Genomic DNA, 110,886 nt, shown 5'->3' with positions numbered 1-110,886 from the left:
TGCACCTGTGCGGGGTGCGGGGCTGAACCGCGCGGTTCGGCGGTGCTCGTCCGGGTGAACCCGGCAAGCCGGACCATCACCCCGAAGAGACACTCGGGGCATGGAAGCTTCCCGTACGCCTGCCCTGCGGACCGTCGCTCCCGTCGTAGCCCTCGTGTGCGCCTTGGCGTTCGTCTCCGCCTGCTCCGTCTCGGATCCGTCGGCCGGGCAGGAGCAGTCGACGACGCGGGCCGCCCTCCCCATGGCGGGCAACGACCTGCAGAGCGACTACCTGAGGGTGATCAAGGACGTCCTGCCGTCGGTGGTGCAGATCCAGGCCAGCAACGACCTCGGCTCCGGCGTCGTGTACGACGGCAACGGACACATCGTCACCAACGCGCACGTCGTCGGCGACGAGAAGACCTTCCAGGTGACCACCGCCCACAGCGAGGACCCGCTCACCGCGACCCTGGTGTACTCGTACCCCGAGCAGGATCTCGCCGTCATCAAGTTGGACAGGATCCCGGGCGGGCTGAAGGCGGCGCGGTTCGGGGACTCCGAGAAGGTGCAGGTGGGGCAGATCGTCCTCGCCATGGGTTCGCCGCTCGGGCTGTCGTCCAGCGTGACGCAGGGCATCGTGTCGGCGACCGGGCGGACCGTCAGCGAGGGCCGCGAGGGCGGGGGTACGGGCGCCACCATCGGGAACATGGTGCAGACGTCGGCGGCCATCAACCCCGGCAACAGCGGCGGGGCGCTGGTCAACCTCGACGGGCAGGTCATCGGCATTCCGACGCTCGCCGCCACCGACCCCGACCTCGGGGGCAGCGCGGCGCCCGGGATCGGTTTCGCCATCCCGGCCTCGATGGTGAAGACGATCGCCGACCAGATCGTCAGGAAGGGCAAGGTCACCGACTCGGGCCGGGCCGCGCTCGGCATCACCGGGCGGACGGTCGTCAACGACGCGTTCCAGCCCGCCGGGGTCGCCGTGGTCGACGTCCGGAGCGGGGGCGCGGCCGACAGGGCGGGCATCCGGTCCGGCGACGTCATCACCAGGCTGGGCGACACCGACATCACCACGATCACCTCACTGGCCGAGGCGCTGGCGGCGGACCGGCCGGGGCAGCGGACGACGGTGACGTTCAACCGCAACGGCCGGGAGACGACGGTGGACGTGACGCTGGGTGAGCAGTGAGGAGGGCGGGTGAGGGCAGTGCCCCTGTCGGGGCACCAGGCCGGCCCTCACCGCGCCCGGGGTTCGGGACCGACCGTCAGGACTCGTCGGCGTGCAGGCTCATCGGCCCGTAGATCTCGGTGCTGTCCTCGAACAGCCGCACCTGGTCCGCGCCGCCCTCCAGCAGGGCCTTGTAGTGCTCACCGATCCAGGACTCGGCATCCCCCTGCGTGGTGAACTCCTCGGGCTGCACCGCCGGCTGGACCTCCGTCCCGTCGGCCTTCTCGAACCGCCACGTCCAAGCCACCATCTACGCCTCCCTGGTGCGACCACGTGCAGAGCGAAAGCCGGATCTCGGTCCGGCTCGTGCACCGAGCCTATTCGCTCCGCCGGGTTCGGCGTCAGAGGACCGCAGGTCGCGGGTGATCTGCGGGCCGGTGGGGGCTGACCCGGCCCCTTAGGGTGCCTCAGGCGCGCGGCACCTACGACGACACGGGAAAATCAGTCCGTGGAAGTGACTCTGCTCGGCACCGGTGCCCCCGCGGGACTGCCCCGCCCCGACTGTCCCTGCGCGGCCTGCGCCGCCGCGCTCGGGCCGGAAGCGCGGGCGGCCACCGCGCTGCTCGTGGACGGGGCGCTGCTGCTCGACCTGACGCCCGGGGCGGTGTTCGCGGCGGCGCGGGCCGGGCATTCCCTGGGCGGGGTACGGCAGGTGCTGCTGTCGCATCCGCACGAGGGACCCGCGGTGGAGGTGCCGGCCGGGCTGCCGCAGCCCGCGCGTGTGCCGGACGGGCGGGAGTTGGCGCTGCTGACGGGGCATCGGGTGCGGGCCCTGGCGATGGACGCGGGCGGCACCGGGTACGCGGTGACCGGGCCGGACGGGCAGCGGCTGCTGTACCTGCCGCCGGGCAGCGCGCCGGCCGGGCTGGAGAAGGGGGCGGAGCACGGCGAGGTGTACGACATGGCGCTCACGGACGTCGCGGGGCGGCCGGACGCGCTGGCCAAGCTGCGGGCGGTGGGGGCGGTGGGGCCGACCACGGACGTCGTCGCCGTCCACCTCGGCCACGACGTGCCGCCGGGGGCGGAGTTGCGGCGGCGGCTGGCGGCGGCCGGGGCGCGGGCGGTGCCGGACGGGACGACGCTGGTGGTGGGGGCGTACGAGGACGTGCCGGACGTGCCGCGGCGGACGCTGGTGCTGGGGGGTGCGCGGTCGGGGAAGTCGGTGGAGGCCGAGCGGCGGCTGGAGGCCTTTCCCGGCGTGCTGTACGTGGCCACCGGAGGCTCGCGGAACGGGGACACCGAGTGGGCCGCGCGGGTCTCGGCGCATCGGGAGCGGCGGCCCGGGTCGTGGCATACGGCGGAGACGTGCGACCTCGTGCCGTTGCTGGGGGAGGACGGTCCACCGGTGCTGATCGACTGCCTGTCGTTGTGGCTGACGGACGCGATGGACTCCGTCGGGGCGTGGGACGACGCCGAGTGGGCGTCCGGTGGGGAGCGGGCGTTGCGGGAGCGGGTGCGGGAGCTGACCTCGGCGGTACGGGCCGCTCGGCGGACGGTGGTCGCGGTGTCGAACGAGGTGGGGTCGGGGATCGTGCCGGCGACCTCGTCCGGGCGGCGGTACCGGGACGAACTGGGCCGGTTGAACGCGGCGTTCGCCGCGGAGTGCGAGCAGGTTGTGCTGGTGGTGGCGGGGCAGGCTGTGGTGCTGCGGGGCGGCTGATGACGCCCGGGCGCATCAGCCGGCCCGTCCGGCGTTCCACGGCGAGGCCGGTTCAGGGCCGATGCCCCGGTCTGGGGGCGGCGGCCCGAGGGGCTCAGCCGAGTCCCTTGCGCGCGATGACGCGGTACGCGTTGGAAAAGCAGGTGCGCCGGAACAGGGGGGCCAAGGCGTGGTCCAGGAGCGCCGCCGCGGCGACCAGAGGGGTCGTCGCCCGTAGGAGCACCGCTCTGAGAGCCCGTTGGAGTTCGTTCGGCGGGCCCGGTCTCCACGGGACGTCGGGGGGCGGCAAGGCGCGGCCGAGGGCCAGGGAGAGGGCGGCTGAGAGGTCGTACGGGATGTGGGGAGTGCCGCGGTCCGTCCGGAGGACCGTGCAGCCGTGGGATTCGAGTTCCGCGCGGAGGTTGTCCAGGGGCACCAGGTGGAGGTGCCGGGGCTGGCAGTGGGGCAGCCACCACTTGCCCAGGAGCGTGGCGAAGGCGCTGCGCGGGTCGGGGACCTCGACCAGCAGATGGCCGCCGGGGCGGAGTACGGCGAGCGCGGCGTGGAGTTCGGCCCGGGGGTCGGGGGTGTGTTCGAGGTGGTGGAACATGCTGACCACGTCGTAGCGGGAACGCAGGCGGTCGAGGACCCCGGGGGTCGTGAGGTGCCCCCAGTGGGCCTCCTCGACGCGTTCCTCCCGGCGGGCCTCCGCCACGCGGAAGGTCGGGTCCAGCCCGTCGAAGGACGTGTACGGGAACAGTTCCCTCGCCGCCTGCGGGAAGCGGGCGTCGCCCGTGCCGACGTCCAGCCAGCTCTCCGGCTCGGGAGGAAGCAGCCCCAGCATCTCGCGCGCCGCGCGCCGGTGGCGTCGGCGTCCGGCGCGCGCGGCGAGGACGCGTTCCGCGAGGTCCTCCGGATGCCCCTCGTGGAAGTCCTGGTGGTAGAAGGCGAGCCCGTCCGCCGTGAGCCGGGGGTTCTGGAAGGCGTGCCCGCAGTCACGGCACTCGTCGACGGCGAACGTGCCCGGCTTGCGCTGGAGGAGGTCCGGGGCGCGCAGCCGGGTGCGCAGCCGCCGCGAGCCGCACCAGGGGCAGTCGTCGCGGCGCGGCTCCTGGAACCGGTCGGTGCCCAGGGCGAGTTCGGCGGTGTACATGGCCCGGCGCCGCTCGAGGTCGGCCAGGGTGGGGGGCGAGGGCGGCATGGGCGACTCCCTGTACGACATTCCGCTGCAAAGCGGAACGTATGGGATGCCGATCTTGGGTGCAACGACGTCGTGGGGGTGGGGTGGCGATGTGGCGCGGAACTGTTCGATCGCTGCCGGTACTGTTCGGCGAATGAGCTCGCTTAATCTCGACGACTTCACCGATCTGATCGAGCGCCCGGACGGGGGCGTGCGCCGTGACGCCGAGGTCCGCCGGGAACGCCAGATCGTGCCGCCAGGGTCACTGGGCCGGCTCGACGACCTGGGTGAGTGGCTGGCCGCCGCACAGGGGGCCGTACCGGTACGGCCGGTCGAACGGCCGCGGGTCGTGCTCTTCGCCGGTGACCACGGCATCGCCGAACGGGGCGTCTCCGCCCGGCCCGCGGGCACCGCCGACCAGCTGGTCCGGGCGGTCCTGGAGGGCGCGAGCCCGGCATCGGTGCTGGCGCGGCGGCTCGGGGTGCCGGTGCGGGTGGTGGACATGGCGCTGGACTGCGCGCCGGAGTCGCTGCCGGCGGAGGTCGTACGGCACCGGGTGCGGCGCGGCAGCGGCCGTATCGACGTGGAGGACGCGCTGACCCAGGAGGAGGCCGAGGCGGCCTTCCGGGCGGGTGTCGCCGTGGCCGACGAGGAGGCCGACTCCGGTACGGATCTGGTGGTGCTCGGCGATGTGAGCGTCGGCGGGACCACGGCGGCCTGCGTGCTGGTGGCCGCACTGTGCGGGACCGACGCGTCCGTGGTGACCGGGCGGGGCGGCCTGGCGATCGACGACCTGGCGTGGATGCGCAAGTGCGCCGCCATCCGGGACGCGCTGCGGCGGGCGCGGCCGGTCCTGGGCGACCAGTTGCAGCTGCTGGCGACCGTGGGCGGGGCCGACCTGGCGGCGATGACCGGGTTCCTGCTGCAGGCCGCGGTGCGCAAGCTGCCGGTGATCCTGGACGGGGTCGTCGCGGCCGCGTGTGCGCTGGTCGGGCAGCGGGTCGCGTTCCGGGCGCCGGACTGGTGGCTGGCCGGGCACGACAGCGGGGAGCCGGGGCAGGCGAAGGCGCTGGACCGGATGGCCCTGGAACCCCTGCTGAACCAGGGGGTGACCGTCGGCGAGGGCGCGGGGGCGCTGCTCGCCCTGCCGCTGGTCCAGGCGGCGGCCGCGCTGGCGGCGGAGCTGCCCGAGCGGGAGCCGGCGGAGAAGGAGCCCGAGGAGCAGGACCTCAAGGAGCCCGAGTCCGAGCCGTCCGAGTCCGGGTCCGGGGAGACCGGCTAACCGGCGGAGAGGGTGGTACGGCCAGAAAATCCCGGTTCGTCGGAGCAACGCCCATATGATCCTCCCTCATGGGAGATGCCCGAATTGCCGCGGATCAGGAAGCCACCCCGGACCGACCGGGTGAGAACGGGCGGCGATCCACCGGGGCGTCCCGGCGGGCCGCCGCCTTCGCCGTCTGGTACCTGCGCGCCGTCGCCTTCATCAACTTTCTCAGCGCCGTGTGGGTCTCCCTGGGCCAGGACGTGCGGCGCCACAACCAGGAGAACTTCTTCACGCCGTACCTGCTGACGGCCGGCTTCGCCTCGGGCGTGTTCACGACGTTCCTGGCGATCACCATGCGGCGCCGCAAGCGGGCCGCGTGGATCCTGAACCTGGTGCTCAGCGGCCTGTTCCTGGCCCTGTTCGCGTTCGCCATGGCGTTCCCGGAGATCCGGCGGTACGCGCAGAACTGGATCTCCCTGGTCCTCACGGCCGCCTTCGTCGCCTCGCTGCTGCTCGGGCGCCGGGAGTTCTACGCCAAGGGCGACCGGTCCAACCCCAAGCTCGCCGCGACCGTCGCGATCGGGGGCGGCCTGGTCGCCTCGCTGCTGGCCGCACTGCTGGTGACGGTCACCAACCAGGCCCCGGACGCGGCCCGTTCGACGTTCTGGCAGCGCTGGCACTACGGCACGCTGCGGCTGGTCTCGGTCGCCGCCGACGAGACCCGGTTCCCCGGGATCACGTCCCCGAACTGGGTCAACGTCGCCATCAACGTGATGAGCACGCTCCTGGTGCTGGCCGTGTTCTACGCCGCCTTCCGCTCCCGGCGCGCCGTCGACCCGCTCACCGAGGACGACGAGAAGCGGCTGCGGGCGCTGCTGGACCGGCACGGCGAGCGGGACTCGCTCGGGTACTTCGCGCTGCGCCGGGAGAAGAGCGTGGTGTGGTCACCGACCGGGAAGGCGGCGGTGGCCTACCGGGTGGTGGGCGGGGTGTCACTGGCCTCCGGGGATCCGATCGGCGACCCGGAGGCGTGGCCGGGGGCGATCGTGCCGTGGCTGGCTCAGGCGCGGGAGCACGGCTGGATCCCGGCGGTGATGGGCGCGAGCGAGGAGGCGGGGACCGTGTACGCCCGGCACGGTCTGGACGCGCTGGAGCTCGGTGACGAGGCGATCGTGGAGGTGGCCGAGTTCACGCTGGAGGGGCGGGCCATGCGGACCGTCCGGCAGGCGTACAACCGGGTGAAGCGGGCCGGGTACACGGTGCGCATCCGGCGGCACGCGGACATCGCGGACGACGAGATGGCGTACCTCGTGCGGCGGGCGGACGACTGGCGGGACGGGCCCACCGAGCGCGGGTTCAGCATGGCGCTGGGCCGGCTCGGGGATCCCGGGGACGGGCAGTGCGTGATGCTCGAGTGCACGGACGCGCGAGGAGAGCTGCGGGCGCTGCTGTCCTTCGTGCCCTGGGGGCCGCACGGGCTGTCCCTGGACCTGATGCGGCGCGACCGGGACTCCGACAACGGGCTGATGGAGTTCATGGTCATCGAGCTGCTGCGCCGGGCCGGCGAGATCGGGATCACCCAGGTCTCGCTCAACTTCGCCATGTTCCGTTCCGTCTTCGAACGTGGCGCACGCCTCGGCGCCGGGCCGGTGCTGAGGCTGTGGCGGTCGCTGCTCAGCTTCTTCTCGCGCTGGTGGCAGATCGAGTCGCTGTACCGCGCCAACGCCAAGTACCGGCCCATCTGGGAGCCCAGGTTCCTGCTCTTCGAGAAGAGCGCGGACCTGCTGCGCATCGGCCTGGCGTCGGCTCGCGCGGAGGGGTTTCTGGAAGCGCCGGGGCTGCCGAAGTGGCTGCACCGCAAGCACCTGGAGACCCGCAGATGAACTCGTTCGCCCGCTGGGCCCGCGCCGAATGGGGACTGCTGTACGTCACCGTGCGCGAGCCGCTGCTGAAGCGGCGCTGGCGGGCGGTCCCGATGACGGCCGGGGCGGTGTGTCTGACGGCGGTGCTGCAGGTCGTGCAGAACCAGTCGTGGGGCTACCAGGTGGTCCAGAACACCGGGGCCGTACGGGCCGGGGACCCCCTCTGGGCGGCGTTGCTGCGGACCCCCCTCTCCCTGTGTGTCCCGGCGCTGGACCTGCCGATGTGGGGCGCGCTGGCGCAGATCCTGTGCGTGTTCGGCATCGCCGAGATCTGCCTGGGCCGCCGGCGGACGCTGGCCATCGCGTACATGGCCACGTTCGCCGGCACGCTGTACGCCCGCGTCGGCATCGCCCTGGGCCCGCACCACCCCCTGGGCCTGCCCGGCACGGACGCCCAGGTCGTGGACACCGGCCCGTCGGCGGCCGTGGTGGGGCTCGCGGTGTACGTGGGCCGGCGGTACGGCGCCTACGTCACGGCGGCCGGCGTGGCCGCGGCGATGCTGGTCGAGGTCCTGGTCAAGGAGAACCTCGCGGGCAGGGAACACCTGGCGGCCCTCGCGGGCGTCGCCCTGCTGTGCGCGGCCGAGACCCTGCGCCGGCATCGAGCGCCCCGGGGGCGCACTCCGCAGCGCTCAAGAGCCATCCCGCTGATCCTCGGCCCGCGTCACCGCCTCGGGCTCCGGCTTGCCGCCGATCCAGTCCTGCAGGGCCCGGCGGGGCCGCAGCCAGCGGCGGTCGTGGCGGTAGGCGCGCAGGCTGCACCTCGCGCGGGCGCGCGGGCGGCGGCGGTAGAAGCGTCGGGCCCAGTAGGAGCCGGGCCGGGCCAGGCGTACGGCGCCGACCAGGGCGACGACCGGAATGATCACGCCGAAGACCGCGGTGCGGAGCTTGCCCTTGGCCAGGGCGACGAGGGAGAAGACGAAGTCCGAGGCGACGGCGGAGATGACGGTGCCGCGGTCCTGGAGTTCGTCCTGGGAGAGGTCGTTGACGCCGAACGGGGAGAAGCCGACGAGCACCAGGCCGACGAGGGCGGCGGTGAGGACGACGACCTCGACGCTCTTGCGGCCGTCCTCGGTCCAGTAGACGTCGTGCAGGTGCAGGATCAGCGCGAACTCGTCCAGGACCAGGCCCGCGCCGATGCCGAAGACGACGGCGAACAGGCCCCCGCCGAATCCGTACCGGTCGCTGGCGACGGTCCCGAAGCCGCCGACGACCGTGAGGACGACGCCCGGGACGACGTGGTGGATGTGCAGCCCGCCCGCCCCCTCGACGTTGCCGAACGGCCCTTTGCCGGCCCGGATCATGCGGGTGATGACACGGGTGACCACAAAGGTCAGGACGAAGGCGCCGAGGGCGAGCAGCAGGGGGAGCTTGCCCGGTTCGATGATGTTCCGTTGCCACCAATCTCCCATATGCGCACTTTAACCTCGGGGCCCGGACCGACCCGCCCGACCGCCGGGTAACCTGCGCCGGTGCCCTCTGCGAACCCCGACCCCTCCCCCGCCCCCTGGCCGGACGGCCTGCGCTTCGCCTTCGGCACCCTCACCGTGCTCCCGGTCCGGGTCACCCGTTGGGACCGGGAGGCCGCGCGCGGCGGCATGCTGTGCGCGCCGCTGGCCGGTCTGCTGGTCGGCGGGTGCGCGGCGGCGCTCGGCGGGCTGCTGCTGTTCCTCGGCGCCGGCCCGCTGCTCGCCGCCGTCGCCACCGCCGCCGTACCCGCCGCGCTCACCCGGGGCCTGCACCTCGACGGGCTGGCCGACACCGCGGACGGGCTGGGCAGCGGCAAGCCCGCCGAGGACGCGCTGCGGATCATGAAGCAGTCGGACATCGGACCGTTCGGCGTGCTCACGCTGCTCTTCGTGCTCCTCGCCCAGGTGGCCGCGCTGGCCCAGGCCTACGGCGACTCCTGGGCCCGCGGCCTGCTCGCCGCCGTCGTCTCGGCCACGGCCGCCCGGCTGGCGCTCACCCTCGCCGCCCGCCGGGGGGTGCCGGCCGCCCGGCCGGAGGGGCTGGGGGCGGCGGTCGCCGGGGTGGTGCCGACGGGCGGCGCGCTGGCCGTCGCGGCCGGCGTCGTCGCGGCGGCCGGGGCGGGGGGTGCCTTCTTCGGCGCGTACGACATCGCCCGCGCCGCGCTCGCCGTACTCGCCGCCGTCACGGCCGCCGAACTCCTGCTGCGCCACTGCACGCGCCGCCTCGGCGGGGTCACCGGCGACGTGTTCGGAGGGCTCGCGGAGACGGCGGCGACGACGGCGCTGGTGGTGCTCTGCCTGGGTCGCTAATCTCTCCGCCGTACACGGAGAGAGAGTTGATCGGGGGAGATCCGTGCCGAAGCTGCGCCGCACCCTGGCCTGGTTCATCGACTTCGCGCTGGTGCTCGCGGCGGCATCGGTGCTCGCCGTCCTCACCTTCCACCGCATATCCGCGCTCGTCACCGACGTGCCGGAGCTGGCGACACGCGGCGGTTTCGACCTGCTGACCTCGCGCGGTGACGTCCTGGACGCCTCCGCGGACCTGGGGCTGTCGCTGTGGGACAAGGCCGTACTGGACGTGGAGGAGGCCTTCGCGGCGCTCGTCCTCGTCACGTTCCTCTACCAGTGGTCCTGTCTCGCCCTCCTCGGCCGCACCGTCGGCAAGGGGCTCCTCGGACTCCAGGTCACCCCGCGCCTGTCGCGGCACGCCGCCCGCCGGGCCGCCGTGACCACGGCCGCCGACGTCGCCGTGTACGCCGTGGCCTGCGTCCTGCTGATCGAGGGTCAGTTCCTGCTGTCGATCCTGGTGTGGACGCTGGCGGTGGTGCTGTTCCTGGTCAACGCTCTGCCGGTGCTCTCCCCCAGCCGCCGGTCCCTGGCCGACCGGCTGGCGGGCACCTCGGTCAGCGGGGCGTTTCAGGGGATGGGCGCCAGGATGCGGGACGAGGTCCCCCAGGGGTGAGCCCGTGCCGGGCACCGCCGTCGGCGCCGTACCAGTCGCGGTGGCGGGCGACATCGGCGTGCGGGCGGTGGCCGCAGCCGGTGTCGGCCTAGCGAACGCGGGCACGCGCGTAGTCTCGTTCCGGGTGTTCGCCGACAGGGTGAAGGCCCCGGTGCAACGCGCCCCCGGTCGGATCTAGGGTGGTCGCCTCCCGGGCCCGGTCGACCCACCCGTATCGGCCACAGGAACTTCACATCGGAAGCGAGATTTCACCACCGTGACTGCTCTCACTCTCAGCACCGCCGCGGCGCCCGGCCTCCGGGCCGACGCGATCGTCATCGGTGTCGCCAAGAGCTCTGCGCCGAGGTCTGGGAACCTTGTCGTAGCGCCGGGCGCCGAAGCCGTGGACAAGGCGTACGACGGCCGCCTCGCCGACGTCCTGGAGACCCTCGGTGCCTCGGGTGCCGAGGGCGAGCTGACGAAGCTGCCCGCCCCGGCCGGCTTCAAGGCGCCGCTCGTCGTGGCGGTGGGCCTGGGGACGCAGCCGGAGAAGGACGACTGGTACGACGCCGAGGCGCTGCGCAGGGCGGCCGGCGTGGCCGCCCGCGGCCTCGGCGGGTTCAAGAAGGCCGCCTTCGCGCTGCCCGTCACCGACGCCGGCGACATCGGCGCGATCGCGGAGGGCGTGCTGCTGGGTGCGTACTCCTTCGACGCGTACAAGGAGAACGGCAAGGACGGCCGGGCCGCGAAGGCGAAGAACGGCAAGGGCCCGCTCGCCGAGGCCACGCTGCTCGGCGGCAAGCCGCGGGACGCGGCCCACAAGGGGGCCGCCGCGCGTGCCGTCGCCGTAGCCGAGGAGCTCAACCGGGCCCGCGACCTGATCAACACCCCGCCGAACGACCTCACCCCGGCGGCGTTCGCCCAGATCGCGCAGGCCGCGGCCAAGGAGCACGGCCTCAAGGTGCAGGTGCTCGACGAGAAGGCCCTGGCCAAGGGCGGCTACGGCGGCATCCTGGGCGTCGGCGGCGGCTCGGCGGCGGCCCCGCGGCTGGTGAAGCTGTCGTACACGCACTCCAAGGCGAACAAGCACCTGGCCTTCGTCGGCAAGGGCATCACCTACGACTCGGGCGGCATCTCGCTGAAGCCCGCCGGTCACAACGAGACGATGAAGTGCGACATGAGCGGCGCCGCCGCCGTGTTCGCCGCCGTCGTCGCCGCCGCCCGGCTGGGACTCGAGGTCAACGTCACCGGCTGGCTGGCGCTCGCCGAGAACATGCCGTCCGGCACCGCGGTCCGCCCGGGTGACGTGCTGCGCATGTACAGCGGCAAGACGGTCGAGGTCCTCAACACCGACGCCGAGGGCCGTCTGGTCCTCGGTGACGCGCTGTGGGCGGCCTCGCTGGAGAAGCCGGACGCGATCGTCGACGTGGCCACCCTGACCGGTGCGATGGTGCTGGCGCTGGGCAACCGCACCTTCGGCGTCATGGCCAACGACGACTCCTTCCGCACGGCGATCGTCGAGGCCGCCGAGGAGGTCGGTGAGGCGTCCTGGCCGATGCCGCTGCCCGAGCACCTGCGCAAGGGCATGGACTCCCCCACCGCCGACATCGCGAACATGGGCGAGCGGATGGGCGGCGGCCTGGTCGCCGGTCTCTTCCTGCGCGAGTTCGTCGGCGAGGGCATCACCTGGGCCCACCTCGACATCGCCGGCCCCGCCTTCAACGAGCAGGGCCCCTTCGGCTACACCCCCAAGGGCGGCACGGGGTCCGGCGTCCGCACGCTGGTGCGGCTGGCGGAGCTGACGGCCTCCGGCGACCTGGGCTGACGCCCGGACACCTCCTCCGAACAGGAATTCGGCTCCGGGCGCACCAGCGCCCGGGGCCGCGCGCGTCCTGGCCGAAACCGCCTCCTTGCGGATTCGGTGCTTTCGCCGTCGACGAAATCCGCAGGTTCGTCTGGCCGGGAGCTCCCGACGTGATGGATCAGACGTCTCACACCCCGGCCCGGCGTCCCTTCCCGCGCCGACAAGTGCGAAGATGGGGCTCGGCAGGACAGGGCCCCATCACAGGGCCGAAGAAAGAGCGGCCGGACACCAGCCGCCGACCGGTCACCGACGACCGGCGTGGCGCACATGCATGGAGGACGTGACGTGGCGAACGACGCCAGCACCGTTTTCGACCTAGTGATCCTCGGCGGTGGTAGCGGTGGTTACGCCGCGGCCCTGCGCGGGGCGCAGCTGGGCCTGGACGTCGCCCTGATCGAGAAGGACAAGGTCGGCGGCACCTGCCTGCACCGGGGTTGCATCCCCACCAAGGCCCTGCTGCACGCGGGCGAGATCGCCGACCAGGCCCGTGAGAGCGAGCAGTTCGGCGTCAAGGCGACCTTCGAGGGCATCGACGTACCGGCCGTCCACAAGTACAAGGACGGCGTCATCGCCGGCCTGTACAAGGGTCTGCAGGGGCTCATCGCCTCCCGCAAGGTGACCTACATCGAGGGCGAGGGCCGCCTGTCCTCCCCCACCTCCGTCGACGTCAACGGCCGGCGCGTCCAGGGCCGCCACGTCCTGCTGGCGACCGGCTCCGTGCCGAAGTCGCTGCCGGGCCTGGAGATCGACGGCGACCGGATCATCTCCTCCGACCACGCCCTCGTCCTGGACCGCGTGCCGAAGTCCGCGATCATCCTGGGCGGCGGTGTCATCGGCGTCGAGTTCGCCTCGGCGTGGAAGTCCTTCGGCTCCGACGTCACCGTCATCGAGGGCCTGAAGCACCTCGTCCCGGTCGAGGACGAGAACTCCTCCAAGCTTCTTGAGCGCGCCTTCCGCAAGCGCGGCATCAAGTTCAACCTCGGGACCTTCTTCTCCAAGGCCGAGTACACCCAGGACGGCGTCAAGGTCACCCTCGCCGACGGCAAGGAGTTCGAGGCGGAGATCCTCCTCGTCGCCGTCGGCCGCGGCCCGGTCTCGCAGGGCCTCGGCTACGAGGAGCAGGGCGTCGCGATGGACCGCGGCTACGTCCTGGTCGACGAGTACATGCGGACGAACGTCCCGACCATCTCCGCCGTCGGCGACCTGGTCCCGACGCTCCAGCTCGCACACGTCGGCTTCGCCGAGGGCATCCTGGTGGCGGAGCGTCTGGCCGGTCTGAAGACCGTCCCGATCGACTACGACGGTGTCCCGCGGGTGACGTACTGCCACCCGGAGGTCGCCTCCGTCGGCATCACCGAGGCCAAGGCCAAGGAAATCTACGGCGCGGACAAGGTCGTCGCTCTGAAGTACAACCTGGCGGGCAACGGCAAGAGCAAGATCCTGAACACCGCGGGCGAGATCAAGCTCGTCCAGGTCAAGGACGGTGCCGTGGTCGGCGTCCACATGGTCGGCGACCGCATGGGCGAGCAGGTCGGCGAGGCCCAGCTGATCTACAACTGGGAAGCGCTGCCGGCCGAGGTCGCCCAGCTCGTCCACGCCCACCCGACGCAGAACGAGGCGCTCGGCGAGGCCCACCTGGCCCTGGCCGGCAAGCCCCTCCACTCCCACGACTGAGCCTTCGGTCAACGGGCGCGCGACAACTCGCGACGACACAGACTTCCGCAACTCGTAAGGAGCAACCGAAACCATGGCGGTTTCCGTAACCCTTCCGGCGCTCGGTGAGAGCGTCACCGAGGGCACTGTCACCCGCTGGCTGAAGGCCGAGGGCGAACGCGTCGAGGCCGACGAGCCGCTGCTCGAGGTCTCGACCGACAAGGTCGACACCGAGATCCCCTCGCCCGCCGCCGGTGTGCTGGCCTCCATCAAGGTCGCCGAGGACGAGACCGTCGAGGTCGGCGCCGAGCTGGCCGTCATCGACGACGGTACCGGTGCCCCCGCGGCCGCCCCGGCCCCCGCCGCCGAGTCGGCTCCGGCCGCAGCGCCGGCGCCGACCCCCACGGCCGCCCCGGCCGCCCAGGCCCCGGTCGCCCCCTCCACCGAGCAGGCCGCCCCGGCCCCGGCCCCGACCGCCGAGGCCACCGCCGGCGGCTCGTCGGCCCAGGGCACGGACGTGGTCCTGCCCGCGCTGGGCGAGTCCGTCACCGAGGGCACCGTCACCCGCTGGCTGAAGTCGGTCGGCGACAGCGTCGAGGCCGACGAGCCGCTGCTCGAGGTCTCCACGGACAAGGTCGACACCGAGATCCCGGCGCCCACCTCGGGTGTGCTGCTGGAGATCACGGTCGGCGAGGACGAGACCGCCGAGGTCGGCGCCAAGCTGGCCGTCATCGGCGCCCCGGGTGCCGCACCGGCCGCCGCTCCGGCCCCGGCCGCTCCGGCTCCGGCGCCCGCCGCCGAGGCTCCGGCCCCGGCTCCCGCTCCGGCCGCGCCCGCCACCCCGGCTCCTGCCCCGCAGGCGCCCACGGCTCCGGCCCCGCAGCAGCAGGTCACCCCGGCCCCCGAGCCGGCCCCGGCCGCTCCCGCGCCCGCCCCGGCTCCGGTGACCCCGGCCGCCGCGCCGGCCGCCGCCCAGGCGACCGACGAGGGTGCGTACGTGACCCCGCTGGTGCGCAAGCTCGCCGCCGAGAACGGCGTCGACCTGTCCACCGTCAAGGGCACCGGCGTCGGCGGCCGTATCCGCAAGCAGGACGTCCTCGCCGCCGCCGAGGCCGCGAAGGTCGCCGCCGCTGCCCCGGCTCCGGCCGCCGCCCCGGCTGCCAAGAAGGCCCCGGTCCTTGAGGCCTCCCCGCTCCGTGGCCAGACCGTCAAGATGCCGCGCATCCGCAAGGTCATCGGCGACAACATGGTCAAGGCCCTGCACGAGCAGGCCCAGCTGTCCTCGGTCGTCGAGGTCGACGTCACCCGCCTGATGAAGCTGCGCGCCCGCGCCAAGGACGCGTTCGCGGCCCGTGAGGGCGTCAAGCTCTCCCCGATGCCGTTCTTCGTCAAGGCCGCGGCCCAGGCGCTGAAGGCCCACCCGGTCATCAACGCCAGGATCAACGAGGCCGAGGGGACCATCACCTACTTCGACACCGAGAGCGTCGGTATCGCGGTGGACTCCGAGAAGGGCCTGATGACCCCGGTCATCAAGCACGCGGGCGACCTCAACATCGCCGGTATCGCCAAGGCGACGGCGGAGCTGGCGGGCAAGGTCCGCGCCAACAAGATCACCCCGGACGAGCTGTCCGGCGCGACCTTCACCATTTCCAACACCGGTTCGCGCGGCGCGCTGTTCGACACGATCATCGTGCCGCCGGGCCAGGTCGCGATCCTCGGTATCGGTGCCACGGTCAAGCGTCCGGCCGTCATCGAGACCGAGGAGGGCACGGTCATCGGCGTCCGCGACATGACCTACCTGACCCTCTCCTACGACCACCGTCTGGTGGACGGCGCCGACGCGGCCCGCTACCTGACGGCGGTCAAGGCGATCCTGGAGGCGGGCGAGTTCGAGGTCGAGCTGGGCCTCTGATCTCCCTGATCAGGCAGTACGGCAGAGCCCCCGTCCGGAGTCCTTCTCCGGGCGGGGGCTCTGCTCGTTGGGGGCGCCGCTATGCGAGGCGTGCCGCCACCAGCGCGAGCCAGCCGCTCACGGCGAGCTGGTCGGGGGCCTCGACCTCCATGCCCAGCTCGGCGGCAGCGACGGCGTACTCGCTCTCCTCGAGCCCGAGGGCCAGCAGTTCCCGTACCTCCCCCACGAGGCGCGCGACGAGCTGCCGGTCGGTCGTCGCGGCGTAGTCGTCCACCGCCGCGTCGTGCCCGCCGAACTCGTCGGGCATGTCCTGGGAGAACCAGCCGCCGAGGAACTGCCCGAGCTCGGGGAACCTGGCATGCCACTCCCAGTGCGTGTCCGGCTTCGCGGGGGCCGGGACCCGCCCCTCCTCGATGCTGCGCCGGATGTGGTCGGCGAGCAGCGTCAGCCAGTCCAGGATCTCCGCGTCCGCCAGGCCCACGTCCGGCAGGGCGTAGAACTCGCCGAGCCGGATCCTCAGCCGCCCCGGCGGGGTGCGCGCGTACTCCCGCAGCTGGCTCTCGGCGGCGGCGAGCGCCCAGGGGCGGGTGTGCCAGGTGTGCCGCAGATACGCGGTGAGGGCCGCGCTCGGCTTCTCTTCGGTGTCATCGGCGGGCCGGCCGAGGTAGGCGCGCAGGACCTGGTCCAGCTCGCCGTATCTGCGGTCGTGCTCAAGGGGGGTCAGCGCCACGGTCGGACCACTGCCTTCACAGGTAGACGGGGAAGCTGGCGTGCACGGTGAACCCGTGCGGGGCGGACGGCTCGCGGCGCAGCACTACCCGGGCGGCCCGGACGTCGACGGCTCCGCGCCCGGCCAGCATCATGGCCTGCAGCAGCACCCTGCCGACGGGCTCCTCACGGGACGGCCAGGCCGCCTCGATCGTCAGCCGCGCCCGGGTGGACTGGGCCAGCCAGCGGTGGATGACCTGTTCGTTGCGGGTGACCACGTGCTGGGTCGCCCACTGGGCGGTTTCCCGGTCGGGGTAGGTGGCGGTGCGGGTGCGCACGGGGCTTCTCCATGGTGGGCAGTACAGAGGATCGGGCGGCACGGCGGATCGCATCACATCAGCGGAATGACCAGACCATCCCGACTTCCGTCTCCGACACGAGCACCAAGCCGAAGTCGAAGGTGCGCACGGAAAAGGAGTGCCACCCAGAAACCCGCTGGTAGTAGTCGCGGACAGCGCTGTCGCGCCCGGTGTTCGCGTAGAAATGCGAGCCTTCGGGGAAGCGCGACAGGATGACGCGGGCGTTCGCTTCAAGGGCCTCCCTGCGCTCCTCAAAATCAGGTTCCTTTGTGACATCGATCCAGGGCGTGGAAAGGGCCACGAGGAACCGTGCGGCCTGAGAACGCGGAATCTCATACAGATAGGGCTTCCAGGCGTCCGGCGTCGCGCCAGCCTCCGAAGGCCCGACGAAGGGGTAGGACGGTTCGTCGAGCCTTTCGAGTTCGCCCTCCCATATGTCCACCGTGCGCCAGCCGCGGGCGTCGCGGGTGTCACCGTGCATCAGGGTGGCCAGGTCGAGCAGCCAGTTCTCGTGCTTCCTGCTCGTCACCTTGGCAATGGTCGCCCGCCGCTCGTACATACCGATCGCATCGGACCACGCCCGCTCGTCGAGCTCGGCCATCGCTGTCTCCTCACTCTTCTCGTCACCACGCATGGAAGGACCAAACCATCCCTACTTCCGTCTCGGAGACGAGGAACAGGCCGAGGTCCCAACCGTGTTGAGAAATTGTGTTGCAGAGAGAAATACGCTTGCAGTAATCGAGATGTGCACTGTCACGCCCGGTGTTGGCGTAGAAGCGGGAGTCCCCAGGAAAGCGCGAGAGAATGACGTCAGCCTTCCTCTCCAGATCATACCTGCGTTCTTCGAATTCCGGAGTTTTCTCGACGTTGAGCCACAGCGTGGAAAGGGCTACGAGGAACTTTTTGGCGGAAGAGCGCGGAATCTCATACACACGGGATTTGAGAGCGTCCGCCTTCTCGGGGTCGGTCGGCAGTTCGACGAAGGGATAGAACGGGTCGTCCAGCCTTTCGAACTCGTCCGCGAGGGGGTCGTTCACGCGCCAGCCGCGCGTGTCCGGCGTGTCACCGCGCATCAGTGTGTACACATCCAGCGCCCAGTCCTCGTGCTCCCTGCGCGTCACCTTGGCGATGGTGTACCTGCGCGCGTACATGCCGATCGCATCGGCCCACGACCGCTCGTCGAGCTCGGCCACCATTGCCTCCTCACTCATCACTCGGGCATGGACGTATAAACGACGAACGGCGGGTCCAGATTTGGTTCGTACTTGAGCACCGTCAAGACCCCGTGGGCGTCCTTCGGCGGCGTCGGGTGATCATTCACCACTTGCGCCGTGCGCCCGGTCACGACGGGAAGCGCGTGATTCCCGGTGTCGACCGACCCCACCGAGAACGGCTCTTTGTCACCCGGATCCGGAGGCCCTTTAAGCCACTTGTCAATTTTCGTCGAATTGCACCGAATGTTGTACTGGGTGTAATTCTGCGCCGATTCCAGGTCAGTGAAGCTGGAAGCTCCGGGAATCTGCACCGCCCCCGATCCGCTCGATTCGTCCCGCAACCGCTGCGTCAGCTGCATGTCCGTCAGACCCACATGCTTGTCGATGCTGTGCCCGCCGTACAGTTCCTCCTCGGACGCAAGATCGAGGCTGTACTTGTACGGAATCGGACTCTCCGGCCGCTGCCAGCTGTGCTCCTTCTTGAAGTCGTTGAGGGAGCGCGCTCCGTACCCCTCCGCGCGGGCCTCCTCCGCCACGAACGTCGGCACACTGAGCAGTGCCTCGTCCAACTCGGGCTCCAGCGCCTTGAGCTTGGTGGCGGCGTCGCTGAAGGCCTGGTGGTACTTCTCGACCGCCGCGTCCGCGGCCGCCTTGTCCATGTGCGAGCGGAACGTCATGACGATCTCGCCGAACGCCAGGGTCGCCGCGAGCCGGGTCATCTCGAACGGGTCGAGGTCCGTGGTCAGGTCCCTGACCGTGGCCTTCGCCGCCTCTTTGCCGAGCCGGGTGGTGGTCTCCCTGGTCGTGACCGCCACGCCGGCCAACTCGTCGAGCTCCTTCTGCACGGCGGTCGCCGTCTCCTGAAGGATGTCGATGATGGGACGCCGCTTCGCGGGCACGACCTTGCGGTCGGTCTTCCAGCTACGACCGATGGAGACCCGCTGCATCTGTTTGTCGTAGGTCCTGCCCCATTCGGTGGTGCCCCAGATGGTCTGGCAGAAAGCCTTCATGGCGCCCTGCCACTCGTCGTTGCCCTTGTTGTTGCTGATGAACTTGATGGCACCGTTGAAGTCGTCGGACGCGCCCTTGGCGGCCTTCTGGGCCGCACCCCAGGCGGTGGCCATGTCCTTGAACTCCTCGTCCTTGCACCCCGGCGTGATCTCGTGCATCTTGCCGAGCCTGAGGCCGTGTTCAATGGCCGGCCGGATCACGTCGGCGAGGAAGTCGGGGATCTCGCCGAGGATGCCCGCGATCTCCGAGGAGTCCGCGTCCTCGCCGGTACCGGACCACTTGATGTCGTTGACCGGACCGTACCTGGGCGGTTTCTCGATGACGGCGGGCGGCGCCTTGTCGACGGGCGGCGGGCCGTACATCCGGCGCGCCTGCCAGTCGGCCTGGACGTACTTGTTCGCCGTGTGTGTCAGGCCGACGGCGACCCCGCCCACGCTGACCACGCTCTTCGCCCACAGCTCCAGGAACTTCTCGGCCACCGACTTGTACGCCGCCGAGAACTCGTCCGCGCCCCAGCCGGCGCCCGCCGACTGGCTGTACTGGTTCAGCACCTCGACCAGCGCCGTGGCGCCCTTGTCGTAGTCGAACTGCCCGTCGCGCACCACGAGGGAGGTGTAGTACAGGTGCGGCGGCTGTACGTCGAAGCCGCCGCCGCTCGTCTTGGGCGAGCGGGGCCGGGCCTCGGCCCGCTCCTTCTGCCGCTGCTCGTCGGTGGGCCGCCGCTCGGCCATCAGGCGCCACCCCATCCCCGCAGCACCGCGCGGTGCGCGGCCGCGTACCCGCGATGACCGCTGGTCACGACCTCGTGCAGCCACTTCTGGGCCGCCTGCAGGTCCCTCGCCGACTTGTCCCACTTGTCGAGCTCCTTGAGGAACACCTCCCGGGCCTCGCCCTGCCAGGACGCGACGACCGGCGCCAGGCGCGTGTAGAGGTCGTCCAGTTTTCCGTTGAGCTGCTTGAGGATGTCGTCGAGTTCGACGGTCAGATGTTCCAGCGTGCCGAACGAGACCGCTATGTAGTCGTCTTCGGCGCTGCCGCCCTGCATACCGCACTCCCCGTTCCGGACGGGGGCACCGCCGCGCCGCCGTCCCGTATCGCGTCGTTCGCTGACTGAGCTGGTGTCACAGCTGGTCGAGGCCGCTGCGCGGGCGCGTCGGCGGCACCTCGGCGGGCGTGGACAGCTTGTCCGCCTCGGCCTCGACGTCGACGTGGACGGCGCGCATGCGCGCCAGCACTTCGAGCTCCGTCTCGGTGAACCCGTCCCGGCTCAGCCGCACGGCCTCCTCGAGCTTCTTCATGACCTCGCGGATCCGGACGGCGTCCTCGGCGACCGAGCGGTGGAGCTTGCGGTACTCGACCGCCGCGGGCCCCCGCCAGCCCTCCTCGATCTCGTCGACGACCCGGTCCATGCGCTCGACCTGCCGGGTGAGGTGCTCCTGCATGGTGCCGAGGTCGTCGGCCAGCCTGGTCAGATCCTCGCCCTTGGCCGCCAGGTCCTTCTTCTGCCCCACCACGCCCCCCGTTCCATCAGCCTCGGCTGCCTGCCACCTCTCCCGAGCCCAACCTAATCGAAGGCGGGTTCGAGAGCTTCAAGATTCACTGATCGGTCACGAGCTCCAACGGCCCTGACACACAACAGCGTTGCCATTCCGCCCAGGAGCACCGCGTCGACGAAGCGGAATGCTTCCACAGCCGGGCGGGCACTTCTCTGTAACAGGCATCACCTGAGGCGAGAGCGACCGTGCCCCTTCCGTCCGGAGGCACGGCCGTATTGTCTAAGGGTCCCGCCGACCCGCCGGGTCCGCACTGCCGAGGAGCCCTCATGACCGCGCCCGTCGTCCACTCGCTGCGCGAACAGATCCGCGAGCACATCGTGGAGGGAATCGTCAGCGGGCGCTGGCAGCCGGGCGAGCGGATCGTGGAGCGCCGGATCGCGACCGAGCTGGAGGTCAGCCAGACCCCGGTCCGCGAGGCCCTGCGCGAGCTGGAGTCCCTGCGGCTGATCGAGTCCGCGCCGAACAAGGGCGTACGGGTGCGGAACCTGACCGCGGCCGACCTGGAGGAGAGCTACCCGGTCCGGGCCGGTCTGGAGGCGATCGCGGCGGAGCTGGCCGCGGACCGCCTCGCGGAGGACTGCTCGGCCCTGGAGCCGCATGTGCTGGCCCTGTACGAGGCCGACCGCAAGGCCGACGGCACCGCCCAGGTGCGCCACACCGTCGGCTTCCACCGCGAGCTGGTCCGCGCGGCGGACAACTCCGTGCTGCTGCACACCTGGGAGGGCCTGGGCATCGAGGTCTTCACGGCCCTGTCGATCCGCTGGCTGGGCACGGTGCAGCAGTCGTACGCGGAGGAGCACGAGGAGCTCGTGCAGGCGTTCAAGCGCCGGGATCCCCGCATCGCGGAGCTGGTGAAGGCACACGTCCTGGGCTGCGCTCCGCGCGCCTGACGCAGTCGAGTACACCTGCGCTCACCCGCGAAAACCTTGCTTCATCAGCGGCACCCGGTGCCCCGTTGAGAGGCACCGCGTGCCGACTTTCTCGTAATCGAGAAGTTTTGCCCCTCAACTCTTTGATCGATCATCGATCAGGGAGTTACAGTCGCCGACGGACTTGCCACCCGAGTCCACCGCCCTGTCCTGCCAAAGACAAAGGGCACCCCCGAACCCTTTTCGACGAGGGAACCCCCTTCGACTGAGGAAGGCGGCGACATGACCGACCCCCACGCCATCCAGCCGAGCGCGCTCGACCAGCTCCCGGACCGTGACCCGGAGGAGACCGCCGAGTGGCAGGCCTCCCTCGACGCCGTCGCCAGGGAGGCCGGGCCGCACCGCGCCGCGTACCTGATGCGCCGTACGCTGGAGCGCGCCGAGGCGGGCGGCATCGCGCTGCCGAAGCTCCTCGAGACCGACTACGTCAACACCATCCCGACCGCCGCCGAGCCCGGCGTCCCCGGTGACGAGGCCATGGAGGCCCGGATCACCGCGTGGAACCGCTGGAACGCGGCCGCGATGGTGACCCGTGGCGCCAAACACGGCGTCGGCGGCCACATCGCCACCTTCGCCTCCGCGGCCTGGCTGTACGAGACCGGCTTCAACCACTTCTTCAAGGGCAAGGAGGCCGACGGTTCGGGCGACCAGCTCTACATCCAGGGCCACGCCTCCCCCGGCATCTACGCCCGCGCCTTCCTCGACGGCCGCCTGAACGAGCAGCACCTCGACAACTTCCGCCAGGAGACCGGCGGCAACGGCCTGCCGTCGTACCCACACCCGCGCCGCCTGCCCTGGCTGTGGGAGTTCCCGACGGTGTCGATGGGCCTCGGCCCGCTCTCCGCGATCTACCAGGCGCGCTTCAACCGCTACCTCACCAACCGCGGCATCAAGGACGTCTCCGCCTCCCACGTCTGGGCATTCCTGGGCGACGGCGAGATGGACGAACCCGAGTCGACGGCGGCCCTCGCACTCGCGGCCCGTGAGGAGCTCGACAACCTCACCTTCGTCATCAACTGCAACCTGCAGCGCCTCGACGGCCCGGTCCGCGCCAACTTCAAGATCGTGCAGGAGCTGGAGGCCCAGTTCCGCGGCGCCGGCTGGAACGTCGTCAAGACGCTGTGGGGCTCGGCCTGGGACGAGCTGTTCCGGCTCGACACCACCGGCGCGCTCGTACGCCGTCTGCGCCAGGTACCGGACGCGCAGATCCAGACGTACCAGACCCGCGACGCGGCCTACATCCGCCAGGACTTCTTCGGCGCCGACCCGGCGCTCGTGGAGATGGCGAAGCTGCTGAGCGACGACAAGATCCTCGAGTGCTTCCACCTCTCGCGCGGTGGTCACGAGGCCCGCAAGGTCTACGCGGCCTACAAGGCGGCCGTCGACCACAAGGGCGCGCCGACCGTCATCCTGGCCCAGACGGTCAAGGGCCACACCCTCGGCGACGGCTTCGCGTCGAAGAACGCCAACCACCAGATGAAGAAACTGTCGGTGGACGAGTTCAAGGCGATGCGCGACCTTCTCGACCTGCCGATCAAGGACAGCGACTTCACCGACGGCGTGGTCCCCTACGGCCACCCCGGCGCCGACTCACCCGAGGTCCGCTACCTGCAGGAGCGCCGCGCGGCCCTCGGCGGCCCGGCCCCGGCCCGCCGCGTCCACCCGGTGGCCCCGCTGCCCGCGCCCGCCGAGAAGGCGTTCGCCTCCTTCGACAAGGGTTCCGGCTCCCAGAACGTCGCCACCACCATGGCGTTCGTTCGCCTGATCAAGGACCTGGTCCGCGACAAGGAGACGGGCGGGCGCTGGGTGCCGATCGTCCCCGACGAGGCGCGCACCTTCGGCATGGAGAGCCTGTTCCCGTCCCTGGGCATCTACTCGCCCAAGGGGCAGACGTACGAGCCGGTCGACCGCGACCAGCTGATGTACTACAAGGAGGCCAAGAACGGCCAGATCCTCAACGAGGGGATCACCGAGGCCGGCTCGATGGCCGACTTCATCGCCGCTTCGACGTCGTACGCGACGCACGGCGAGGCGATGATCCCGTTCTACATCTTCTACTCGATGTTCGGCTGGCAGCGCACGGCCGACCAGATGTGGCAGCTCGGCGACCAGCTCGGCCGCGGCTTCCTCGTCGGCGCCACGGCAGGCCGCACGACCCTGACGGGCGAGGGCCTGCAGCACGCCGACGGCCATTCCCCGGTGATCGCGGCGACGAATCCGGCGGCGCTGACGTACGATCCGGCGTTCGCGTACGAGGTCGCGACGATCGTCAAGGACGGTCTGCGCCGGATGTACGGCGAGGCGGCTCCCGGCGAGGACCCGAACGTCTTCTACTACCTCACCGTCTACAACGAGCCGCTGCCGCAGCCCGCCAAGCCGTCGGGCCTCGGCATCGACGAGGGCATCGTCAAGGGCCTGTACCGCTTCAACACGGCGGAGTCGGCGGGCATCACCCCGGCCGCCGACGCCCCGCGCATCCAGCTGCTGGGCTCCGGGACGGCGATCCACTGGGCGCTCAAGGCACAGCAACTGCTCGCGGCGGACTGGGGCGTCGCGGCCGACGTCTGGTCGGCCACCTCCTGGACGGAGCTGCGCCGCGACGCCCTCGAGGCCGACGCGGCCCTGCTGCGCGGCGAGGAGCGCGTCCCGTACGTACGCCAGGCACTCCAGGGCGCCGAGGGGCCGGTCCTGGCCGTCTCCGACTACATGCGCCAGGTCCCCGACCAGATCGCGCAGTGGGTCGAGCAGGACTACTCCTCCCTGGGCGCCGACGGCTTCGGTCTGTCGGACACCCGTGAGGCGGCCCGCCGCCACTTCGGCGTCGACGCCGAGTCGATCGTCGTCGCGGCCCTGGCCCAGCTGGCCCGGCGCGGCGAGGTCAAGGCGACGGCGGTGAAGGAAGCCCGGGAGAAGTACGGGCTGTAAGCACCGGGGCCGGACGAGTCGAACGAAGGGGTACGGCGGCTGCCGTACCCCTTCGTTGTCAGTGGGCCCCGGCATCATGAACGTATGCGCGCCGCCCGCCTCATCAAGATGGTGCTCCTGCTCCAGTCCCGCCCCTCCATGACCGCCGCCGAACTCGCCCGCGAGCTGGAGGTCTCGGAGCGGACGGTCACGCGGGACGCGCAGGCGCTGTCGGAGGCGGGGGTGCCGGTGTACGCGGACCGTGGCCGGGCCGGGGGCTACCGGCTGATCGGCGGCTACCGGACACGGCTGACGGGCCTGGCCCGGACGGAGGCGGAGGCGCTGTTCCTGTCCGGCGTACCGGGGGCGCTCAGGGAGATGGGCCTGGAGGACGTGGCGTCCGCGGCCCGCCTGAAAGTGTCGGCGGCCCTGCTTCCCTCCCTCCGGGACGCTCCGCGCGCGGCGGCGCAGCGCTTCCACCTGGACGCGCCCGCCTGGTTCCGGGAGCCGGAGACGCCGGTGCTGCTGCCCGCGCTGGCCGAGGCGGTGTGGGACGACCGGTGCGTCACGGCCCGCTACCGGCGCGACGGTACGGAGGTGGAGCGGACTCTGGAGCCGTACGGGCTCGTGCTGAAGGCGGGCGTCTGGTATCTGTGCGCGAGGGTCCCGGAGGCGGCCGCCTTCCGGACGTACCGCCTCGACAGGTTCACGGCCGTGGCCGCGCTGGACGACCGCTTCGTCCGCGGCGAGCACTTCGACCTGCCCGGCTACTGGGTGGAGCAGGCGGAGAGCTTCGCCCGGTCGATCCTTCGGGCCGAGGTCGTCGTACGACTGTCGGCGCAGGGTGTGCGGAGGCTGCCGTACGTGGTCGATCCGGTGTCCGCCCGGGAGGCGATACGGGCGGCGGCCGGCGAGGCGGACGGCGAGGGCTGGGTGACCCTGACCCTGCCGGTGGAGTCCGAGGAGGTCGCGCACACCCAGCTGACCGCGCTCGGCCCGGAGGCGGAGGTGCTGGCGCCGGCGGCACTGCGGGAGCGTTTCGCCCGGGACGCCCGGCGTGCCGCCGCGCTGTACTCCTCCGCGTGACGATCCGCGGATCCGCCGCGCTCCACGTGCGCCCCCGTGCCGGAGGGCCGATGCTGGACCCGTGATGGACGAGATGGAGTTCTGGGAGCTGGTGGACGCCACCCGCGAGGCCGCCGGGGGCGATCCCGAAGAGCAGGCGGACCTGCTCGTGGAGCGGCTCCTGCAGCTGGACCCGGACCTGGTCCTCGACTTCGCCCGTCACTTCGAGGCCCGCTACAACCGCGCGTACACCTGGGACCTGTGGGGCGCCGCATGGGTCCTGCTGGACGGGGCGAGCGACGACGCGTTCGACTTCTTCCGCTGCTGGCTGATCGGCCAGGGCCGCGAGATCTACGAGGGCGCGGTCCACGACCCGGACTCCCTGGCCGACCTCCTGGACGACTTCGACGAGGAGATCGACGGCGACGGCGAGGAGCTCGGCTACGCCGCGGACGAGGCGTACGAGCAGCTCACCGGCACGGTGGCGCCCGACCTGGGCATCGCGCCGGCCCCTGCGGAGCCGGAGGGGACGCCGATCGACTTCGAGGACGAGGGGGCGCTGGCGGAGCGGTATCCGCGTCTGTGGGCCCGCTTCAAGGAGTGAGCGTCAGGCGGTGGCGCGGCGCCGGGTGCTGTCCGACGGGATGCAGGCCTGCGGCTGCCCGGCCTTCACGGCGTGGTGCATCGGTGCCCTGTTGGCCTGGTCGAGCGCGGACGCGGTGACGGCGGCCGGGCCGAGGATGACCGTGGCGACGGCGCAGACGACGGTCCAGGGACTGCGGACGGCGTCGGCCCAGGTGCCCGCCTTCTTCATCTCGGTGCTCGATGCCGTGGAACGGCGACCGGGGCGCTCCTCGTCCGGCCAGTCGCTCGAGTACGTCACCACCATTGAGGCGCACAGCGCCGAAGAGGTCCGGCCGACATCGCCGCCTGGGAAGATCCCGGCTGGAATTGCCTGGCCGAGCCGGTCGACTCGGTCCGCCGCTGCGGAAAAGCGGTGTTCGCGTACAAGTCCGACAAGGCTGCGTCAGTTCCGTCGCAGCCTTGTCGGCCAACGCGTTGACCGCCGCGTTGAACCTTTCCATGGACGTGGGGCGGTCCGGCCCCAGCACGTACTCCTTCAGCGTGCGGCGCTGCGCGGCCATCGGGTCGTGGCGTGGCTCGCGCACCGAGCGGAGGATCTCCGGCAGGCGGGTGCACTCACGGTCGAGGAGACTGGCACGCGCCCGCCGTCGTGTACGCGGCCCGGAACTCCTCGTCGGGCAGGTCGCGGGCGTTGGTGAGGACGTACGGCTTGAGGCCGGCGACGACGTCGGCGACCACGGAGGAGACGTCGCTGACGAGGATGTCCGCCTGGTTGAAGCATTCGTAGAGTGTGGGGAGTTGACGGAGGATCACGTGGTGACGGAGGGGCTCGCGGCTCTCCCGGAAGACGCGGTGCCACTCGGCGCGAGAGCCTGCCACTCGGCGGCGCCGGCGCGGTCGGGGACGCGGGCGTCAGGGGTCTGCTGGGGTTCCGTAATCACCTGCTCTGAAGCCGTGCCGCCGCCTCCCGAATGGCCGGCAGCTTCGCGGTCAGCGCCGCGCCCGGGCAGGTCGTCATGTAGCCGTCGTTGTGGCCGGCGACGGCCGGGAAGGTGGCGGTGGTGCCGGTCTTGAAGCGGCTGTGGCTGCTGCTGGAGACGAGGGGCACACGCGCGCGTGGGTCGATGCCGGCGAGGCCCAGTTTCCAGGCGGCCAGGGCCGCGATGGCGTCGGTCATGGCGCGGGGAACGGGGACCCCGGCGGTGAAGGTGCCGAGCGCGGCGATGCCGGCGGTGCGGTGGTTGAAGCCCAGGGTGTGGGCGCCGGTGACGGGGCGGTCGACGCCGCCCGCGCGGCCCTCGTAGATGGTGCCGCAGCGGTCGACGAGGAAGTTGTAGCCGATGTCGTCCCAGCTGCGGGCGCCGGTCTGGCCGGAGTAGAGGTGGCGGATGATGCGGGGCGCGTCGGCGCAGGCGTAGCGGTTGGGCGAGTCGGTGTGGTGGACGAAGACGGCGACGACCCTGTCGTCGTAGCGCGCGGGCGGCTGCGTGTGCCGGGCGGTGGCGTCCAGCCAGGCCGTACGGGGGACGATGCGGGGCCGGGCAGCGCGGTGCCGGGCCGCCGGGCCCGCCTGGTGCGCATGGTCCGCCTGGTCCGACGCGGGACGGCCCGTGGCCGGCTGTGCGGGCCGGGGTGCGGCGACCGTGCGCTCGACGCCCCGTGCGCACAGCGCCAGCGCGACGACGGCGGCGAGGCCGGGCAGGCAGCCGAGCACGGCGCGAGCGGCTCGGCGTGCGCGCCGGGCAGGCGGGGTGCGCGCGCCCCTCTCTCGTTCTCTCCCCCGGGCTCCTCGGACGACCCGCATGGTCCCACTGTCGGCGCGGTCCGCCCCGCCCGCGACGTGTGCTGTGCCATCTGGCGGAACCATCGTCCTGGTCCGGGACGTTTCTGGGGGTACACGCACACGTGGCCGGTTCCAGGGCTCCACGTGCGCTCACCGATCTGCGCAACTGATCACTGGGCCCGTCCCGCCCGTACTAACGGGTCCGAGAGAAAGGCGGCTCCGTGGACTTGCTCGACCTGGTGCTTGTGCTGGTGACCCTCGCCTACGCGGCATCCGGTTACCGGCGTGGGCTGGTGGCCGGCTGTGTCTCGCTGGCCGGGTTCGTCGGCGGGGCGGTCGCCGGTGTGTGGGTGCTGCCCTGGGTGATGGACCTCGTCACGCGCGGGACGCCCGCGGCGACCGTCACCGCGGTGCTGACGGTGCTGGTCCCGGGCGTGGTCGGGCACGAGCTGGCGGGGCGGTTGGCGCTGCGGCTGCGGCGCGAGCTGGACGAGGGGCCGCTCCGAGTCGCCGACGGGATCGGCGGGGCGGCGGCCAACTCGGTCGCCGTGCTGATCGTGGCGTGGGTGGCCGCGAGCGTGCTGGGCGCGTCCTCCTCCCAGGCGGTGACGACGGCGATACGTGACTCGACGCTGCTGGGCGCGGTGCACAACGCGATGCCGGAGACCACGCCCTCGTGGTTCTCGCAGGCCACTTCGGCGCTCACGGAGGCGGGCTTCCCGCAGGTCTTCAACCCGTTCGAGAACGAGTCGACCGCCCAGGTCGCCAAGCCCACCGGCGACAGCGTCACGGCCAGCGCCACGAGGGCCGCCAAGCTGAGCACGGTGAAGATCGAGGGTGTCTCCGGCACCCAGGGGCGCGAGGGCAGCGGGTTCGTGTACACGCGGGAGCACGTGATGACCAACGCCCATGTGGTGGCGGGCATCGACGATCCGACCGTGCGGATCGGGGGCGTGGGGCAGTCGCACGAGGCGCGCGTGGTGCTCTTCGACCCGCAGCGGGACGTCGCGGTGCTGTACGTGCCCGGTCTCGACGCCCCCGTGCTCCGCTTCGACGGCAATGCCTCGCGCGGTGACTCGGCGGTGGTCGCGGGCTATCCGCAGGACGGCGACCTCAACCTGCAGGCGGCCACGGTGGCGAACCGGGTGCGGGCGACCGGCCGGAACATCTACAACGACGCCACCGTCACCCGCGAGATCTACTCGATACGGTCGACGGTCCGGCCCGGCAACTCCGGCGGCCCGCTGCTGACCACCGACGGCCGGGTGTACGGCGTGGTCTTCGCCCGCTCCACCTCCGACGAAGAGACGGGGTACGTGCTGACGGCGGACGAGGTGGCCTCCGACGCCGAGCGCGCGGCGGACGCGACGGCGCCGGTGGACACAGGGGACCTGGTCACGTCCTGAGAGTCACGACACGGAACGCCCCATGAACACGTCGTCGACGTACTCCCCGGCCAGCAGGAACTCCTCCGGCAGCACGCCCTCGACGACGAAGCCCTCGGACTCGTACAGCTTGCGGGCGGGGGTGTTGTGCCCGAGGACGCGCAGCGTGATGCGGCGGGCGCCGCGCCTGCGCGCCTCCTCGACGGCGGCGCGGACCAGCGCGCGGCCGACGCCCCGGCCGCGGGCCTCGCCGGCGACGGCGAGTCCCTGGATCTGCCGTACGTGCGCGTTGGAGGCGAGCGGGGTGGGCAAGCCGAGGCGGAGGTAACCCACGACGCGGCCGTCGAGTTCGGCGACCAGGGTGTCCTCGGCGGTGTGCCGCTCGGTGAAGAAGGCCGGGTACGGCGGCTGCGGCTCGGGCATCACCGCGTGCAGGGGCGACCAGGTGGCCACGTCGAGAACGGTCAGCTCCTCGTCGTCCTCGGGCCTGGCGGGGCGCAGGGATATGGAGGGGTCCGGCATGGCGGTCACTGTACGGCGGGAGACGTGGCGCCGCCCCGTCATTTCCCGGCGGCACGCGGCAGGATGGGCGGCATGCAACGTTCACGCATCGCGGTGACCGGCGCGTCCGGTCTGATCGGCAGCGCTCTGGTGCGGTCCCTGACCGCCGACGGACACGAGGTGGTACGCCTGGTCCGCCGTGCGGCCCGGGGCGCGGACGAGGTCTGCTGGGACCCGGAGGGGCGGTACGTGGACGCGGCCGGGCTCGCCGGCTGCGACGCGGTGGTCAACCTGGCCGGCGCGGGCATCGGCGACCACCGCTGGACGCAGGAGTACAAGCGGCGGATCCGGGAGAGCCGGGTGCTGGGCACGGCGGCGCTGGCGGAGGCCGTGGCCGCCCTCGACGAGCCGCCGCGCGTGCTGGTCAACGGCAGTGCGATCGGCATCTACGGCGACACCGGGGACCGGGTGGCCGACGAGGGCACCCCGCCCGGGGAGGGCTTCCTGCCGTCGCTGTGCGTGGAGTGGGAGGAGGCCACGGCGCCCGCGCGGGAGGCGGGCGTGCGGACGGTGTTCGCGCGGACCGGGCTGGTGGTGGCCCGTGGCGGCGGCGCCTGGGGGCGGCTGTTCCCGCTGTTCAAGGCGGGGCTCGGGGGGCGGCTGGGCGACGGGCGGCAGTACTGGTCGTTCATCTCGCTGCACGACGAGGTGGCCGCGCTGCGCCATCTCCTCGCCACCGACGGGCTGTCGGGGCCGTTCAACCTGACCGCCCCGCAGCCCCTGACCAACCGTGAGATCACGGCGGCGATGGGGCGCGTGCTGCACCGGCCGACGGCGTTCGCGGTGCCGGCGCCGGTGCTCAGGGCCGTGCTGGGCGAGATGGCGGGGGATGTGCTGGGCAGTCAACGGGTGGTGCCCAAGCGGCTGCTGGAGTCGGGGTTCACCTTCGCGTTCCCGGGGATCGAGGACACGATCCGGGCGGCCTGAGGAACTCCTGTGACCACATGCGACCGTCGTGCGACCGTGCCCTGTTCATGCGCGACTGTCCCTGCCCGATCACGGCCCTAACTTCGTTCCGAACTCGGGTATCCCTGGAGCTGGTTGGGGGCATGACGTCTCCACCGGCCGCACAACCTCGAGGAGGGGCCTCGTGCTTGAGCCCGTGTACCAGGTGGACGTCGTCATCGTGGGAGCCGGGATCGCCGGTCTCTCGGCGGCGCATCGGCTGAGCAGCGCAGGAGTAACGACCGCAGTCCTGGAGGCCGCTCCTTACGTCGGCGGCCGTATGTCGACGGAGAAGGTCGACGGTTTCCGGCTCGACCGGATCGGCCAGCTTCTGTCCACGTCGTATCCGGAGCTACGCCTGACACCGGGCCTCGGCGCCCTCGCCCTGCGCCCGTTCACGCCCGGCGTCCTGCTGCACCGCGACGGCCGCCGGCAGCGCGCGGGCGCACCAGCGGGCGGAGGGAGCGCAAGGGGCGCACTCCATGCCGTACGCGTCCTGGCAAGCTCCCCCAGGAGCTCGGTCGTGCCACCCGTACGAGCGGGTGCACCGGTGGGCGGTGCCGTCGACCAGGCCCGGCTGGGAGTGGCCCTCGCCCGGATCGCCGGTACACCCGTCGAACGCGTCCTGGACCGCCCGGAACTCCCCGCCGCCCAGGCCCTCGCCTCGCGCGGGGTGCCCGCCCGCACCATCGACGGCTTCCTGCGCCCCCTGCTCGCCGCCCTGCTGTGCGACCCGGAGCTGACGACGTCCAGCCGGTGCGCCGACCTCGCGCTGCGCGCCTTCGCGAGCGGCCGGCTGTGCGTGCCGGAGGGCGGCGCCGAGATGCTGCCGGAGCTGCTGGCGCGGTCCCTGCCCCCCGGCACGGTGCACACCGGGATCAAGGCCACCTCGGTCTCGACCACCGCCGTGACCACCGATGAGCACGGCGAGTTCCGTTGCCGTGCCGTGCTGCTGGCGACCGACGCGCGCGCCGCGGCCGAGTTGCTGCCCGGACTGCGCGTGCCGGACTTCCACCCGGTGACGGTGGTCCACCACACGACGGACGAACCGCCGGCCACGGGCGCCTCGCTGCTGCTCGACGCCGACCGCGGCGGCCCGGTCGCGCACACCGCGGTCGTCAGCAACGTCGACCCGAGCCGCGCGCCCGCGGGCCGGGCGCTGGTCTCCTCGACCGTCCTCGGCGCTCCGCCCGAGGGCGTGGACACCGCCGTACGCACGCACCTGTCCCGGCTGTACGGCACCTCGACCCGCCGCTGGGAGACCCTGGCCGTGCACCACACCGCCGAGGCCGTCCCCGCGATGCGCCCGCCGCACGACCTGCGGCGGCCGGTGCGGCTGCTGGCGGGCCTGTACGTGTGCGGCGACCACCGCGACACCAGCACCGTGCAGGGCGCGCTGCACTCGGCCCACCGGGCCGCCGCCGCGATCCTGGCGGACCTGGGGGCGGCGGGCTCCATGCACCGGGCGGACCCGCCCGCGACCTTGCGGAAGGCGGCCTGAGCCGAGGGTTCCGGGGCCGGGAGGGGGCTCACCCGAGAGCCGCGACCTTGTCGCGGTAGCCCCGCACCGGTGCCGCGTCCTTGTAGGGCTCCAGCCGGCGTTCGAAGTCCCTGACGTACTCGATCGCCCGGACCGAGCGCATCTCCGCCGCCTGCCCGGCCGCCTCCGCGCCCAGCGCGCAGGCCTGGTCGAGTTCGCCGAGGCCGAGGCGGGCGGTGGCGAGGACGACCCGGCAGAACAGCCGGCTGCGGGCGTACGAGGGGGCGCGCAGCTGCAGGGAGCGCTCCGCGTGCTGGGCGGCGGCGCGGAACTGCTGCAGGTCCCGGTGGCAGTGCCCGAACTCGTCGGCGAGCTGCGCCTCGTCGAAGAAGCGCGCCCAGAACGGCACCTCGTCCCCGGGCCGGGCCGCCTCCAGGGCGCGCTCGGCCCGTACGAGCGCGCCGGTGCACGCCCGCACCTCGCCGAGCACGCCGTGGGCGCGTGCTTCGGCCGCGTGCAGCAGCGCCTGCACGACGGGCGGCGCGCTGGTGCCGACCCCCTGCTGTGCCACGCGGGCCAGCTGGACGGCCTCCCGGCCGTGCCCGAGGTAGACGGCCTGGCGGCTCATGGTGACCAGGACGTAGGAGCCGTAGGAGCGGTCCCCGGCCGCCTGGGCGAGCCGCAGCGCCTGCACGAAGTAGCGCTGGGCGAGTCCGTGCGCGGCGATGTCGTACGAGGTCCAGCCCGCGAGCCGGGTGAGGTCGGCGGCGGCGGCGAACAGGCGGCGGCCGGTCTGCTCGCCGTAGGTGCCGCGCAGCATCGGCTCGCACTCGTGCTCCAGGTAACGCACCAGGGCCTGGCGGGCGTGGCCGCCGCCGTAGGCGTCGTCGAGGGTGCGGAAGAGCTCGCCGACCGAGCGGAGCGCGGCGATGTCCCCGGAGGTCACCCTCTGGCCGAGGCCGCGCTCGGCCTGGCTCCGCTGGCGGGGCACGGCCGGGCGGCCCTGCGCGGGCACCCGGGCGGGCGGCTCGCCGCGGGCCACCTTGTCGTCGGGCCGGCCGATCAGCCAGTCCCGGCTGGGCACGACGAGGCCGGCCGGGGTGAAGGCGATCTTGCGCAGCTCGGCGTGGCTGCCGGAGTCCTTGCGCCACAGCCCGCTGACGATGTCGACGGCCTCCTCGGGGCTCGCCGCGAACTCCAGGCCCGCGTAGACCGGCGCGCAGGCGTCCAGGCCCAGGTCCTGGGCGGTCAGGCGGCGGCCGAGGCGCCGGGTGAAGACCTCCGCGATCAGCGCCGGGGTCGTGCCCCGGGGCTGCTGTCCGCGCAGCCACCGGGTGACCGATGTCTTGTCGTATCTGAGGTCCAGCCCGTGTTCGAGCCCGAGCTGGTCCACGCGACGGGCCAGACCCGCATTGGAGAACCCCGCTTCTGCGATGAGCGCGGCGAGCTGGCGGTTGGGGGTGCGCTGCGCGGGTCGGTCCGTCATAGTGCGGTGCGGTCTCCTGCCTTTCGAACCCAAGCAGCCTGGCCGCTTGTGCCCGGATTGCCTGTGAGCAGCCCTTATGGCCTCGTGAACGGCGCGAATGTAGCGGAGAGTAAGCACGTGCTCGCACGCTTCAGTGTGCATTCATCCGATCGTGTGAGGATTGCCCGCAAGGCTGACGCCAAGCGGTCGGACGTACAGTGGCGTGGGCGCGTTTCGTGCCTTACGAGTTTCTAGGGAGGCGCTTGCCGTGAGTGGGTTGCGGTTCGTCCGCATGGGATTCGGTGCCGAGGCCGTGGACTACCAGGTGGCCTGGGACGAGCAGCGCCGGGTGCACGCGGCGCGGTTCGCCGACGAGGTCCCCGACACCGTACTGCTCCTCGAACACCCCCCGGTCTACACGGCGGGCCGCCGCACCGAGGACAGCGAGCGCCCGCTCGACGGCACGCCGGTCATCGACGTGGACCGCGGCGGCAAGATCACCTGGCACGGCCCCGGCCAGCTGGTGGGCTACCCGATCCAGAAGCTCCCGCGCCCGGTGGACGTGGTCGCGCACGTACGGCGCCTGGAGGAGGCGCTGATCCGCACGTGCGCGGAGTTCGGCCTCGAGACCACCCGGGTCGAGGGCCGCAGCGGGGTGTGGGTGCTGGGCGACCCGGTGGAGCGGCGGCCGGCGCTCGGCGGGCTGTCACTGGACTTCGACCCGCGTCTGCACGACGAGGAGTTCGACCCCCGGCTGAACGGCCCGGATTACGCCCCCTCCAACGCCGGCCAGCGCCGTGAGGACCGCAAGATCGCGGCGATCGGCATCCGGGTCGCCAAAGGTGTCACGATGCACGGCTTCTCGTTCAACGTGAACCCCGACAACCGCTGGTTCGACCGGATCATCCCGTGCGGGATCCGGGACGCGGGGGTCGCGTCCCTGGCGAGCGAACTCGGGCGGGACGTGACGATCGAGGAGGTGCTGCCGGTGGTCGAACGGCACCTGAGGGACGTACTGGAGAACGCGGACCTGAAGCCGCGAGTGATCGAGAAGACGTCGGCGTAACCAGCCCGTCCGGCGTTCGAGGGCAAGGCCGTTCAGGCCGGAGCGGGGGCCTGGGGCAGCAGTCCCCAGCAGGCCGGCACCCACGCCGGGCCACTAAATCAACGGGCGTACCCTGGGTGACGCCGAAGAATCAATCGCTAGGGAGCCGGTCGTGTCCGCAGTCGCACCCGACGGACGCAAGATGCTGCGCCTGGAGGTCCGCAACAGCCAGACCCCCATCGAGCGCAAGCCCGAGTGGATCAAGACCCGGGCGAAAATGGGTCCCGAGTACACGAAGATGCAGAACCTCGTGAAGAGCGAGGGCCTGCACACGGTCTGCCAGGAAGCCGGCTGCCCGAACATCTACGAGTGCTGGGAGGACCGCGAGGCGACCTTCCTCATCGGCGGCGACCAGTGCACCCGGCGCTGCGACTTCTGCCAGATCGACACCGGCAAGCCCGAGGCCCTGGACCGCGACGAGCCGCGCCGGGTCGGTGAGTCCGTGGTCACCATGGACCTGAACTACGCCACCATCACCGGCGTCGCCCGCGACGACCTGGAGGACGGCGGCGCCTGGCTGTACGCCGAGACCGTGCGCCAGATTCACCAGCAGACGGCGGAGCGCGAGGGGGGCCGGACGAAGGTCGAGCTGCTGGCCCCCGACTTCAACGCGGTCCCGGAGCAGCTGGCCGAGGTCTTCTCCTCCCGGCCCGAGGTCTTCGCGCACAACGTCGAGACGGTCCCCCGGATCTTCAAGCGCATCCGTCCCGGCTTCCGCTACGAGCGCTCCCTGAAGGTCATCACCGAGGCGCGTGACTACGGCCTGGTCACCAAGTCCAACCTGATCCTCGGCATGGGCGAGACCCGCGAGGAGGTCAGCGAAGCGCTCAGGCAGCTGCACGACGCCGGCTGCGAGCTGGTCACCATCACGCAGTACCTGCGCCCGAGCGTCCGTCACCACCCCGTCGAGCGCTGGGTGAAGCCGCAGGAGTTCGTGGAGCTGAAGGAGGAGGCCGAGCAGATCGGCTTCTCCGGCGTGATGTCCGGCCCGCTGGTCCGCTCCTCCTACCGCGCGGGGCGGCTGTACCGGATGGCGATCGAACAGCGTCACTCGGCTGCCCCCCAGCGGGGCGGCGCGCACGTCGTCTCCCGGACTGGGTGAATTCACGCACAAGCAGCTACCGGCCAGTAATGACCGAATGGACGCGGTCCTGACCGTCCTCGCTGATGAGGGCGTACGTCGGGGCCGCGTCGGCGCATTGGTGACGCGAGTCAAGGTTTCATTCCTGTTTGACCGGTCGGTCACGCCCTGGTAACACCAATCAGTGACCCTGGAATCACAGCCCGTACACCCGCACCGAGGGGGACCTCCACCATGCAGGCCGCGCCCGTTCGCGCCACCGCGATCCCGTCCTTCACCGACGCGCTCCGCGCCGTGGAGTCGCTGCTCATGAGCGGGGGCCAGCGCACCGCCCGCCGCAACGCCTGGACCTCGGTCCTCGAAGACCGCCGTCGCGCCAAGGACAGGGTCGAGGCGCAGCGTGTCCTGGAGCAGGCCGCCACCCGCTCCTGAGTCCTTCCTCACCGGACACCGCCGTCGTGACCGCTCCCGGAGCCACGTAGACTTCGGGGCATGGCGAGGAAGGAAACCGCAGCGGACGCTGCGAACCCCGGGCGACTGAAGCAGATCGCCCTTACCTACAAGATGACCCGCAAGGCCGACAAGAAGATCGGTCTTGTACTCGCAGCCGTCGGCATCGGCATCCTCGGTGTCTTCCTCGCGATCGGCTTCTTGATCGGGCACCCCATCTATCTCGGCCTCCTGGGCCTGTTGCTCGCCTTCCTCGCGACGGCGATCGTGTTCGGCCGCCGGGCCGAGCGGGCCGCGTTCGGTCAGATGGAGGGTCAGCCGGGCGCCGCCGCGGCCGTGCTCGACAACATCGGCCGGGGCTGGACGACGACCCCCGCGGTGGCGATGAACCGCAGCCAGGACGTGGTGCACCGCGCGGTCGGCAAGGCCGGCATCGTGCTGGTCGCCGAGGGCAACCCGAACCGGGTGAAGAGCCTGCTGGCCGCCGAGAAGAAGAAGATGGCCCGCATCGTCGCGGACGTACCGGTGCACGACGTGATCGTCGGCACGGGCGAGGGCCAGGTCGAGCTGAAGAAGCTGCGCACCACCCTGCTGAAGTTCCCCCGCGTCCTGACCGGCCCCCAGGTGACCGCCACCAACGACCGGCTGCGTGCCCTGGGCGACCTGATGAGCAACATGCCGCTGCCGAAGGGCCCGATGCCCAAGGGCATGCGGATGCCGCGCGGCGGGCCGAAGGCCCGCTGACTCTCCTCGTACGAGGAAGGGGGCGCCCGGATCACTCCGGGCGCCCCCTTCGTCGTACGAGAACTGGATCCGTCGAGAACTGGATCCGTTGAAATCTAGATCCGTACTTCCACGGTCCGCGCCAGCCGGTCGTGCAGCCCCCGCCCGTCGCGGTCCCAGATCAGGGCCGGGATCGCCAGGCACAGCAGGGCCGTGCGGATCAGGGAGCGCAGCGGCTGGACGCGGCCGGTGTCGACGGCGACGACGCGGAGGCCGAAGAGGCGCTTGCCGGGGGTGAAGCCGACCGTGCCGACGGTCAGGGCGGCCATGACGAAGAAGACGAGCAGGGCCCAGTTACTGGTGGCCGGGTTGTAGCCGTGCGTGATCAGGCCGTATGCGATCAAGACACACATCGCCCAGTCCACGGCCAGCGCTCCGAGCCGCCGTCCCGGGCCGGCGATCGAGCCCGGCCCCTCCTCGGGCAGACCCAGTTGCTCGCCCCGGTATCCCAAGTCGGCACCGGCGTCCTCCAGGGCCGCGCGCGGCCCGGAGAGCCACGATCCGATTGCTCGCCTGTTGTCCACCCGTCCACGGTACTGCGCCCGCATATGCCCGCCGGATGGCGGGGTGTCGCCGGGACCCGCCGGGGCTACGGTGGAACCAGGACCGGTTAACTTCCGCGAAACAAATGGGTCACGCTCGAGAAATCACCCGTCCCTAGGGTCGAGGTCAGCGTGTGCCACCGCACTGGCCGCACGAACGAACTACCACCCCGGCACGGGAACGGCCGGGAGTAGGAGGAGCTGGATGTTCCAGAACGCCGACGAGGCCAAGAAGTTCATCGCGGACGAGGACGTCAAGTTCATCGACGTCCGGTTCTGCGACCTGCCGGGCGTCATGCAGCACTTCACGGTGCCCGTCGAGGCGTTCGACCCGGACGACGAGCTCGCCTTCGACGGATCCTCGATCCGTGGCTTCCAGGCCATTCACGAGTCCGACATGGCGCTGCGCGCGGACCTGTCGACCGCCCGGGTCGACCCGTTCCGCCGTGACAAGACCCTCAACATCAACTTCTTCATCCACGACCCGATCACGGGCGAGCAGTACTCCCGTGACCCGCGCAACGTGGCGAAGAAGGCCGAGGCGTACCTCGCCTCCACCGGGATCGCGGACACCGCGTACTTCGGTCCCGAGGCCGAGTTCTACGTCTTCGACAGCGTCCGCTTCGCCACCAGCGCGAACGAGTCCTTCTACCACATCGACTCCGAGGCGGGTGCCTGGAACACCGGCGCCCTCGAGGACAACCGTGGCTACAAGGTCCGCTACAAGGGCGGCTACTTCCCGGTCCCGCCGGTCGACCACTTCGCCGACCTGCGCGCCGAGATCTCCCTGGAGCTGAACAAGGCCGGCCTGCAGGTCGAGCGCCAGCACCACGAGGTGGGCACCGCCGGCCAGGCCGAGATCAACTACAAGTTCAACACGCTGCTCGCCGCCGCCGACGACCTCCAGCTCTTCAAGTACATCGTGAAGAACGTGGCCTGGCGCAACGGCAAGACCGCGACCTTCATGCCGAAGCCGATCTTCGGTGACAACGGCTCGGGCATGCACGTCCACCAGTCGCTGTGGAGCAACGGCGACCCGCTGTTCTACGACGAGCAGGGCTACGCCGGCCTGTCCGACACCGCCCGCTACTACATCGGCGGCATCCTCAAACACGCCCCGTCGCTGCTGGCCTTCACCAACCCGACGGTGAACTCGTACCACCGTCTGGTGCCGGGCTTCGAGGCGCCGGTGAACCTGGTGTACTCGCAGCGCAACCGCTCGGCCGCGATGCGTATCCCGATCACGGGTTCCAACCCGAAGGCCAAGCGCGTCGAGTTCCGCGCGCCCGACTCCTCCGGCAACCCGTACCTGGCCTTCTCGGCCCTGCTGCTGGCGGGCCTGGACGGCATCAAGAACAAGATCGAGCCGGCCGAGCCGATCGACAAGGACCTGTACGAGCTCGCCCCCGAGGAGCACGCGGGCGTTCCGCAGGTGCCGACGTCCCTCCCGGCCGTCCTCGACTCCCTCGAGGCCGACCACGAGTTCCTGCTCGCCGGTGACGTCTTCACGTCCGACCTGATCGAGACGTGGATCGACTACAAGCGTGCGAACGAGATCGCTCCGCTGCAGCTGCGTCCGCACCCGCACGAGTTCGAGCTCTACTTCGACGTGTGATATCGCCCCAGGTCAGAGCGGGTAACTGCGCTCCTGGGCCGTCTGTGGGCCGTCGGCCGGCTCTCCCAGCGCGGGAGAGCCGGCCGACGGCTTTTCCGGCTCCAGGTCGGTCTTAAGGCTGTGGACGAGGCGGGGGCGGTGCGGCGTCACAGCCTCAGGTCCGGGGAATCAGCACAGGTCGTCGGCTGGATGCCCTGCCAAGCGTGATCGGACTGTACATGGGCCGTGCCGGTCCCCGTGGTGCCAAAGGACGGTGGGCTGGGGTGGAGCCATGGGCTTCAGCGAGGCAGGCTTGGTGCATGAACTGGCTCTTGCGCTCACCCCCGGTGCCAGGAGCAGGCGGTCATAGCCGGGTCCTCTTGACGCTGATGCAGTGTGTGCCCTATCTGATCGCGCTGGCTGTGCTGGTCATCGAACTCACGCCTGCGCACTTCATCTATACCGGCCCCTTCCTCACCGCGGTGCCGGCGCTGGCGGCAGTGACGTTGGGGCCCAGGGGCACCACTGCGGCGGCGGCCCTGGCGCTGGCGATCAGTGTGACCACCGCGACCTATAACGGGGCATGGGGCACCCTGCAGGTCTACAGCAACTTCCTGGCTCTTGCCCTGGTCTCCGTGGCTGGTTTCATCACCAGCCGCGCTATGCAGGAGCGCAGGCAGAGAGAGCTCGACCAGGTCCGCCGGATCGCCGTGGCGGCCCAGGAGGTCGTGCTGCGACCCGTGCCCGCGCGCCTGGGGCCAGTGTCGGCCGGCAGCCTGTGCCTTGCGGCCGGGACCGGGGCACGGGTGGGCGGTGATCTGTACGAGGCGGTACAGACGCGGTACGGCGTCCGGATGATCGTCGGGGACGTCCGGGGCAAGGGACTGTCCGCGGTGCGAGCCGTCGCGGTGGCGCTGGGCGCGTTCCGGGAAGCCGTGCACTACGAGGAGGACCTGGTAGAGGTCATGAACCGCTGCTCGGCTGCGCTGCGACGGGAACTCGCCGTGCCGGGTGCGTATGGCCAGGAGGTTCTGCTGGAGGGGTTCACCACGGCGCTCATCGCGCAGGTGCCGGACGAACCCGTGGTGCAGCTGGTCAACCGCGGACATCCGCCACCGCTGCTGCTGCACCGGGGCAGGACTGCACCACTGATGCCGAGCTTGCCGTTGCCGCCTCTCTGCCTCGAAGACCTCATCACCGACCTCCCCCTGAAGCCTGAGAGCTATCCGTTCGTCCCCGGTGACCGCCTGTTGCTGTATACCGACGGTGTGATCGAGGCCCGCAACCGCGACAGCGAATTCTTCGCTCTGTCGGAGGCCATGGAGGGGATAGGCGTCGGCACCACGCCACCGGAGTTCCTGGAGCAACTGCACCAGGCGTTGATCCGCCACACCGGTGGCGACTTGACCGACGATGTGGCGATGATCCTGGCTGACCGGTTCGACGGCCATGACCGATGACAGCAGACAACGACGACATCCGTGCTGGCCAGAACAGCAGTGCCGTCGGTCTGCCAAGGTGACCGAGCGAGGCCACCACTTCTTCGACGTGTGATCCCGGCTACGCGCCTGATGCTCGACGCGCCTGAAATGGGAGAGGGCCGCCACCTGCGAATCTGCGGGTGGCGGCCCTCATCACTACCGCCTTCAGGCCACGACGATCACCACGACGGCACCGTTGTCGAAGTTGTTCCGGTGGTCGAAGCCGAAGCCGCAGTCGTCGTTCCACCAGCGATGGCCACCGCGATCGAAGCAGCCGAAATTGGTGGGAGCCTGGGACGGGACGGCTGCCGAGGCCGTACCTGCCGCGCCGATCGTGGCGCCACCGGCCATCAGAACGCCGATCGCGGACACCGCGAAGAGACGCCTCGCGCGTTGTGCTTTCATGAGTAAACCTCCTCCCATCCCCTCGTGCGGTTCTTGGGGCACGAGACGGATGGCCGCGGCCGCAGGGCGAAAAGTCCGGCGCGGTCGTAGGTGTTGCCGCCTGGAAAAAAGAAGCAGGCCCGGGTACAGCCCGCATCGCGGCTCTCACCTGTAGAGCCTAGTCGCCCATCGACCACCCGGCATCCCGTGCAACCTTCCGCCCTTCCCAGGCTTCCTACACTCGGGGGATCATCCCTCCTGACCCTGCCGGACGAGAGAGGTTGAACGGGGATGACAGAACAGGACGACTGGGAGCGGGAATTCGACCACAAGTGGGCGAGCTCGGCCGAGCACAAGGAGCCCTCGGCCCGGGCCCGGATGCTCGCCGCCCGCTGGAAGGAGAACCCGCCGAACCCGGCGCCCTTCCGTGCCGACCCGGACCCGGTCCGGCCGCGCCGGTCGTCGTGGATATCGACGGCCGTGGTACTGGGCTGCGTGGCCGCGGTGATCGTTCTGCTGGGGTACGCCCAGATGCGCGCCTACCGATAGCGGCCGCACAGGAACTCACAGGGTCCTTTTGCGGCTCCTGGGGCCGTTCGGAACCGCTTCATGGGAATCCGCAGGTGCACACTGGACAGCGGGGCGAGTGCCTGACTGCGGGGTGATGCAAGATGCAGAGCCGCTTCCGGAGCGACCGGCGGCTGACCGTGCGCATGGGGATCACGCTGTTCCTGCTCGGGTTGTTGTACGTGGGGTTCGTCGCCGCGTTGATCGTGTTGCTGAAGTCCCTGGTGCTGGTCGTGGTGATCGCGGCGGCGCTGCTGGGCGCGCAGTACTGGTTCTCCGACCGGATCGCGCTGTTCGCGATGCACGGCCGGGTGGTGGAGCGGGAGGAGTATCCCGGGCTGCACGCGGTGATCGACCGGCTGTGCGCCATCGCGGACATGCCGAGGCCGGTGGTCGCCGTGTCCGACATGGACATGCCGAACGCGTTCGCGACCGGGCGGAACGCCGACAACGCCGTGGTCTGTGTGACCACCGGGCTGCTCCGGCGGCTGGAGCCCGCCGAGCTGGAGGGCGTGCTCGCGCACGAGCTGTCGCACGTGGCGCACAAGGACGTCGCCGTGATCACGGTCGCGTCCTTCCTCGGCGTGATCGCAGGCCTGATCGTGCGGTTCGCGTTCTACTCGGGGTTGTTCGGCGGGGGCCGCAGGGACCAGAACACCGCCGTCGTGTTCGCCACCGTGATGACGGTGTCGGCGGCCGTGTACGCCATCAGCTTCCTGCTCATCCGGGCCCTGTCCCGCTACCGGGAGCTGGCCGCGGACCGCGCGGCGGCGCTGCTGACGGGCCGTCCCTCGGCGCTGGCCTCCGCGCTCACCAAGGTCTCCGGCGACATCGCCCGGATCCCGACGAGCGACCTGCGCACGGCCCAGGCCTTCAACGCCTTCTACTTCACTCCCGCGCTGGGCGCCGAGCCCGGGCTGTCCCGGTTCTTCTCCACCCACCCCAGCCTGGAGCAGCGGCTGGAGCAGCTGGGCCGGATCTCCGGCGAGCTGGGTGAGGCGGCGCGGCCGGGCAAGGCGGGCTGAGCATGGGGTTCCTGGACATCCTCCTCGGCCGTACGAAGCCCGCCGCGCCCGACCTCGACCAGCTGTTCGCGCTGCCCTCGGCGGCCGTGACCCTCCAGGCCGCGGCCGGGTTCACGCCCACCGGGGGCGGCGCGGTGTGCTTCGCCACGGTCGAGGGCGCGGTCTTCGAGCAGACGCACCAGGAGGTCCAGGCGCTCCTCGACGCGGACGCCGACCGCACCGGCCCACCGGTGGAACTGCGGCAGGACGACTACGGCTACTCCTGGCTGGTCTCCCAGCGCGCCCCCGACCAGCTGCCCCAGCTGGTCAACGACCTGCACGCGGTGAACAGCTCCCTGGAGGCCAACGGCTTCGGCCCGCAGCTGCTGTGCTCCCTGGCCGGCTTCCAGGACGCCTCCGGACGCCGTCTCGCGCTGGTCTACCTCTACAAGAGGGGCACCTTCTACCCCTTCGCCCCGCAGCCCGGCACATCCCAACGCCGGGACAGCTCCCTGGAGTTGCAGGTGAAGGCGGCCCTCGCGAACGACCTGCGCATCGAGCAGGACCTGAGCCGCTGGTTCCCGGTGTGGGGAGCCCCCGGGCTGTGACCGGGGGCTCCCACGGGACCTACTTGCCCTTCGCCTCGCGCTCCTGGCGCCGGGCCTCGAAGGGACGCTCGCGACGGTAGCGGCGCTCCCACCTGGCCTGGCGGTCACGGCGCTCGCGGTACGCCTGGTACGTCGCGGGCGCGCCCGCCGAGTCCGCTCCGGCGGACGGGGATTCGCCGCGCCCGTACTGCAGGTACAGGAAGAGCAGGGCGACCGCGGCCAGCCACCACGCGTGGTTTCCGAATCCCAGGACGACCAGGACGACCGCCCCGGACATGACGATGGTGCCCATCATGGGCCTCCGTTTCCGTGGGTTCGCATCCAGCGTAGGGAGACGATCACTCGGTGTGCATCCCGTTTTCCGTGAGTGAATGAGCGCCATGAGTGAGCTCTCTTCCTTCACCCCCCTCACGTCTTTCACGTACGCCCACGACGGTGAACGTCTCGCCGGGGTCCTGGGCGGCGGGCCCGGGCGGGCCGCCGTCGTCCTGCTGCACGGCGCGGGCAACGGAAGCGAGGAGCGGTTGCGGCCGCTGCTCGCCGAGTTCGTCGCCCGGGGCTGCCGCGGGCTCGCCCTCGACTTCTCGGGGCACGGCAACAGCACCGGCGCGCTGCGGGAGCTGAGTCTGCGGCGGCGTTTCGAGCAGGCGGTCGCGGTGATCGACGCGCACGTGCCCGCGGCCGAGCCGCTGGTGCTGGTCGGCTTCAGCATGAGCGGCCAGACGGTGGCGGACCTCGTCCGGCACTACGGGGAGCGGGTGGCGGCCCTGGGGCTGTGCGCGCCCGCGGTGTACGCGCCTCCGGCGTGGGACGTGCCCTTCGGCGAGGGTGACGGGCGGTTCAGTGAGATCATCCGTACGCCGGGCAGCTGGCGCCGGTCGCCCGCGCTGGAGGCGCTCAGGGCCTTTGCGGGCCGGGCGGTACTCGCGGTGCCGGGCACGGACGCGGTCATCCCGCCGGAGGTGACGGAGGCCGTCCAGGACGCGCTGGCCGCGCAGGCGCAGTTCACGCGCTTCGAACTCCCCGACGCCGAGCACCGGTTGGGCCTGTGGTTCCGCGACCACGCGGACGACCGGCGGGACTTCGCGGACGCCCTGCTGACCGGACTCGGCGACCGGGGCTGGACGGCGAAACAGCTCCCCGAGGGCCGTACGATCACCGGGCTGCTGGGGCGGTACGCCTGAGCCGTCGCCCGTCAGGAGGATTGTCAGTGGGGTCGGCGAGGATGAACGCAGGCATTCAGCGGAGGTCGGGATGAGCGGCGGGCGGCGACGGCACATCGACGCGGCGGAGCGGCGGGCCCGGCTGGCCCTGCGCCACCACCTGGCCGGCACGGCGCGGGCGGCGGGCCCCGAGGAGGTCGCCGCCTCGCTGGTGGCGCTGCACGGCACGGACCCGGCGACGGTGTACCTGGCGGTGGGCGCCCGGCTGGCGGAGCCGGCGAAGACCGTGCCGGAGACGGAGCGGGCGCTGTACGAGGAGCGCACGCTGGTGCGGATGCACGGCATGCGGCACACGGTGTTCGTGTTCCCGGCGGACCTGACGGCCGTGGTGCACGCGTCGACGGGCCTGGACCTGGCCGCCCGGGCCCGCGCCACGCTGCTCAAGGACATGGCGAAGGGCGGGGCTCCGGACGCGGCCTGGCTGGCGGAGGTGGAGGCGTCGGCCCTGGCCGCGCTCGCCCGGCGCGGGGAGGCGACGGCGGCGGAACTGGCCCGCGACGAGCCGCGGCTGCGGGAGCAGTTCGTGTACGCGGCGGGCAAGAGCTACGAGGCGATGCACACGGTCTCCGGCCGCCTCCTGCGCGTCCTCGGCGTGGAGGGCAAGGTGGTCCGCGGCCGGCCCCTGGGCTCCTGGACGTCGAGCCAGTTCCGCTGGGCGGTGGCCCCCGCGCACCCCGAGCTCGACCCGGCCGAGGCCCGCGCCGCCCTGCTCCGCCGCTGGCTCACCGCCTGCGGTCCGGCGACCGAGGCCGACCTGAAGTGGTGGACGGGCTGGCGGGTGACGGACGTACGGGCCGCGCTGCGGGCGATCGCGGCGGAGACGGTGTCCCTGGACGAGGGCGTGGGCTACGTCGTCCCCGGCGACACCGGCCCCGTGACCGGGCCCGCGTTCCCGTGGGCGGCCCTGCTCCCCGCACTCGACCCCACGACGATGGGCTGGCAGGAGCGGGACTGGTACCTGCCGCCGGAGTTGCGGCCCCTCCTGTTCGACCGCAGCGGGAATGTGGGGCCGACGGTGTGGTGGGACGGCCGGGTCGTGGGCGGCTGGGCTCAGCGGGCGTCCGGGGAGATCGTCTGGCGGATCGTCGACGCGGGCGTGCGGCGCGAGGCGGAGTCCGCGGTGGCGGCGGAGGCGGAACGGTTGCGGAGCCGGCTGGGCGGCGCACGGGTGACTCCGCGGTTCCGGACGCCGGTGGAACGGGAGTTGTCGGCCTGAGGGGGCCGTCCGGCGGTTGCGGCGCCGCGAGTGCCGGGCACCCCGGGAGACCGGGGTACCCGGCGCCACGGTCACCGCGAGTACCGCATCAGCGCCCGCACCATGTGGCAGGTCGTGTCCGACGGCGGGTGGATGCCGATGCGCTCGGCCGTGCTCCGGATCGTCTCGTTGCGGGCCTGGTTCGGTACGTAGACGCCGGAGTCGAGCAGGGCGATGGCGAGGCGCATGGCCTTGAGGCGGCGGTTGTGGGTGACGTACCACTCGCGCGGACGCCCGGGGGGCAGCGGGCGCTTCATGACGGACGGGGCGGCAGCGGGCACAGGCATCCTCCTGTCGCGGTCAGGGCGCTCCACCGGGGACCCGGCGATGCCCTCGAACACTGCCTCCAGTTTACTGCCCGGCACTGACATCCAGGGAGCTGGAGCGGGCCAGCAAAGCTCCAGGTGTACAAGGGAATTGGTGCGGTGTAACACCTGGCCCGCGAGAGGTGCGTGAGGCGGCGTCAAATTCGAACAGAGCCGGTGGCGGGCACAAGGTGGCCCCGGAGCACGTCTAGGGTGCGGGCATGAGCTCGCACAGCTACCTCTCCGAACTGTTCTCGCTGGACGGCCGGGTCGCCGTGGTGACGGGCGGCAGTTCCGGCATCGGCCGGGCCATCGCCGGGGCGCTCGCGCGAGCGGGGGCGAGCGTGGTCATCGTGGCGCGCAAGGAGGCGGAGCTGGCCGCCACGGTCGACGAGCTGACGGCGGACGGCTGCCGGGCCGCCTGGGTGAGCGCCGACCTGAGCACCCGCGACGGGGTGCGCGCGGCGGCGGAGCGGGCGGCCGAGGTGTTCGGCGAGCCCGACATTCTCGTCAACAGCGCCGGGATCAACCTGCGGCCGCCGATGGGCGAGCTGGACGAGGAGGTGTGGGACGCCACGATGGCGGTGAACCTGGAGGCGCCCTATCTGCTCGGCCGGCGGTTCGGGCCCGGCATGGCCGAGCGGGGCTTCGGGCGGATCATCCACATCAGCTCCCAGCAGGCGCACCGGGCGTTCGTCCAGAGCGGCGCGTACGGGGTCTCCAAGGGGGCGCTGGAGTCACTGGCCCGCTCGCAGGCCGAGGCGTGGTCGCCGCACGGCGTCACCTGCAACACGCTGGTGCCCGGCTATGTCATGACCCCGCTCAACGCTCGGCTGTCGTCCGACCCGGAGAAGGTGGCGGCGCTGGCGGCGCGCACCATGGCCGGGCGCAACGGCCTGGCCGAGGATTTCGCCGGAGCGGCGGTGTTCCTGGCCAGTGGCGCCTCCGGCTACGTCACCGGGCAGGCGGTCTTCGTCGACGGCGGGTTCTCCGTTCACTGAGCCGGCGCCCGGGCCACCGGGAACCCCGGGTGGTCACCGAGGCCGGGACGGATACCGTGGGACCCATGGAAATCTGGATCAACCCGGCATGCTCCAAGTGCCGCAGTGCCATCAGCCTGCTCGACGCCGAGGGCGCCGAGTACACCGTCCGCCGTTATCTGGAGGACGTACCGAGCGAGGGCGAGATCAGGGACGTACTGGAGCGGCTCGGGCTCGAACCGTGGGACATCACCCGTACGCAGGAGGCCGCCGCCAAGGAGCTCGGGGTCAAGGAGTGGCCGCGGGACGACTCCGCGCGCGACCGGTGGATCGCCGCTCTCGCCGGGAACCCCAAGCTCATCCAGCGCCCGATCATCACGGCGGACGACGGCACGGCGGTGGTGGCCCGCACGGACGAGGCCGTGCAGGACGCCCTCTCCCGCAAGTGAAGGGCCTCAACTGCCCTGTGACACACGCCACTTCAGAAGACTCGTGTAAGCGCTGAGTAACCTCGTTCGGTATCTCGTACATAGCGGCGTACGCACCCCTACCTCTGCAGGAGGCGCGCATGTCGCGTAGGCGAAAGCTCGGTACGAAGAAGAAGATCGCGCTGCTGGTGAGTGCCGCGGCGGTGGCGGGAGGCGGGGCCTTCGCCATGGCGTCCACCTCGAACGCCGCGCAGACCCCGCAGAAGGGCAAGACCCTGTCCGCCGCGGACTCGACCGTCTGCCAGGGGCTGGCCACGGCCCTCGGCAACAACCAGAAGTTCATCGACGGTCAGAAGGCGAACCCGGACGCCCAGTCGCAGGCCCGGATCGCCAACCGCGAGGCGGTCATCGCGCAGATCAAGAAGCAGCAGGAAGCGTCGGGATGCGTCGTTGGGGAGTCGGCTCAGGACTCCCAGGCGACGCAGCCGGCGCAGGGCGCCGAGCAGTCCGCCCAGCCGTCCCAGACAGCGGCCGCGGGTGACGCGGGCGACGCGGCAAACACCGGCACCGGCGATGACGCTGCCGCCGCCTCCGGCCAGCAGGTCTGCAAGGGTTCCACCGTCACGCTCTCCGGCGAGGGCGGTGCCCCGGCCGCCTCCAGCAACCAGTTCCCGGCGGGGACCACGCTGAAGGTCACCAACCTGGACAACAACAAGTCCACGACGGTGAAGGTCACCTCGGTCTCCGGTAGCTGTGTGCTGCTCAACAACGCGGCCTTCGAACAGGTCCGGGAGCCCGGCAAGTTCCTGATCCGCCGTGCGGTGATCGAGAAGGTGGGGTGAGGCTCAGGCCAGGAGGAACCGCATGAGGTGACCGGCCAGGCCGTCGGGCGCCGCCTGCGGCAGCGCGTGGTGCGAGACCTCCGGAAGCACGACCGTCTCCACGCGCGGCAGCACCGCGGCGGCCCGGTCCGCCACCTCGTACGTGTCATGGGTCCTGCTGCTCCCGCCCAGGAGCAGCAGGACCGGCATGTCCAGGCCGCGCAGCGCTTCCGGCGCCGGGCGGGGCCCGGTCACCGGCTTCACGGAGGGGAAGCCGGCCGCCGCCTCCTGGAGGCGTAGCCAGTCGGGGTCCAGCGGGACGCCGCCGGTCTCCCATTCCAGGAAGGCGCGGACGCGGGCCGGCGTGGGGCGCAGCAGCATCGGCAGGGCGTGGAGCAGGTACGCCGCCTTGTACCCGGCGAAGCACTGGGTCGGGTCCAGGAGGAACAGGCGGCGTACCCGCGCGGGGGCGCGCACCGCGTGGTGCAGCGCGATCCAGCGCGCCGTACGAGTGCCCGCCGAGGTCCGTCTCCGCCACGCCGAGGCCGTCGAGCAGCGCGTCCAGCCACAGCGCCAGGTCGGCGACCGTACGGGGTTGACGGTCGGCGGCCACGGTGCTGCGGCCGGGGGCGCCGGCCAGGTCGGCGGCGAGGACCCGGCGGACCCTGGCCAGGTCGGCCACCTGCGCGTACCAGGACGCGGAAGTGGCCCCGCCGCCGCCCGGCAGGAGGAGCAGCGGGGGTGCGTCGCGCGGGCCGCAGGCGTGGACGTACGTCTCGCCGAACGGCGTCGCGACGGTCAGCGCCTCCCGCTCTGCCGGCCATTTCGCCATGACCTTGTCGTACGCAACCCGGAAGGTGTCACCGTCGTATCCGGCCATGCGACACCCCTATTATCTCGTTGAGCGAGATACTCGCTTGCCGTGATGATAACCGCACACCCCGAAGGACCACCGCATGCCGGCCGCCGATCCAGGTCCCGAGACCCCCGAGACCCCCGAGATGGAGATCGTCCACCTGCTCCGCGCGGTGGCGGTCGAACTCGGGCTGCACAGCGCACGCTTCGCGCACCGCCACGGCATGCACCCCACGGACGTACGCGCCCTGATCGCCCTCATGGACGCCCGCCGCGCCGCGGACGAGATGACCGCCGGGCGGCTGGGCGCCGCGCTCGGGCTCAACTCGGCGGGGACCACGGCGCTGGTGAACCGGCTGGAGCGGGCGGGGCACGTACGGCGGGTGCGCGGTGAGCGGGACCGGCGGAAGGTCGTCATCGAGGTGGACGAGCGCGCGATCGAGCTGGGACGGTCCTTCTTCGGCCCGCTGATCGACCGGTCGGTGCAGCTGCTGGCCGGTTACGACGAGCGTCGGCTGGCCGCGATCCGGGACTTCCTCGGCGGGGTACGGGACGCGGCCACCGGGGGCGGATGACCGGAGCGACTGATCCCCTTACCCCCCTCCGCCCCTCCTCACAACGTGAGCCTGGGCACAGAACCACCAGGTAACACGGGGTTCACACTCGGGCAATGACCGGGAAATGGCCTGTTGACAGGCTGCCGGGCGACAACGGCGGCGCCCCAGTGCCGCAGCGCCGCAGCACCCGCAAGTGCGCCCAGACCACCCCCGAAGGATGTGGCCCCGTGAGCTTCAAGGCTGAGTACATCTGGATCGACGGCACCGAGCCGACGGCCAAGCTGCGTTCCAAGACGAAGATCCTCGCCGACGACGCCAAGGGCAAGGACCTTCCGATCTGGGGCTTCGACGGGTCCTCCACCAACCAGGCCGAGGGGCACGCCTCCGACTGTGTCCTGAAGCCGGTCTTCTCCTGCCCGGACCCGATCCGCGGCGGCGACGACATCCTCGTGCTGTGCGAGGTGCAGAACATCGACTTCACCCCGCACGCGTCCAACACGCGCGCCGCGCTGGCCGAGGTCGCCGAGCGGTTCGCCGCCCAGGAGCCGATCTTCGGCATCGAGCAGGAGTACACCTTCTTCGACGGCTCCCGCCCGCTGGGCTTCCCCGAGGGCGGCTTCCCGGCCCCGCAGGGCGGCTACTACTGCGGTGTCGGCGCCGACGAGATCTTCGGCCGTGAGATCGTCGAGGCGCACCTGGACAACTGCCTGACGGCGGGCCTGGGCATCTCCGGCATCAACGCCGAGGTCATGCCCGGCCAGTGGGAGTTCCAGGTCGGCCCGCTGTCCCCGCTGGAGGTCGCCGACCAGCTGTGGGTGGCCCGCTGGCTGCTCTACCGCACCGCCGAGGACTTCGGCGTCTCCGCCACCCTGGACCCGAAGCCGGTCAAGGGCGACTGGAACGGCGCCGGCGCGCACACCAACTTCTCCACCAAGGCGATGCGCGAGGGCTACGACGCGATCATCACCGCGTGCGAGGCGCTCGGCGAGGGCTCCAAGCCGCTCGACCACGTCAAGAACTACGGCGCCGGCATCGACGACCGCCTCACCGGCCTGCACGAGACCGCCCCGTGGAACGAGTACTCCTACGGCGTCTCCAACCGCGGCGCCTCGGTCCGCATCCCGTGGCAGGTCGAGAAGGACGGCAAGGGCTACATCGAGGACCGCCGCCCGAACGCCAACGTCGACCCGTACGTGGTGACCCGGCTGATCGTCGACACCTGCTGCACCGCGCTGGAGAAGGCCGGCCAGGCCTGATCCCCGCAGGATCCCTTCAGGGGCGCCCGCCTTCATGGCGGGCGCCCCTGCTGCGTACCCACCGCCATGACCACGGACCGAGCGGCGCCCGTCCGAGGAGTGAGAGAAGACTCCTGCGACGGGCCCAGGTCTGCTTCAATGGGCACATGGCCAGCTTCCAGAAGTGCACCGCGACGGGTCGCCACGACCTCGAGCCCTTCTGGCCCTCCCGTCAGCACCACGACTTCGACCGGGTGTGTTGCCGCGCGGTGAACGCGCGGGCCCTCTAAAGCCGTACACCCCGGCCTTCGGCCAGCGCGACACGACGTACGTCCTCCCCGACGAACTCCTCGCGCGAAAGAGCTGACCTCTCATGGCGACCACTCGTTCCCTCTCCACCGCCACCGCCCCCTCCTCCCACACCGCCCGGCACCGGCTGCGCGCCGTCGACCGGGACGAGGTGGTCGACGTCGCGGACTTCCTGCCGCCGGGCGCCACCTGGCTCCCGGCGCCGCCGCACACCCTGCCCGCCCTGCCGGGCCGGCCGCCGATGATCGGCTATCTGGTCCTGGTCCCGGCCGACCAGCAGCCGCCGTTCCCGCCGGTCGCGGTGCCCGACCAGCCGGAGACGGCCGCCGACGCGGGCGCCGACCCCCTGGTGCGGATCGACGGCGTACAGCGCACCGCGAGCGTGGACGGGCGCGAACTCGACCTCACCTACCTGGAGTTCGAGCTGCTCGCGCACCTCGTGGCGCACCCGCACCGGGTGCACACCCGCGACCAGCTGGTCACCACGGTGTGGGGTTACGGCCATGTGGGCGACGGCCGCACGGTCGACGTGCACATCGCCCGGCTGCGCCGCAAGCTCGGCGCCGAGCACCGGGGGACCATCCAGACGGTGCGCCGGGTCGGCTACAAGTACACGCCGCCCACCGGCCGTTGATCCTCCCGGCCCTGCTTGTTCCTCTGCCGGCGGCAGATTCCGGTTCCGTCCCGCCCGCGGGCCGGGCACGATCACCGGCATGAGACTTCTGTTGCTGGGTGGTACGGAGTTCGTGGGACGGGCCGTGGCGGAGGCGGCGCTCGGGCGCGGCTGGGAGGTGACCGTCTTCCACCGGGGACGGCACGAACCTCCGGCCGGGGTGCGGTCGTTGCACGGCGACCGCACCCTGCCCGACGGTCTCGCGGCCCTGGCCGGGGGCGGGGAATGGGACGCCGTCGTCGACACCTGGTCGGCCGCTCCCCGTGCCGTGCGGGACGCGGCGCGGCTGCTGCGGGGCCGCGCCGGGCGGTACGTGTACGTGTCGAGCTGCTCGGTGTACGCCTGGCCCCGGCCCGCCGGGTGCACCGAGGACGCGCCCCTGGTCGAGGGCGCCTCGGCCGACGTGGACCAGACCGAGTACCCGCGGGACAAGCGGGGCGGCGAACTGGCCGCCGTGGACGCCTTCGGCGCGGAGCGGTCGCTGCTGGTGCGGGCCGGGCTGATCCTCGGCCCGTACGAGAACGTCGGCCGGCTGCCCTGGTGGCTGACCCGGATCGCCCGCGGCGGCCCGGTCCTGGCGCCCGGGCCGCGTGACCTGCCGCTGCAGTACGTCGACGTCCGGGACCTGGCCGAGTGGGTCCTGGGCGCGGTGGAGCGGGAGTCGAGCGGGCCGTACAACCTGGTCGGGCCGACCGGTCACGCCACGACCGGCGAACTCCTGGAAGCCTGCCGCAGTGTCACCGCAGCGGCGGCCGAACTGCGCTGGACCGATCCGGACGTCGTCCTCGCCGCCGGGATCGAACCGTGGACCCAGCTGCCGGTGTGGGTGCCGCCGGACTCCGAGCTGTACGCGGGAGTGCACCGCATCGACGTCTCACGGGCGCTGGCGACGGGACTGGCGTGCCGGCCCGCGGGCGAGACCGTGGCCGACACCTGGGCCTGGCTGCGGGACATCGGCGGCACCGCCCCGCAGCGCCCGGACCGGCCGGGGGTGGGCCTCGATCCGGAGGTGGAGGCGAAGGTGCTCGGCGCGTGAACCGGGCCGGGAGGTGTACCCGACACCACCCCCCGACCAGGGTCCTCACCCCCGTGACCCGCGCTCCCCGGCCGGGTGAGACTGACGGCATGACCACCACCACGAAGAGCGACGCGCTCGCGACGCGCACACGGGCCGTCGCACTGGCCGGGGTACGGGGCCTGGCGCTCTCCCTGTCGATGCTGCCCATCGCGGTCCTGTGCTTCACGCTGGCCCTGGTATCCGTGGCGCTCATCCCGATCGGCATCGGCCTCGTGACGACACCAGCGATCCTGGGCGGCGTGCGGGAATTCGCGGACGTCCGGCGAAGACTCGCGGCCGAGTGGTGCGGGATACGGATCCCCTCGGCGTACCGGCCGATACCCGAGGACGCCAGACCCTGGACGCGCACCTACGCACTGCTCCGCGACCCGGCCGTCTGGCGCGACCTGCGATGGCTGCTGGTCGACATGACGGCGGGGTTCCTCACGGCGCTGCTGCCGGCGGTCCTGCTCCTCTACCCCGTCGAGGGGTTCGCGGTGGCGGCCGGGCTGTGGCGGGTGCTCGCGGACGGCAACACCTACTGGTACGGCTTCGTGCCGGTCACCGACCAGCCGTCCGCGCTCGGCGCGGGCGCCACCGCCGCGGTCCTCCTGGTCGCCGCCTACCACCTCGCCCCGCGCCTGCTGGCGGCCCACTTCAAACTCACCCGTGCCGTGCTCGGCGCGAGCCAGGGCGAACTCGCCGAGCGCGTACGGGTGCTGACCGAGACCCGGCGCGACGCCGTCGACACCTCCGCCGCCGAACTGCGCCGTATCGAGCGGGACCTGCACGACGGGGCACAGGCCCGGCTGGTCGCCATGGGCATGGACCTGGGCACCATCGAGATGCTCGTCGACAAGGACCCGGCGAAGGCCAAGCAGCTCCTCGCCCAGACCCGCCGGTCCTCCGCCGACGCCCTCACCGAACTGCGCGACCTGGTCCGCGGCATCCATCCGCCGGTGCTGGCCGAGCGCGGACTCGGCGACGCGGTAAGGGCGTTGGTGCTGCGGCTGCCCGTCGCCACCGAGGTGAGCGTGGACCTGCCGGGCCGTGCGGACGCCCCGGTCGAGTCGGCCGCCTACTTCGCGGTGAGCGAGGTGCTCACCAACGCGGTCAAGCACTCCGGCGCCGACCGGATCCGGGTCGACGTCCACCACGCCGACGGCATGCTGCGGATCGCGGTGACCGACAACGGCAAGGGCGGCGCGGTGGCCGGGGCCGGTTCCGGACTGTCCGGGATCGAGCGGCGACTGGGTACATTCGACGGCGTCCTGGCCGTCAGCAGCCCCGTCGGCGGCCCCACCGTGGTCACCATGGAGATTCCGTGCGCGTTGTCCTAGCCGAAGACCTGTTCCTGCTGCGCGACGGGCTGGTGCGGCTGCTGGAGGCCTACGACTTCGAGATCGCGGCGGCCGTGGAGTCCGGTCCCGAACTGGACCGGGCGCTGGCCGAGTCGAAGCCGGACGTCGCCGTGGTCGACGTCCGGCTGCCGCCCACGCACACCGACGAGGGCCTGCAGTGCGCGCTGCGGGCCCGCCGGGCCAGGCCGGGACTGCCCGTGCTGGTCCTCTCGCAGCATGTGGAGCAGCTGTACGCGCGCGAGCTGCTGGCCGACGGCAGCGGCGGGGTGGGCTATCTGCTCAAGGACCGGGTGTTCGACGCGGAGCAGTTCGTGGACGCCGTACGACGGGTGGCGGCGGGCGGTACGGCGATGGACCCGCAGGTGATCCAGCAGTTGCTGTCCCGGCGGGCCGGCGACGACCAGCCGGTGGGCCGGCTGACGCCCCGTGAGCGTGAGGTGCTGGAGCTGATGGCGCAGGGCCGGTCGAACGCGGCGATCGCCGCCCAGCTGGTGGTCACGGAACGGGCGATCGCCAAGCACACCGCCAACATCTTCACCAAACTCGGACTCGAGGTGTCGGACGACGACAATCGCCGCGTCCTGGCGGTGCTCGCGTTTCTCGACCGGGATCGCTGATTTTCCGCTGCTCTGCCGCAAGTTCTGCTGCTCAAAGGGGGGTTGTGAGCAGATTGCGCAGAGAACCTCTGACGAAATCTGTGAGACGGCTGAACACCGGTGGGGCGGGGCCCGTATGGAAGGACGCCGCTTCACTCCTGTCGGGCGCCTCGATGCTGCCCCGCAAGGAAGTCAGAGGAGTTCCATGGGACGCAACACACGCAAACGCCGTACGCCGCTGGCCACCAAGGCCATAGCCGCATCGGCGGCCCTAGCGCTCGGTGGGGGCGGGCTGATCTGGGCGAATTTCTATGCTTCGGCGCATGAGTCGAACAACTCCGCGCAGAACCAGACCAAGGCCGCCGCCGCGCAGGTGGCGACGATCTCCTGCCCGGATGTGGGGCAGAAGCTGACGAACGTACCGGCGAGCGCCCAGAGGGGCGTGGCAGCGGAGCTGGCGAACCTCGACAAGCAGGTCACCGAGGCCTACGCCCGGCTCGCCTCCACCCGCCAGGCGCAGACGAACGACGCGAGCTTCGTCCAGAACTCGATCATCGGCCCGCTCAAGGAGAAGCGGGCCGCGACGATCGACCGGATCCGGCTCGACGTCCAGCGCGTCGGGGGCAGGTTCGACAGCTCGCTGGCCCAGCTCGCCGCCTGCACGACGATGACCGCCGACCAGACCAACCAGACCAACGCCGACGGTCAGGACAACACCGGTCAGCAGCAGAACGGTGACCAACAGCAGAACGGTGACCAGCAGCAGAACGGTGACCAGCAGCAGGGCAGCAACGGACAGGCCGGCAACGGCCCGACCGCCGCCGACTTCGTGGACATCACGAAGGTCACGCAGAACGTCCAGGCGAAGCCGCAGAACACCGGCAACGCCTCGACCGGTACGTTCACCACCAAGTGCGGTGTGAACGCGAACAAGAACTTCAACACCGACAACGTGATCGTGGCGCCCGGCGTGACCAACGGCGCGCACCACCTGCACGACTACGTCGGCAACCAAAAGGTCAACGCGTTCTCCAGCAACCAGACGTTCCTGCAGGGCGGTACCAGCTGCCAGAACAAGAACGACCTGTCGTCGTACTACTGGCCGGTGGTCCGCATCCAGGACGGCACGCAGGACTTCGACCAGAACAAGGACGGCGGTGGCAAGGAGGGCAATGTCGGCAAGATCCTGACGCCGGTACAAGCGCAGATCAAGTACGTCGGCAGCCCGGCCGGCAAGGTCGTCGCGATGCCGCAGTTCCTGCGCATCATCACCGGTGACGCCAAGACCACCACCAACGGTCTGGCGAACGCCAACGCGCACTGGAGCTGCACCGGCTTCGAGGACAAGGTCCAGCTGACGACGCAGTACCCGATCTGCCCGCAGGGCAGCAACGTGGTCCGCACGTTCGCCTTCCAGAACTGCTGGGACGGCCAGAACATCGACAGCGCCAACCACCGCTCGCACGTGGCCTTCGCCGATCCCGCGAGCGGCGTCTGCGGGAACGGCTTCAAGGCGATCCCGCAGCTGACGATGCGCCTGGTCTACAAGATCACGCCGCCCACCATCGAGAACGGCGTGGTGAAGAACGCCTACGCGGTGGACGGCTTCCCGGACCAGCTGCACAAGGCGGCCACCGACCACGACGACTTCATCAGCGTCACGACCGGCGGCCTGGCGAACAAGATCGCCAACTGCATCAACTCCGGCCAGAGGTGCCAGTGACCCACTGAGGTGGGCCGTTGAAGAAGGCCGGTGGCGGGTCCCTCCCGCCACCGGCCTTCGCCGTGTGCGCACCGGCCGTCAGCCGCTGTGGGCGCCGTGCGCGCTGTGGTTCGTCCCGATCTCCACGTCCCCGCCGAGCTTGGTCCGCAGCGCCTCGACCACCCCGTCGTCGCCGACGGCGACCCACTTGCGGCCCACGAGGTAGTAACCGCCGTAGTCCTTGGCGTCGTTGATCCACTCCCGCTGGCCGCGGTCGGTGGCGAAGGTGGCGAGGATGAACTTGCCGTCGGTGTTCTTGCAGATGGCCTGGCGGATCTCGTCGGCGTCCGTCTGGATGTCCGGCGAGCACTTCACCTCGGCGGCCAGGCTCTCCAGGCTGCCGGTGGCCGTGGGCGGCACCGACGTGGTGGCCTCGCCGGAGCCGCAGCCGGCCAGCGCCAGTACGGCGGCTGCGCCCGTCAGGGCGAGCATCGGTCGCGTCAACCTCATCTGTTCCTCCGGTCCCGTCGGGCAAAAGCATGCCGCAGAGAGCCCCGGCGAGGGGCCCGCCCTTCGGTACGGCTCCGGTGCGCGGTGTGCTCAAATTTCGGTGTGGCTGCCGCCACACGCGTGCGAGGATCTGCCGGTGAACCAAGACTGGGAAGATCGCGTGACCGCCGCCTGGGCCGCCTTCGACGACTGTCCCGAGGAGGACGCGGCCGAGTTCCGCGCCGTGATCGACAAGCTCGTCGCGGAACTGCCCGAGGGCAGCCCGCTCGGCCCGTTCGAGCAGGCCTGCGCCTGGGACTCCACCGGCCACTCGGACAAGGCGGCGCCGCTGTACCGGGAGGCACTCGCGCGGGGGCTGAGCGGCTACAAGGGCCGCCGGGCCAAGATCCAGCTGTCCAGTTCCCTCAGGAACGTCGGCCGGGCGGAGGAGGGCGTCAAGCTGCTCACGCCCGAACTGGACGCACCGTCCGACGAACTGGACGACGCGGTGCGGGCCACCCTCGCCCTGTGCCTGTCCAGTCTCGGCCGGGACCGCGAGGGTCTGTCCCTCGTCCTGGGCGCCCTGGCCCCCCATCTGCCCCGCTACCAGCGGTCGATGGCCACCTACGCGCGGGCCCTGGTCGAACCGCAGGACTGAATCACCCGATCCGGGGGACGGATCACCCGGACGGCGGGTGACCATCCAACGCCTCGCTCGTTTTCCCGGACGTGCAGTCACAGGATGTAGCCCACCGTCACGCACCCGCCTCCTCCTCGGCCGCCGGTCCGGTCGTCGATGTCGAGCAGGCCGAGGCAGCCCTCGTCGAGCACTACCCACGGCTCGTCCGGCTCGCCTACCTGGTGCTGCCGCCGGGCCTCGGCCGGGGCCGGCGCGTCCTGACCGCGCACGCGCTCACCCAGCGCGCCCTGCCCCGGGGCCGGAAGTCGTCGTCCGTGATCCCGGCCCAGTCGACCGGCCGCGAGGGCGACCCGGGGTACGCCTTCGTCCGCCTTCAGGTGATGCGTACGGCCCTGGAGGCGGCCCTGCCGCTGAGGCGCAGGGCGTGGCCCACCCGCTCCCAGCTCCCGCCGCTGCTGCCCCAGGTGTGGGGCCTGCGCCTCTTCCCCCGCTCGGGCGGCGCCGGCGAACTCGCCCTGGACCAGCGGCTGGCCGCCCTGGCCGGCCCGGCCCGTGCCGCGTACGTGCTGCGCGGTCTGGAAAAGCTCCCCGACGCCGACGTCCGCGCCCTGCTGACGGCGGCCGGCGTCACGGACCCGGACACGGCCCTGCGGGAGGCCGACTCCGTCCCCGCCCAGTACGCGCTGCTCACCTCCCCCGAGTTCGACCCCTGCTCACTCCAGGCCCGGCCCACCGACCTGATGCGGCGACGGCAGCACACCAAGGCGGCGCTCGCCGCGGCGGCCGCGCTCGCCGTGTGCGGCGCGCTGGTCGCCCTTCCGAGCGGCGGCTGGGGCCCCGACGGCGCCGCCGCCCCCGCGTACGCGCAGAACCCGGCGGCCGAGGCCGCCCTGGACCCCGGGCGCCTGGTCCGCGTCTCCCCCACCGCCTGGCAGACCGCCACCCGCACCGACTTCTCCGTGTGGCCCGCGCGCGGCCCCCTCACCCGCGACACCGCCCTGCTGCGCCGCGCCCTCGCCGTCTGGGCCCGCCCCGGCGAGGAGGTCCGCGTCTCGGCGACCCCCGGCACCCAGACCGGCGGCCCGGCCGGACCGCCCCAACTGCTGTACGCGGGCGTGGTCGACGGTGCGCGCGTGGTGATCCTGTACGACGGTCTGCGCCTCGCGCGGTACGCCGAGCCGAAGGACGGCACGGAGGGTGCCGCGCTCGACTTCGCCCGCGTCGACGGGGCCACCCGGGCCGAGTCGAGCGCGATCGTACTGAGCCGGTCCGACGGCAACGTCCGATATCTGACCGCCCCTTGGGTGCAGAAGGCGGCCGAACGGGACCTGCTGAAGCCGGGCGCCGGCGCCATGGACCTGAACCTGGCCGACGGGATCACCTCACCGCTGGCCAGCTCCGCCCTGCAGCCGGGCGCGTGCACCTCCTGGAACGTGCTCCAGCTGACCGACGCCACCGGCACCCACCTGGTCACCGACCTCGGCGAGCTGGTCCCGGCCCGGCTCACCTCCGGGCGGCCCGGCAAGGCCGGCGAGGCGCACGGCGCCCAGGCGCTGCGTGTCTGGGCGCCGTTCGCCTGCTCGCTGGCCGCCGAGCGCTCCGCGGGCGTGCGCAGCGTCAACGCCTGGGGCTTCGCCGACCAGCCGCTGCCCGACGCGAGCGGGACGGCGACCTGGGTGTGCACCCGGGCGGAGACCTGGCGGGGCGGCGGGACGGCGGTCCTGGCCCAGTTCCAGACGCCGGGCGGGAAGTACGGGGCGGTCGCGGCCAGGGCCAGGGACGTGCCGGCGTGCGGTCCGCGCGATCCGCACGTGCTGGCCGGGGTCCTCTGGAAGTCCGGCGCCGGGACCTGGTACCTGCTGGCCGCGGGCGGCCGGGACACCGCGTCGATCCGCACGACCGGCGGGGTCACCGCGGCGACCGGGGGCAACCTGCTCGCCGTACGGGCCAAGCGGGGCGCCCGGGCGGAGTTGAAGGGCACGCTGGACGACGGCACGGCGATCGGCAACCTGCGCTAGCTGGTGCTCGACATGTGAACATCGGCGGCCGAATTCGATCGGTAAGGTGTTCGCATGACTACCGGGGTTCGCCGCAGAATGGGCGTCGAGGAGCGGCGGCAGCAGCTGATCGGCGTCGCCCTCGAACTGTTCAGCCGCCGCTCGCCCGACGAGGTGTCCATCGACGAGATAGCGTCGGCGGCCGGCATCTCGCGTCCGCTGGTCTATCACTACTTCCCCGGCAAATTCAGTCTGTACGAGGCCGCGTTGAAGCGTGCGGCGGAGGATCTGGCGGGCCGGTTCGCGGAGCCGCACGAGGGTCCGCTGGGCGCCCGGCTGCTGCGGGTGATGCGCCGCTTCTTCGACTTCGTGGAGGAGCACGGGCCCGGCTTCTCGGCGCTGATGCGCGGCGGCCCGGCGGTCTCCGTGGGCGGAGCCCACTCGATAAGCCACGTTTCGGCCACCCACGCGCTCATCGACTCCGTACGGCAGGCCGCGTATGACCAGATCCTTTCGCATCTGGGCGCCGCCGAACCGCCGGCGCGACTGGAACTGGTCATCCGCTCCTGGATCTCGCTCGCCGAGTCGACGGCCCTGATCTGGCTGGACGGCCGGCGCATCCCACGCGGCGAGCTGGAGGTCCAGCTCGTGCACGACTTCGCCGCACTCGTCGCCGTGAGCGCGGCCTACGACGAGGAGATGAGCACCCTCCTGCGCGGCATGCTGAAGGAGGAGCCGCCCGACGGCCCCTTCAGTGACCTGGCCACCCGGCTGATCGCGCTGGCGTCCTGAACCGTCAGCGCTCGAACTTCCGGTAGGACGCGTCGAGTTCGCGCACCTCGGCGGAGGCGTGCAGGACGAAGCCCTCGTCCGCCACGTGCCCGCGCAGCAGTTCCAGGACCGCCTCGGTCAGCTTCGCCTTGGTCTCCTCGGTACGGCCGGCCAGCAGGCCGATCGTGACGTGGACGATCGCGTGGTGCTCGTCCTCGGGGTCTTCGTAGCCGAACGCCGTGTACGCGCTGGGGCGGAACTGCGTCTTGCACGCCTCGGGCTTCGCGGCCGCGATCTCGACCGTCGCGGCGTGCAGGGCGTGGGCGAAGGCCGCCCGGTCGAAGGCGGGAGCCATCACGGCGGAGTAGTCGACGGTGATCTGCGGCATGGGTACTCCTGTTCCGAGGCGACGGGATCACCCTAATCCGCGAGCCGCAGCGCGAGCATCGCGATGTCGTCCTCCCGGTCGTGGCCGAAGCAGTCGAGCAGCGTGTCGCAGAGCGGGCCCACGCCGGGCGGGGCACCGTCGGCGGCCGTGCGGAGGTGCGCCATGGAGACCGACAGATCCGTACCGCGGGTCTCGATCAGACCGTCGGTGACCATCAGCAGCCGGTCGGCGGGCCGCAGCACCAGTTCGGTGGGCGCCGGCCGCTCCAGCCCCAGGCCGAGCAGCGGCCCGCCCGCCTCCACGTACCCGGCGCGGTCCCCGTCCCGGACGACGAGCGGCGGGATGTGGCCCGCGTTGGCGACCCGGACGCGCCCGCTGTCCGGGGCGATCAGGCACAGGCACACGGTGGCGGTGACGTCGGGGTGGTGATGCTGGAGCATCCGGTCGAGGCGGGCGGCGAGCACGCGCGGATCGCTGTCCTCGACGCAGTAGGCGCGCAGCGCGTGCCGGATCTCCACCATGACGGTGGCCGCCTCCAGCGAGTGCCCGGCGACGTCCCCGACCGCGGTGAGGATCCCGGCGCCGGTGCGCAGGGCCGCGTAGAAGTCCCCGCCTATCTCGGTCTGCCGGGACGCGGGCACATAGCGGACGACGATCTCCAGGCCCGGCAGGTGCAGCTTGTCCGGGCGGGGCAGGAAGCTGTTCTGGAGGGTGAGGGCGACATGGCGCTCCACCTGGTACATCAGCAGCGGCTCGGCGGCCAGCGCGGCGTTCTCCGCGAGCCGGACGAGCAGCGCGTCGTCCGCCGGGTCGGCGCCCGGAGCGCGGCGCACCGGTGTGGCGAGGCAGACGGGGGTCCGGGACGCCCGGGTCTGGGCCACCACGAGCCGGGCGTCGTCCTCGGCGCCGGGCCGGAAGAACCCGGCCGGCCACAGCGGCGCGGGCACGACGGCGGAGTGCGCGCCGGCCCGCCCCTCGACGAGCCGGGTGACCAGCCGGGCCACGGCCGCGTGCGCGGTGGCGTCGGGCAGGGCGAGGACGCTGCGGTCCCGGGACGTGCCCCGGTACAGCTCGCCGTCGGCGCCGACCACGAAGGCCACGGCCGGGGTGCCGGTCAGCCGGGCAGCGCCCTCGGCCGCCGCGTCGGCCAGCTCCTGCGGGCAGCGTGCCGCCTGCACGGCGATCGTGGCCTCGGACAGCAGCGTCATCCGGCGCACCAGCGACTCGGTCCCCGTGTGCCGGCGGGCCCCGCGCACCGCGGCCCGGACGACGGCCTGGATCTCCTCCGGCTCGGCGGGCATCGTCAGATACGCGTCCCCGCCCGCGTTCAGCCCCCGGCACCGGTCGCCCGGCGCCAGCGCGGCGGCGGAGAAGTGCACCACGGGCAGCGCGGCCATCGGCGGCTGGGCCTTGACCCGGCGGCACAGCTCGAAGCCGGTCATGTCGGGCAGCCCGACGTCGACCAGGGCCACGTCGGGCAGGGCGTCCTCGCGCAGCCGTACGTCGAGTTCCACCAGGGCCTCGCCCGCGCTGGCCACCGGCACGACCCGGTGACCGGCCCGGCGCAGCACCGCGCCCATGGCGTACCGGCTGGTCGCCACGTCGTCGACGACCAGGACCGTGGTCTCGGTGTGCCTGCCGCTGCCGTGCATCTCCGCGCTCTCGATACGGCAAAGTGGGGCGGACCCCCGCGAAGGGCGTCCGCCCCACCCACGCTAGTGCGCGCTCGTCAGGACCGGGTGAACACCGCCACGGTACGACCCGGAATGGCGAACGTGCCCGATTCCGCCGCGTAGGAGGCGGACTTGACGATAGGGTCCGCACCCGACGCCTGCACGGGGTGCAGCCGGTAGTGCTCCCCGGCGAGCGCGGCGATGCGCTGCTCCTGTGTCTCGGGCGTCGCGTTGAACACCACGACCAGGTCACCGAGCCGCATGGTGATCACGCCGGGTGTCTCGTCCTTCCCGGACAGCGGGAAGGACAGCCGCGACTGCACCCGGTCGGCCGTGCCGAGCGAGAAGCCCTGCTCCGTCGTGCGGATCCTCAGCAGATCCCGGTACGCGGCCGAGGCACCCTCGATCTGCGGGCACTTGACCCCGATCGAGCTCAACAGGGGTGTGGCGTAAGGCCACTTGGACTGGTTGTCGGCCGCCATCGGCAGGCCCCGGCCGAAGCCGTTGCCGTCCGCGCAGTTCCAGTGGACGGCGTTGAACCAGTCGCCGCTGTCGAAGGAGTTGCGGTCCAGCGACTTCGAGCGCAGCAGGTCGGTGCCCGCCTGGGAGAGCGCCGGGCCCTGCGAGAGGGTCGCCGTGGCCATCGCCAGGACCTGCATCCGGGCCCGGTCGGACGCGGAGGTGTCCCCCGGCAGCTTGTAGGCGAGGGCGTCGAACAGCGACTCGTTGTCGTGCGCGTCGACGTAGGCGAGCGCGTCGCCGGGCGCGTCCGCGTACCCGGCCGGGGCGCCGTTGTAGTCGGTCTCCGCGCCGGTGACCTCCTTGCCGCCCGAGTCCGTGAAGCGGTACGTGGCGAGGTTCCCGGTCAGGCCGACCTTGATCAGGTCCTGGTAGTGCAGCAGGCGGGCCTTCTGCTCCTCCGGAGTGCCGTTGGCGGTGGACGAGTTGGGGTCGGTGTACAGCCCGGAAGCGAAGCCCTGGATGCCGGGGTCGGAGTCGAAGGGGCTGCCGCCGCGCACGGCGTCACGGGCGCGGTCGGAGAAGGTGGCGATGCCGGTGCCGGCCATGTTCTGCTGCGTGGCCTGGACGAACCGGGCGTCGTCGGCGACCTCGCCGAAGTTCCAGCCCTCCCCGTAGAGGATGATCTTCTTGCCGTCGACCCCGTCCTTCTTCGGGGTGAGCGCGTCGAGGGCCTTGCGGACGGCGAGGATGTTGGCCTTCGGGTGGTGGCCCATCAGGTCGAAGCGGAACCCGTCGACCTTGTACTCCTTGGCCCAGGTGACGATCGAGTCCACGACCAGCTTGCCCATCATGGCGTTCTCGGGAGCGGTATTGGCGCAGCAGGTGCTGTCGGCCACGCTGCCGTCGGCGAGGAGCCGCTGGTAGTAGCCCGGCACGATCTTGTCGAGCACGGAGGTGTCCGCCTGACCGCCGGCCGCCGTGTGGTTGTAGACGACGTCCATGACGACCCGCAGCCCGTCCTGGTTCAGCGCCTTGACCATCCTGCGGAACTGGACCGTTCGGGCCGTGCCGTCCGGGTCGGTGGCGTACGAGCCCTCGGGGACCGTGTAGTGGTACGGGTCGTACCCCCAGTTGTAGGCGTCCTTCGCCGCGGTCTTCGCCACGCAGGCCTGCTGCTGGTCGGAGTCGGCCGGGTAGGAGGCGAGGCCGCAGTCCGGGGTCTGCTGGCCGGCCTTCTTCTCGGGGATGGTGGCGATGTCGAAGGCGGGCAGGAGGTGGACGTAGGAGGTGCCCGACTTCGTCAGCTCCCGCAGGTGCCTGGAGCCGTCGCTGTCCTTGTCGGTGAAGGCGAGGTACGTCCCCCGCTCCTTCGCCGGGACGGTGTCGTCCGACACCGAGAAGTCCCGGATGTGCAGCTCCTGGATCTGGGCGTCCTTCAGCGGTACCGCCTTGGGCTTGGCCAGGGCCGACCAGCCGCTCGGGGCCAGGGACTCGTCGTCCAGGTCGACGACGAGGCTGCGCTCCGAGTCCGCGGTGAGGGCGACCGAGTAGGGGTCGGTGACCTTGTTGGTGACCACCTTGCGGACGCTGGGCGCCCAGACCTTCACGACGTACCGGTAGGGCTTGCCCTTCCAGGACTTCGGGCCGGTGACGGACCAGACGCCGGTGGTGGCGTCGCGGTGCATCTTCACGGGGGTGCCGTCGAGGTCCAGCGACACCTTCTGCGCGGTGGGCGCCCATACGGCCAGCGTCGGTTTCCCGTCCCGGAACGCCGGCCCGAGCCTCGCCTTCGTCGCGCCCGGGTACAGGTCGTCGAGCACGCCGGCGATCTGCACGCCGGTAGCGGCCGCCACGGCACCGTTCGCCGCGCGCTGCGAGGCGACGATCTGACCGTTCAGCGCCTCACGCACCCGGTCGCGGTCGCGCGGGTCGACGGACCAGGCGGTGTAGTCCTTCAGGTGCGGGAACTTCGCCTTCTGCGCGTCGGTGAGCGTGGTCTTCGACAGGCGCAGCCAGCGCTCGTCGTCGCTGGTCAGCGTCCCGTCCTTGACGGCGATCGAACCGTCGCGGGAGTAAAGCAGCTGGGCGGAGGCGGCGCCGTCGGCGCCGTTCCAGGCGAGGGTGTTCCGGTCGAGCCAGACCGCCTTGGAGGTGGTCAGGTCGAGGGCGGCCGCGCTGCCCGCGGACTGCGGCAGCAGGTACTCCTCCTGGCCGTTCAACAGCCACACCTCGTAGCCGCTCGCCTTGAGGTCCAGCGACTGGTCGGCGGCGAGGTCCTTCTCGTCGCCCTTGTGGACGATGTAGCTGAGACTGGTGGCACCGTCGGTGAGCGGTACCTCGAAGACCGCGCCATAGGCGTCGGTCTTCACCGGCTTCAGGGGGTTCGGCCAGTCCGTGGCGTGCGCGGCACCCGTCCAGACGTGCAGGCCCCAGCCCTCGTAGTCCCCGTCGGCGCGGTGGTAGTGGATGACCGCCTTGGTCTTGTCCTGCGCCGGCTGGTCGGGCCGCTGCGTGATCACGTCCGCCTTGCCCTGCTCGACCCAGACCTCACCCGTCCTGGTGACGTCGATCGTGCGGTCGGCGGCGACGTCCTTGTCGCCGTCCTTGTCGATGACCAGGAAGCCGACGTTCGAGGCGCCGGGCTTGAGCCTGACGTAGGCGAAGGCGCCGTAGGCGTCCCGGCCGACGAAGGGGTGGCTGTCCGGCCAGGTGGTGGACTCGCCGTCGGCGAGGTCGCCCCAGGCGTACAGGCCCCAGTCGTCGTAGTCGCCGTCGGTGCGCTTGTAGTGGACGATCGCGTAGTCCCGGGAGGAGGCCGTGGGGACCTCTTCGGCGGGCGGGGTGCCGGTGGTGCTGCCGGCGGTGGCGCTCGCGGTGTGCCCGGCCGAGTCGATGACCACCGCCTTGTAGCGCAGGGCGGTGCCGGCCGGTACGTCCTTGCCGATCGTCTGGGTGACCTTGTAGGGGGCGTGGTCGGCGGAGCCGAGGGTCTGCCACTTGCCGCTCCCGATCTGGGCGGCGAAGACGACGCGGTTCAGCGCGCCGCCGTCGACGTCCGCGGCCGGCTCGACCGTCCCGGTGGCTCCCGCGGCCGGGGCCTTCAGGGTGATCGCCGGCCTGGAGGCGGGCTTGGCGAGGGTGCCGGTGGCCTGGTAGACGACGGCGGTGCCGGCCGGGACGGTGACAGTGAGCCTGCGGTCGCCGTCGGCCGTCAGCGTGCCGTTCGTGCCGTAGACGCCCCGGTACGACGTGTCCGCCGAACCGGTCGACAAGGTGGCCGTCTTCGCCTCGCCGGCGTTGTTGAGGGCGACCAGGTACTCCTGGCCCGTCCTGGCGTCCGTACGGGTGAAGGCGTAGATGCCCGCGCCGTCGGCCGCGTACCGCTCGGTCTGTATCCCGTCGGTCAGGGCCGGGTTGGCCTTGCGGAGCTCGGAGAGCGCGGCGATCTGCCGGTACAGGGGCGCGCTCGTGTCGTAGGAGTCGCTCGTGTGGGTGCGGTCGGTGCCGATCTCGTCGTCGTCGAGGTAGTCGGCGGCCTTGGAGGCGAACATCGTCTGGCGGGCGTCCTTGTCGCCGCCGGAGCCGGTGAAGCCCTGCTCGTCGCCGTAGTAGACGACGGGGTTGCCGCGGCTGAGGAACATCAGCTCGTTGGCGAGCTTGTCCTTCTTCAGGATCTCGGCGTCGGTGGCCTTCGGGTCGTCCTGCTTCAGGAAGTACCCGATGCGGCCCATGTCGTGGTTGCCGAGGAAGGTGACCTGCTCGTAGGCGTTGGCCTTGTCGGTCGTGTACTTGTAGTCGTCGCCGAAGACGCTCGCCAGCTTCCGCGCGCTGCCGCCCTGGGAGGCGTAGGCGCGGGCCGCGTCCTGGAAGGGGAAGTCGAGGGTGGCGTCGAGGCGGCCCTGGGTGACGTACGGGGAGGTGACCGAGGTGTCGGCGGAGTAGACCTCACCGAACATGAAGAAGTTCTTCCGGCCGTGGGCGGCCGCGTACCTGTCCAGCGCTGTGGCCCACTGGGTCCAGAACCCCATGTTCACGTGCTTCACGGTGTCGATACGGAAGCCGTCGACGCCGAAGTCCTTCACCCACCGCTCGTAGATGTTCTCCATGCCCCGGACGACCTCGGGGCGCTCGGTCCACAGGTCGTCGAGCCCGGAGAAGTCGCCGTACGTGGTGGACTCGCCGGCGTACGTCGAGTCGCCCCGGTTGTGGTACATCGTCGGGTCGTTGAGCCAGGACGGGACCTTGATGTGCTTCTTCGCCGCCGGGACGACCGGGGTGCGCGGGAAGGAGTCGGCGTCGGCGGCCGGGAAGGTCTGCTCGCCGTCCGCGTGGTCGGCGTCGTCGAAGGGTTCGCCGTCCTTGGTCAGGTAGGGGAAGGCGCCCTTGGAGAGGTAGTCGTAGGACTTCTCCTCGTAGTCGACGACGTCGGCGGTGTGGTTGGTGATGACGTCGAAGAAGACCTTCATGCCCTTGGCGTGCGCCTTGGCGATGAGGGTCTCGAGGTCCTCGTTGGTCCCGAAGTGGGGGTCGACCTTGGTGAAGTCGGTGATCCAGTAGCCGTGGTAGCCGGCGGAGGCGTTCGAGCCGGTGCCCTGCACGGGCTGGTTCTTGAAGATCGGGGCCATCCAGATGGCGGTGGTGCCGAGGCCCTTGATGTAGTCGAGCCTCTTGGTCAGGCCCTTGAGGTCACCGCCCTGGTAGAAACCCTTGTCGGTGGGGTCGTAGCCGGTGGCCAGGCGTGAACCGGTCAGGCCGCCCCTGTCGTTGGACGTGTCCCCGTTGGCGAAACGGTCCGGCATGACGAAGTAGAACTGTTCGCGGGTGTCGTCGTGCCGGGCGGGCTGGGCGGCGAGCTTCGCGTCCGAGGGGGGCGCGGGCGGGGCCTCGGCACGGGCCGCGAGCGGCTGCACGAGGGCTGCGGCGAGTGCGGCGACGGTGACGGCCGCGACCCGTCTGGCGTGGGCGGTGCGGCGCGTCCTGGGCGCCGGCCATCTCGGTATCACAGGCGGGAACTCCTTGCGATTACGGCTCTCTCGGGTCCGACCCCGCGCGACCGTATCGCTGCCGAAAGGTTTACAGCAAGAGGCTTGAAATGAGCGGCAAGGAATTTCATCGACATGTGAGGGCCGGTACCGCCGCAGGAGCGGGGCTACCGGCCATCACTCCTGTCAGCAGCCCGACTTGCCCGCGTAGAGCGCCAGGGCCGTGTTGGCGCCGAGCGTCGCGGTGAACCGGCCCGAGCTGTTCACGGTCACGTCGGTGTTGTTCTGCACGTTGCAGTACGTCCCCGCCGGCAGCGACGTCTGGTAGGTGCGGGTGAGGGAGCCCGACTCGTGGTTGATGGCCACGTATCCCTTGGCGCCCCGCCCGAAGGCGATCGCGTTGTTGCCGTCGTCCCACCAGTCGGAGACGGCCCGGCCCCGCGTCGCGTTGCGGAAGGCGACCATGGACTTGATCTCCGGCCAGGCGTGCTGGCACTTCCAGCCGTCCTGCCAGCAGGCGTTCACCGTGCCGCCGCCCGGCGGACCCGCGTCGGCGTCCGTCCACTCGTAGCCGGAGTTGATGTCGGGGGCGCCGTAGGGGTAGGCCAGCATGAAGACGTTGGCGAGGGTGTAGTTCGCTCCGTCCTTGTAGTTCAGGGTGGAGCCATTGCGCTCGGTGTCGTGGTTGTCGACGAAGACGCCGGCCACCGAGCTGTTCAGGTAGCCCCAGCCCTCCCCGTAGTTCTTCAGGTAGGCGAGCTTCTCCTTGTTGAAGACGCGCTTGAGGTCGTAGGCGTAGCGGAACTCCTGGACGTCCCCGTTGCCGGTGTACTCGGAGGGCTGGACCGCCTCCCCCGCGCCGTAGACGACCTCCTGCTTCCAGTAGGCGGAAGGATTCGTCAGGCGGGACTTGATGTTCGCCAGGTCGGCCGCGCCGATGTGCTTCGCCGCGTCGATACGGAAGCCGTCCACGCCCAGGGTGAGCAGGTCGTTCAGGTAACCCGCGATGGTCTTGCGGACGTACTCCTCGCCGGTGTCCAGGTCGGCCAGGCCCACGAGTTCGCAGTGCTGGACGTTCCAGCGGTCGGCGTAGTCGGTGACCTGGGAGGTGCAGTCGTCGAAGTCGTGGACCGAGTACAGTCCGGGATAGTCGTACTTCGTGTACGACGAGCCGCCGGTGCCGGTGCCGGAGCCCGCCGCCATGTGGTTGATGACCGTGTCGACGACGACCTTCACGCCCGCCGCGTGGCAGGTGTTCACCATGGTCCGGAACGCGGTGCGGTCGCCGAGCCGGCCCGCGATCCTGTAGCCGACCGGCTGGTACGAGGTCCACCACTGCGAGCCCTGTATGTGCTCGGCGGGCGGGGAGACCTGGACGTAGCCGTAGCCGGCGGGGCCGAGGGTGGTGGCGCACTCCTTGGCGACCGAGGCGTACTTCCACTCGAAGAGGACGGCGGTGACGTCCTTCGTGCCGGGCGGGGACGCGTGTGCGATGGTCGGGTTCATGCCAACCGCGGCGGCGGCCGCGAGGGCAAGAACCCCCGGGAGGGTTCTGCGTGCCATGTGGGGTCCTTCACCTTTGAAGGTTCTTGCTGAAAAGTTTCAGACACCTTGCGGTGACGCAGATGTTAAAGGCCCGCCACCTGAAAAGGCAGCGGGCCGCGTGAAGTTGATGCAAGAACTTTCAGAGGGGCCGTCAGACCGTCGTGAACCACACCGTCGTGTCGGCCGGCACCTTCGCCTCGCCGTCCGCCTCGGTCACCTCACCACTGGTGAGCAGGACGCGGCCGTACGCCGGAGTCGTCACCGCCTCCCCCGTGGTGTTGGCGACGCACACGAACTCCCCGCGCCGGAAGGCGAGAACGCCATCGAGGGCCCGCAGCCACTCCACCGCGTCGCCCGCGCCGAGGCAGGGGTGTTCCCGGCGGGCGGCGAGCGCGGCGCGGTAGAGCTCCAGCGTCGAGCCGGGCACGCCGGTCTGCGCCTCGATGCTCAGCTCACCCCAGTTCTCCGGCTGGGGCAGCCAGCTGCCGCCGCTGCCGAAGCCGTACGAGGAGCCCGTGCGCGTCCACGGGATCGGCACCCGGCAGCCGTCACGGAAGCCGTCCTGGCCGGCGCCCCGGAAGTACGCCGGGTCCTGACGCACCTCGTCGGGCAGGTCGACGACGTCCGGCAGGCCCAGTTCCTCACCCTGGTAGACGTACGCCGAGCCGGGCAGCGCCAGCATCAGCAGCGTGGCGGCCCTCGCCCGCCGTAGTCCCAGTGCGCGGTCGCCCGCGGTGCGGATCTGGGTGCCGAGGCCGGGCGGGTTGGCGAAGCGGGTGGCGTGGCGGGTGACGTCGTGGTTGGACAGCACCCAGGTGGCGGGGGCGCCGACCGGGCGCATGGCCGCCAGGGTGCGGTCGATGACCGTGCGGAGTTCGTCCGCGTCCCACTCGGTGCTCAGGTACTGGAAGTTGAAGGCCTGGTGGAGCTCGTCCGGGCGGACGTAGTTGGCGGTGCGCTCGACGGTCGGGGTCCAGGCTTCCGCGACGAAAATCTTCTCGCCGGAGTACTCGTCGAGGATCCGCCGCCACTGACGGTAGATCTCGTGCACGCCGTCCTGGTCGAAGAACGGCATGACATCGTTGCCCAGCAGCTTCAGCTGGTCGTGGGCGCCGAGGTCGGGCAGGCCGTCGGCCTTGACCAGGCCGTGGGCGACGTCGATGCGGAAGCCGTCCACGCCCATGTCCAGCCAGAAGCGCAGGATGGAGCGGAACTCGTCGCCGACGGCCGGGTGCTCCCAGTTGAAGTCGGGCTGCTCGGGCGCGAAGAGGTGCAGGTACCACTCCCCGGGCGAGCCGTCCGGTTCGGTCACCCGCGTCCACGCCGGGCCACCGAAGATCGACTCCCAGTCGTTGGGCGGGAGTTCGCCGTTCTTGCCCTTGCCGGGCCGGAAGTGGTAGCGGTCCCGCAGCGGCGAGCCGGGGCCCTCGGCGAGCGCGCGCTTGAACCACTCGTGCTGGTCGGAGGAGTGGTTCGGGACGAGGTCCACGATGATCCTGAGGCCCAGCCCGTGCGCGTCGCGGATCAGCGCGTCGGCGTCCAGCAGGTTGCCGAACATGGGGTCGACGGCGCGGTAGTCGGCGACGTCGTAGCCGGCGTCGGCCTGCGGGGAGGCGTAGAAGGGGCTGAGCCACACGGCGTCGACGCCGAGGTCGCGCAGGTACGGGAGTCTGGACCGTACGCCCTCCAGGTCGCCCATGCCGTCGCCGTTGCTGTCGGCGAAGCTGCGCGGATACACCTGGTAGATCACCGCGTCCCGCCACCAGTCGCGGCGCTGGGCGACGGTGGCGAGAGCTGACTCGGAAACGGGGCTCGGTGCCGGGTCGGCGGAGTGCTGGCTCATGGTGTCCTTGATGGATAACGGGGTTCGGGTCATGGGTGTCTGTGGGTGCGGGTGACGAGGCGGCCGCGGTGCCGGCGGGGTCGGATGGGCACCGCGGCCGCCACCCGCGCGGTCAGGCGCGCGGGAGCCCTGTTGCGGAAGAGCGGTCAGCCCTTCGTGCCACCGGCGGTGAGGCCGGTCACCAGGTTCTTCTGGACAAGGTAGAAGAACAGGGACACGGGTATCGCGATCAGCACGGCGGTGGCGGCCATGTAGTTCCACTGCGCGTCGTGCTCGCTGACGAAACTCTGCAGACCGACGGCGAAGGTGTACTTCGAGTCGTCCAGCATGAAGGTGGTCGCGAAGGCGACCTCGCCGACGGCGGTGATGAAGTTGTAGAAGGCCGCGACGGCCAGCCCGGGGCGGGCCAGCGGCAGGATCAGCCGGAAGAAGGTGCCGAACGGGCTGAGTCCGTCCACGCGCCCGGCTTCGTCGATCTCGAAGGGGATGGTGTCGAAGTACCCCTTGAGCAGCCAGGCGCTGTAGGGCACGGCCGTGGTGCAGTTGATGACGATCAGAGCCCAGTAGGTGTCGATGAGACCGAGCTCGCTGAAGATCTCGTACATCGGCACGATCAGGATGGCGATCGGGAAGGCCTGGGTGAGCAGCAGCACCCACATGAGCGACTTGTAGCCGGGGAAGCGCATGCGCGAGACGGCGTAGCCGGTGGTCGCGGCGACGAATACGCCGATCAGGGTGGTGCCGCCGGCCACGATCATCGTCGACTTGAACCAGTCGAAGAAGGCGGTGTGCTGCAGCACGAAGCTGTAGTTGGAGAAGGTCAGCTTGTCCGCGATCTTGCCGGGGTGCAGGTAGTCGTCCTTGTCCGGGCCGAGGGACAGGAAGAACAGCCAGGCCACGGGTGCCAGCGCGATCAGGCTCGCCATGGCGAGGCCGCCGTGCAGGAGGGCGGCGCCGAGCGGGCCGCGCTCGCCGCGCCGGCGGGTGCGGCGCCGGGGCCGCGGTGCGGGGGCCGGCCCGGCCTGTGTCTTCTCGAGGGTCGTGGTGCTCATGGGTGCGGCTCCTGCGGCGTCAGACGGCGAGCTGGTCATTGCGCTTCAGCCAGCGGAAGTAGAAGGAGGTGAAGACGGTCAGGATCGACAGCAGCAGCACGCCGTACGCGGCGGACTGGGCGAAGTCGCGCGGCTGCTGGCCGAAGCCCAGGAAGTAGGCCCAGGTCACGAGGATCTGTGCGTCGGGCGCGCCGGTGGGGCCGAACAGCAGGAAGATGATCGCGAACTGGTTGAAGGTCCAGATGATGCCGAGCAGCACCACGGTGGAGCTGACCGAGCGCAGACCCGGCAGGGTGACGTGCCGGAACCGCTGCCAGGCGCTCGCGCCGTCCATCTCCGCGGCCTCGTAGAGCGAGGAGTCGATGGACTGCAGGCCGCCGAGCAGCGAGAGCATCATGAACGGCACACCGCACCAGGTGTTGACCATGATGACGGCGAACCGCTGCCAGAAGGTGTCCTCCAGCCACTGGGGCTGGGGCAGGTGGAGCGCGTCGAGGACCTGGTTGAACACGCCGGAGTCGGAGAGCATGATCCGCCAGGAGAAGACCGTGACGAAGGTCGGCACGGCCCAGGGCAGCACCAGCAGCAGCCGGTAGACGGTGCGGCCGCGCAGCTTCTGGTTGAGCATGAGCGCGAGGCCGAGGCCGATGCTGTAGTGCAGGACCACGCAGGCGGCCGTCCAGAAGACGGTCCACAGGAAGTGCGACCAGAACCGGTCGTACGCCGTGGGGCCGAACAGGATGTCCTTGTAGTTGTCCAGGCCGATGAACCTGTAGGTGGCGTCGATGTGGTTGACGCCGATCGTGCGCGCCGAGTTCAGGCTGTTGGCGTCGGTCAGGGTCAGGTAGACGCCCCGCAGCAGCGGGTAGCCGACGAGGACGCCGAGCACGACGACCACCGGCGCGATCATCGCGTACGCGTACCAGTGCTTCTGCAGTCCGTTCTTCAGACGCTGGCCCAGGCCGGGCCGCGGCGCGCGGTCACCGTGGCGCTTGCCGGTGGCGCGGTCGATGGCGACTGTCATGGTTCGACACCTTCGGGGAGTTCAGGGGGCGGGCCTGGGCACAGGCCGGTGGCCGCCGGATCCTTCCCCCCCTTGTGGGAGGATCCGGCGGCCACGCGGGCTCACTTGCTGAAGTCGGGGACCAGCTTGGTGATCGCGAGTTTCGCGTTGCTCAGGCCCTTGTCCAGCGACTCCTTGCCACCGGCGATCTTCGGCAGTTCGGTGTCGAGCGGGCCCCACAGGGAGCTGTACTCGGGCAGCGCCGGGCGCGGCTGGGCGGCGGAGAGGACACCCTGGTAGCCGGCGATGCCCGGGTCGGCCTTGACCTGGGCGGTGTAGGCGTCGTCGCGGGTGGGCAGCGTGGAGTTCTTCAGGGCGATGGTCTCCTGGGACTTCGCCGAGGTCATGAAGTTGACGAACTTCAGGGCCGCTTCCTGGTGGGCCTTGTCCGAGCCGGCGTAGACGGAGAGGTTGTGGCCGCCGGTGGGGGCGCCCGCCTTGCCGGTGGAGCCGGCCGGGACGGTGGTGATGCCGAGGTTGGACTTGTCCTTGAAGGCGCTGCCCTTGTAGAAGTTCGTGATCTCCCAGGGACCCTGGATGATCGCGGCGACCTTGCCGTTGACGAACGCGTCCTGGATGTGGGCGTAGGCGTCGGCAGTGGTGTCGGCCTTGTGCAGGCCCTTGCCGGAGAACAGGCTCAGCCAGGTGCCGTAGGCCTTCTTGGCGGCGGCGGAGTCGACCGTGATCTTCTTGGCGGAGGCGTCGACGGTGTCGGTGTCCTCGCCGTAGAGGAAGGTCTGCGCGTAGTAGGCCGCGGTGGAGCCCCAGTAGCCGTCGGCCTTGGCCTTGTCCTTGATCCTGGCGGCGTCGGACTTCAGCTCGTCCCAGGTCTTGGGGGCCTCGGTGATGCCGGCCTTCTTGAACAGGGCCTTGTTGTAGACGAGCGCCAGGGTGTCGGTGACCAGCGGCACGCCGTAGGTCTTGCCCTCGTACTGCGTCTGGGTGATCAGGTTGGGCTTGAACTTGTCCTTGTCCGCGAGGGCCTCGGTGCCGTCCAGCGGCAGGAAGAAGCCCTTCTTGGCGAAGGCGGGGGTCCAGCCGACCTCGGAGCGCAGGATGTCCGGGGCGCCCTTGGAACCGGCGGCGGTGTCGAACTTGTTCCGCGCCTGGTCGAAGGGGACGTTGACGTACTTGACCTTGATGTTCTTGTTGGCGGCCTCGAACTGCTCGACCAGGGCCTGGTACGTCGGTGCCTCATTGGTGGCGTTGGAGGTGTCCCACCAGGTGATGGTCACCGGACCGTCCGACTTGCTGTCGCTCCCGCCGCACGCCGTCGCCGTGAGGGCGAGGGACGCCACCAGCGCGGAGGCCGCTATGCCACGCCGCATGAGTTCTCCTTGAGGGTTAAAGCCCGAGTGGTGCAGGGGGCGGTCCCGTCCGCCGCCCCTGCCGTCTTGCCGACTGCGCCGTTGCGGCGGCCGGGCGACTGGGAACGTAACAGCGATGTAAGCGTTGCGAAAGACCTTGCAGCAAAAAAGTGCAAGGGGACCCGGGGGTTACCCTGTCGTGACCTGTCCTCGACCCGCTCGCAACCCTGTTGCGGGCCCGCTGGGCGGGCAGAGAGACACTTGTGCAAGACTCTGCAAGCTCTTGCCATTCCAGGCCGACCAGAAGGACGAGGGAGCGCGATGACGCAGCAACCGGCAGCGGGCCGTCCGACCGCCCGTGCACGGCGTCCGATCGGTGGGCAAGGCGATTCCCGGCCGGTACAGTCCACCCCTGTGACCACACGGCTTGCGGACATCGCTGCGCAGGCGGGGGTGAGCGAAGCGACCGTCAGCCGCGTCCTCAACGGGAAGCCGGGCGTCGCCGCCACCACCCGCCAGTCCGTGCTCGCCGCGCTGGACGTGCTCGGCTACGAGCGTCCGGTACGGCTGCGGCAGCGCAGCGAGGGGCTGGTCGGCCTGATCACCCCCGAGCTGGAGAACCCGATATTCCCCGCCCTCGCCCAGGTCATCGGCCAGGCGCTGACCCGGCAGGGCTACACCCCGGTGCTGGCCACGCAGACCCCGGGCGGGTCGACGGAGGACGAGCTGACCGAGATGCTCGTCGACCGCGGGGTCGCCGGCATCATCTACGTCTCCGGGCTGCACGCCGACACCACCGCCGACATGGAGCGCTACGAGCGGCTGCGGGCGCAGGGCGTGCCGTACGTGCTGGTCGACGGCTTCTCGCCGAAGGTGCAGGCGCCGTTCATCTCCCCCGACGACCGGGCGGCGATGACGCTGGCGGTGACCCATCTGATCTCGCTGGGGCACACCCGGATCGGCCTGGCGCTCGGCCCGAAACGGTTCGTCCCGGTGCAGCGCAAGATCGAGGGCTTCGTGCGCGCCATGCAGGACCAGCTGGGCCTGGGCACGGAGACGATCGAGGCGCAGCTCGTGCAGCACTCGCTCTACACCCTGGAGGGCGGCCAGGCCGCCGCCACGGCGCTGATCGAGCGGAACTGCACGGCGGTGGTCTGCGCCAGCGACATGATGGCCCTGGGCGCGATACGGGCCGCCCGGCAGCTCGGCCTGGAGGTCCCCCGGGACGTCTCCGTGGTCGGCTTCGACGACTCCCCGCTGATCGCGTTCACCGACCCGCCGCTGACCACCATCCGCAAGCCGGTCCCGGCGATGGGCCAGGCGGCGGTGCGGACCCTGCTCGAGGAGATCGGCGGGACGCCCGCCCCGCACAGCGAGTTCGTGTTCATGCCGGAGCTGGTGGTGCGGGGCTCGACCGCTTCGGCCCCCGGGGACCGGAATCGTCCCTAGTACCCCGCCAGGCGGCGTTCGCCCCGTCGCGACGCCCGGCACGCTCCCCCACTGCCTCAAGGGCGTGGGAGGTGCCCCCACTCGCCGCACCGGACGCCGCTCCTTGAGGGCACACGCTGCCTGCCGGGGCACCGGGGCCCGTCACCCCGGGGTGCAGAACGTGCGACCGGAACCCGACCAGGGGATGATCGGGGCCTGAAGGCTTTTCTGGCAGACTCTGTACCCATGAGTGACTCGACCGTGACAGAGCCGGAAGGTCGCGAGCGGATGGCCGTTCCGCACTCTGTCACGGACGAACGGGGACCTCGGGTCCTGGGCCGGCTGCGCACTCCGCGCCGGCCCCGGCTGTGGTTCGAGATCCTGCTCATCGCGGTCAGTTACTGGACGTACTCGCTGATCCGCAACGCGGTCCCGGAGCAGCGGGGTCAGGCGCTGCGCAACGCCGACTGGATCTGGCGGGTCGAGCACCACGCCGGAATCGCCGTCGAGGAGTCGGTCAACCACGCCGTGAACGCGGCGACATGGCTGATCGTGGGCATGAACTACTACTACGCGACGCTGCACTTCGTGGTGACGCTGGGCGTGCTGGTGTGGCTGTACCGCGGCCATCCCGGCCGGTACGCGGCGACCCGGATGGTGCTGTTCGCGACGACGGGCGTGGCCCTGGTCGGTTACTACCTGTTCCCGCTCGCCCCGCCGCGGCTGATGCGCGGCGGGCACTTCGTGGACACGGTAATGGTGCACCGGACCTGGGGGTCGATGGCCTCCGGCGACCTGAAGCACATGTCGAACCAGTACGCGGCGATGCCGTCGATGCACATCGGCTGGTCCCTGTGGTGCGGGCTGACGGTCTTCGCGCTGGCGAGCGTGCCGTGGGTGCGGGTGCTGGGGCTCGTGTACCCGGCGGCGACGCTGGTGGTGATCGTGGCCACCGCGAACCACTTCTGGCTCGACGCGGTCGGCGGTGTCCTGTGCCTGGCCTTCGGCTTCACGGTGGCCCGGCTGTGGTTCGGGGCCCTGCCGCACGCCCTGCCGCGGGTGGCCCCGGCCCGGGGGACGGTCGGCGCCCCGCTGCCCGGCGAGGCGTGAACGCCGGCGTTCAGCCCTCGTAGAACAGCTCCTCCACGACGCCCCGCGCCCTGCGTGTCGTGCGGCGGTAGGCGTCGAGCATGTCGCCGGCGTGGCCCGTGCCGTAGCCCAGGTAGCGGCCGACGGCGGCGAGCTCGCGGGCGTCGGAGGGGAAGGTGTCGCCGGCCCGGCCGCGGACCAGCATGACGGCGTTGCGGACGCGGGTGGCGAGGACCCAGGCCTCGTCGAGGGTCGCGGCGTCCTCGGCGGAGATGAGGCCGGCCTCGCGGGCGGCGGCGAGGGCCTCGCGGGTACGGGTGGTGCGCAGGCCGGGCTCCCGGCGGCCGTGCCGCAGCTGCAGCAGCTGCACCGTCCACTCGACGTCGGACAGGCCTCCGGGCCCGAGCTTGGTGTGCAGCCTGGGGTCGGCGCCGCGCGGGAGGCGCTCGGACTCCATGCGGGCCTTCAGACGGCGGATCTCGCGCACGGCGCCGTCGCCGAGGCCCCGCCCCGGGTAGCGCAGCGGGTCGATCAGTTCGATGAAGCGGCGGGCCAGGTCCTCGTCCCCGGCGACCGGCTCGGCCCGCAGCAGCGCGTGCGACTCCCAGACCAGGGACCAGCGGCGGTAGTACGCCTCGTACGACTTCAGCGTCCTCACGAGGGGTCCGGACTTGCCCTCCGGGCGCAGGTCGGCGTCGATGAGCAGGGGCGGGTCGGCGCTGGGGAGCTGGAGCAGGCGGCGCATCTCGGCGACGACCTTGTTGGCGGCCTCGGAGGCCTCCCGTTCGTCCACGCCGTCCTGCGGTTCGTGGACGAAGAGGACGTCGGCGTCCGAGCCGTAGCCCAGCTCGTGGCCGCCGAAGCGGCCCATGCCGATGATCGCGAAACGGGTGGGCAGGGTGTCGCCCCAGCCCTCGCGGACCACCGCGCGCAGGGCGCCGGCGAGGGTGGCGGCCGTGAGGTCGGAGACGGCGCCGCCGACCCGGTCCACCAGGGCTCCCTGGTCGGGCTCGGCCGGGTTCGACTCGGTGCCGTAGGAGTCGACGATGTCCGCGGCGGCCGTACGGAACAGCTCGCGGCGGCGGACGCCACGGGCCGCGGTGACGCCCTGGGCGGCGTTCTCGGCGCGGCTCGCGGCGGCGAGGATCTCCTGCTCCAGGTGGGCGCGTCCGCGTGGCTCCAGGCCGCCGCCGTCGCCGTCGCCGAGCAGGGCGACGGCCTCGGGGGCGCGCATCAGCAGGTCGGGGGCGAGGCGGCCGGCCGACAGGACGCGGGCGAGGTTCTCCGCCGCCGCGCCCTCGTCCCTGAGCAGCCGCAGGTACCAGGGGGTCTTGCCGAGCGCGTCGGAGACCTTCCGGAAGTTGAGCAGGCCCGCGTCCGGGTCGGCGGAGTCGGCGAACCAGCCGAGCAGGACGGGCAGCAGGGTGCGCTGGATGGCGGCCTTGCGGGTGACGCCGGAGGCGAGGGCCTCCAGGTGGCGCAGGGCGGCGGCGGGGTCGGCGTAGCCGAGGGCGACCAGGCGTTCGCGGGCCGCCTCCGGGCTCAACCGAGCCTCGCCGGGGGCGAGTTGGGCGACGGCGTCGAGCAGGGGCCGGTAGAAGATCTTCTCGTGCAGACGGCGTACGACGGCGGCGTGCCGCTTCCACTCGCGGGTCAGCTCGGCCACCGGGTCGGCCCGCAGGCCGAGCGAGCGGCCCAGGCGGCGCAGGTCGGCCTCGTCCTCGGGGACCAGGTGGGTGCGGCGCAGCCGGTAGAGCTGGATGCGGTGCTCCATGGAGCGCAGGAAGCGGTAGGCCTCGTCGAGCTGGACGCCGTCGGCGCGGCCCACGTAGCCGCCGGCGGTCAGGGCCTGGAGGGCGTCGAGGGTGGTGCCGCTGCGCAACGAGGGGTCGGTGCGGCCGTGCACCAGCTGCAGCAGCTGCACGGCGAACTCCACGTCCCTGAGGCCACCGGGGCCGAGCTTCAGCTCGCGCTCGACCTCGGCGACGGGGATGTTCTCGACGACCCGCCGGCGCATCTTCTGCACGTCGGCGACGAAGTTCTCGCGTTCGGCGGCCTTCCAGACCAGGGGTTCGAGCGCGGCGACGTACTCCTCCCCCAGCTCGGTGTCCCCGGCGACCGGGCGGGCCTTGAGCAGGGCCTGGAACTCCCAGGTTTTGGCCCAGCGCTGGTAGTAGGCGAGATGGCTGCTCAGCGTCCGCACCAGCGGACCGTTCCTGCCTTCCGGCCGCAGATTGGCGTCCACGGGCCAGATCGACCCCTCGACGGTCGTCTCGGAGCAGATCCGCATCATGTGCGAGGCGAGCCGGGTGGCGGACTTCAGCGCCTTGCCCTCGTCGGCACCGTCGGCGGCCTCGCCCACGAAGATGACGTCCACGTCGGAGACGTAGTTCAGCTCGTGGCCCCCGCACTTGCCCATCGCGATCACCGCGAGCCGGCACGCGGCGGCGTCGTCGGGCGCGGCGGCCTGCGCGAGGCCGAGAGCGGCCCGCAGGGTGGCGGTGGCCAGGTCGGCGAGCTCGGCGGCGGTCTCGGCGACGTCCGTGGTGCCGCACACGTCCCGGGCGGCGATGGACAGCAGACAGCGGCGGTAGGCGACGCGCAGGGACACGGGATCGGTGACCTCGGCCAGCCCCCGCTCGAACTCCTCCACCCCCGGGTGCAGGTCCCGGGGCTCGTACGTGACCAGCGCCTCCCAGTCACGCGGATGCCGGGCGAGGTGATCGGCCAGTGCGGCGGAGGCGCCCAGCACCCCCAGCAGCCGGTCGCGCAGCGGCTTGGCCGCTATCACCGTGTCCAGCAGCTCCCGCCGCGCCGCGCCCTGCGGCTGGGCCTCCAGCAGCCGCACGAGCCCGAGCAGCGCGAGGTCCGGGTCAGCGGTCGCCCCCAGCGCTTCCAGCAGCACCGGATCATCGCGGACCGGCGCCAGCTCGGCCCTGTCCAGCAACCGCTCGGCGGCCGACGGGTCGGTGAAGCCGTGCCGCAGCAGCCGCGTGAAGGTACTGCTCCTGCGCCCCGGCCCCGCCATCCCGGCCTCCCTCGGATCAAGGTCGTACTGGCCAGAGCCTAACCGGAGTCCCCGGCGGCGGCTCCAGGGCGGTCGGCTGAGTTCCGCTTCGTCTTTTCGGTGGCGGCGCGCACGGATTTCCGCTTCGGTGAGGGCGAGCGGTTCCGCCGGACCGCCGACGGTCCGAGATCCGTACGGCCGACAAGGGAGTCGTTCCATCCCGGCTCCGGGTGCTCCATCGCGCTGGTCGACGGCCTCCAGGTGCCGACGGGGACCCCGCGGCCGGGGACGTACCACGGGCTGCAGCTGTGCGTCACCGACGCCAAGGCGGCGTACGAGGAGCTGACCGCGCGTGGCCTTGAGGTCACCGAGCCGCAGCAGTTCGCACCGCAGGACGGGGCGACGTTCATGTATTTCAAAGACCCCGACGGCAACGGCTGGTCGGTCCAGGAGTACCGGAAGAGGGCCACCGAGCCGCTCCACCAGGTGCTTGCCGAGCTGGCCCGGCGACAGCGGTAGCGTCGGCCGCCCCGCGCGACTGGTGGGGCACCGTTGCGGCCAGCAGACCGCGCATGGTCTGCGCCGCGTTGACCGCCGCGTCGGCACAGCAGTTGTTGAACAGGACGTGGACGCGGTCGGTGCGGTCGCCCAGTGCGCGGATGCGGGGCAGCCACTCGGCCAGTTCCCGCTCGCTGTAGGTGTGCCGGAAGCGGTCCTCCTTGGACCCGGTGCCCCAATGCGGGCTGCGCCCGTGGAAGCGGACGACGGCGAGCCGCCGTGCCGTCACCGGCGTGACCGGTGGCATCGAGGTGGGCAGGCCCCGCGCGGTGTCGACGGCCACGGCGGTGGCGTCCAGGTCGGTGAGCAGCGCCGCGGTCGACGGCTCGCGGATGGGCTCCCACCAGCCGGGATGCCGGAACTCCACGGCGAAGGGCCACCCGCGGGCCCGTTCCCGGCACCGGGTCAGGAACGCCTCCGCCTCCGGGCCGGGGGTGAGCGACGGCGGGAACTGGAACAGCAGGGTGCCCAGCCGCCCCGCCCGTCTGAGCGGCTCCAGCGCCTCGGCGTAGCGTGACCACACCTCGTCGAGCAACCCCGGGTCGGTGTCAGCGGTCCGCCGGCCGGTCAGGGCCGGCCGTAAGTCGGCGGGCAGCGCGGCCGGCCGCGTCGGGTGTCCCGTCAGCAGGGAGAACGCCTTGACGTCGAACACGAAGCCGTCCGGGGTCCGCTCCACCCACAGCCGGCTGTTCCGCGCGCTCGGCAGGGCGTAGTAGGCCGAGTCCGCCTCGACCACGGGGAACCGCTCGGCGTAGTACCGCAGCCGCCCCTCCGCGTCGCGCCGCCCCCGCGGATACCACCCGCTCGTCACCAGCGCCCGGTCCGTCCACGAGCACGTCCCCACCAGGATCTCCACCATGCCGCCGTGGGTACCCAGGTGTCCGTGAGCTCAGTACACCGGACCGCTCGGCGGTAGGCTCACCCGCGCCCGTAGCAGGATGCGACGTATGCGGCGCGCTGGGCCGGGAACGGGAAGCCGCGCGCAAGGACGGAAACCTGAGCAAGGTCTCCGACCTCAACGTGGAGATGCGCAGTCACCAGGCGACCGGGCCATGAGCGAACCGACCGCCGCCGTGGCGGCACTGTCCCCCGAGTGCGCCCTCGCCCGGCGCCCGGGGTACGGGGATCTGCACCGCGCGTGCAGGCAGACCGAGGACGTGCCACTGCCGCACTCGCTGGGTGGGATGCCGCGGAGCGAGGCCACTGACCTGGGGCTTCGGCACCTGGCACCGTGGCCGCGAACTCAACCGCAGTACACCCTCGTTGACCGTGACTGACCTCTGCATCTGGCACGGCTGTGGCACGAACCTCAGCCGACGACAGTCAGCCACGATGGCGGGTGCGTAGACCGATCAGGCGCGCGTATGTCTCGCTGCACCCCCACCGGTCTCAGCCACGCTGTTCGGTGACGTCCGTCAGGGCAAGCCGCGGCGGCGGGAACCGTGGTGGTGAGTCATTGGGGCAATGACCTCTTCGTCCCGAACGAACCCGTGGGCGCTTGACCTCGTGCTGGTATTTCTCTCACCTGCTGCGACGGTCCGCAGACGTCCGCGGTTGTTCGCCGCTGTTCGTCGGCGTTGTCACGCAGTTGGACACTCACTCGGCTGACGAGTCATCCCGCACATGTCCCGAGGACGTGGCGATCATGTAGTCGGTGCGCGGCCAGACCACTCGGATCAGCCTTCCTCCCGGCTGAATTCGTGCGTGCACCCCCCGGAAGTCACGTCCCGAGTGAAGCAGGCGATGAAGGAATCCGGGGAGCCGTAGAAGGCCAATTTCATGTCCTCGCAGTCCACGCCGTCGAAGGTGACCGTGCCATACGTTCCGGAGGGAGACCAGGTTCCATGTTGCCGGTCGGCGAACCCGGAGCACCCCCAGCCGACGACGTCCGCCTTGTCCAAGCCCTTGGCCGTGAACGTGCCGTCGTCCTTGAACTCAACTGTCGCCCCGGTCCAGTCCGACCACACGCCCGTCAGCTGATCAACGGTGTTGACCTCGACCGGGTAGACGGAACAGGAGGCCAACAGGAATGTCACCGCACATCCCAACGCAGCGCCCATGAATGCACGTCGTATCCGCTGATGCTGGTTGGCAGCCATACGGCCCTGCCTCTCGTGTCTCGCACATGCCCGGGAGCGACGCCTCAAGGAAGCGGCGAACATCATCTTGAACGTGTTCAAATCCTGGTGTCAATGGGGCCGGGGCGCGCTTCCGCGATTACGGTCCGTGCGCCTGACAGCAAAGGTCGGCATGGAGAGACTTTGGGCGGGAGCTGCCATGGTCCGAGGGCCTGTGCCTTCGCTGACCTGGGTCGGAGCCTTGCTGTGACTCTCCGTGGTTTCCTCCGAGCTTCCCGACGGATCGGGCACGCGAGGGACACGCACCCCAGCCACAGCCTGCCCCGCTGTCATCCCGTCTGCCGTCGACCCACACGTATGTGGAGCGGGCGCGGGTCCTGGCGTCCAGGTGGAGCGCGCCACTGTACGAACGACCTGGACGCCAGGGTCCGTGTCTGCTCAGCTCTGCCTGGGTCGATGGCAGGCGGGATGACGCAGCCCCCACCCGCACCACATCCGACCGGCAGCCGCAGAACTGGCCCCCAGGGATCAGAGCGAAGCTTGGGCCGGACCATTGTCCGGACCCCGCCCCCACGACCCCTGAGAATCAGTGGCGCCGCCTGCAGGACCACTGGTCAGCGCCCCGTCAGGACTGCAACAGCCCACGAGGAGACATGGCCGGGTCTACACGCACCTCATGCCGAGTAGCGACGCGCGGGCCCGGAAAGCCGTGGACGGCCTGTACGAGGGCACCGATCCGACGCCGGACGGCCCAGAGACGGCCCAGGGTCAGTGAGACGCGATGGGGCCGACGGTCCGCGACCGTCGGCCCCATCCGCCGAATCGACGGGGAACCACCTCTGACCTGCCGCCTACAGCACCGGCAGGTTCTTCCGCAGCTCGAACGCCGTGACCTCGGAGCGGTACTCCTCCCACTCCTGCCGCTTGTTGCGGAGGAAGAAGTCGAAGACGTGCTCGCCGAGGGTCTCGGCGAGCAGGTCGCTGCCCTCCATGAGGGTCAGGGCCTCACCGAGGTTCTGCGGGAGGGGCTCGATGCCCATCGCGCGGCGCTCGGCGTTGGAGAGGGCCCAGACGTCGTCCTCGGCGCCGGGCGGGAGTTCGTAGCCCTCCTCGATGCCCTTGAGGCCGGCGGCCAGGAGGACGGCGTAGGCGAGGTACGGGTTGGCGCCGGAGTCCAGGGAGCGGACCTCCACGCGCGCGGAGCCGGTCTTGCCGGGCTTGTACATCGGGACGCGGACCAGGGCCGAGCGGTTGTTGTGGCCCCAGCAGATGTAGGAGGGGGCCTCGCCGCCGGCGCCCGCGGTGCGCTCGGAGCCGCCCCAGATGCGCTTGTAGGAGTTGACCCACTGGTTGGTGACCGCTGAGATTTCCGCCGCGTGCTTGAGCAGGCCCGCGATGAAGGAGCGGCCGACCTTGGAGAGCTGGTACTCCGCGCCGGACTCGTAGAACGCGTTGCGGTCGCCCTCGAAGAGCGAGAGATGCGTGTGCATGCCCGAGCCGGGGTGCTCGGAGAACGGCTTCGGCATGAACGTCGCCTGGACGCCCTGCTCCAGCGCCACCTGCTTCATGACCAGGCGGAACGTCATGATGTTGTCCGCCGTCGAGAGGGCGTCGGCGTAGCGCAGGTCGATCTCCTGCTGCCCGGGGGCGCCCTCGTGGTGGGAGAACTCCACCGAGATGCCCATCGACTCCAGCATGGTGATCGCCTGGCGGCGGAAGTCCATGCCGATGTTCTGCGGGGTGTGGTCGAAGTAGCCCGAGTTGTCGGCCGGGGTCGGGCGCGAGCCGTCGAGCGGGCGGTCCTTCAGCAGGAAGAACTCGATCTCGGGGTGCGTGTAGAAGGTGAAGCCCAGGTCGGAGGTCCGGGCCAGGGCGCGCTTGAGCACGTACCGCGGGTCGGCGAAGGACGGTGAGCCGTCCGGCATCAGGATGTCGCAGAACATGCGGGCCGTGCCGGGGGCCTCGGCGCGCCAGGGCAGGACCTGGAAGGTGGAGGGGTCCGGCTTGGCGATCATGTCGGACTCGTAGACCCGGGCGAAGCCCTCGATGGCGGAGCCGTCGAAGCCGATGCCCTCATCAAATGCCTGTTCGAGTTCGGCGGGGGCCACGGCCACGGACTTGAGGAAGCCCAGCACGTCCGTGAACCACAGCCGTACGAACCGGATGTCGCGCTCCTCCAAGGTCCGGAGCACGAACTCCTGCTGCTTGTCCATCTTCCGCTTCCCCATCCTTGCTGGTCAGGCCGCCTGTCTCCGGTACCACCGGAGGCGGTCGGGCACCTGAGCATCCCACCACAACACCATTTCATGCGCGTTGCGGACCTTGATCGCCCGACCGTCCACGGCCTGAACGCCTCGCGTACGGCAGGTGTACTGCTCTCAGCCCATCTTGCCTGCTCGGACCGACATCCGTAATGGCCGGTCCGCTTCGGCCGTGAGCGACACCACCCCCATTTAATTTGCATCCAGGATGCAAGTTTAAATACCGTGCTGAGCAGCGCCGATCAGCACCCGTCCAGCGGTCGGCCGCACCCGTCCGTGCCGGTCCGTCGAGCCCCGAGGAGTCCCGATGCTCTCCGAGCAGTCCGCAGCCACCGTCCGCGCCACGCTCCCCGCCGTCGGCGCCGCCATCGGCGAGATCACCGAGCGTTTCTACGCCGGGCTCTTCGCCGCCCACCCCGAGCTGCTGCGCGACCTGTTCAACCGCGGCAACCAGGCCGCCGGCACCCAGCGCCAGGCCCTCGCCGGTTCCATCGCCGCCTTCGCCACGCACCTCGTGGAGCACCCGGACCGGCGGCCGGACGCGATGCTGGCCCGCATCGCCCACAAGCACGCCTCGCTCGGCGTCACGCCCGAGCAGTACACGGTCGTCCACGAGCACCTCTTCGCCGCCATCGCCGACGTCCTCGGCGAGGCCGTCACGCCCGAGGTCGCTGCCGCCTGGGACGAGGTCTACTGGCTGATGGCGAACGCGCTCGTCGCCATCGAGAAGCGGCTGTACGAGGAGAGCGGCAGCCGCGGGTGGCGGGAGTGGGAGGTCGTCGAGCGGGTCACCGAGACCGCCGACGTCGCCTCCTTCCGGCTGCGCCCGGTCGACGGCGGGCCGGTGCGGGACTTCCGCGCGGGACAGTACGTCTCCGTCCGCGTCGAGCTTCCCGACGGCGCCCGGCAGATACGCCAGTACAGCCTCTCCGGAACGCCGGGCGGGACCCTGCGCCAGTTCAGCGTGAAGCGGGTGCGGGGCGCCGCCGGCGGCGCTACCCCCGACGGAGAGGTCTCCAACCACCTCCACGCGCACGTGCGCGAGGGCGACGTCCTCGCGCTGTCCGAGCCGTACGGCGACCTCATCCTGGACGACGCCACGGACACGCCCCTGCTGCTCGCCTCCGCCGGCATCGGCGTGACCCCCATGGTCGCGATGCTGGCCCGGCTCGCCGAGACCGGCCACCGGGCCCCGGTCACCGTCGTGCACGGCGACCGCTCCCCCGCCGACCACGCCCTGCGCGCCGATCACGAGGCGTACGCGGCGAAGCTCCCGGACGCGGTGGTGCACCTCTGGTACGAGCAGGACGCCCCCGCGGGCGCCCACTCCGGGCTCGTCGACCTCACGGCCGTACCGGTCGCCTCGGGCACGCGCGCGTACCTGTGCGGCCCGCTCCCCTTCATGCGCGCCGTCCGCGCCCAGCTGATCGAGAAGGGCGTGGCCCCGGCCGGCATCCACTACGAGGTGTTCGGCCCGGACCTGTGGCTGGCCTCGCAGGGCTGAGCCCTCAGGACGGCCGGGAGATCTGCAGCAGCAGCGGCCCGGTGGGGTCGGTGACCATGTCCGCCACCGTGAGCGGGTCCAGCGCGGCGTAGAACGCCTCCTGGGCCCGCCGCAGGGCGCCGCGCAGGCGGCACGCGGAGTTCAGGGGGCAGGGCGTGGCGCCCTCGCAGTCGACCACGTCGCCGTCGCCCTCGAAGGCGCGGACCACGGCGCCCACCGACGCCGCGCGGCCCTTGCCGGTGAGCGTGAGCCCGCCGCCCCGGCCGCGCCGGGCGTCGAGCAGACCCATGTGCTGGAGCTCGGCGACCACCTTCGCCAGGTGCGTGTACGGCACGTCCATGTCCCCCGCGACCTCGCGGGTCGTGGGGCTGGCCTCGCCCGCGACGGCGAGGCGCATGAGCACCCGCAGGGCGAGGTCGGTGGAGCGCAGCAGACGCATACCGGCAGCCTAGGTAATGCGCATCCGCCGTTCAAATTATCGTTCCCGCACGTTTCCCGTGCCCTGCCTACGGAGGGAAACCTTCCCCCCATTACGATCGGCGGGCCTCACCCGTCCCGTCCCTTTCCCCAGAAGGACAGCACCCATGGGTTCCGCCAACAACAGCGGCAGCGCGGCGCGCAAGGCGCGCATAGAGGAGATGCGGCGAGCCGAGCAGGTGCGCGAGCGGCGCAACCGGGTGCTCGTCATCGTCGCGAGCGTGGTGGTGGTCGCCGGTCTCGTGACCGGCGGTGTCGTGCTCGTGCACGCGCAGACGGACGGCAAAGGCACGAAGGACGCGGCGGGCGACGCGAAGGATTCCGGGGACTCGGGGCACTTCGTGACCGGCAAGGACGGCGTGCGGACCTGGTCCGGCAAGCTGTCCCGGAACCACGTCACCACGGCCGTGAAGTACCCGATGCACCCGCCGGTGGGCGGCAACCACAACCCGGTGTGGCTGAACTGCAACGGCAACGTCTACACCTCCCCCGTCGAGGACGAGAACGCCGTGCACGCGCTGGAGCACGGCGCGGTCTGGGTGACGCACACCGCCGAGGCGAAGAAGGCGGACGTGGACGCGCTCGCGGCCAAGGTGAAGAAGACGCCGTACACGCTGATGAGCCCGTACGAGAACCAGGCGGCTCCGCTGATCCTCTCGGCGTGGGGCCACCAGGTGACCGTGAAGAGCGCCGACGACCCGGCGGTGAACAAGTTCTTCGCCACCTATGTGCAGGGCGAGCAGACCCCCGAGCCGGGCGCCTCGTGCACCGGCGGGACGATGAAGTGATGCGGCTCGTCGGCTGGGTCGCGGGGGCCGCGGCGGCGGTGCTCGTCGCGGCCGGCGCGATCACCTACGCGGTCGCCGAGGACGGGGACACCGGCACGGAAACCCCTGGGCGCGAGTCCGCGGACGCGGGGTTCGCGCGGGACATGGCGGTCCATCACCAGCAGGCCGTCGAGATGTCGTACATCGTGCGCGACCGCACGAGGAACGAGGAAGTCCGGCGGCTTGCCTACGACATCGCGCAGACGCAGGCCAACCAGCGCGGCATGCTGCTGGGCTGGCTCGACCTGTGGGGGCTGCCCAAGGTGTCGGCCGAGCCGCCGATGACCTGGATGGGCATGGGTGACATGGCCTCCGGCAAGGACGGCGCGCTGATGCCGGGCATGGCGACCAACACCGAGCTGAAGAAGCTTCAGGGCCTCAGCGGCAAGCAGGCCGAGGTGTTCTACCTGCGGTTGATGACGGACCATCACAGGGGCGGCATCCACATGGCCGAGGGGTGCGCGGCGAAGTGCACCGTCGGCGTGGAGAAGAAGCTCGCGCAGGGCATGGCCGACGCACAGCAGTCGGAGATCGGGCTGATGGCGGACATGCTCAAGGAGCGTGGGGCGCAAGCGCGTACTTGAACGCCCGCAAGGACGAAAGCCCCAAATCGCCTCGCATGACTGTTCCTTGGGTGTCTCTTGACTTTTGCGTTCCCCTGGCATGAACGGTTCATCGAAAGAGTGGCCCCCATCGTGTGATCCACGGGCCGAACCGCCGCGGGCCCGGCGCGGATCAGCGATGACCGACCACACATGCCTACATGCGCCTCCCATGACGAAGCGCATCGCAGGGGGTTACATGAGATCCAACCGCGCCAACCTGCGCGCCGTGAGCCTGGCAGCGACACTGCCCATGCTCGCCGGGGCGCTGGCGCTCGGCATACCCGCGGCGCACGCCGCGGACAACCCGGGCCGGGACACGCTCGCGGGCACCAAGCCCGCCTGGGCCACGGCCAAGGCGGACAAGGGCGCCACCTCCGACAGCGCCCAGGTCTCCGCCCGGGTCTACCTGGCGGGCCGCGACGCGTCCGGCCTCGCGGCCTACGCCAAGGCGGTGTCCGACCCGAGCTCGCCGCAGTACGGCAAGTACCTGAGCGCCAAGCAGGCGCAGGCCCGTTACGGGGCCACCAAGGCCCAGGTGGCCGCCGTCAAGTCCTGGCTGAAGTCGGCCGGGCTGAAGGTCACCGGGGCCACGCAGCACTACCTCACCGTCACCGGTGACGTGGCCGCCGCCGAGAAGGCGTTCGGCACCCAGCTGCACAACTACACCAAGGGATCCAAGACGTACCACGCGCCGTCGAAGGCGGCCTCGGTGCCGGACGCCCTGCACGGCGCCGTCCTGACCGTCACCGGCCTGGACAACGCCCCGCACAAGGCGAGCCACAAGGACCAGCTGCCGCCGCCGGACGCGGTGTTCAGGAACTCCGGGCCGTTCTCCTCGTACTACGGCTCGAACATCGCGAGCACCCTGCCGGACGCGTACGGCTCGAAGATCCCGTACGCGGTCAAGGGCTACACCGGCAAGCAGCTGCGCGCCGCCTACGGCGCCGGCAGCTACACCGGCAAGGGCGTCCGTATCGCCATCACGGACGCCTACGCCTCGCCGACCATCGCCTACGACGCGGCCACCTACGCGAACAAGCACGGTGACGCGGCGTGGAAGACCGGTCAGCTGCACCAGGTGCTGCCCAAGAAGTACACCAGGACCGAGGAGTGCGGGGCGGCCGGCTGGTACGGCGAGGAGACCCTCGACGTCGAGGCCGTGCACGCGGTCGCGCCGAACGCCGACGTCACCTACGTGGGCGCCGGTTCCTGCTACGACGACGACCTGCTCGACTCGCTCAGCAAGATCGTCGACAACCACCTGGCCGACATCGTCTCCAACTCCTGGGGCGACATCGAGGCCAACCAGACGCCGGACCTGGCCGCCGCCTACGACCAGGTCTTCCAGTTCGGCGCGGTCGAGGGCATCGGCTTCTACTTCTCCTCCGGCGACAACGGCGACGAGGTCGCCAACACCGGTACGAAGCAGGTCGACACCCCGGCCAACTCGGCCTGGGTGACCGCGGTCGGCGGTACCTCGCTGGCCGTCGGCAAGGGCGACAAGTACCTGTGGGAGACCGGCTGGGGCACCGAGAAGGCCTCGCTGTCGGCCGACGGCAAGAGCTGGACGGGCTTCCCGGGCGCCTTCACCTCGGGTGCGGGCGGCGGCACCAGCAAGACCGTGGCCGAGCCCTTCTACCAGAAGGGTGTCGTCCCGGACTCGCTCGCCAAGGCCAACAGCGCCACCGGCAACCGCGTCGTCCCGGACATCGCGGCGATCGCCGACCCGAACACTGGTTTCAAGGTCGGCCAGACCCAGACCTTCCCGGACGGGTCGCAGCAGTACAGCGAGTACCGCATCGGCGGCACCTCGCTGGCCGCGCCGGTGATCGCGGCCGTCCAGGCCCTGGCCCAGGAGGCGCGCGGCGGCAAGGCGCTCGGCTTCGCCAACCCGGCGATCTACGCCAAGTACGGGTCGAAGGTCTACCACGACGTGACCGACAACCCGACCGGCAAGGGCCTGGCGGTGGCCCGCGTGGACTTCGCCAACGGCTACGACGCCGCCGACGGCCTGCTGACCTCGGTCCGCAGCCTCGGCAAGGACAGCTCGCTGTCCGCGGTGAAGGGCTACGACGACGTGACCGGCGTGGGCACGCCCGCGAACGGCTACGTCGACTCGTACCGTCGCCACTGATCCGGTTCGACCGGCAGGGCGTGGGGTGTGCGACACCCCACGCCCTACGTCGTACCCACGGTCCGGGTCAGTGGGTGAAGCTCTCGGAGTACTCCGGCAGGTGCGAGGCGACCACGCGCTCCCGTCCGGCCCGCGGGACGTCCCGCCGGTCCACCGCGCGGGCCACGCCGGCCACGCCGAGACCGAGCACCGCCAGCCCCGCCCCCGCGACGGCGGGAGACGTCACGCCGAAGCCCGCGGCCAGAGCCAGGCCCCCGATCCACGCCCCGCCGGCGTTCGCCAGGTTGAACGCGGCCTGGTTGGCCGAGGAGGCCAGGGAGGGGGCGGCGGAGGCCTTTTCCATGACCATCAGCTGGAGCGGGGAGCCCGTGACGAAGGCCGCCATGCCGAGGAGGGCCACCGCGAGGGCCGCGCTCCCCTCGGACGCCATCAGAACGGGGAACAGCAGCAGGACCGCCGCCAGGGAGCCGAGGCCGCCGAAGAGGGTGCCGCGCATCGAGTGGTCGGCCAGGCGGCCGCCGAGGAGGTTGCCGGCCGTCGCGCCCACGCCGAACAGGGCGAGCAGCAGGGTCACGTTGGCTTCGGCGAAGCCGGCGGAGTCCGTCAGCATCGGGGTGACGTAGCTGTAGGCGGAGAACAGGGCGCCGAAGCCGGCCACCGTCGTGCCGAGGGCCAGCCAGACCGGCAGGGAGCGCAGGGCGGCCAGTTCGCCCCGCAGGCCGGTCGAGGGGGAGGCGTGCGTGTGGTCGTGCGGGACGAGCACGAACAGGGACGCTGTCGCCGCCAGGCCGATCGCGCTGACGCCCAGGAAGGTCGCGCGCCAGCCGAGGTGCTGGCCCATCAACGTGGCGACCGGGACGCCGGCGATGTTCGCCACCGTCAGGCCGAGGAACATCAGCGACACGGAGCGGGCCTTGCGCTCCGGCGGCACCATGGTCGTCGCGACCACCGCGCCGACGCCGAAGAAGGCACCGTGCGGCAGACCGCTCAGGAAGCGGGCGGCCACCAGCGACTCGTAGCCGGGGGCGAAGGCCGACAGGGCGTTGCCCGCCACGAACAGGGCCATCAAGGCCATCAGCACCGTGCGGCGGGACATCCGCGCGGTGGCCGCGGCCAGCAGCGGGGCGCCGATGACGACGCCCAGTGCGTACGCCGAGACCAGGTGGCCGGCGGTCGGGACGGAGATGTGCAGGTCGTCCGCGACGTCGGGCAGCAGGCCCATCATCACGAACTCGGTCGTACCGATGCCGAAGGCGCCCACGGCAAGGGCGAGTAGGGCCAGGGGCATGAGGGAGGACCTTTCAGAGCGACGGTTCCGTGCAGACGTGAGACTCGAGATCGGGATTCGAGATCGAGACCCACAGTATGTTCACGCAAGGAACAAACACGCTCGGGGCCGGTATTCCAGCCGGTCAGGACCCGGTTGCCGATGTGGTGACCCTCACACGCGCCGCCACCGGCAGATGGTCACTGCCCGTTCGCGGAAGCGTCCAGGAGCTCTCCGGCTCGATGTCCTTGACCATGATCTGGTCGATCCGGGCCATCGGGAACGACGCCGGCCAGCTGAAGCCGAAGCCGCTGCCCGCCGCTCCCTGCGTCGAACGCATCTGCGAAGTGACGGCGTTGAGCGCGCGGTCGTTCATCGTGCCGTTCAGGTCGCCGAGCAGCACCACCTGCTCGACCGTCTCGTCGGCGATCGCCTCGCCCAGCGCGTCGGCGCTCTTGTCGCGCTGCCGGGCGGTGAACCCGGCCTCCAGCTTCACCCGCACCGACGGCAGGTGGGCGACGTACACCGCGACCGGACCGGCCGGCGTGGTCACGGTGGCGCGCATCGCGCGGGTCCAGCCCAGCTTGATGTCGACGGCCCGGGAGCCGCTCAGCGGGTACTTGCTCCACAGCCCGACGGTGCCCTGCACCGAGTGGTATTTGTACGTCGGCGCCAGCGCCTTCTCGTACACCGGCACGGCGGACGCCTTCAGTTCCTCCAGCGCCAGCACGTCCGCACCGGAGGAGGCCACGTCCCGGGCGGTGCCGGACGGGTCCGGGTTGTCGGCGTTGACGTTGTGCGTGGCCACCACCAGGTCGCCGCCGCCGCCCGACTTGTCGGTGAGCAGCCCGCCGAAGAGGTTCAGCCACACGATCGCCGGCAGCAGCACCGCGATCAGCGCCGTCGCCGACCTGCGTACCAGCCCCAGGACCAGCAGCACCGGAACGGCCAGCCCCAGCCAGGGCAGGAAGGTCTCCGTGAGGCTGCCGAGGTTGCCCACCCGGTTGGGGATGCGCGAGTGCAGCAGCATCACCAGGGCGAGCAGCAGCGCGAGCACGGCGAGGACGATGCCCCGGCGCCAGATGCGCGGGTCGCCGCGCCAGCCGCCGAGAAACCGCTTCACCAGGCGCCGAAGCCGGGGTCCCCGGCGCTCGGGCCCCGAGCCGCCGTTGTCCGTCTCCGTCATGTACGCCTGCTGCGCCATACCGTCTGCCTCACTGCCTGCCGTGCACACACCGTCGTTCCCCCGTGCTCTTCCGACCCTAGGGGATGATCGGCCTCGTTCCCGCCGTCCCATGACGGCCGTACGGGCACGAGGACGAACGAGTCGGCGCCGGGAGTTCCGGTTACGGCCCGCAGAAGCCCGCACTGTGACGAAACACGCACATTCCGCTTAGGGCTTCGGCGAGCTGACGGGCCGTAGGCCTTCGAGGACCGTGTCGACGATCTGCTCCGCGAGTCCCTCGGGGAGATCGGCGTCGGGACGCAGGACGGAGCGGATGAGCATGGGGCCGACGAACATGTCGTTGGCCAGTTCGAGGTCGACGTCCGGGCGAAGCTCGCCGTTCAGCTGTCCCCGGCGCAGGACCTCCAGTCCGAGGTTGCGCCGGGGAGTTATCACGCTGGCGTGGTAGGCGGCCCAGATCCTCGGGCTGCTCTTCATCTGGGCGTGCACGCTGTGCAGGATCGCCGAGGAACGGCTGACCAGGCCGCGTTGGCGCAGCGACTCCAGCAGGACGACCAGGTCGTCGCGCATCGAGGTGCCGGGGAAGACGGGATCGGGGGGTTCGGCGGCGCGCATGACGTCGACGAACAGCTCCTCCTTGCCGCTCCAGCGGCGGTAGATGGTCGCCTTGCCGACGCCCGCGGTGCGGGCGATGCGCTCGATGGAGAGTTCGGCCAGCGAAACGCCCTCCTCGAGCAGCTTCATCACACCCTGGATGATGGCTTGTTCCACGGCCTCGCTGCGGGGTCGGCCCCGGGTGGGCCCGCACGACCGCGGCCGGGTCTCGGCAAGGCTCACGTCTTCCGTCCTTTCGCCTGCGCTGCGCCGATTGTCGCGCAGCTGCCTCGTCCCCCGCTGACCTGCGTCCTCCCCCGTTCGGGTCGTCCTGGCCGGTTACTCGGCGGCCACGACCAACTCGGGTTCCCTCTTGTCCGCCTGACGCGCCGGCGGCTTGCCCGGCAGGAAGAGGACCACCACGACGGCGCCGATGAGCGCGACGCCGGTGCCGCACAGCGCGGTGACGTGCATGGCGTGCAGGAAGGCGTCGTTGGCCGGGTCGACGAGGGGCTTGCCCTGGGGGCCGAGTTTCTCGGCGACGCCGAGGGTGGCCTCGATGGACTCGCCCGCGGTGTCCCGCAGACCGGCCGGCAGCAGGCCGAGCTTGTCCTCGATGCCGGTGCGGTAGGAGGCGGACAGGACCGAGCCGAGGACGGCGATGCCGAGGGCGCCGCCGACCTGGCGGAAGGTGTTGCTGAGAGCGGAGGCCGAGCCGGCCTTCTCGCGGGGCAGGGCCTGCATGATGACGACGGAGGTCGGCGTCATGATGTGCGCCATGCCGGTGCCCATGAGGAAGAAGACGACCTCCAGCAGCCAGATCGGCGTGTCGGCCTCGAAGGTGGCGAACGCGGCCAGCGTCGCGGCGATGATGACCAGACCGGCGGTGGTGGTGGCCTTGTTGCCGAACCGGTCGACGACCAGCCGGGCGCGCGGCGCGAAGATCATCTGCGCGGCGGCCAGCGGCAGCATCAGCAGACCGGACTGCAGCGGCGAGTAGCCGCGCACGCTCTGGGTGTAGAAGACCGAGAAGAACGTGACGCCCATCAGCGCGAAGAAGACCAGCGCGATGGCCGCCATGGCGGCCGAGAACACCTTGTTCTTGAAGTACGTGACGTCCAGGGACGGGTGGTCGCTGCGCTTCTCGAAGACGACGAAGGCGGTGAGGACGGCGAGGCCGGCCGCGATGGTCGACAGCACCTTGACGTCCGTGAAGTCGGCCAGCTCGCCGCCCTTGATGATGCCGTAGACGAGCAGGACCAGGCCGACCACGGACAGGACGACGCCGACGGGGTCGAGGCGGCCGGGGTGCGGGTCTCGGGAGTCGGGCACCAGCCACACCATGAGCGCGAGCGCGAGGAGCACGATCGGCACGTTGATGAGGAAGACCGAGCCCCACCAGAAGTGGTCGAGCAGCGCGCCGCCGGTGATCGGGCCGATGGCGATGGCGAGGCCGACGCCGCCCGCCCAGATGCCGATGGCCTTGGGCTGCTCCTCGCGCTCGAAGACGTTCATCAGGACGGCGAGGGTGGCGGGCATGACGAAGGCGGCACCGAGGGCCATCAGGGCGCGGTAGGCGATGAGCTGGTCCGGCGAGCCGGACTCGGCGGCCAGGGCCGAGCCGACACCGAACACCACGAGCCCGCCGAGCAGGATCTTCTTGCGGCCGAGGCGGTCGCCGATGAGTCCGGCGGTGAACAGCAGGCCCGCGAAGACGAGGGTGTAGGAGTTGATCGCCCACTCGATCTCGCTCTGGGTGGCGCCCAGGCCGGTCGGCGCCGGGGTGGAGATCGTCTTGATGGCCACGTTCAGGATCGAGTTGTCCAGCACCACGATCAGCAGGCTCAGCATCAGCACGCCGAGGATCGCCCAGCGGCGCCGGTGGACCTCTTCCGGTATCCGAGGGACAGGGACGGCAGGAGTAGTCATGTGGTCGAGCCTAGGGCCATTCCAATACGGAACCGTCTCGTATCTGAATTACTTTACAAATGCCTTACTCAAGTGCTGCGCGAGGGATCACGTGGGATCCCCCTGGCCCTGACTGGCACGAGGTGCCACCATGGAGTCGGTCCGGGGACGCCGTAAGGGCGCCTCGAGATGACGTTAGGAGCCGTTGCAATGACGCAGCTTTCGGCTGCCCAGCCTGCACACAACAGCACCCCCGACGGCAGCAAGGCGCTGTACGGGGGCAAGGGCACCCGCCGCATCACCGTCCGCGACATCGCCCTCGCCAAGGAACGCGGCGAGAAGTGGCCCATGCTCACCGCCTACGACGCGATGACCGCGTCCGTCTTCGACGAGGCCGGCATCCCGGTCATCCTGGTCGGCGACTCCGCGGGCAACTGTCACCTGGGGTACGAGACGACCGTTCCCGTCACCCTCGACGAGATGACCATGCTGTCGGCGGCCGTCGTACGGGGCACGAACCGCGCCCTCATCGTCGGCGACCTGCCCTTCGGCTCCTACCAGGAGGGCCCGGTGCAGGCGCTGCGCTCGGCGACCCGGCTGGTGAAGGAGGCCGGCGTAGGCGCCGTGAAGCTGGAGGGCGGCGAGCGCTCGCACGAGCAGATCCGCCTCCTGGTGGAGTCCGGCATCCCGGTCATGGCCCACATCGGCCTGACCCCGCAGTCCGTCAACGCCATGGGCTACCGCGTGCAGGGCCGCGGCGAGGAGGCGGCCCAGCAGCTGCTGCGGGACGCCAAGGCCGTGCAGGACGCGGGGGCGTTCGCGGTGGTGCTGGAGCTGGTGCCGGCCGAGCTGGCGGCCGAGGTGACCCGGGTGCTGCACGTTCCGACCATCGGCATCGGCGCGGGGCCGGAGACGGACGCGCAGGTGCTGGTGTGGACCGACATGCTCGGGCTGACGAGCGGTCGGGTGCCGAAGTTCGTCAAGAAGTACGCGAACCTGCGTGAGGTCATGGGCAACGCGGCGAAGGCGTTCGCGGAGGACGTCGTCGGCGGAACGTTCCCGCTGGAGGAGCACTCCGTCCACTGACCTCCTGAAACACCACTGGACCACTGCGGCAACACCACGGGCGGCCCCGCTGATCTTCCCCCAGTCAGCGGGGCCGCCTGTCTGTGCGCCTGAACCGGCGCCGCTCTCGCGCAGGTGGTTGCCCGCCGTCGTGGTTCCTCGATTGGTGGTTGCGGTTGTCCTCGGGGATTCGTCGGTGGTGTCGGGGGTCCGTCGGTGGCTGTCGGTGGCCTGTAGGTGGTTTGTCGGTCGTGCCTGGCACCGTCATCCCCATGACGCGAATCGACAACAACCCCAACGGCGCAAGCCACGCGGTGCGGGTACGGGGGCTGGTCAAGCACTACGGCGAGACGAAGGCGCTGGACGGTGTGGACCTGGACGTGCGCGAGGGCACCGTCATGGGGGTGCTCGGGCCGAACGGGGCCGGCAAGACCACCCTCGTACGGATCCTGTCCACACTGCTGACCCCCGACGCCGGGCAGGCGACCGTCGCCGGCTACGACGTCGTACGGCAGCCCCGGCAGCTGCGCCGGGTGATAGGGCTGACCGGGCAGTACGCCTCGGTGGACGAGAAACTCCCGGGCTGGGAGAACCTGTACCTGATCGGACGGCTGCTCGACCTGCCCCGGCGGGAGGCCCGCGCCCGGGCCGACGCGCTGCTGGAGCGGTTCTCGCTGACGGAGGCCGCCCGGCGGCCCGCGGGGACGTACTCCGGCGGTATGCGGCGGCGGCTGGACCTGGCCGCCTCGATGATCGGACGGCCCGCCGTGCTCTACCTCGACGAGCCGACCACCGGACTGGACCCGCGCACCCGCAACGAGGTGTGGGACGAGGTCAAGACCATGGTCGGCGACGGCGTCACGGTCCTGCTGACCACCCAGTACATGGAGGAGGCCGAGCAGCTGGCCTCCGAGCTGACCGTGGTGGACCGCGGCAAGGTCATCGCCAAGGGCGGCATCGAGGAGCTGAAGGCCAAGGTCGGCGGGCGCACCCTGCGCGTGCGGCCGGTCGACCCGCTGGAGCTGCGCCCGCTCGCCGGCATGCTCGACGAGCTCGGCATCACCGGCCTCGCCGCCACCACCGTGGACACCGGCACCGGCACCCTGCTGGTGCCGATCCTCAGCGACGAGCAGCTGACCGCCGTGGTCGGCGCGGTCACCGCGCGCGGCATCACGATCGCCGCCATCAGCACCGAACTGCCCAGCCTGGACGAGGTCTTCCTGTCCCTCACCGGCCACCGCGCCAGTGCCCCGCAGGACGCCACGCCCGCCGACGCCCGCCAGGAGGTCGCCGTATGAGCGCCGCCACGCTCGCTCCCGCCGCCGCGAGGGCGGACATCCCCATCTCGCCCCGCGCCCACCTGCGCCACACGGGCGCGCTCATCCGCCGCAACCTGCTGTGGATCCGGCAGGACCCGGAGTCGATGTTCGACGCCGTCCTGTTCCCGGTGATCTTCACGCTGCTGTTCGTGTACGTCTTCGGCGGCTCGATCGGCAAGGCCATGGGCGGCGGCCAGGACCAGTACGTCCAGTACGTCGTGCCCGGCCTGATGGCCATGATGGGCATGAACATGGCCCAGGGCGTGGGCACCGGCTTCAACCAGGACTTCAACTCCGGTGTCATGGACCGCTTCCGGTCCCTGCCGATCGGGCGCGGCTCCGTCCTCTTCGCCAAGATCGCGGTGGAGCTGATGCGGATGCTGTTCGCGACCGCGGTGCTGATGGTGGTCGCCGTCCTCGTGGGCTACGACATCCACCACTGGGGCGGCATGCTCGTCTCCGTGGGCCTGTCCGCGCTGTTCGGCTCGGCCCTGATGTGGGTGTTCCTCACCCTCGGCGTGACCATGAAGAGCGCGCAGTCCGTGCAGGCCATGGGCTTCCTGGTGCTGATGCCGCTGCAGTTCGGCTCGTCGATCTTCGCGCCGACCGCCTCGATGCCGGGCTGGCTGCAGCACTTCACCGACTACAACCCGCTGTCCGCGCTGGCCGACACCGCGCGCGGCCTGATGGAGGGCGGCCCGGTCGCGCACGACCTGTGGGTGACGCTGATCTGGTCGGTGGGGCTCACCGCGGTGATGGCACCGGTCGCGGTCCACAAGTTCCGCACCAAGAGCTGACGCGGGCCCGTCGGGCGCGTCAGATCAGGGCGGTGGCCTCCGCGAGGGAGAGGCCACCGCCTTCCGCGTACGCGGCGTCGTACGCCTCCTCGCCGAGCACGGCCCGCAGGGCCGCCTCGGTGCGCTTGCGGACCTCTCGCTCGATGGTCGCCGCGACGTGATGGGGCGGCAGCAGCGCGTCGGCGGCGCCCAGGCAGCGAGCGCCGTCACGCGCGCGGGCGCCGCCGTCGGCCCCGGCGAGGGCCGTCGCGGCGATGGTCAGGTACAGCAGGGACAGGTGCGGGGCGATGGCCTGGGACAGCGGGTCGGCGGCGCGGTCCAGCGCCTTCCGGATCTTGTCCAGGGCGTCCTCGGGGCGGCCGTCGACGGCGTCCACCCAGGCCTCCTGGCCGAGGATGAAGGCGTCGAAGACGACGAAGTGCGCGATCTTGAAGTCCTGGCGCAGCAGCCGGAGCTGGTCACGGGCTTCCTGGACGCGCTCGGTGACGGAGAGCCAGCCGGAGAGGGAGAGGCGGGCCATGGGCATCGCCTCATGGGTGCTGCCGTCCTGGCAGGTGATGGTCTCGCGGAGCATCCGCTCGCCGCGCTCGCGCTCGCCCGTCTCGAGCAGCACGGCGGCCAGACGGACGCCGAGCACCGCCGCCTGGGCGCGGGCGCCGAGGCGGTCGGCGTGCTCGATGGCCGCCCGGAAGTCGGCGGCGGCCGCCTCGTACTCGCCCCCGCGCTCCCGGGACTCGCCGCGCGCGGCGAGCGCCTCGGCGGCGCCCCAGGCGTCCCCGAGGCGCCGGAATATCTCCAGCGCCTCGTCGGCGTCCCGGAACGCCTCGCCCGCCCACTCACTGCGGTTGGCCAGCATGTTGGCGCGCATCTGCAGGGTGGTGGCCAGTTCCCACTCGAAACCCGGGGTCTCCCGGGAGGTGCGCACGCACGCGTCGATGATGGTGCGCAGGCGTTCCAGGCCGCCGGTCAGCAACACGGCGAAGAACCACAGCATGCCCGGCGGACGGCAGGTCTGCGGCATGCCGGGCTCGTACACCTCGGTGATGACGCGCAGCTTCTCCTGGGCCTCGGGGGTCTGCCAGGCGTCCAGCTCGGTGTCCAGGCAGGCGAGATGGGCCAGGTGCAGCCCGCGCCGGGCCTCGGCGAGCAGTTCGCCGGTGTACGGGGGCGGGGCGTCCGTGCAGCGCTGCCACACCGGTGCGGCGCGGCGGACGGGCTCGGTGAACGGGTCGGGGCCGAGCGCCATGACCTCGCGGCACAGGTTGCGGGCCTCGATGCGCAGGTCGTGCATCTGCCAGTACCAGACCAGGGAGAGGACCAGGCAGAGCGCCTCCTGCTCGTCCTGCCCGGCGATGGCGCGGCGCAGGGCGGTGCGCAGGTTCTCGTACTCCAGCTGGAGCCGCTCGACGGCGGTGCGCTGGCCGGGGCCGCGCAGCAACGCGTCGGTGGTGCGGGCGAGTTCACGGAAGTACGTCAGGTGGGCGCGCTCGGCCTGCCCCCGCCGGCCCGCCTCGTCGAGCCGTTCGGCCGCGTACTCGGCGACGGTCTCCAGGAGCCGGTAGCGCATCGCGCCGTCGGGTGCCGGGGCGGCGACGACGAGGGACTTGTCGACCAGGGAGCCCAGCGCGTCGAAGGCGTCCGGTCCGCACACGGCCTCGGCGGCGGCGAGGTCGCAGCCGCCCGCGAACACCGACAGGCCGCGCAGCACCTCGCGTTCACGTTCGTCGAGCAGGTCCCAGGACCAGTCGACGACGGCCCGCAGGGTCTGCTGGCGGGGCAGCACGGTGCGGCTGCCGGAGGTGAGCAGCCGGAAGCGGTCGTCGAGCCGGTCGACGATCTGACGGGGCGTCAGCATGCGGAGCCGGGCGGCGGCGAGTTCGATGGCGAGGGGGAGGCCGTCGAGGCGGCGGCAGATCTCGGCGCACGCCTCCGGATCGTCCTCGGTACGGAAACCGGGCCGGGCCGCCGCCCCCCGGTCGGCGAGCAGCCGCAGCGCGACCGGCTCGGGCAGCGGCTCCACCGGGCGCACCAACTCGCCCGGCACGCCCAGCGGTTCCCGGCTGGTGGCCAGCACCGTCACCTGCGGGCAGCGTGCCAGCAGTCGTGCCACCAGGCGGGCCGCCGCGTCCACCACGTGCTCGCAGTTGTCCAGGACGATCAGCATCCGGCGTCGGCCGCAGTGTTCGACGAGCCGCTCGACGGGGTCGTCGTACCGGTCGGCGACGGCCCGCATGCTCTCGGCGCCGGCGCCGTGCAGCACGGTCTCGCGGGCGCCGATCGCGGTGAGGACGGCCTCCGGTACGGCCTCGGGGTCGTCGACGGGCGCCAGTTCGGCCAGCCACACCCCGTCCCGGGACGCGTCCCGTACGGCTTCGGCGGCCTCCTGCGACAGCCGGGTCTTCCCGGACCCACCGGGTCCGAGCAGTGTGACCAGCCGGGCCGCCGCGAGGTCCCCGCGGATGGCCTCGATGTCGGCTTCCCGGCCGACGAAGGAGGTGAGGCGGGTGGGCAGGTTGCCCGGTGACACGGGAGCCCCGGCGTGCCGCACCGCGCCGGGAGCGGACTGCGGGCAGAGCAACTCCGCGTGCAGTGCCCGCAGTTCGGGCCCCGGATCGGAGCCGAGCCGCTCGGCCAGCAGCTGTCGTACGTCCTCGTAGGCGGCCAGTGCCTCCGCCGTGCGGCCCGCGTCGCGCAGGGCGCGCAGGCGCAGGGTCTGGAGGGGTTCGTCCAGGGGGTGGGTGTCGCACAGGGCGGTCAGTCCGGGCAGCGCCTGTCCGGCGTGGCCGAGGGCGAGGGCGGCGGTGTGCCGGGCGCGCAGGGCGTCCAGGCGGCGGGTCTCGCACCGTGCGGCCCCGGCGGTGCGGTCGGGCAGGTCGGCGAGGGCGGGGCCGTGCCAGAGGGCGAGGGCATCGTCGAGGACCGCGGCCGCCTTGGCCGGGTCGCCGTCGGCCAGCGCGCGCAGCCCTTCGCCGGTGAGGCGTTCGAAGCGGTGCAGGTCGATGTCGTCGGGCGCGGCGGCGAGCCGGTAGCCGCCGTCGGCCGAGGCGACGGCGTCCGTGCCGAGTGCCCGCCTGAGCCGCCCCACCAGCGCCTGGACCGCGCCGGTCGCGTCGGCGGGCGGATCACCGTCCCACACCTCGTCGACCAGCAGGCTCACCGGCACGGTCCGCCCGGGTCTGAGCGCCAGCACGGTCAGCAGCGCACGCAGCCGCGCTCCGCCCACGGGAACGGACGTGCCGTCGGGACGGAGTGCCTGAGTGGTGCCGAGGATGCGATAGCGCACGGGCCCTATTGTCCCCGGTGATCTCACCGCCGGTCACGGGGTTCGGGCGGCGGGGCGTCGGCGACGTCCAGGGTGACGAGGACGCCGTCCGTGTTGCGCGTGCTCCGGCGGCCCGGGCCGGGGACGGGCGCGCCGTGTCCGAACCACTTGGGGCAGCTGTCGACGGGTTCGAGCGACCGCTTCCCGGGGACCGGTACGAAGCTCCTCGAGCCCGGGGCGGTCTCCGCGTACTCCTGGTGGACCAGGTGGATCGCGCGGACGCGGCCCGTGGCCGCGGGCCCCCGGCCGCCGTGGTGCTCGACCCTCAGCAGACCGGCGTACCGCTCCTCGTCCCAGGCCCACTTCCGCAGGTCCCCCGGCTCCACGGGAATCACTCGCCAGGTCACCGCGTCCCCCACCGAGAACGGCCTGCCGCAGCACTCCATCTGCCAGCTCTCGTACAGCACACACCTGAGTCCCATGCCCCCACCCTCCAGGAACCGGCACCCGGCCGCGAGACGTTTTCCCCGTGCGCCCGGTACGGTCGGGCTCCCCGAACCGTACCCGTTGCAGCCCCGGCCCACAGGAGTCGCCCGCATGACCACAGCCACCAGCCGCCACAGCGACCGCCGGATCAGTCCCGTCTTCGTCGGGATCGTGGCCGTCATGGCGGTCACGGGATGGGCCACCTGGACGGGGTTCGCCGACCAGCCGGGCGTCGCCGTGTTCCTGTTCGTGACGGCCGCCTGGATCGTCTCCCTGTGCCTGCACGAGTACGCGCACGCGCGTACCGCCCTGCACAGCGGGGACATCACGGTCGGCGCCAAGGGCTACCTGACGCTGAACCCGCTGAAGTACACGCACGCCCTGCTCAGCGTCGTGCTCCCGGTGCTGTTCGTGATCATGGGCGGGATCGGGCTGCCGGGCGGCGCGGTGTTCATCGAACGGGGCCGGATCAAGGGGCGGTGGCGGCACAGCCTGATATCGGCGGCGGGGCCGCTGACGAACGTGCTGTTCGCGGCGGTGTGCACGGCGCCGTTCTGGCTGGACGCGCTGGACGGGGTGCCCAGTGACTTCCGGTTCGCGCTGGCCTTCCTCGCACTGCTCCAGGTGACGGCCGCGGTCCTGAACTTCCTGCCGGTCCCCGGCCTGGACGGCTACGGCGTGCTCGAGCCCTGGCTGTCGTACAACGTCAAGCGCCAGGTGGAGCCGTTCGCGCCGTTCGGCCTGCTGTTCGTGTTCGCGCTGCTGTGGGTGCCGTCGGTCAACAACGCCTTCTTCGATGTGATCGACACGATCCTGCGCGGGCTGGGCGTCGCCGGGTTCGACGCGTCCTACGGCTGGAGTCTCTACCGCTTCTGGTAGGCGGCCCTGCCCCGGCGCAGGTAGTACCAGGTCATGTTGGACGACAGACCGGCGATCAGCACCCAGACGATCCCCAGCCAGCTGCCCTGGAGGAAGGACACGACCGCCGCGGCCGCGGCGAGCACGCAGACGATGAGGGCACAGAGGGCGAGGCGGGGCATGTCGGTCGGCTCCTGTCGGGGGACACTGCTTCGGGCACCAGTGTCCCCCATGCGGTCAGACGTCCGTGACGCGCAGCCCCGCGTGTGCCTTGTACCGGCGGTTGACCGAGATCAGGTTCGCGACCAGGGACTCCACCTGGTGGGCGTTGCGCAGCCGCCCGGCGAAGATGCCGCGCATGCCGGGGATGCGCCCGGCCAGCGCCTGGACGGTCTCCACGTCGGCCCGCTCCTCGCCGAGGACCATCACGTCGGTGTCGATCTCCTCGGTCTCGGGGTCCTGGAGGAGTACCGCCGACAGGTGGTGGAAGGCGGCCGTGACCCGCGAGTCCGGCAGCAGCGCGGCGGCCTGTTCGGCGGCGCTGCCCTCCTCCGGCTTCAGGGCGTAGGCGCCCTTCTTGTCGAAGCCGAGCGGGTTGACGCAGTCCACGACGAGCTTGCCGGCCAGTTCCTCGCGCAGCGACTCCAGGGTCTTGCCGTGGCCTTCCCAGGGCACGGCGACGATCACGATGTCGCTGCGCCGCGCGGTCTCGGCGTTGCCGGCGCCCTCGACGCCGTGGCCGAGCTCCTCGGCGGCGGCCTGCGCGCGCTCGGCGGCCCGCGAGCCGATGATCACCTTCTGGCCGGCCCTGGCGAGCCGGTAGGCGAGGCCCTTGCCCTGCGGCCCGGTGCCGCCGAGCACGCCGACGACCAGCCCGGAGACGTCGGGCAGGTCCCAGGGGTCCTTGACGGGAGCCTTCGCGGGGGTCTGTGCAGCACTGTCGGTAGAGGTCATGGGCCGACTTTACGTCCGCCACCGCTGCCCCACCGCCGCCCCACCGGCTCAGGTGAGCCGCGTCACGGGCACCTGCGGCGCCGACTCCCGGCGCCCGCCATCGGCGAAGGGGACCTCCAGTGACCGGCCACTGTCCCCGAGTTGAGCGAATTCGGGGTGAACTGCACGTCGACAGTGACCGATTACGGCAGTATGCGGCCTTATGGACGCCGTACGGGTCACGCTGCTGCGCGAAGTGCTCGCCGGGACCGAGTGGCTGGGAGCCACGCGGCGGTTCGGGGGTGTGCTGCGCGGATCGGTGGTGACGCACGGCGGCGGGCTGCTGCTGGTGGGGACCCCGGAGTACGAGCCCTGGCACCTGGCGGCCCACCTGGTGGACGAGGCCGCCTGGTCCGGCACGCCCGAGCTGGCCCCCACCCTCGTACGGCACGACGCGCGCCCCTCGGACCCGGCGCACCTGGCGGTCGGGCCCGGGCGGATCGAGGCGGCGCGGCGGGGCGAGACCCTGCTCGTGGTGGCTCCGGGGGAGCCCGCGGCGCTGCTCGAACGGGTCCACGCTGCCCGGCGGGCCGGGGTGACCGTGCTGGCCCTGGGCGCGGGCGGGGGTGAGCTGGAGTCGATGGCACACGAGACGCTGGCCGTCCCGGAGGGGGCCGAGCTGGACCTGGACAGCGTGCAGCACCTGGTCAGCGCGGCGGCGGGAGAGAACGCGGTGGCCTCCCCCAAGGGGCGCCGTCGGTTCCGGGACCGCTTGGCACGGCTGACGGAGACGCTGACGGCACCACCGCCTTCCCCGTGGTGACTTCCCCACCGGCGAAAAGCGGCTGCCCCGCCCACTCCAGGATCTTCCGGGGTGCCATGGGGAACCAGACGATCCCGGACGAGCTGCGCGGGCGGCTCGCCGGGATCGAGCTGCTGTCGTCCTCGGCCGGGCCGGCCGCCGGACAGGTCGGGCGGTTGTGCCGCATGGTGGGGCGTACGGGCGTCCGTCTGGTCGGGCGGGCTGCCGTGCGCGGGCGCGGTGGGGCTGCCGGCGCTGTGCCTGCCGAAGCCGATGACGTACGACGCCCGGACCAACGAGCACCCGGTGCGGATGCGGCAGCGACGCGCGACCGGCACACCCGCACCGGCACAGGCCTGATCAGTCCTCGTCGGTGCTCCCGCCCGACGGGGCGTCGTGCCAGCGCGGGTCGTTCTCCCACTGGAGGTTGCGCTCGCGAGCGGACTCCATCGCGTGTTCGGCCTCTGCGCGGGTGGTGTACGGCCCGAACCGGTCCTTGGCGGGGCACTCGGGCCCCTCCTCGACCTTCTTGTGCTCCAGGCAGTAGTACCACTCGCCGGGCTTCCCGGCGGTCCGCTTCTTGAACAGGGCCATGACCAGCTCCTCTCGCCACCGACATGTTCCCCCACGCCCGCTGGTTAGACTCGCTGGCATGTCTGGCCAGTCGCTGCTCGCACCAGGGGAGCTGTCTCCCACCCGTCCGGTCCCCGGAAACATCCGCCGCCCCGAGTACGTCGGCAAGCCCGCGCCGACGCCGTACACCGGGCCGGAGGTGCAGACCCCCGAGACCGTCGAGGCGATGCGGGTCGCCGGGCGCATCGCCGCGCGGGCCATGGAGGAGGCGGCGAAGCTCATCGCGCCGGGCGTGACCACGGACCAGCTGGACAAGGTCGCCCACGAGTACATGTGCGACCACGGCGCCTACCCGTCCACGCTCGGCTACCGCGGTTTCCCCAAGTCCCTGTGCACGAGTGTCAACGAGGTGATCTGCCACGGCATCCCGGACTCGACGGTCCTCAGGGACGGCGACATCGTCAATCTGGACGTGACGGCGTACATCGGCGGGGTCCACGGCGACAACAACGCCACCTACCTGGTCGGTGACGTCGACGAGGAGTCGCGGCTGCTGGTGGAGCGGACCCGGGAGTCCCTCAACCGGGCGATCAAGGCGGTCAAGCCGGGCCGGCAGATCAACGTCATCGGCCGGGTCATCGAGTCGTACGCCAAGCGCTTCGGGTACGGCGTGGTCCGGGACTTCACCGGTCACGGCATCAACTCGTCCTTCCACTCCGGGCTGATCGTCCCGCACTACGACAGCCCGCACGCCACGACGGTCATGCAGCCCGGGATGACCTTCACCATCGAGCCGATGCTGACGCTGGGCACGCACGAGTACGACATGTGGGACGACGGGTGGACCGTGGTGACCAAGGACCGCAAGCGGACGGCGCAGTTCGAGCACACGCTGGTGGTGACCGAGACGGGGGCGGAGATCCTCACGCTGCCGTAGGCATTTACCGACAGGCTGTCGGCAAAACCGGAGGGGCCCACGGCGCGGCCGGCGGCGGATCCGGTGGCGGGGCCCTTCGTCCCGCCGGAGCGGTTCCGGCGTGGGCTTCCGGGGCCGACGGCGGCTCAGCGCTCGAGGTAGACCCGTCCCCCGACCTCGATCCAGCCGCCCGGCTGGGGCGCCGTGAGGATCTGGGATCCCGAGCCCTGGGTGATGTTGAGCGCGCGGCCCAGCCGGTCCGTGAGCAGCAGGGCCGCCGCGCCCGTCGCCTCGTCCTCCTCGATGCCGTCGTCCCGGCCGGGGAAGGCCCGGGCGCGGATCCGGCCGGCGGCCTCGTCCTCCCACGCCCAGGCGTAAACCCATTCGCCCGGTGACGGCACGGGCAGCGCGTCGACCTCGGCGGCGGTGGCGTACTGGCGCAGGGTGCGCGGCGGCGCCCACTCCGGCCGGGCCTCGATCCAGCTGAACTCGCCGTCCAGGCGGGCGCCGACGACGCCGGCCGGCGTGACCAGTTCGGGGACGTCCAGCAGCCAGGCCGCGCCGACGCAGGGGTGACCGGCGAAGGGCAGCCGCAGGGTGGGCGTGTAGATGTCGACGACCCCGCGCTCCGGGTCGTCGACGAACACCGTCTCGCTGAAGCCGAGTTTCGCCGCGAACGCCTGCCGGTCGCTCCGCTCGGGCAGCACCGAACCGTCGCGGACGACGCCCAGCTCGTTGCCGTATCCGCCGTTGGCCGCGCAGAAGACGCGCAGCACGTCGTAGTCAGTCACCCGGGAATTGAAACATCACCCGGGCGGCGAGGGCGTCCCAGGCGGGGGCGCCGCCGGGGAGGTGCCAGGAGCGGGTCCGGGCCGGTTCGTACGGCAGGTCGGCCAGAGCGTTGGCACAGCCCTCTTCCAGCGCGGCCCGTCGGCGTTCGAGTCCGGGGTTCGCGGGCAGCGCCGCCAGCCGCTCCAGGTGGCGCCGGTGGCCCTCGGCCATCTTCTCCGCCCCGCGCCGCCACTGCTCCTCGTCGGACACCAGGGTCAGCACCACGCACTGCGGGGTGCGGCCCTCCGCGAGGGCGGTGACCACGCGGTCGTGGCCGTCGAGGATCATCCAGCCGCCGAGGAACGACACCCACCACAGCAGGACGGGCGCGAGCGTGCCCTCGCGGGCGTGCCTGCGGTACGCCTTCACGCGGGCGGCGTCGGGCGGCGACAGTTCGCGCAGGGGCAGGACGCCGTGCCAGCCGCCGCCGCAGTACAGCCCGAGGCTGCCGGTGGGCCAGTCGCGGACGAGATCCACGCTCCAGACGCCCGGCTCGAAGGCGGTCCGGCCGGCCAGCTCCCAGCGTCCGTGGTGCAGCGGGCCGTCGGGGGCGTCCTCCAGCCAACGGGCGTACCGGTGCGCCCAGTCGACCGCCGAGCGCATGTCCGCCGAGCGGAGGGGCGGCAGGGGTGAGCGGTACGCGTCGAGGCGGTGCAGGTGAAGGTCCCAGCAGCAGCCTTCGCCGGCCATTCCGCCCAGCAGGAGCGTCCGTTCACCCTGCCGCAACAGCTTCCGCTCCGCGTCCTCGGTGGCCTCGAAGCGCAGCGGCGGGGGGCCGGGGCGGCCCTGGACGTCGAGCACCAGACGGCTCGGCCCGAGCAGTTCCCTGCGTTCCCTGTCCATGCTGGAAATGATCTCCCACCCCCAGCTCCTTGACCTTCTCTTGACCTTCCCTTGGTGTCGAATTTGAGCCATCGACATCAAGCCGTGTCTGTGATTTTTCTGTGGGAGCTGAATCACGGACCAGGTGGGTAGGACTGAGGTTAGCCTCAGGTAAGTTAGGCCAGCCTCACCACACCGCCCCGCTTGGAGCCTGCATGCGAGCCGTTCGACTGACCGTCACCGCCGCCGCCACCGCGGCCGCTCTGACCGCCCTCACGGCCTGTACGGCGAAGAGCGACGCCAAGGGCGGCGAAGCCATCCAGGTGACCGCCGCCGACTCCACGTGCGACACCTCCACCAAGTCGGTTCCGGCCGGCCAGGTCACGCTGCGGATCGAGAACAAGGGCAGCAAGGCCACCGAGGTCGAGATCGTCTTCCCGGACGGCCGGATCGTCTCCGAGAAGGAGAACGTCGGCCCCGGCACCAAGTACACGCTGACCGCCGAGGTGAAGGCCGGTTCGTACGAGATCGCCTGCCGCCCGGGCATGAAGGGCCACGGGGTGCGGCAGAAGCTGACCGTCACGGGCGGCTCGACCGCCAAGCGGAACCCGAAGCTGGACAAGGCGGTCGCCGACTACCGCGAGTACGCCCAGGACCAGGCCGACGAGACGCTGCCGCTCGTCGAGACCTTCGTGAAGGCGGTCAAGGCGGGCGACCTCGAGGCCGCCAAGAGGGCCTACGCGCCCTCCCGTCTCGGCTGGGAGCGCACCGAGCCGGTCGCCGAGTCCTTCGGTGACATCGACCCGAAGGTCGACGTCCGCGAGGACGGCCTGGAGGGCGGCCAGAAGTGGACCGGCTGGCACCGGCTGGAGAAGGCCCTCTGGAAGGACAAGAAGATCGGCGCCGAGGAGAAGACCCTCGCCGACCAGCTCGTGACCGACCTGAAGGACTGGCAGGAGCGGGTCGGCAAGGCCGAGATCACCCCGACCTCCATGGCCAACGGTGCCAAGGAGCTCCTCGACGAGGTCGCCACCGGCAAGGTCACCGGCGAGGAGGAGCGCTACTCGCACACCGACCTGGTCGACTTCAAGGGCAACGTCGAGGGCGCGCAGAAGTCGTACGAGCTGCTCAAGCCGGTCGCCTCGAAGAACGACCCGGCGCTGACCAAGGAGCTGGACAAGCAGTTCGGCGCCCTGAACACGCTGCTCGACAAGTACCGGTCGGACAAGACCTCGTACGCCTTCGTCTCCTACGACAAGGTCGGCGCCGACGACCGCAAGGAACTGTCCGACGCGGTCAACGCCCTCGCCGAGCCGCTGTCCAAGCTCGCCGCCGCGGTTGTGAAGTAGGGGGCGACGATGACGGACACACAGGCAAGCAGCCCCTCCCGCCGCGCCCTGATCGGCTGGGGCGGCGCCGGCCTCGCGCTCGGGGCCGCCGCGGCCGGCGGTGCGGTGGCGATGGCGAAGGCCGGCAACGACGTGGACCCGGCGGCGGCCGAGGTGGGCGCGGCGGTGGAGTTCCACGGCGCCCACCAGGCGGGCATCGCCACACCCGTCCAGGACCGGCTGCACTTCGCCGCGTTCGACGTGAAGACCGACGACCGCGCCGAGTTCGTGCAGATGCTGAAGGACTGGACGGCCGCCGCGCGCCGGATGACCGCCGGGAAGGCGGTCGGCGAGGGCGCGTACGGCGGGCTCGCCGAGGCGCCGCCGGACGACACCGGTGAGGCGCTGGGCCTGAAGCCGTCGCGGCTGACGCTCACCATCGGATTCGGGCCGTCCTTCTTCGAGAAGTTCGGGCTGAAGGACAAGCGGCCCGCGGCGCTCGTCGACCTGCCCGCCTTCCCCGGGGACAACCTCGACAAGTCCCGTACCGGCGGCGACCTGTGCATCCAGGCCTGCGCGGACGACCCGCAGGTCGCCGTGCACGCGATCCGCAACCTGGCCCGGATCGGCTTCGGCAAGGTCGCCATCCGCTGGTCGCAGCTCGGCTTCGGCAAGACCTCCTCGACCACCCCGGACGCCCAGACCCCCCGCAACCTCATGGGGTTCAAGGACGGCACCCGCAACATCGCGGGCACGGAGACGGACCGGCTGAAGAAGTTCGTGTGGGTCGGTGACGGCGACGGCCCGGCGTGGATGACCGGTGGGTCCTACCTGGTGGCCCGGCGGATCCGGATGAACATCGAGACCTGGGACCGGACCTCGCTGCAGGAGCAGGAGGACGTCTTCGGCCGCGACAAGGGCGAGGGCGCCCCCGTCGGCAAGGCGAAGGAGCACGACGAGCCGTTCCTGAAGGCGATGAAGCCGGACGCGCACGTGCGCCTGGCGCACCCCGACTCCAACAACGGGAGCACGATCCTGCGCCGGGGCTACTCCTTCACCGACGGCACGGACGGCCTCGGCCGCCTGGACGCGGGCCTGTTCTTCCTGGCCTACCAGCGTGACGTGCGCAAGGGGTTCATCCCGGTGCAGCGCAGGCTGGCGGCGCACGACGCGCTCAACGAGTACATCCAGCACGTGGGTTCGGCGGTCTTCGCCGTCCCGCCCGGTGTCCGGGACTCCGGCGACTGGTGGGGCAGGACGCTGTTCTCCGAGGAGGCGTAGCCCGTGTTCTCCAACTAC

102 protein-coding genes and 3 pseudogenes (2 of these 105 running past the window's edge) are annotated in these 110,886 nt (G+C 71.4%); 60 read left to right on the top strand and 45 right to left on the bottom strand.

What is annotated here, in order from left to right:
* Positions 1 to 26, top strand: the final stretch of a protein-coding gene (locus ACIBBH_RS01325) for a class I SAM-dependent methyltransferase (protein WP_399400695.1). The gene continues 676 nt to the left of window position 1, outside the view; only the last 26 of its 702 coding nucleotides appear in the window; its start codon lies off the left edge, out of view; it ends in the stop codon at positions 24 to 26.
* A gap of 74 nt (positions 27 to 100) precedes the next feature.
* Complete coding sequence (locus tag ACIBBH_RS01320) at positions 101 to 1,171, top strand: S1C family serine protease (protein WP_399400693.1); 1,071 nt, start codon at positions 101 to 103, stop codon at positions 1,169 to 1,171.
* Between the two features lie 76 nt (positions 1,172 to 1,247).
* On the opposite strand, the gene ACIBBH_RS01315 is transcribed toward ACIBBH_RS01320, so the two are convergent.
* Positions 1,248 to 1,460: a hypothetical protein gene (locus ACIBBH_RS01315; protein ID WP_399400691.1), complete on the bottom strand. Its 213-nt coding sequence runs from the start codon at positions 1,458 to 1,460 to the stop codon at positions 1,248 to 1,250.
* Between the two features lie 198 nt (positions 1,461 to 1,658).
* Between ACIBBH_RS01315 and ACIBBH_RS01310 the strand changes: the two genes are divergently transcribed.
* On the top strand, positions 1,659 to 2,870 hold the full coding sequence (locus tag ACIBBH_RS01310; protein WP_399400689.1) for a bifunctional adenosylcobinamide kinase/adenosylcobinamide-phosphate guanylyltransferase: 1,212 nt from the start codon (positions 1,659 to 1,661) through the stop codon (positions 2,868 to 2,870).
* Positions 2,871 to 2,964: 94 nt separating this feature from the next.
* On the opposite strand, the gene ACIBBH_RS01305 is transcribed toward ACIBBH_RS01310, so the two are convergent.
* Entirely contained in the window at positions 2,965 to 4,050 is a 1,086-nt protein-coding gene (locus ACIBBH_RS01305) for a class I SAM-dependent methyltransferase (protein ID WP_399400687.1), read from the bottom strand.
* A gap of 133 nt (positions 4,051 to 4,183) precedes the next feature.
* On the opposite strand from ACIBBH_RS01305, the gene cobT reads away from it, so the two are divergent.
* The 3 genes and pseudogenes from cobT to ACIBBH_RS01290 all read left to right on the top strand — a co-directional run.
* On the top strand, positions 4,184 to 5,311 hold the full coding sequence (gene cobT, locus ACIBBH_RS01300; protein WP_399400685.1) for a nicotinate-nucleotide--dimethylbenzimidazole phosphoribosyltransferase: 1,128 nt from the start codon (positions 4,184 to 4,186) through the stop codon (positions 5,309 to 5,311).
* Positions 5,312 to 5,379: 68 nt separating this feature from the next.
* On the top strand, positions 5,380 to 7,176 hold the full coding sequence (locus tag ACIBBH_RS01295; RefSeq protein ID WP_399400683.1) for a phosphatidylglycerol lysyltransferase domain-containing protein: 1,797 nt from the start codon (positions 5,380 to 5,382) through the stop codon (positions 7,174 to 7,176).
* Positions 7,173 to 7,829 (top strand): annotated as a pseudogene (locus ACIBBH_RS01290) (hypothetical protein); the annotation flags it as partial. The gene ACIBBH_RS01295 and the pseudogene ACIBBH_RS01290, both read left to right, overlap by 4 nt.
* A gap of 18 nt (positions 7,830 to 7,847) precedes the next feature.
* On the opposite strand, the gene ACIBBH_RS01285 reads toward ACIBBH_RS01290, so the two are convergent.
* Positions 7,848 to 8,627, bottom strand: coding sequence for a hypothetical protein (locus ACIBBH_RS01285; RefSeq protein WP_399400681.1), 780 nt, complete (start codon positions 8,625 to 8,627; stop codon positions 7,848 to 7,850).
* 60 nt (positions 8,628 to 8,687) lie between these two features.
* Between ACIBBH_RS01285 and ACIBBH_RS01280 the strand changes: the two genes are divergently transcribed.
* From ACIBBH_RS01280 to sucB, 5 genes are all read left to right on the top strand, one after another.
* The gene (locus ACIBBH_RS01280; protein WP_399400679.1) at positions 8,688 to 9,494 is read left to right on the top strand and encodes an adenosylcobinamide-GDP ribazoletransferase; all 807 of its coding nucleotides are present in this window, start codon (positions 8,688 to 8,690) and stop codon (positions 9,492 to 9,494) included.
* 43 nt (positions 9,495 to 9,537) lie between these two features.
* Positions 9,538 to 10,146 (top strand): RDD family protein, encoded by a 609-nt coding sequence (locus ACIBBH_RS01275; RefSeq protein ID WP_399400677.1) that lies wholly within the window; start codon positions 9,538 to 9,540, stop codon positions 10,144 to 10,146.
* Positions 10,147 to 10,402: 256 nt separating this feature from the next.
* Entirely contained in the window at positions 10,403 to 11,950 is a 1,548-nt protein-coding gene (locus ACIBBH_RS01270; protein WP_399400675.1) for a leucyl aminopeptidase, read from the top strand.
* 324 nt (positions 11,951 to 12,274) lie between these two features.
* On the top strand, positions 12,275 to 13,663 hold the full coding sequence (gene lpdA, locus ACIBBH_RS01265; protein ID WP_399400673.1) for a dihydrolipoyl dehydrogenase: 1,389 nt from the start codon (positions 12,275 to 12,277) through the stop codon (positions 13,661 to 13,663).
* A gap of 73 nt (positions 13,664 to 13,736) precedes the next feature.
* Positions 13,737 to 15,554 carry a 2-oxoglutarate dehydrogenase, E2 component, dihydrolipoamide succinyltransferase gene (gene sucB, locus ACIBBH_RS01260; RefSeq protein ID WP_399400671.1) on the top strand — a complete coding sequence of 606 codons (1,818 nt, stop codon included), beginning with the start codon at positions 13,737 to 13,739 and terminating at the stop codon, positions 15,552 to 15,554.
* Positions 15,555 to 15,633: 79 nt separating this feature from the next.
* Here sucB and ACIBBH_RS01255 read toward each other — a convergent pair whose 3' ends face one another.
* From ACIBBH_RS01255 to ACIBBH_RS01225, 7 genes are all read right to left on the bottom strand, one after another.
* Positions 15,634 to 16,284: a contact-dependent growth inhibition system immunity protein gene (locus tag ACIBBH_RS01255; RefSeq protein WP_399400669.1), complete on the bottom strand. Its 651-nt coding sequence runs from the start codon at positions 16,282 to 16,284 to the stop codon at positions 15,634 to 15,636.
* A 16-nt stretch (positions 16,285 to 16,300) separates the two neighbouring features.
* Positions 16,301 to 16,600: an RNase A-like domain-containing protein gene (locus ACIBBH_RS01250; RefSeq protein WP_399400667.1), complete on the bottom strand. Its 300-nt coding sequence runs from the start codon at positions 16,598 to 16,600 to the stop codon at positions 16,301 to 16,303.
* A gap of 58 nt (positions 16,601 to 16,658) precedes the next feature.
* Positions 16,659 to 17,222, bottom strand: coding sequence for a hypothetical protein (locus ACIBBH_RS01245; RefSeq protein WP_399400666.1), 564 nt, complete (start codon positions 17,220 to 17,222; stop codon positions 16,659 to 16,661).
* Positions 17,223 to 17,244: 22 nt separating this feature from the next.
* Positions 17,245 to 17,832, bottom strand: coding sequence for a hypothetical protein (locus ACIBBH_RS01240; protein ID WP_399400665.1), 588 nt, complete (start codon positions 17,830 to 17,832; stop codon positions 17,245 to 17,247).
* Complete coding sequence (locus ACIBBH_RS01235; RefSeq protein WP_399400663.1) at positions 17,832 to 19,577, bottom strand: RNase A-like domain-containing protein; 1,746 nt, start codon at positions 19,575 to 19,577, stop codon at positions 17,832 to 17,834. The genes ACIBBH_RS01240 and ACIBBH_RS01235 overlap by 1 nt, the downstream gene beginning before the upstream one ends.
* Positions 19,577 to 19,891, bottom strand: a complete 315-nt coding sequence (locus ACIBBH_RS01230; protein ID WP_399400661.1) for a WXG100 family type VII secretion target — start codon at positions 19,889 to 19,891, stop codon at positions 19,577 to 19,579. The genes ACIBBH_RS01235 and ACIBBH_RS01230 overlap by 1 nt, the downstream gene beginning before the upstream one ends.
* A 76-nt stretch (positions 19,892 to 19,967) precedes the next feature.
* Entirely contained in the window at positions 19,968 to 20,360 is a 393-nt protein-coding gene (locus tag ACIBBH_RS01225; RefSeq protein ID WP_399400659.1) for a WXG100 family type VII secretion target, read from the bottom strand.
* A 308-nt stretch (positions 20,361 to 20,668) separates the two neighbouring features.
* Here ACIBBH_RS01225 and ACIBBH_RS01220 point away from each other — a divergent pair, with 308 nt between their 5' ends.
* From ACIBBH_RS01220 to ACIBBH_RS01205, 4 genes are all read left to right on the top strand, one after another.
* Complete coding sequence (locus tag ACIBBH_RS01220; RefSeq protein ID WP_361123314.1) at positions 20,669 to 21,292, top strand: GntR family transcriptional regulator; 624 nt, start codon at positions 20,669 to 20,671, stop codon at positions 21,290 to 21,292.
* A gap of 261 nt (positions 21,293 to 21,553) precedes the next feature.
* A complete protein-coding gene (gene aceE, locus ACIBBH_RS01215) occupies positions 21,554 to 24,256 on the top strand; it encodes a pyruvate dehydrogenase (acetyl-transferring), homodimeric type (RefSeq protein WP_399400657.1) in 2,703 nt (900 codons plus the stop codon).
* A gap of 84 nt (positions 24,257 to 24,340) precedes the next feature.
* The gene (locus tag ACIBBH_RS01210) at positions 24,341 to 25,321 is read left to right on the top strand and encodes a helix-turn-helix transcriptional regulator (protein WP_399400655.1); all 981 of its coding nucleotides are present in this window, start codon (positions 24,341 to 24,343) and stop codon (positions 25,319 to 25,321) included.
* 64 nt (positions 25,322 to 25,385) lie between these two features.
* Complete coding sequence (locus ACIBBH_RS01205) at positions 25,386 to 25,904, top strand: DUF4240 domain-containing protein (protein ID WP_399401460.1); 519 nt, start codon at positions 25,386 to 25,388, stop codon at positions 25,902 to 25,904.
* A 3-nt stretch (positions 25,905 to 25,907) separates the two neighbouring features.
* Here ACIBBH_RS01205 and ACIBBH_RS01200 read toward each other — a convergent pair whose 3' ends face one another.
* The 3 genes from ACIBBH_RS01200 to ACIBBH_RS01190 form a co-directional block, all read right to left on the bottom strand.
* On the bottom strand, positions 25,908 to 26,114 hold the full coding sequence (locus ACIBBH_RS01200; RefSeq protein ID WP_399401458.1) for a hypothetical protein: 207 nt from the start codon (positions 26,112 to 26,114) through the stop codon (positions 25,908 to 25,910).
* 386 nt (positions 26,115 to 26,500) lie between these two features.
* A complete protein-coding gene (locus ACIBBH_RS01195; protein WP_399400653.1) occupies positions 26,501 to 26,698 on the bottom strand; it encodes a hypothetical protein in 198 nt (65 codons plus the stop codon).
* A 124-nt stretch (positions 26,699 to 26,822) separates the two neighbouring features.
* Positions 26,823 to 27,752: a peptidoglycan recognition protein gene (locus ACIBBH_RS01190; protein WP_399400651.1), complete on the bottom strand. Its 930-nt coding sequence runs from the start codon at positions 27,750 to 27,752 to the stop codon at positions 26,823 to 26,825.
* A 137-nt stretch (positions 27,753 to 27,889) separates the two neighbouring features.
* Between ACIBBH_RS01190 and ACIBBH_RS01185 the strand changes: the two genes are divergently transcribed.
* Positions 27,890 to 29,074 (top strand): MarP family serine protease, encoded by a 1,185-nt coding sequence (locus ACIBBH_RS01185; RefSeq protein ID WP_399400649.1) that lies wholly within the window; start codon positions 27,890 to 27,892, stop codon positions 29,072 to 29,074.
* 3 nt (positions 29,075 to 29,077) lie between these two features.
* Here ACIBBH_RS01185 and ACIBBH_RS01180 read toward each other — a convergent pair whose 3' ends face one another.
* Complete coding sequence (locus ACIBBH_RS01180) at positions 29,078 to 29,575, bottom strand: GNAT family N-acetyltransferase (protein ID WP_399400647.1); 498 nt, start codon at positions 29,573 to 29,575, stop codon at positions 29,078 to 29,080.
* 72 nt (positions 29,576 to 29,647) lie between these two features.
* Between ACIBBH_RS01180 and ACIBBH_RS01175 the strand changes: the two genes are divergently transcribed.
* Both ACIBBH_RS01175 and ACIBBH_RS01170 read left to right on the top strand, forming a co-directional pair.
* Positions 29,648 to 30,541, top strand: a complete 894-nt coding sequence (locus ACIBBH_RS01175; RefSeq protein ID WP_399400645.1) for a TIGR01777 family oxidoreductase — start codon at positions 29,648 to 29,650, stop codon at positions 30,539 to 30,541.
* A 163-nt stretch (positions 30,542 to 30,704) separates the two neighbouring features.
* Positions 30,705 to 32,060 carry an NAD(P)/FAD-dependent oxidoreductase gene (locus ACIBBH_RS01170; RefSeq protein ID WP_399400643.1) on the top strand — a complete coding sequence of 452 codons (1,356 nt, stop codon included), beginning with the start codon at positions 30,705 to 30,707 and terminating at the stop codon, positions 32,058 to 32,060.
* A 28-nt stretch (positions 32,061 to 32,088) separates the two neighbouring features.
* On the opposite strand, the gene ACIBBH_RS01165 is transcribed toward ACIBBH_RS01170, so the two are convergent.
* Positions 32,089 to 33,525 carry a regulator gene (locus tag ACIBBH_RS01165; RefSeq protein WP_399400641.1) on the bottom strand — a complete coding sequence of 479 codons (1,437 nt, stop codon included), beginning with the start codon at positions 33,523 to 33,525 and terminating at the stop codon, positions 32,089 to 32,091.
* Positions 33,526 to 33,772: 247 nt separating this feature from the next.
* Here ACIBBH_RS01165 and lipB point away from each other — a divergent pair, with 247 nt between their 5' ends.
* The 4 genes from lipB (at position 33,773) to ACIBBH_RS01145 (ending at position 36,884) form a co-directional block, all read left to right on the top strand.
* Positions 33,773 to 34,570: a lipoyl(octanoyl) transferase LipB gene (lipB, locus tag ACIBBH_RS01160; protein WP_399400639.1), complete on the top strand. Its 798-nt coding sequence runs from the start codon at positions 33,773 to 33,775 to the stop codon at positions 34,568 to 34,570.
* A gap of 151 nt (positions 34,571 to 34,721) precedes the next feature.
* Positions 34,722 to 35,711: a lipoyl synthase gene (gene lipA / locus ACIBBH_RS01155; RefSeq protein WP_399400637.1), complete on the top strand. Its 990-nt coding sequence runs from the start codon at positions 34,722 to 34,724 to the stop codon at positions 35,709 to 35,711.
* Between the two features lie 213 nt (positions 35,712 to 35,924).
* Positions 35,925 to 36,122: a hypothetical protein gene (locus tag ACIBBH_RS01150; RefSeq protein ID WP_386574392.1), complete on the top strand. Its 198-nt coding sequence runs from the start codon at positions 35,925 to 35,927 to the stop codon at positions 36,120 to 36,122.
* A 60-nt stretch (positions 36,123 to 36,182) separates the two neighbouring features.
* Positions 36,183 to 36,884, top strand: a complete 702-nt coding sequence (locus tag ACIBBH_RS01145; RefSeq protein WP_399400634.1) for a DUF4191 domain-containing protein — start codon at positions 36,183 to 36,185, stop codon at positions 36,882 to 36,884.
* A gap of 95 nt (positions 36,885 to 36,979) precedes the next feature.
* On the opposite strand, the gene ACIBBH_RS01140 is transcribed toward ACIBBH_RS01145, so the two are convergent.
* Positions 36,980 to 37,447, bottom strand: a complete 468-nt coding sequence (locus ACIBBH_RS01140; RefSeq protein ID WP_399400632.1) for an RDD family protein — start codon at positions 37,445 to 37,447, stop codon at positions 36,980 to 36,982.
* A 223-nt stretch (positions 37,448 to 37,670) separates the two neighbouring features.
* Here ACIBBH_RS01140 and glnA (ACIBBH_RS01135) point away from each other — a divergent pair, with 223 nt between their 5' ends.
* Positions 37,671 to 39,080, top strand: coding sequence for a type I glutamate--ammonia ligase (glnA, locus tag ACIBBH_RS01135; protein ID WP_399400630.1), 1,410 nt, complete (start codon positions 37,671 to 37,673; stop codon positions 39,078 to 39,080).
* A 368-nt stretch (positions 39,081 to 39,448) separates the two neighbouring features.
* Complete coding sequence (locus ACIBBH_RS01130) at positions 39,449 to 40,519, top strand: PP2C family protein-serine/threonine phosphatase (protein ID WP_399401456.1); 1,071 nt, start codon at positions 39,449 to 39,451, stop codon at positions 40,517 to 40,519.
* Between the two features lie 186 nt (positions 40,520 to 40,705).
* On the opposite strand, the gene ACIBBH_RS01125 is transcribed toward ACIBBH_RS01130, so the two are convergent.
* Complete coding sequence (locus tag ACIBBH_RS01125; RefSeq protein WP_399400628.1) at positions 40,706 to 40,945, bottom strand: hypothetical protein; 240 nt, start codon at positions 40,943 to 40,945, stop codon at positions 40,706 to 40,708.
* A gap of 270 nt (positions 40,946 to 41,215) precedes the next feature.
* Between ACIBBH_RS01125 and ACIBBH_RS01120 the strand changes: the two genes are divergently transcribed.
* The 3 genes from ACIBBH_RS01120 (at position 41,216) to ACIBBH_RS01110 (ending at position 43,103) form a co-directional block, all read left to right on the top strand.
* Positions 41,216 to 41,473, top strand: a complete 258-nt coding sequence (locus ACIBBH_RS01120; RefSeq protein ID WP_399400626.1) for a hypothetical protein — start codon at positions 41,216 to 41,218, stop codon at positions 41,471 to 41,473.
* Positions 41,474 to 41,595: 122 nt separating this feature from the next.
* Positions 41,596 to 42,516 (top strand): zinc metalloprotease HtpX, encoded by a 921-nt coding sequence (gene htpX, locus ACIBBH_RS01115; protein WP_399400624.1) that lies wholly within the window; start codon positions 41,596 to 41,598, stop codon positions 42,514 to 42,516.
* A gap of 2 nt (positions 42,517 to 42,518) precedes the next feature.
* A complete protein-coding gene (locus tag ACIBBH_RS01110) occupies positions 42,519 to 43,103 on the top strand; it encodes a hypothetical protein (protein WP_399400622.1) in 585 nt (194 codons plus the stop codon).
* Positions 43,104 to 43,122: 19 nt separating this feature from the next.
* On the opposite strand, the gene ACIBBH_RS01105 is transcribed toward ACIBBH_RS01110, so the two are convergent.
* Entirely contained in the window at positions 43,123 to 43,395 is a 273-nt protein-coding gene (locus ACIBBH_RS01105; protein WP_399401454.1) for a hypothetical protein, read from the bottom strand.
* Positions 43,396 to 43,483: 88 nt separating this feature from the next.
* Between ACIBBH_RS01105 and ACIBBH_RS01100 the strand changes: the two genes are divergently transcribed.
* Positions 43,484 to 44,287, top strand: a complete 804-nt coding sequence (locus ACIBBH_RS01100; protein ID WP_399400620.1) for an alpha/beta hydrolase — start codon at positions 43,484 to 43,486, stop codon at positions 44,285 to 44,287.
* 70 nt (positions 44,288 to 44,357) lie between these two features.
* Positions 44,358 to 45,542: a winged helix DNA-binding domain-containing protein gene (locus ACIBBH_RS01095; RefSeq protein WP_399400618.1), complete on the top strand. Its 1,185-nt coding sequence runs from the start codon at positions 44,358 to 44,360 to the stop codon at positions 45,540 to 45,542.
* Positions 45,543 to 45,613: 71 nt separating this feature from the next.
* On the opposite strand, the gene ACIBBH_RS01090 is transcribed toward ACIBBH_RS01095, so the two are convergent.
* Positions 45,614 to 45,868 carry a hypothetical protein gene (locus ACIBBH_RS01090; protein WP_399401452.1) on the bottom strand — a complete coding sequence of 85 codons (255 nt, stop codon included), beginning with the start codon at positions 45,866 to 45,868 and terminating at the stop codon, positions 45,614 to 45,616.
* Positions 45,869 to 46,107: 239 nt separating this feature from the next.
* Between ACIBBH_RS01090 and ACIBBH_RS01085 the strand changes: the two genes are divergently transcribed.
* The 3 genes from ACIBBH_RS01085 (at position 46,108) to ACIBBH_RS01075 (ending at position 48,136) form a co-directional block, all read left to right on the top strand.
* Positions 46,108 to 46,887 (top strand): SDR family NAD(P)-dependent oxidoreductase, encoded by a 780-nt coding sequence (locus tag ACIBBH_RS01085; protein ID WP_399400616.1) that lies wholly within the window; start codon positions 46,108 to 46,110, stop codon positions 46,885 to 46,887.
* A gap of 65 nt (positions 46,888 to 46,952) precedes the next feature.
* Positions 46,953 to 47,315, top strand: a complete 363-nt coding sequence (locus ACIBBH_RS01080) for an arsenate reductase family protein (protein WP_399400614.1) — start codon at positions 46,953 to 46,955, stop codon at positions 47,313 to 47,315.
* A gap of 119 nt (positions 47,316 to 47,434) precedes the next feature.
* Positions 47,435 to 48,136 (top strand): hypothetical protein, encoded by a 702-nt coding sequence (locus ACIBBH_RS01075; RefSeq protein WP_399400612.1) that lies wholly within the window; start codon positions 47,435 to 47,437, stop codon positions 48,134 to 48,136.
* Positions 48,137 to 48,139: 3 nt separating this feature from the next.
* Here ACIBBH_RS01075 and ACIBBH_RS01070 read toward each other — a convergent pair.
* Positions 48,140 to 48,995 (bottom strand): annotated as a pseudogene (locus ACIBBH_RS01070) (alpha/beta fold hydrolase).
* Between the two features lie 76 nt (positions 48,996 to 49,071).
* Between ACIBBH_RS01070 and ACIBBH_RS01065 the strand changes: the two are divergent.
* The 8 genes from ACIBBH_RS01065 (at position 49,072) to ACIBBH_RS01030 (ending at position 56,481) form a co-directional block, all read left to right on the top strand.
* A complete protein-coding gene (locus ACIBBH_RS01065) occupies positions 49,072 to 49,545 on the top strand; it encodes a MarR family winged helix-turn-helix transcriptional regulator (RefSeq protein WP_399400610.1) in 474 nt (157 codons plus the stop codon).
* 209 nt (positions 49,546 to 49,754) lie between these two features.
* Complete coding sequence (gene glnII, locus ACIBBH_RS01060; protein WP_399400608.1) at positions 49,755 to 50,783, top strand: glutamine synthetase; 1,029 nt, start codon at positions 49,755 to 49,757, stop codon at positions 50,781 to 50,783.
* Positions 50,784 to 50,929: 146 nt separating this feature from the next.
* On the top strand, positions 50,930 to 51,052 hold the full coding sequence (locus tag ACIBBH_RS01055) for a hypothetical protein (protein ID WP_399400606.1): 123 nt from the start codon (positions 50,930 to 50,932) through the stop codon (positions 51,050 to 51,052).
* Between the two features lie 83 nt (positions 51,053 to 51,135).
* Positions 51,136 to 51,705, top strand: coding sequence for a winged helix-turn-helix domain-containing protein (locus ACIBBH_RS01050; protein ID WP_399400604.1), 570 nt, complete (start codon positions 51,136 to 51,138; stop codon positions 51,703 to 51,705).
* A gap of 79 nt (positions 51,706 to 51,784) precedes the next feature.
* Entirely contained in the window at positions 51,785 to 52,780 is a 996-nt protein-coding gene (locus tag ACIBBH_RS01045) for an SDR family oxidoreductase (protein WP_399400602.1), read from the top strand.
* A gap of 89 nt (positions 52,781 to 52,869) precedes the next feature.
* Entirely contained in the window at positions 52,870 to 54,141 is a 1,272-nt protein-coding gene (locus ACIBBH_RS01040) for a sensor histidine kinase (protein WP_399400600.1), read from the top strand.
* Positions 54,126 to 54,779, top strand: coding sequence for a LuxR C-terminal-related transcriptional regulator (locus tag ACIBBH_RS01035; protein WP_399400598.1), 654 nt, complete (start codon positions 54,126 to 54,128; stop codon positions 54,777 to 54,779). Before ACIBBH_RS01040 ends, ACIBBH_RS01035 begins: the two co-directional genes overlap by 16 nt.
* 184 nt (positions 54,780 to 54,963) lie before the next feature.
* Positions 54,964 to 56,481, top strand: a complete 1,518-nt coding sequence (locus ACIBBH_RS01030; RefSeq protein ID WP_399400596.1) for a DUF1996 domain-containing protein — start codon at positions 54,964 to 54,966, stop codon at positions 56,479 to 56,481.
* Between the two features lie 78 nt (positions 56,482 to 56,559).
* Here ACIBBH_RS01030 and ACIBBH_RS01025 read toward each other — a convergent pair whose 3' ends face one another.
* A complete protein-coding gene (locus ACIBBH_RS01025; protein ID WP_399400594.1) occupies positions 56,560 to 56,970 on the bottom strand; it encodes a hypothetical protein in 411 nt (136 codons plus the stop codon).
* A gap of 136 nt (positions 56,971 to 57,106) precedes the next feature.
* On the opposite strand from ACIBBH_RS01025, the gene ACIBBH_RS01020 reads away from it, so the two are divergent.
* The 3 genes from ACIBBH_RS01020 to ACIBBH_RS01010 all read left to right on the top strand — a co-directional run bounded on the left by ACIBBH_RS01020 (position 57,107) and on the right by ACIBBH_RS01010 (position 60,378).
* Complete coding sequence (locus ACIBBH_RS01020) at positions 57,107 to 57,607, top strand: tetratricopeptide repeat protein (protein ID WP_399400592.1); 501 nt, start codon at positions 57,107 to 57,109, stop codon at positions 57,605 to 57,607.
* A 71-nt stretch (positions 57,608 to 57,678) separates the two neighbouring features.
* Positions 57,679 to 59,607: a hypothetical protein gene (locus ACIBBH_RS01015; RefSeq protein WP_399400590.1), complete on the top strand. Its 1,929-nt coding sequence runs from the start codon at positions 57,679 to 57,681 to the stop codon at positions 59,605 to 59,607.
* Positions 59,608 to 59,661: 54 nt separating this feature from the next.
* The gene (locus ACIBBH_RS01010) at positions 59,662 to 60,378 is read left to right on the top strand and encodes a TetR/AcrR family transcriptional regulator (RefSeq protein ID WP_399400588.1); all 717 of its coding nucleotides are present in this window, start codon (positions 59,662 to 59,664) and stop codon (positions 60,376 to 60,378) included.
* A gap of 4 nt (positions 60,379 to 60,382) precedes the next feature.
* Here ACIBBH_RS01010 and ACIBBH_RS01005 read toward each other — a convergent pair whose 3' ends face one another.
* The 8 genes from ACIBBH_RS01005 to ACIBBH_RS00970 all read right to left on the bottom strand — a co-directional run bounded on the left by ACIBBH_RS01005 (position 60,383) and on the right by ACIBBH_RS00970 (position 74,693).
* A complete protein-coding gene (locus ACIBBH_RS01005) occupies positions 60,383 to 60,745 on the bottom strand; it encodes a 5-carboxymethyl-2-hydroxymuconate Delta-isomerase (RefSeq protein ID WP_399400586.1) in 363 nt (120 codons plus the stop codon).
* Positions 60,746 to 60,777: 32 nt separating this feature from the next.
* A complete protein-coding gene (locus ACIBBH_RS01000; RefSeq protein WP_399400584.1) occupies positions 60,778 to 62,397 on the bottom strand; it encodes a SpoIIE family protein phosphatase in 1,620 nt (539 codons plus the stop codon).
* A 77-nt stretch (positions 62,398 to 62,474) separates the two neighbouring features.
* A complete protein-coding gene (gene pulA / locus ACIBBH_RS00995; RefSeq protein ID WP_399400582.1) occupies positions 62,475 to 67,883 on the bottom strand; it encodes a pullulanase-type alpha-1,6-glucosidase in 5,409 nt (1,802 codons plus the stop codon).
* A gap of 165 nt (positions 67,884 to 68,048) precedes the next feature.
* Complete coding sequence (locus ACIBBH_RS00990) at positions 68,049 to 69,425, bottom strand: alpha-amylase family protein (RefSeq protein ID WP_399400580.1); 1,377 nt, start codon at positions 69,423 to 69,425, stop codon at positions 68,049 to 68,051.
* 133 nt (positions 69,426 to 69,558) lie between these two features.
* Positions 69,559 to 71,250, bottom strand: a complete 1,692-nt coding sequence (locus ACIBBH_RS00985; RefSeq protein WP_399400578.1) for a glycoside hydrolase family 13 protein — start codon at positions 71,248 to 71,250, stop codon at positions 69,559 to 69,561.
* 146 nt (positions 71,251 to 71,396) lie between these two features.
* Positions 71,397 to 72,302 (bottom strand): sugar ABC transporter permease, encoded by a 906-nt coding sequence (locus ACIBBH_RS00980; RefSeq protein ID WP_399400576.1) that lies wholly within the window; start codon positions 72,300 to 72,302, stop codon positions 71,397 to 71,399.
* A gap of 19 nt (positions 72,303 to 72,321) precedes the next feature.
* Positions 72,322 to 73,326: a carbohydrate ABC transporter permease gene (locus ACIBBH_RS00975; RefSeq protein WP_399400574.1), complete on the bottom strand. Its 1,005-nt coding sequence runs from the start codon at positions 73,324 to 73,326 to the stop codon at positions 72,322 to 72,324.
* A gap of 101 nt (positions 73,327 to 73,427) precedes the next feature.
* A complete protein-coding gene (locus ACIBBH_RS00970) occupies positions 73,428 to 74,693 on the bottom strand; it encodes an extracellular solute-binding protein (RefSeq protein WP_399400572.1) in 1,266 nt (421 codons plus the stop codon).
* 393 nt (positions 74,694 to 75,086) lie between these two features.
* On the opposite strand from ACIBBH_RS00970, the gene ACIBBH_RS00965 reads away from it, so the two are divergent.
* Complete coding sequence (locus ACIBBH_RS00965) at positions 75,087 to 76,121, top strand: LacI family DNA-binding transcriptional regulator (RefSeq protein WP_399400570.1); 1,035 nt, start codon at positions 75,087 to 75,089, stop codon at positions 76,119 to 76,121.
* 225 nt (positions 76,122 to 76,346) lie between these two features.
* Positions 76,347 to 77,210 carry a phosphatase PAP2 family protein gene (locus ACIBBH_RS00960; protein WP_399400568.1) on the top strand — a complete coding sequence of 288 codons (864 nt, stop codon included), beginning with the start codon at positions 76,347 to 76,349 and terminating at the stop codon, positions 77,208 to 77,210.
* A 10-nt stretch (positions 77,211 to 77,220) separates the two neighbouring features.
* On the opposite strand, the gene ACIBBH_RS00955 is transcribed toward ACIBBH_RS00960, so the two are convergent.
* Complete coding sequence (locus tag ACIBBH_RS00955; RefSeq protein WP_399400566.1) at positions 77,221 to 80,217, bottom strand: bifunctional [glutamine synthetase] adenylyltransferase/[glutamine synthetase]-adenylyl-L-tyrosine phosphorylase; 2,997 nt, start codon at positions 80,215 to 80,217, stop codon at positions 77,221 to 77,223.
* A gap of 99 nt (positions 80,218 to 80,316) precedes the next feature.
* Here ACIBBH_RS00955 and ACIBBH_RS00950 point away from each other — a divergent pair, with 99 nt between their 5' ends.
* The gene (locus ACIBBH_RS00950; RefSeq protein ID WP_399400564.1) at positions 80,317 to 80,715 is read left to right on the top strand and encodes a VOC family protein; all 399 of its coding nucleotides are present in this window, start codon (positions 80,317 to 80,319) and stop codon (positions 80,713 to 80,715) included.
* Here ACIBBH_RS00950 and ACIBBH_RS00945 read toward each other — a convergent pair.
* From ACIBBH_RS00945 to glnA (ACIBBH_RS00935), 3 genes are all read right to left on the bottom strand, one after another.
* Complete coding sequence (locus tag ACIBBH_RS00945) at positions 80,612 to 81,613, bottom strand: DUF72 domain-containing protein (RefSeq protein ID WP_399400562.1); 1,002 nt, start codon at positions 81,611 to 81,613, stop codon at positions 80,612 to 80,614. The two genes, ACIBBH_RS00950 and ACIBBH_RS00945, sit on opposite strands and share 104 nt — an antisense overlap.
* Before the next feature lie 817 nt (positions 81,614 to 82,430).
* Positions 82,431 to 82,853 (bottom strand): hypothetical protein, encoded by a 423-nt coding sequence (locus ACIBBH_RS00940; RefSeq protein WP_399400560.1) that lies wholly within the window; start codon positions 82,851 to 82,853, stop codon positions 82,431 to 82,433.
* A gap of 830 nt (positions 82,854 to 83,683) precedes the next feature.
* A complete protein-coding gene (glnA, locus tag ACIBBH_RS00935; RefSeq protein ID WP_399400558.1) occupies positions 83,684 to 85,045 on the bottom strand; it encodes a type I glutamate--ammonia ligase in 1,362 nt (453 codons plus the stop codon).
* A gap of 355 nt (positions 85,046 to 85,400) precedes the next feature.
* On the opposite strand from glnA (ACIBBH_RS00935), the gene ACIBBH_RS00930 reads away from it, so the two are divergent.
* Positions 85,401 to 86,597: a globin domain-containing protein gene (locus ACIBBH_RS00930; RefSeq protein ID WP_399400556.1), complete on the top strand. Its 1,197-nt coding sequence runs from the start codon at positions 85,401 to 85,403 to the stop codon at positions 86,595 to 86,597.
* 4 nt (positions 86,598 to 86,601) lie between these two features.
* On the opposite strand, the gene ACIBBH_RS00925 is transcribed toward ACIBBH_RS00930, so the two are convergent.
* On the bottom strand, positions 86,602 to 87,036 hold the full coding sequence (locus ACIBBH_RS00925; RefSeq protein ID WP_399400554.1) for an Rrf2 family transcriptional regulator: 435 nt from the start codon (positions 87,034 to 87,036) through the stop codon (positions 86,602 to 86,604).
* Positions 87,037 to 87,181: 145 nt separating this feature from the next.
* On the opposite strand from ACIBBH_RS00925, the gene ACIBBH_RS00920 reads away from it, so the two are divergent.
* The 3 genes from ACIBBH_RS00920 to ACIBBH_RS00910 all read left to right on the top strand — a co-directional run bounded on the left by ACIBBH_RS00920 (position 87,182) and on the right by ACIBBH_RS00910 (position 90,640).
* Complete coding sequence (locus ACIBBH_RS00920; RefSeq protein ID WP_399400552.1) at positions 87,182 to 87,862, top strand: DUF3105 domain-containing protein; 681 nt, start codon at positions 87,182 to 87,184, stop codon at positions 87,860 to 87,862.
* Positions 87,862 to 88,485, top strand: a complete 624-nt coding sequence (locus ACIBBH_RS00915; RefSeq protein ID WP_399400550.1) for a DUF305 domain-containing protein — start codon at positions 87,862 to 87,864, stop codon at positions 88,483 to 88,485. The genes ACIBBH_RS00920 and ACIBBH_RS00915 overlap by 1 nt, the downstream gene beginning before the upstream one ends.
* 217 nt (positions 88,486 to 88,702) lie before the next feature.
* Complete coding sequence (locus ACIBBH_RS00910) at positions 88,703 to 90,640, top strand: protease pro-enzyme activation domain-containing protein (RefSeq protein WP_399400548.1); 1,938 nt, start codon at positions 88,703 to 88,705, stop codon at positions 90,638 to 90,640.
* Between the two features lie 67 nt (positions 90,641 to 90,707).
* On the opposite strand, the gene ACIBBH_RS00905 is transcribed toward ACIBBH_RS00910, so the two are convergent.
* From ACIBBH_RS00905 to ACIBBH_RS00890, 4 genes are all read right to left on the bottom strand, one after another.
* Positions 90,708 to 91,928, bottom strand: a complete 1,221-nt coding sequence (locus ACIBBH_RS00905) for an MFS transporter (protein WP_399400546.1) — start codon at positions 91,926 to 91,928, stop codon at positions 90,708 to 90,710.
* 124 nt (positions 91,929 to 92,052) lie between these two features.
* Positions 92,053 to 93,111, bottom strand: a complete 1,059-nt coding sequence (locus ACIBBH_RS00900; RefSeq protein WP_399400544.1) for an endonuclease/exonuclease/phosphatase family protein — start codon at positions 93,109 to 93,111, stop codon at positions 92,053 to 92,055.
* A 189-nt stretch (positions 93,112 to 93,300) separates the two neighbouring features.
* Positions 93,301 to 93,930: a TetR/AcrR family transcriptional regulator gene (locus ACIBBH_RS00895; RefSeq protein ID WP_399400542.1), complete on the bottom strand. Its 630-nt coding sequence runs from the start codon at positions 93,928 to 93,930 to the stop codon at positions 93,301 to 93,303.
* Positions 93,931 to 94,026: 96 nt separating this feature from the next.
* Positions 94,027 to 95,616, bottom strand: a complete 1,590-nt coding sequence (locus ACIBBH_RS00890; protein WP_399400540.1) for an MFS transporter — start codon at positions 95,614 to 95,616, stop codon at positions 94,027 to 94,029.
* A 189-nt stretch (positions 95,617 to 95,805) separates the two neighbouring features.
* Between ACIBBH_RS00890 and panB the strand changes: the two genes are divergently transcribed.
* The 3 genes from panB (at position 95,806) to ACIBBH_RS00875 (ending at position 98,776) form a co-directional block, all read left to right on the top strand.
* Complete coding sequence (gene panB / locus ACIBBH_RS00885; RefSeq protein ID WP_399400538.1) at positions 95,806 to 96,681, top strand: 3-methyl-2-oxobutanoate hydroxymethyltransferase; 876 nt, start codon at positions 95,806 to 95,808, stop codon at positions 96,679 to 96,681.
* Between the two features lie 251 nt (positions 96,682 to 96,932).
* Positions 96,933 to 97,958, top strand: coding sequence for an ATP-binding cassette domain-containing protein (locus ACIBBH_RS00880; protein ID WP_399400536.1), 1,026 nt, complete (start codon positions 96,933 to 96,935; stop codon positions 97,956 to 97,958).
* Positions 97,955 to 98,776 (top strand): ABC transporter permease, encoded by an 822-nt coding sequence (locus ACIBBH_RS00875; RefSeq protein ID WP_399400534.1) that lies wholly within the window; start codon positions 97,955 to 97,957, stop codon positions 98,774 to 98,776. The genes ACIBBH_RS00880 and ACIBBH_RS00875 overlap by 4 nt, the downstream gene beginning before the upstream one ends.
* Before the next feature lie 19 nt (positions 98,777 to 98,795).
* Here ACIBBH_RS00875 and ACIBBH_RS00870 read toward each other — a convergent pair whose 3' ends face one another.
* Both ACIBBH_RS00870 and ACIBBH_RS00865 read right to left on the bottom strand, forming a co-directional pair.
* On the bottom strand, positions 98,796 to 102,068 hold the full coding sequence (locus ACIBBH_RS00870; protein ID WP_399401450.1) for a BTAD domain-containing putative transcriptional regulator: 3,273 nt from the start codon (positions 102,066 to 102,068) through the stop codon (positions 98,796 to 98,798).
* A gap of 14 nt (positions 102,069 to 102,082) precedes the next feature.
* Complete coding sequence (locus tag ACIBBH_RS00865; protein WP_399400532.1) at positions 102,083 to 102,520, bottom strand: DUF6578 domain-containing protein; 438 nt, start codon at positions 102,518 to 102,520, stop codon at positions 102,083 to 102,085.
* Between the two features lie 115 nt (positions 102,521 to 102,635).
* Here ACIBBH_RS00865 and ACIBBH_RS00860 point away from each other — a divergent pair, with 115 nt between their 5' ends.
* Positions 102,636 to 103,403, top strand: coding sequence for a site-2 protease family protein (locus ACIBBH_RS00860; RefSeq protein ID WP_399400530.1), 768 nt, complete (start codon positions 102,636 to 102,638; stop codon positions 103,401 to 103,403).
* Here the strand turns inward: ACIBBH_RS00860 and ACIBBH_RS00855 are convergent.
* Together ACIBBH_RS00855 and npdG are read right to left on the bottom strand one after the other, a co-directional pair.
* Entirely contained in the window at positions 103,388 to 103,615 is a 228-nt protein-coding gene (locus ACIBBH_RS00855; protein WP_399400528.1) for a hypothetical protein, read from the bottom strand. The two genes, ACIBBH_RS00860 and ACIBBH_RS00855, sit on opposite strands and share 16 nt — an antisense overlap.
* Positions 103,616 to 103,619: 4 nt before the next feature.
* Complete coding sequence (gene npdG / locus ACIBBH_RS00850; RefSeq protein ID WP_399400526.1) at positions 103,620 to 104,336, bottom strand: NADPH-dependent F420 reductase; 717 nt, start codon at positions 104,334 to 104,336, stop codon at positions 103,620 to 103,622.
* 202 nt (positions 104,337 to 104,538) lie between these two features.
* On the opposite strand from npdG, the gene ACIBBH_RS00845 reads away from it, so the two are divergent.
* Together ACIBBH_RS00845 and ACIBBH_RS00840 are read left to right on the top strand one after the other, a co-directional pair.
* Positions 104,539 to 105,138: a hypothetical protein gene (locus ACIBBH_RS00845; protein WP_399400524.1), complete on the top strand. Its 600-nt coding sequence runs from the start codon at positions 104,539 to 104,541 to the stop codon at positions 105,136 to 105,138.
* Between the two features lie 23 nt (positions 105,139 to 105,161).
* Positions 105,162 to 105,477, top strand: a pseudogene (locus ACIBBH_RS00840) (MFS transporter); the annotation flags it as partial.
* Here the strand turns inward: ACIBBH_RS00840 and ACIBBH_RS00835 are convergent.
* Complete coding sequence (locus tag ACIBBH_RS00835) at positions 105,478 to 105,711, bottom strand: hypothetical protein (protein ID WP_399400522.1); 234 nt, start codon at positions 105,709 to 105,711, stop codon at positions 105,478 to 105,480.
* Positions 105,712 to 105,769: 58 nt separating this feature from the next.
* Between ACIBBH_RS00835 and map the strand changes: the two genes are divergently transcribed.
* Positions 105,770 to 106,627, top strand: coding sequence for a type I methionyl aminopeptidase (map, locus tag ACIBBH_RS00830; protein WP_399400520.1), 858 nt, complete (start codon positions 105,770 to 105,772; stop codon positions 106,625 to 106,627).
* Positions 106,628 to 106,752: 125 nt separating this feature from the next.
* Here the strand turns inward: map and ACIBBH_RS00825 are convergent, their stop codons facing one another.
* Both ACIBBH_RS00825 and ACIBBH_RS00820 read right to left on the bottom strand, forming a co-directional pair.
* Positions 106,753 to 107,397, bottom strand: coding sequence for a PhzF family phenazine biosynthesis protein (locus ACIBBH_RS00825; protein WP_399400518.1), 645 nt, complete (start codon positions 107,395 to 107,397; stop codon positions 106,753 to 106,755).
* A complete protein-coding gene (locus tag ACIBBH_RS00820; protein ID WP_399400516.1) occupies positions 107,390 to 108,280 on the bottom strand; it encodes a hypothetical protein in 891 nt (296 codons plus the stop codon). The genes ACIBBH_RS00825 and ACIBBH_RS00820 overlap by 8 nt, the downstream gene beginning before the upstream one ends.
* Before the next feature lie 194 nt (positions 108,281 to 108,474).
* On the opposite strand from ACIBBH_RS00820, the gene efeO reads away from it, so the two are divergent.
* The 3 genes in view from efeO to efeU are tightly spaced (at most 9 nt apart) and all read left to right on the top strand, a layout consistent with a single transcriptional unit that may run on beyond the window.
* Positions 108,475 to 109,608, top strand: a complete 1,134-nt coding sequence (gene efeO / locus ACIBBH_RS00815; protein ID WP_399400514.1) for an iron uptake system protein EfeO — start codon at positions 108,475 to 108,477, stop codon at positions 109,606 to 109,608.
* A gap of 9 nt (positions 109,609 to 109,617) precedes the next feature.
* Positions 109,618 to 110,868 (top strand): iron uptake transporter deferrochelatase/peroxidase subunit, encoded by a 1,251-nt coding sequence (gene efeB / locus ACIBBH_RS00810; RefSeq protein WP_399400512.1) that lies wholly within the window; start codon positions 109,618 to 109,620, stop codon positions 110,866 to 110,868.
* Positions 110,869 to 110,871: 3 nt separating this feature from the next.
* On the top strand, positions 110,872 to 110,886 hold the 5' portion of the coding sequence (gene efeU, locus ACIBBH_RS00805) for an iron uptake transporter permease EfeU (protein ID WP_399400510.1). It continues 858 nt past the right edge of the window; 15 of the gene's 873 nt are visible here — the first part of the coding sequence; the start codon lies at positions 110,872 to 110,874; the stop codon falls past the right edge of the window.

The organism is Streptomyces sp. NPDC051636 (assembly GCF_044453765.1).
Taxonomy (GTDB): domain Bacteria; phylum Actinomycetota; class Actinomycetes; order Streptomycetales; family Streptomycetaceae; genus Streptomyces.
This window is presented reverse-complemented; position numbering and strand designations above follow the sequence as displayed.

What these genes read in the sequence shown, in the direction of transcription:
- ACIBBH_RS01320 (WP_399400693.1), top strand. Translation starts at nt 101, where the DNA reads ATGGAAGCTTCCCGTACGCCTGCCCTGCGGACCGTCGCTCCCGTCGTA.
- ACIBBH_RS01315 (WP_399400691.1), bottom strand. Translation starts at nt 1,460, where the DNA reads ATGGTGGCTTGGACGTGGCGGTTCGAGAAGGCCGACGGGACGGAGGTC.
- ACIBBH_RS01305 (WP_399400687.1), bottom strand. Translation starts at nt 4,050, where the DNA reads ATGCCGCCCTCGCCCCCCACCCTGGCCGACCTCGAGCGGCGCCGGGCC.
- cobT (WP_399400685.1), top strand. Translation starts at nt 4,184, where the DNA reads ATGAGCTCGCTTAATCTCGACGACTTCACCGATCTGATCGAGCGCCCG.
- ACIBBH_RS01295 (WP_399400683.1), top strand. Translation starts at nt 5,380, where the DNA reads ATGGGAGATGCCCGAATTGCCGCGGATCAGGAAGCCACCCCGGACCGA.
- ACIBBH_RS01285 (WP_399400681.1), bottom strand. Translation starts at nt 8,627, where the DNA reads ATGGGAGATTGGTGGCAACGGAACATCATCGAACCGGGCAAGCTCCCC.
- sucB (WP_399400671.1), top strand. Translation starts at nt 13,737, where the DNA reads ATGGCGGTTTCCGTAACCCTTCCGGCGCTCGGTGAGAGCGTCACCGAG.
- ACIBBH_RS01245 (WP_399400666.1), bottom strand. Translation starts at nt 17,222, where the DNA reads ATGGCCGAGCTCGACGAGCGGGCGTGGTCCGATGCGATCGGTATGTAC.
- ACIBBH_RS01240 (WP_399400665.1), bottom strand. Translation starts at nt 17,832, where the DNA reads ATGAGTGAGGAGGCAATGGTGGCCGAGCTCGACGAGCGGTCGTGGGCC.
- ACIBBH_RS01235 (WP_399400663.1), bottom strand. Translation starts at nt 19,577, where the DNA reads ATGGCCGAGCGGCGGCCCACCGACGAGCAGCGGCAGAAGGAGCGGGCC.
- ACIBBH_RS01230 (WP_399400661.1), bottom strand. Translation starts at nt 19,891, where the DNA reads ATGCAGGGCGGCAGCGCCGAAGACGACTACATAGCGGTCTCGTTCGGC.
- ACIBBH_RS01220 (WP_361123314.1), top strand. Translation starts at nt 20,669, where the DNA reads ATGACCGCGCCCGTCGTCCACTCGCTGCGCGAACAGATCCGCGAGCAC.
- aceE (WP_399400657.1), top strand. Translation starts at nt 21,554, where the DNA reads ATGACCGACCCCCACGCCATCCAGCCGAGCGCGCTCGACCAGCTCCCG.
- ACIBBH_RS01210 (WP_399400655.1), top strand. Translation starts at nt 24,341, where the DNA reads ATGCGCGCCGCCCGCCTCATCAAGATGGTGCTCCTGCTCCAGTCCCGC.
- ACIBBH_RS01205 (WP_399401460.1), top strand. Translation starts at nt 25,386, where the DNA reads ATGGACGAGATGGAGTTCTGGGAGCTGGTGGACGCCACCCGCGAGGCC.
- ACIBBH_RS01200 (WP_399401458.1), bottom strand. Translation starts at nt 26,114, where the DNA reads ATGAAGAAGGCGGGCACCTGGGCCGACGCCGTCCGCAGTCCCTGGACC.
- ACIBBH_RS01190 (WP_399400651.1), bottom strand. Translation starts at nt 27,752, where the DNA reads ATGGTTCCGCCAGATGGCACAGCACACGTCGCGGGCGGGGCGGACCGC.
- ACIBBH_RS01180 (WP_399400647.1), bottom strand. Translation starts at nt 29,575, where the DNA reads ATGCCGGACCCCTCCATATCCCTGCGCCCCGCCAGGCCCGAGGACGAC.
- ACIBBH_RS01175 (WP_399400645.1), top strand. Translation starts at nt 29,648, where the DNA reads ATGCAACGTTCACGCATCGCGGTGACCGGCGCGTCCGGTCTGATCGGC.
- ACIBBH_RS01165 (WP_399400641.1), bottom strand. Translation starts at nt 33,525, where the DNA reads ATGACGGACCGACCCGCGCAGCGCACCCCCAACCGCCAGCTCGCCGCG.
- ACIBBH_RS01150 (WP_386574392.1), top strand. Translation starts at nt 35,925, where the DNA reads ATGCAGGCCGCGCCCGTTCGCGCCACCGCGATCCCGTCCTTCACCGAC.
- ACIBBH_RS01145 (WP_399400634.1), top strand. Translation starts at nt 36,183, where the DNA reads ATGGCGAGGAAGGAAACCGCAGCGGACGCTGCGAACCCCGGGCGACTG.
- glnA (WP_399400630.1), top strand. Translation starts at nt 37,671, where the DNA reads ATGTTCCAGAACGCCGACGAGGCCAAGAAGTTCATCGCGGACGAGGAC.
- ACIBBH_RS01130 (WP_399401456.1), top strand. Translation starts at nt 39,449, where the DNA reads ATGCAGTGTGTGCCCTATCTGATCGCGCTGGCTGTGCTGGTCATCGAA.
- ACIBBH_RS01125 (WP_399400628.1), bottom strand. Translation starts at nt 40,945, where the DNA reads ATGAAAGCACAACGCGCGAGGCGTCTCTTCGCGGTGTCCGCGATCGGC.
- ACIBBH_RS01120 (WP_399400626.1), top strand. Translation starts at nt 41,216, where the DNA reads ATGACAGAACAGGACGACTGGGAGCGGGAATTCGACCACAAGTGGGCG.
- htpX (WP_399400624.1), top strand. Translation starts at nt 41,596, where the DNA reads ATGCAGAGCCGCTTCCGGAGCGACCGGCGGCTGACCGTGCGCATGGGG.
- ACIBBH_RS01110 (WP_399400622.1), top strand. Translation starts at nt 42,519, where the DNA reads ATGGGGTTCCTGGACATCCTCCTCGGCCGTACGAAGCCCGCCGCGCCC.
- ACIBBH_RS01105 (WP_399401454.1), bottom strand. Translation starts at nt 43,395, where the DNA reads ATGGGCACCATCGTCATGTCCGGGGCGGTCGTCCTGGTCGTCCTGGGA.
- ACIBBH_RS01100 (WP_399400620.1), top strand. Translation starts at nt 43,484, where the DNA reads ATGAGTGAGCTCTCTTCCTTCACCCCCCTCACGTCTTTCACGTACGCC.
- ACIBBH_RS01095 (WP_399400618.1), top strand. Translation starts at nt 44,358, where the DNA reads ATGAGCGGCGGGCGGCGACGGCACATCGACGCGGCGGAGCGGCGGGCC.
- ACIBBH_RS01090 (WP_399401452.1), bottom strand. Translation starts at nt 45,868, where the DNA reads ATGCCTGTGCCCGCTGCCGCCCCGTCCGTCATGAAGCGCCCGCTGCCC.
- ACIBBH_RS01085 (WP_399400616.1), top strand. Translation starts at nt 46,108, where the DNA reads ATGAGCTCGCACAGCTACCTCTCCGAACTGTTCTCGCTGGACGGCCGG.
- ACIBBH_RS01080 (WP_399400614.1), top strand. Translation starts at nt 46,953, where the DNA reads ATGGAAATCTGGATCAACCCGGCATGCTCCAAGTGCCGCAGTGCCATC.
- ACIBBH_RS01075 (WP_399400612.1), top strand. Translation starts at nt 47,435, where the DNA reads ATGTCGCGTAGGCGAAAGCTCGGTACGAAGAAGAAGATCGCGCTGCTG.
- ACIBBH_RS01065 (WP_399400610.1), top strand. Translation starts at nt 49,072, where the DNA reads ATGCCGGCCGCCGATCCAGGTCCCGAGACCCCCGAGACCCCCGAGATG.
- ACIBBH_RS01055 (WP_399400606.1), top strand. Translation starts at nt 50,930, where the DNA reads ATGGCCAGCTTCCAGAAGTGCACCGCGACGGGTCGCCACGACCTCGAG.
- ACIBBH_RS01050 (WP_399400604.1), top strand. Translation starts at nt 51,136, where the DNA reads ATGGCGACCACTCGTTCCCTCTCCACCGCCACCGCCCCCTCCTCCCAC.
- ACIBBH_RS01045 (WP_399400602.1), top strand. Translation starts at nt 51,785, where the DNA reads ATGAGACTTCTGTTGCTGGGTGGTACGGAGTTCGTGGGACGGGCCGTG.
- ACIBBH_RS01040 (WP_399400600.1), top strand. Translation starts at nt 52,870, where the DNA reads ATGACCACCACCACGAAGAGCGACGCGCTCGCGACGCGCACACGGGCC.
- ACIBBH_RS01030 (WP_399400596.1), top strand. Translation starts at nt 54,964, where the DNA reads ATGGGACGCAACACACGCAAACGCCGTACGCCGCTGGCCACCAAGGCC.
- ACIBBH_RS01025 (WP_399400594.1), bottom strand. Translation starts at nt 56,970, where the DNA reads ATGAGGTTGACGCGACCGATGCTCGCCCTGACGGGCGCAGCCGCCGTA.
- ACIBBH_RS01010 (WP_399400588.1), top strand. Translation starts at nt 59,662, where the DNA reads ATGACTACCGGGGTTCGCCGCAGAATGGGCGTCGAGGAGCGGCGGCAG.
- ACIBBH_RS01005 (WP_399400586.1), bottom strand. Translation starts at nt 60,745, where the DNA reads ATGCCGCAGATCACCGTCGACTACTCCGCCGTGATGGCTCCCGCCTTC.
- ACIBBH_RS01000 (WP_399400584.1), bottom strand. Translation starts at nt 62,397, where the DNA reads ATGCACGGCAGCGGCAGGCACACCGAGACCACGGTCCTGGTCGTCGAC.
- ACIBBH_RS00990 (WP_399400580.1), bottom strand. Translation starts at nt 69,425, where the DNA reads ATGGCACGCAGAACCCTCCCGGGGGTTCTTGCCCTCGCGGCCGCCGCC.
- ACIBBH_RS00985 (WP_399400578.1), bottom strand. Translation starts at nt 71,250, where the DNA reads ATGAGCCAGCACTCCGCCGACCCGGCACCGAGCCCCGTTTCCGAGTCA.
- ACIBBH_RS00980 (WP_399400576.1), bottom strand. Translation starts at nt 72,302, where the DNA reads ATGAGCACCACGACCCTCGAGAAGACACAGGCCGGGCCGGCCCCCGCA.
- ACIBBH_RS00975 (WP_399400574.1), bottom strand. Translation starts at nt 73,326, where the DNA reads ATGACAGTCGCCATCGACCGCGCCACCGGCAAGCGCCACGGTGACCGC.
- ACIBBH_RS00970 (WP_399400572.1), bottom strand. Translation starts at nt 74,693, where the DNA reads ATGCGGCGTGGCATAGCGGCCTCCGCGCTGGTGGCGTCCCTCGCCCTC.
- ACIBBH_RS00960 (WP_399400568.1), top strand. Translation starts at nt 76,347, where the DNA reads ATGAGTGACTCGACCGTGACAGAGCCGGAAGGTCGCGAGCGGATGGCC.
- ACIBBH_RS00955 (WP_399400566.1), bottom strand. Translation starts at nt 80,217, where the DNA reads ATGGCGGGGCCGGGGCGCAGGAGCAGTACCTTCACGCGGCTGCTGCGG.
- ACIBBH_RS00945 (WP_399400562.1), bottom strand. Translation starts at nt 81,613, where the DNA reads ATGGTGGAGATCCTGGTGGGGACGTGCTCGTGGACGGACCGGGCGCTG.
- ACIBBH_RS00940 (WP_399400560.1), bottom strand. Translation starts at nt 82,853, where the DNA reads ATGGCTGCCAACCAGCATCAGCGGATACGACGTGCATTCATGGGCGCT.
- glnA (WP_399400558.1), bottom strand. Translation starts at nt 85,045, where the DNA reads ATGGACAAGCAGCAGGAGTTCGTGCTCCGGACCTTGGAGGAGCGCGAC.
- ACIBBH_RS00930 (WP_399400556.1), top strand. Translation starts at nt 85,401, where the DNA reads ATGCTCTCCGAGCAGTCCGCAGCCACCGTCCGCGCCACGCTCCCCGCC.
- ACIBBH_RS00925 (WP_399400554.1), bottom strand. Translation starts at nt 87,036, where the DNA reads ATGCGTCTGCTGCGCTCCACCGACCTCGCCCTGCGGGTGCTCATGCGC.
- ACIBBH_RS00920 (WP_399400552.1), top strand. Translation starts at nt 87,182, where the DNA reads ATGGGTTCCGCCAACAACAGCGGCAGCGCGGCGCGCAAGGCGCGCATA.
- ACIBBH_RS00915 (WP_399400550.1), top strand. Translation starts at nt 87,862, where the DNA reads ATGCGGCTCGTCGGCTGGGTCGCGGGGGCCGCGGCGGCGGTGCTCGTC.
- ACIBBH_RS00910 (WP_399400548.1), top strand. Translation starts at nt 88,703, where the DNA reads ATGAGATCCAACCGCGCCAACCTGCGCGCCGTGAGCCTGGCAGCGACA.
- ACIBBH_RS00905 (WP_399400546.1), bottom strand. Translation starts at nt 91,928, where the DNA reads ATGCCCCTGGCCCTACTCGCCCTTGCCGTGGGCGCCTTCGGCATCGGT.
- ACIBBH_RS00900 (WP_399400544.1), bottom strand. Translation starts at nt 93,111, where the DNA reads ATGGCGCAGCAGGCGTACATGACGGAGACGGACAACGGCGGCTCGGGG.
- ACIBBH_RS00890 (WP_399400540.1), bottom strand. Translation starts at nt 95,616, where the DNA reads ATGACTACTCCTGCCGTCCCTGTCCCTCGGATACCGGAAGAGGTCCAC.
- panB (WP_399400538.1), top strand. Translation starts at nt 95,806, where the DNA reads ATGACGCAGCTTTCGGCTGCCCAGCCTGCACACAACAGCACCCCCGAC.
- ACIBBH_RS00880 (WP_399400536.1), top strand. Translation starts at nt 96,933, where the DNA reads ATGACGCGAATCGACAACAACCCCAACGGCGCAAGCCACGCGGTGCGG.
- ACIBBH_RS00875 (WP_399400534.1), top strand. Translation starts at nt 97,955, where the DNA reads ATGAGCGCCGCCACGCTCGCTCCCGCCGCCGCGAGGGCGGACATCCCC.
- ACIBBH_RS00865 (WP_399400532.1), bottom strand. Translation starts at nt 102,520, where the DNA reads ATGGGACTCAGGTGTGTGCTGTACGAGAGCTGGCAGATGGAGTGCTGC.
- ACIBBH_RS00860 (WP_399400530.1), top strand. Translation starts at nt 102,636, where the DNA reads ATGACCACAGCCACCAGCCGCCACAGCGACCGCCGGATCAGTCCCGTC.
- ACIBBH_RS00855 (WP_399400528.1), bottom strand. Translation starts at nt 103,615, where the DNA reads ATGGGGGACACTGGTGCCCGAAGCAGTGTCCCCCGACAGGAGCCGACC.
- npdG (WP_399400526.1), bottom strand. Translation starts at nt 104,336, where the DNA reads ATGACCTCTACCGACAGTGCTGCACAGACCCCCGCGAAGGCTCCCGTC.
- ACIBBH_RS00845 (WP_399400524.1), top strand. Translation starts at nt 104,539, where the DNA reads ATGGACGCCGTACGGGTCACGCTGCTGCGCGAAGTGCTCGCCGGGACC.
- ACIBBH_RS00835 (WP_399400522.1), bottom strand. Translation starts at nt 105,711, where the DNA reads ATGGCCCTGTTCAAGAAGCGGACCGCCGGGAAGCCCGGCGAGTGGTAC.
- map (WP_399400520.1), top strand. Translation starts at nt 105,770, where the DNA reads ATGTCTGGCCAGTCGCTGCTCGCACCAGGGGAGCTGTCTCCCACCCGT.
- ACIBBH_RS00820 (WP_399400516.1), bottom strand. Translation starts at nt 108,280, where the DNA reads ATGGACAGGGAACGCAGGGAACTGCTCGGGCCGAGCCGTCTGGTGCTC.
- efeO (WP_399400514.1), top strand. Translation starts at nt 108,475, where the DNA reads ATGCGAGCCGTTCGACTGACCGTCACCGCCGCCGCCACCGCGGCCGCT.
- efeB (WP_399400512.1), top strand. Translation starts at nt 109,618, where the DNA reads ATGACGGACACACAGGCAAGCAGCCCCTCCCGCCGCGCCCTGATCGGC.